Raw genomic sequence first — 88,117 nt, 5'->3', positions numbered from 1 at the left:
GGTTATGACCACAATATGGTTATGGAAACTTGATGACTAAGATTTGTCCAGGGAACTCAACTTTAGCGGTTTACAAAAACACTATCCATAACCCCTTTCCATAACTTTAATGTGAAACAATGCAGTTTCAACATTAAAAGTAAAAGTTATGGAAATTCAAAAGCTTATTGAGCAAGCCAATCGGCTTTTAATAGAAGCAAGGTATTCGAGTAGCAGAATCTACACCTATAATTGGTTGTGGAAGAAAGGCATCCTCGCGTATATGTTATCACGGGGTCTGTTGGACTATGAGGAGAGCATCGGCAATGATTTCGTGCTGACGTGCCATGATGGTTTCAGTGTTACACTCCATCATCGTGACATTGTCAAGAGTGTTGATGTATTAACCCGCGTGTTGTTGAACAACAATCTCGGAGGAAGAATGCATTGTGCGGTACAATTCCCATTAAGGGGTGAAATTGGGGAGGCCGCGAATCAGTACCTCGATTTTTTGAAATCCCGGCGTATTAACGAGAAGAAAACTCTCCAGCGTTACAAAAAGTCTATTAGCAACTTCATAGAATATCTGCTTGAGAATGGAATAAACAACCTTTCCGGCATAACTGAAGAGATAATAACACAGTATGTTGAGAGCCGCGAACATCAACGGAAGGAATATATCGATAACACAAGGCGCTTTCTTTCGTTCCTTTTTCGGGAAAAGGTTCTTTCCAGGGACTTTTCACGTATGCTGAGCTCACTTGGCAATAGGTTCAAGCGCACGAAAGTTCCTTCGTTTTATTCCCAGGATGAAGTACGGAAGGTAGAGCAATCGATATCCCTTTCGAACAATGTCGGCAAACGTAATTATGCAATGGTGTTATTGTGTTCCCGGCTTGGGCTCCGTGTATCTGATGTGTCCAATTTGAGCTTCAGTAACATAGATTGGGAAAACAATAAAATAGCCCTTGTACAATATAAAACAGGAAATCCATTGACCCTGCCGCTGTTATCCGTAGTTGGCAATGCGATTATAGACTATCTACGGTATGCCCGTCCAAAGTCCATGTCCGAGAAGGTGTTCCTGAGCTGTCGGCCACCGTACAGGGAACTTGATGGTGGAGCCGTCCATTCTGCAATCCTTACTGTTTTTATGTCATCCGGAATAGATTTCGGGGACAGACACCGTGGAGGACATGCCCTAAGGTTCAGTCTGGCCCAAAGGATGCTGGATAAATCAACACCTATCCCGATCATATCGGAAACTTTGGGCCATTCGAAAGCAGATACCACCAGAACCTATATACGGATTGACCTATCACATATGCTGGAATGCGTATTGAAAGTGCCGGAACCAAAGGATTACTTTTATATGCAGAAAGGGGGATGGCTCTATGACTAACCCGTTCAACTACCAAGGACCTCTTTCTCCATATATGAAAGCCCTTATCCGCATAAAAGAATCCTGCGGGTTCAATGTGATATCCACAAAGTGGACATACAAAGAGTTTGATGAGTTCACCGTTCATTACGGTCTAAGGGAACCTGTCATTACGAAAGATCTGATAGTTGCTTGGTCAACGTCCAGGATGAATGACTGTAGCAGGACATTCTATGGAAAATGTTCCAAACTGTCACAACTTGCCAGATATATGAATGAGCAGGGAGCTAAATCATATATAATGCCCTTGCCCAAATGTGTTAATGACCGTGGCTTTACGCCCTATATCTTCACGGAAGAGCAGATGCTGGCAATATTCCATGAATCTGATAGCCTATTGCGTGAAAGTCACAGGAAGGATGACCCGATCATATCGGTGCCCTGCCTGATCAGGCTTTTGTACAGTACGGGTATAAGGATCACGGAAGCCGTTTCATTGAGGAACAAGGATGTGGATCTGGACAGGAATATCCTAAAAGTCGGAACGTGGAGCAGTACCAAAAATGGTGAAGAACGTTTGGTCCCGATATGTGACAGCCTAAAGGAAAATATCCTGAAATACCTGCATTATCGGAGCATGGTACCGGTAGAGGGCATATCTGCCCCTGACCACCCGTTCCTCATGAAATTAAACGGCACGGCACTATCATCTGCCAATGCCTACAACTGGTTCAGAAAGATATATACAAAATGTGGAATTGCATATAGGGGTGAACGCTTTGGCCCACGTGTGCATGATCTTAGGCATACCATGGCAACACACTCTCTAGCGAAGATGGTAAAGGGTGGTATGGACATATATTCCGCCCTGCCTTTGTTGTCAGCTTGCCTTGGACACAGGTCCCTTCATTCCACTGAAGGGTATGTAAAACTCACCTGCCAAGAATACCCCGAATTATTGGATCAGTGCACTACTCTCAATGACTTTATATATCCTAAAAACGATGGCAACGAATAACATAGCAAAGTATATTACAGCATTCTTGGGAGAATATCTCCCCCACGAACGGAATGTTAGTCCAAATACGATATCTGCATACCGTGATTCTTTTGTTTCCTTCTTTTCATTCCTGAGGGACGAGCAACAACTAAAGGTCGAGAAGGTGACATTGTCGGACATTAACAGAGACAATGTACTGGAATATCTGCGATGGCTGGTTGAGAAGAATGGTAATAGCATTGCAACCCGTAACAACAGATTGGCAGCGATACATTCCTTTGTGTCGTATCTTCAATATGACAGCATAGAGTATCTGGATCAATGGCAAAGAATCTTGGCAATCAGAAATCTGAAAAAAATGTATCCAACTCCGGTACACTATACAAAAGAAGGAGTAAAACTGCTACTGGCGCAACCGGATTATACAAACAACAGGGAACTGAGACACGTGGCTATACTTGCGCTGATGTATGACACGGGTTGTCGGGTACAGGAATTGGCAGACCTTACAATAGAATCATTGCAGATACAGTATACACCATTCTCTATCAAGGTGTATGGGAAAGGACGAAAAGTGAGGATAGTACCTATCTCAGAACATGTAGTTGAAATACTCATGAAATATATGGACCGGTACAATATTGATTGCGCGATAAATATGAAAAGACCTATCTTCTGGAATAGTGCCGGTAAAAAACTTACCAGAGCGGGAATCACTTATATCCTGAAAAAATATGCAGATATGGCCCGGGCACACAATCCTCACCTTATACCTGATGTAACTAGTTGTCACCAGCTAAGGCACAGCCGGGCGATGCATCTGTTGCAATCCGGCGTAAATCTTATTTGGATCAGGGACTTGCTGGGCCACACTTCCATCCAGACCACAGAGGTTTATGCCAGAGCAGATTCTAAACAAAAAAGAGAGGCAATAGAAAGGGCATCAGAATGTCTTACTCCTTCTATACCTAATGGAGAATGGGTTGATAACAGAAACTTGATAACTTGGCTGAAAGAGTTCGGTAAAAGGTGATTATTATGGAAAGTCTAAATGTAAAGTAATAACGCAATAGTTTATTTATCCTTATATCTTGCAATGGACTTTCCATAACCATATTGTGGTCATAACCTGTCTTATGGAAAGCTTTCCATAATAAAGGCGAAAGTCTAAGAAAAAAGAAGTAATATTGTCAGGTCATCAGTTGGACTGAAGAAAGCCTTGATAGAGGGGTCAGTATGTCCAGCGGAGGGGTCAACATCAACATTATATCCACAATCAACGCATCAAGTTGTCCAAATCGGGCTTTTCGATCTCGTAGCGTGTATATAATAATCGGCTTCCATCTAGTCCCCAGAATTCCCATGGAACGTTGCATCGCACACGAACAGCTCTTAAAATCAGTTCTTTTCATTGTCAAATAATTTGATAGTTACACAAAGGTAACTACTTTACACTATCAATAGTTACAAAAATATACTATTTAAAATATCTTTGTAGGGAAATTCGTAAATAATATAAGATATGAGCATACAAACACTTTTCAGTCCTTTTCAATATAAAAATCTTGTATTGAAAAATCGCTTCGTTATGGCACCCATGACGCGAGCATTTTCTGTTGACGGGATTCCTGGAAACAGCGTTACAGGTTATTATGAACGGCGTGCTGCCGGAAACGTTGGTTTGATTTTGACCGAGGGAACCGTGATCGAGAGACCAGCGTCAAAAAACTTAAAGGACATTCCTAATTTCTATGGGGAGCAAGCACTAAACGGTTGGAAAAACATTGTCGATGCTGTTCATGCAAAAGGTGGTAAAATAGCACCTCAACTATGGCATGTCGGATATACACCAATGCAATGGACTCCCCCAGCGGCTTTCGAAAGCCCTGATACAATGACTTTAGCCGATATAGAAAATACTATCCAAGCTTATGCAGCTGCAGCAAGATCTGCAAAAGAGCTAGGTTTCGATGCTTTCGAAATACATGCTGCACACGGTTATTTGATTGATCAATTCTTTTGGGAAGGAATGAACCACAGAACAGATGAATTCGGTGGTAAAACAATAAAGGAGCGCTCCAGATTTGCTATCGAAGTGGTGAGAGCAATGCGAAAAGCCGTTGGACCTGATTTTGTAATTATCATTAGGCTATCACAATGGAAACAGCAAGATTATACGGTGAGATTAGCCCCTACCCCAACAGCAATGGAAGATTGGATCTTACCATTAGTTGATGCAGGCGTGGATATTTTCCATGGAAGCCAACGTCGGTATTGGGAGGCAGAATTTGAAGGCAGTGATTTAAATTTTGCAGGGTGGCTGAAAAAGGTATCTGGTCAACCAACCATCACGGTAGGCTCAGTAGGACTTGACAAAGATTTTGGTGAAGTATTTACAAATTCAGAATTTAAATCCTCTCCAGCCTCACTGGATGAATTAGTGCGTCGCTATGAAAGAGGGGACTTCGATTTGGTTGCAGTGGGGCGGGCAATTTTGCAAGATCCAAACTGGGTTAAAAAGGTACAAGCAGAACAATTCGAAGATTTATCTATCTTCGAGGCCAAAAGCTTAACAACTTTGTCTTAACGAAGTTAATAATCTAAACGTTCTAAAAATTTAAAAATCCATAAAAGACGAGTATTCGCTTTTATGGATAAAAACAAGATATCCGCTAGTGTTTGGATATCTTGTTTTTTGTAAGAAATCACATGATATACTTTAGCCTAAAATTTTTCTGGTTTTGGATATCGGTGCATTATTAATAATTTGCAGGCAAAATGTATTTAAACCTATCATCATGTCCGATGCCCATATTTATATACTTAGTGGATTAGGAGTCGACCGAAGGGTATTTAAAAAAATGAATTTTAAGGGCCTAAATGTGACATACCTTGATTGGATCGCCCCGTTTCCAACAGAATCAATTTCATGCTATGCGTTGCGATTATCCGCTAAAATTACCACCGAACGTCCAATTCTTATTGGATTATCTTTTGGAGGAATGATTGCCATGGAAATAGCTAAAATAATTGACATAAAACAAATTATTTTACTTTCGTCCGCAAAAGGTAATAATGAACTCCCTAAACTTTACAAGCTTATAAGTGTGCTCAATATACACAAGTTTATCCCGAGTTCGGTTCTAAAGTCACATCATATTTTATCCTATTATTTCTTTGGTATCACCCTAAAAGAACATAAAATGATGCTCAAGCAAATATTGCAAGACACGGATTCTAAATTTCTGGCTTGGGCGATTCAACAAATTTTAAATTGGAAAAACAGAACTATCCCCAATAATATAATCCATATACACGGCAGTAGAGATCGCATTATCCCAATAACAAATGTAGCTCCTACGTTTATTATTCAAGGAGCTGGTCATTTCATGACTGTCACTCATGCAAAAGAAATTGAAACGATCATAATTAGGATAATAAATGAGAATCAATGCCATCCGTAGTTATATTAGCTCGATATCCATCAATTATCCTAATGAAATTGGTGAATGTACCATCAGGAAATTTTACCAAGGCCCTAAGCTCGAATTACAGTTTCCAAAGAGAAATAACGAAAATTTACCGCTGGGCAATCACTTCCGCACAGCCCCGCTTGTCTCGAACACAGACAAGCACTATTTCGCAACACCAGACAATCCGCAACCGTTTTAATGGAATCCTTTCGTTCATACAGGTATATGCATCGACTATCCATTAGATCTCCCCCCCTTACTATGTTCCTTTCGGTCGGCCAAGAGTGCTTATCTTGATTCATTCCTGACGCTTCACAACCGAAAATAGTTATATTCGTCGTTCCAGTATCTACGTAAAAGTTCGAAAAGAAGTTTTTGGCACTGCATTAAAGTAAACCAGCCATCGATACGTAGGCATATACCCCACAATGGATTGTGTCAACGATCGAAATAAATAATTCCGGTCCGAAAGTATTCACGTCCTTTGTGAAATAGTTATCGCCATTCAATCAACAGTTTACCAACACCGCAAATACAGTCAATGTAGACTATATGATCCTTCCTCTACTGGCAATAAAAACACATCCTCTTTGCACCAGATTCCTCTAGCATTTTATAAAACTCCTTCTTCGATTAAAGTGCCTCTATAGCTCGACAAAGTAGTAACGAATTGATAGGAAGCAACACCAACCCAGTCCTTGTATATATACTATTCAACAGCGCTAAAATCATTTTTCATATCATTTAAGCATGTCAACCTTTTAAAACCACCGAATCTGTTGACATACTTTAGATCAACTCATATAGGCTTACATGAAAATGGCGATGAACCCGATGGAGAAAAAATTTAAATCCAGATTCGGCGTCAAATTTCCTAAATAATAGAAAGAAAAATGCCTCGCTATTTTCGATAGCGGGCGCGTTAAAAAACAATAGCTTATTGCGTCGTTTGTACTGATTTGAATTTTTACTGCGTTATCTCCCATTATCAAAGAAATCGAGTATTTCTTTTAATAAAACTGCTCTTAACTTACAAAATAGCTAACAGAGCCTTCATAAAATAGATCTGTTAAAACAATAATACAGAAAACAAAGTTATAAAAGAAGGATTCGTTTTAGAAACCGATTATCACTATGCGACACAATTACCAGATTATAGATAAATACAAGATATGTTCAAAAGACTTATATTTTTTATTCTATTTGTTCACCTTTTTAGCTTCAAAATGCAAGCACAAAACAAACTCGCTATCGATCCAAAACTGGAAGTTGCAGCATCTTTTGGACCTTATCGTCCCATAGGAGTCAGCGCAACTTCAACAAACCGACTATTCGTATCATTTCCTAAACAGAACAAAGACTATCAATATGCACTCACAGAAATCATTGATGGCAAGCGCATACCTTACCCGAACGAAACATGGAACAAACAAGGGGATGAAGATTCCCATTTTGTAAATGTTCAGGATATATTTGTAGACGCAGCCGATTACTTATGGGTATTAGACTCCAAACCATCAACGTCTGGGGCTATTTTCGGTCCAGGTGGTACGGCTCCTACCGGCCAATTCAAACTTCTAAAAATCGACACAAAAAACAATCAGATCGTGCGTATCTACACATTTGATGACCTGGACAAAACGAAATCAGGTTTGAACGATGTCCGCATTGATGTACAAAAAAATCTTGCCTATCTTTCAGACCCTGGACAAGCAGCAATCATTGTCCTTGACCTTCAAACGGGAAATAGCCGAAAAGCATTGGAAAAAACCTCCTTCACATTAGCAGATCCCCAAGTTGTTATTTCCTATTCGGGTATAGACATGCGCAATAAGGATGGGAACCCATTCCTCTCCCACGTGAACGGGATAGCGTTAAGTCACGATTTTAATTACTTCTACTTTAAACCGATCAATAAAAATCACCTATACCGTGTCGCGACAAAGTATCTTGCGGATATGACACTCTCCCAACAAGAGCTACAGAGCAAAGTAGAAGATATGGGAAATGTAGGCGTTACACACGGCCTGCTTGCAGATCGAAGCGGCAATATTTATCTTACCACCTCAATGGATTACAGTATCAAATACTTGAGCCCAGATGGACAAGTTCATCTATTGACGCAGGATCCGAGATTGTTGTGGCCAGATTCTTTGGGTATAGACGGTAACGGTTATCTTTACTTTTCATGCGCACAATTAGCTAGAGATCCACAATGGAACAAGGGCATAGACCGGGTCGAACTACCCTATCGTGTTTATAAAATAAAGTTGCCGAAATGATTATTCGAATATTAAATATGCAAACATGAAATTATTGATCAAACAACTCTCCTTTTTTCTACTCATCCTTGTTCATTCGCTGTCCAAAGCGCAAACGGATCGTCCTGTACTGGATATTATGCTTAACAACTATCAGTATCCTTATGATGTTAATTATTTCAACCTGAAGAGTCAGGGAGAAGAGATAAAAATGGCCTATATGGATGTCACCCCGCAAAATCCAAATGGTCATACGGTGTTGCTGCTTCATGGCAAAAATTTCAACGGAGCGTACTGGAAAACAACTATCCAAGCCTTAAATACAGCTGGATATCGAGTTGTCGTACCTGATCAGATTGGATTTGGCAAATCCTCGAAGCCTGTAGATTATCAGTTTAGTTTTCAGCAACTCGCCGAAAACACAAAATCACTTCTAGACAAATTAGGTATTGATAAAGTGAGGTTACTAGGGCACTCTATGGGGGGAATGCTTGCCTCTCGATTTGCGTTAATGTATCCTGAAACAGTTGAAAAACTTATTTTAGAAAATCCAATTGGACTCGAAGACTGGAAACTTGTTGCTCCCTACGCTTCCATTAACCAAAATTTTCAAATGGAATTAAAAGCAGATTATACAACGACAAAAGAATATCAAAGTAGATTTTACTATGACAACAAATGGAAACCAGATTATGATGAATGGGTATACCTTCTTACCGGTTGGACAAAGGCTAAAGATTATCACAAAATTGCACTGGTCAACGCCAAAACGTCCGATATGATTTTCACCCAACCTGTTGTTTACGAATTCCAATATATCAAAACACCTACCTTACTCATCATTGGTACAAGGGATCGAACTGCTATTGGTAAAGCTAATGTAAAAGATCCAAATGTCGCTGCAAAAATGGGACTGTATCAGCATTTGGGAAAGGAAACACAGCAAAAGATAAAAGGATCAAAACTCGTTGAACTCGACAACGTCGGACATTTACCTCATATTGAAGCTTTCGATCGATTTATACGACCCCTTGTTTCCTTTTTGAAAGACTGATTTTAGTCGTTTGCTTCATTTTATTGCATCTACTAAAGACCTCCTTTGGTGTTATTGCCGAATAACTAGGATATCCCTATTAAGATTTTTCTTATAGACAAATCTTATCAAATAGCATGCTCTCCCTGCGAAACATCAACAGACTAACCGAAGAACTTTTGCGAGATGACCTTAGCTCGATTTCAGTATATTTTACTTTGTTTATTCGTTACATCAAATTAAAACCTTTCACCCAAATAGATAACTAAAAACATATTCATATATAGGCAAATTCCCTTTAAAAAAAACGACAATAGCCCCTGCAACCATCGATACACCTCACAAAAAAAATATAAAATTTTTAAAAACTAACATTTTTAGTATATTTGACTATCAATTTTAGACAACATCTTTATGGAACAGGCAAAAGGACACGACAATAAGGAATTGCATGTTGGCGATATTGTTCGCTTCCACACCCCTTATCCCGATGAGGATCCTGATACAATCTTTATTGTGCTTTGGTCATACTACGATCCCGAAGGGAAATCATCCAGAGCCGAGGTAGTAAAATTTGATTCAGCCCTTAAACATTACCCAGTAATTCAAAAATGGTTTATTCGGGATCTGGAAAGAGTCCCTGAAGTCAGCCCCGAATTACTGCAACAAATTGCATTATTTATGAAAAGTAAATTGGGGAATGCAATTATAAGCAAGCTGATAGTTTAAATAGGATTAAACAAAAAATGAGTTATAAGTAGTACAATGGAAAATAAATTCAAAGCAAACCGAGAATTCATAGCACGATCAACATGGTCCGATTGGCGGGAACAACTTAAAGACAGTGAAATAAATGGTTTACTTCAACGACTTGAAACGATGGAGCGGGAGGTCCTTGTTGACTGGTTACAATGGTACAACCCAAAGGGAAATTATACGGATCGAAAATGCATGGAGAATGGTATAAAACCACTTTGCAAATCAAAGGCTATCGAATATACCTATAAAGAGATATTGCGAAATCATGCAAAAAAGCAATATAACAGTTTTTCGAATGGTCCACTACAACTTATGTTTAACAACTAATGCTGAGGTTATGGAATCTTTCATCAAACAGATTATCGGCTATCAATTGCCAAAAATTGCAGCAATGGAGTCACAGCGAAAGGATTGGCGTTATCGGCTATTAGATTTAAAAGATAAAACACTTTTCGACACGCTTTCACTCATGAAACGACAGGAATTGCTCCAGTGGCTTCAATGGAATGATTGCAATGGAGTTTATGCTGATTATGACTGTGTTCGAATAGGCATTCCTTTATTCACAAAAGAACAGGCTTTAACCACAGTCTATCATCATATTATGCGTGACCACGAAAGTTGGGATGGTTATATGGATAAAGAATATATTCGTGGAAGTATATTTTAAACAATTAGCATATCATAAGATTTTAATATATTCTTCTAAAATTCTGAGGTTGGCGATAGCAGCTCCAATCGTATTGTTAAAATAAACATACACTTCTTTTCCTTCAGCTAACCATTCCTTGATATAACCACTATATTCATGCAATACGGCATCCTCATAACTTCCCTTATAATCACCCTCTGGCCCGTGAAAACGAACATAGACTATATCATTACCAGCATATTGTACATTTATTCCGCCGCTATCTTTATCATGTAACACCAAATTCATACCATAAGAGCTTAATAGTGTCGTTGTTTCCTGACAATACCAGGACTGATGACGAAACTCAACACATACATGCCAGCCTAATCTTCGCTTATCCTTTACAATACACCGTAAAAGCTTATCTAAATTGATCAGCGAGGAAAATGTGGTTGATGGAGGTAATTGTATCAACAAACACCCCTTCTTCTTATCCACAGCGTTAATGATATCCAAAAATTTAACAACATCGTTAGGTTCAAAAATTAAATCCTTTTGATGAGTAATTCCTTTCCAAAGCTTAAAAGTAAAACGAAAGTTATTGCTCGTTTCCTGAGCCCATCGGCCGACAGTTTCCCTACGTGGCATCTTGTAAAACGTGCTGTTTACCTCCAAAGAATTGAATAATAGGCTATATACTGCAAGCCTGCTCTTATCCTTTAAATCATTGGGATAATAGCTTTTGTTCTTGTAGGGCAATAGTATGCCACTTGTGCCTGAAAAATATAAAACTTCCATAATGCTATAACAATTGAAATAGGACAAATAGTTAAACTATGCTACAGTATTTCATTCTCATATAACTCATAGATATGTTGAAACACTTCACGGAGTTTCTCAATGAACAGACCTCATCATAATAATGTTTGGCTGCTGAAAGTAGAGTATTAAATAAACAAACAAACACCTCATAATCAATATATTATAACCATAAATTTATACTATGAGAATTAATTATTCGCTAAAGTTCCAAAACAACTTTGATCAGGAGGTTATTTATTTCAGTGAAGATGTGATATATAGCTGACATATTCAACAACCTTATAGAAAATGCTGAATTAAATCAAACAAATCCCAAAAATATTGTTTTTAGAATGTCAAGGTTTCTTTTGAAATTATATTTATCTTACCTCAGGTATTAAACAAATCTCACCATTCTAACGCTTTATAAAAATGAAAACGACTTCCTCACTATTTTTCCTAACGGTGGCATCTCTTTTAATAGGATGTAGAGAAAGTAGTAAAAAAAATAAACCTCTTTTTCCAGACAGCTTGCAAAGCAACGATCCTAATTTTAGCTTCGAAGGGATCAAACAAAAGTACACAGCAAATGAAGAATTATCGTTTAAAATTACAACTTTACCCAGTCTAAAAATTGATTCTATCTCCTATTACTTGAATGGCAAACCAATTATTAAAGTCTTAGAAAACAAAACGATAACATATCCATTATCGCAAGAAAAATTTGGCAAACAAATTATTAAAGCTGTAGTATTTAGCGACGGAAAATCTGAAGAAAACACAGTAAACATAGATCTTTTACCTGCAATCCCACCAAGAATTTTAACGTATCGAGTTGTAAACACCTACCCACATGACATCAAGGCATTTACACAGGGCCTAGAGTTTTTCGGAGATAATCTGATGGAAAGTACAGGAAATGGTGTTGGGGTCAGTGGAAGTAAAGGTAAATCAAGTATCCGAATTATAGATCCTAAAACAGGGCAACCAATTAAAAAGGTGGAATTAGCCGATTCAATATTTGGTGAAGGTGCAACCATACTAAATCGAAAATTATATCAATTAACTTACAAAAACAACCTTGCCTATGTCTATGATATTGCAACACTAAAAATAATTAAAACATTGCCATACTTTCAAAATATGGAAGGATGGGGACTAACCTCAGATGGTAAAAATTTGTACATGTCTGACGGTTCAGAAAACATCTATATACTCAATCCCAATGATTTTTCTAAAGTTGATTACCTCTCTATTGCCACAAATGAGAAAATCGTCAATCAGATCAACGAAATGGAATGGGTAAAGGGGAAAATTTATGCTAATTTCTTTATGGAAGATGTGATGGGTATTATCGATCCAAAAACAGGGGTCATAGAAGGATTAGTTGACCTTTCTAAGCTACGAGAAAATGTGACACAACATATCGATCTAGATGTATTAAATGGAATTGCCTACAATAAAAATTCGGACACCTTTTTTGTAACTGGAAAAAATTGGGACAAAATATTTGAAATACAACTATTCGATTAAGGCATTTCTTCCAGCTTGTTAAAACCTGTTGTTATCATCTGTAGCAATTGTGGTGTAAACAATTTTGGCGAAAGTGGTATTTTCCGAGTTTCCCCATTCAGTCTCCATTGCGCATGTTTCTCCAACAAAAATTGCAATCGCTGCATTGTCGTTAATCCAGGCAATGTATAATATATACTACGTTCACCTTCCTTCCCTTCCCGTTGCGTGTATCGCCCTATAGTTACTTTGAATCTATTTCGCTTTTCAAAGCCACGGATAAACGAACTATCCCGATCAGCTATACCCCACATTGGATCACGAGGGCAGCACACAGAACCATAGCTTTCCTTCCTGTATACGGTTAGCATATTGTCAGGTATCCTAGGTTTGTCAAAATCAAGTATCGGATTCTCGCCTCCCCCCAACCGAGTACTATCAACATTTACATGATCTCCTTCCCGTTTTATATAGTAGTAAAAATTAGTCGTTTCCGGTTCTATGCACATTCCTTTTTTCGAAGCCATTTTACTAACTTCACTGTAAAACTTCCAATCAGGGACAATAAGGATAAATCGCTGCAATTCAGGGTAAAATTCCAATGATTCCTTAAAAAGTTGTACTGGAATTTTTGCGCTCAAATAAAATACATATGTTGAATCTGAATTAAACCGTAAAGGTACATCCACCAGGTAATTCCCCTTTAATAAAGCTACTTGACGATCCTCGATCATTATCACTTGTGAATACCTTTGAGCCAACCACTCCGACCGTACAGTTTTCTGTTGACCGGGAGCATTGACGATTTGCTTTATGGCTTTACTTTTACAGCATACAACAAGTAAGAGTAAAACCATCATTAAATAAAATCTGTTATTGATTAAACATGCTCTCATTTGTTAGAAATTAATTGTACTACTGCACTGCCGTAACCTTAATACCCACCTTATTTAAAAATTTCACCTGTTTCTCTAAGCACGTATCCGCCAACGCTGTGATTTTATTCTTTTCATCCGTGATATCCCTTAATAAAACATGTCTTGCCCCTGTTTTCTGTTCATCTACATATCGAATCAACAAAGTTCCGTAACCATCCACTATTCTTGTCATATAAGCAACTGTTGTTGAATGAAAGCTCTTTGCTGCTTCGCTAGGCTTTAATTCGTTAATTTCACTCTTTATACCTTTGACATAGCTGCTCAAAGCCTGTGCCTCTTTTAGTTTCATTTCGTACGATAATTCATCCGCTTTCCCTACGTCATAGCCACCTTCCAACAGTTTGTTATAACTCTCATCTAACTTCTCTTTACATCCATAAAAAAGATCTGTTATTTTTTCGTTATATCCGAATTCCAAATTATCGCCACAGGATGTCCATACGGATGTACTAATGATTATGATTAAAATTATAATTCTCATTTGTTGATTTTTCACCAAATAACGTATTTTTAATAATGTTTATTTAAGGCAATTAATATTCGTTGCCGACCTTTTAAGATTCGTGTCAATTTTTGTGCTCTTTCCTTTCAAATCAAATAAACTCAGTTTTCTTGTGTGCTCCACTTCCATTAAAAGGTATGTGTTTTTATTCGGGAAGACCAACTTCTTTTGTTGGAATTTTTCTACCAACAAAATTTGTGCAATAAATTCTCTCTTTAAAACACATAAAATTATTACTTATTGAAACAGCAAGAATAAACAGTAAAATTGTCTTATTTTTTTACCGTAAAGTTATTTGAGATAATTTCCCCCTAAACAATAGATAATCTTAAATTAGTAAATCTATGGGCATAAGTTAAGTGCAAACAGCTTGTTTCTTACGAAAGAATTACGGAACTTAGAAAAAGAATACAGATCAAATAGGAGGCTGTTGTTTTCACGGAATTAAGAAAATATAGAACGAATCAAATTGAGAAGGATTAATAAAATAATATGAAACGATCAGCTTTATTGATCATGCTTATCGGAATGTCGAGCATGGTTTTCGGACAGGAAATTAGTCGTTCAACGACCCAGACAATTACACAATCCGGAATTGGGCTTGGCTCTGTTATCGCGGTGGTAACCTCGTGGGACCGCAACAAATCTATTCTTTGGGCGCTTATCCATGGTATATTGGGCTGGTTGTATGTTATTTATTTTGCGTTTACAAGAAGCAATAATTAATATTTTACCCCTCATTTTCGTAACAGCACTAACGGTGCTACACAATGCTGTGGAAGCCTAAAAAAAATCCAGTCAGACAAAACGAGAGACCACGAGCATGATACAAAATTGTGTCCGGGTCAATTTGGAGACATTAAATATTTTTTTCATCGATATCAATGCTTTAATCAATAGCATAATGAAGCGGTAGTGCTATTTCTCAATAAAAAACAGTTATTTCACGCTAAATAAAAACTATAAAATATGCATATTTCTGAAAAGAGGAATATCCACATCGAAGAATTAAAAGAAATAAATCATCCTCTAATTTCCGATTTTATAGAGTTAACACAGGATATTGTCCAGGGCGGAGCCTCAGTCGGTTTTATGCAAGGTATAAGTAAAGAAGAAGCTCGTGAGTTTTGGAACAATGTCTTTACAAAGGTAGAACAAGGAAAAATAGTACTACTTGTTGCAAAAGAGGTCTTATCGGGCAAAATCATTGCTACTGTACAATTACAAATAGACCTTCCCCAAAATCAGCCTCACCGGGCTGATGTTGCAAAAATGTTGGTACATTCCTCATTTCGGCGCCTTGGCATAGCGGAAAACCTGTTACAACATCTTGAACTAATCGCCCGCAAGATAAAAAAATCGCTGTTGGTATTGGATACCGTAACAAATAGCCCTGCTCACGCCTTATATCTTAAATGTGGGTGGAATGTCGTAGGAAATATTCCAAATTATGCACTTTTTCCCGACGGTAGCCCCTGCAGTACAACCTATTTTTATAAACACCTTGAATAGCGTTCCTGTTCAAAAAAAATCTCCAATAAGCGTTAACTTTTTGGAGATTCTGTAGACAAAAACAACGAATGCTATCAGCTATTTTTTGTACCATGCTGGACCAGGTTTGCCTCCCATTTCAAAAACAAGGGTGGCTCCGGACATGATCTGCTCATGTGTGATATAACTTGTATCGAGGGGCTTTCCACCCAAGGTAACCGACTGGATATAAATATTGGTTTTATTTACATGGTTTGCTTTCACAGTAAACTTTTTCCCATTTGCAAGTTTAACTTCACTGTGTTCAAACATCGGGGTACCGATTTCATATTTTCCACTCACGGGATCAACAGGATAAAAACCGAGTGCGCTGAATACAAACCAAGAAGACATTTGTCCACAGTCATCATTTCCGCTGAGTCCTGACGGATTATTTAGATAGAGCTTATCCATCACTTCGGCAGCATATTTTTGTGTTTTCCATGGTTGTCCAATGGCATTAAATAAATATATGGCATGATGACTTGGTTCATTTCCATGCGCATATTGTCCGATCATACCGGTACTGAAGATAGGTAATTTACTGGTATCTGAGGGGTGAAAAGTAAACATACTATCCAATTTCTGCGCAAAACGTTCTTTTCCGCCAACAAGCTTGATCAATCCAGGAATATCATGCTGTACAGACCAAAAGTATTGCCATGCATTGCTTTCACAAATGTGTGCGCTGTATTCTTCAGGATCAAATGGGGAGACAAAAGTCCCCTGACTATCACGGGGCTGCATAAATGATGTTGTTGGATTATAGACATTTTTATAGTTTTCCGCCCTTTTTGAGAATGTATCTGCAACCTCTTTATTTCCCATCTTGCGTGCCATAACAGCAATACAATGATCATCAAAGGCATATTCGAGTGTACGTGACAAAGACCAGTTGTCAGTATTATACTTATCCACAACGTCATAAGGAACATACCCCAGCTTTTTATACAGCCCGATGCCTCTATAGTTATCGATATTAGCTGTAGCTACGCAAGCCGCCAATGCTTTTTCGACGTCAAAATTACCTATACCTTTCAAATATGCATCTACAATAACTGGGATAGCATGATTACCAATCATCATATCGGTTTCACTACCATAAATATTCCATACCGGCAAGCGGCCGTGCTGTTCATAAAATGCAATAAATGATTTAACCATATCATTTACCCGGTTCGGATCAAGATAGGTAAACAAGGGATGGGACGCACGGTAGGTATCCCAAAGCGAAAATGTACTGTAGTTGGTCCAGCCTTCCGCTTGATGTATTTTTCGGTCAGCGCCGAAATAAGCACCGTCTACATCTCCAAATATCGTAGGAGCCAACATCGAATGGTACAAAGCTGTATAAAATTTTGCTTTTGTATCTTTATCGCTCGTGTGGATGGTAATTTTCCCTAGTTCCTCATTCCAATTGTTTTCAGCTTGTTTTAGATAGTAATCAAAGTCATCCTTTGGCACCTCGGTTTTTAAATTTTTGGAAGCTCCTTCCATACTTACTCCCGAAAGAGAAGTACTGAGCGTTATCTGTTCACCAGCAGATGTTTTAAAGTCAAAACGTACCTTAAACGCTGTACCAATACGTTTGGTGGCTTTTGTTCGACTGTCAGCACTAGAGACTATTGCCGAGCTATCTATATGAACCTCACGAAAGGGTTTTGAAAATCTGGTTTCGAAATAAACACGTTGTCCTCTGGCCCAGCCTTCAGAAAATCGGTACCCACGTATGGTAACCGAATCAACTATCTCGATATGAGAATCTGTCGTCGCATCCCAGTTCATGGCTTTTTTTAGATCCAAAAACACCGAAGATTGTCCCTTAGGAAATGTATAACGTTGAATACCACAGCGTGGCGTTGCTGTGAGTTCCACATCGATATTGTAATCTGTCAGCTTGACCTGATAATATCCGGCATACGCCGATTCATTTTTATGTGAAAACTTTGAATGGATCCCTAGAGGGGCACCCGCCTCATGATACGGCATCGTAACAGGCATAAACGATATATCGTACAAATCACCAGCCCCCGTCCCACTTAAATGTGTATGGCTAAACCCTGAAATGGTACTATCCGGGTAAAAATAACCCGAAATACGGTCCCAACCTGGCAGCCCATTGTCCGGACTCAATTGCACCATGCCAAAGGGTGATTGTGCCCCAGGATAGGTATTTCCTGTAAAATCTGTTCCAATAAATGGGTTGACAGATTTCGCATATGAATCCGCTGTGAAGTCCTTCTGTGATGCACAGCTCAGGATACCCAATAAACCCGCCCATGCAAGATAATTTATATATTTCATCGTGTAGATAGCTCCTTTAATCTATATGTGATTTATCTGTCTCCGGTTACAATTAAGATATCTTTGCTATTGACCAAAACCTGATGACTGATCTTAAAGCCTGCTAATGGCTTTCCATCGACTATAATTTTTCTGATGTATTCTCCTTTGCCTTTTTTTTGGCGTCTGATAATTATTTTATCGGACTTAGAGTAGTACTTTTTATCGAGCTGAATAGTTACTTTGTCAAATACAGGAGTCACAATTGTATAATCTGGCCTACCAGGACAGAAAGGATAAATCCCCATCATATTCATTAATGCCCAAGTCGACATTGTTCCTGTATCATCATTACCTGGAATCCCACCGGGACTATTCGTAAAATGTTTATCCAGAATTTGCTTCACAAGCTTCTGTGTGCGCCACTCTTCACCTTTTATTTCTGAAAAAACATGTGGATAGAGCATATCTGGTTCATTGGTAACATCGAAATAGCCCTTATCAAAGGTTGCTTGTAACCTATCCACAAACTTATTCTTACCTCCCATCAATTGAACTAAACCGGGAATATCAAATGGTATTGCGAAGCTATAATTCCAGGCATTTCCTTCATGGAATCCATGATTAGGTTCAAAATTGGCACCCATCAACGGATTGAAAGGTGTCAAAAATGACCCATTTGGAAGAATAGGTCGGAATGTACCATATTCTGGCGAAAAATAGTGTTTGTATCCCTGCGCTCTTTTGCCAAAAGTTTGCGCATCTTTAGTTTTCCCCAATGAGTTAGCCAGCTGTGCTAAATTCCAGTCAGCCACATAATACTCAATCGCGTGGGATACGGAGTTATCGAAAGAATCACGAAATGGAACATAACCATATTTAACATAATCTGCATTGTCTGGACGAATTCGATTCGTCGAATCAGTTGTGGTCGCTGACTTCAAAAAAGCCTCATAAGCTGTATTGATATCATAATCCCGAATACCTTTCATCCAGGCATCCACGATGACAGGCACCGCTGGATCTCCATCCATCGTATAGCTTTCACGGCTATAAAGTTCCCATTTAGGCATCCATCCATTTTCTTTATAAATATCAATCATCGAACGAATCATAGCTACCTGTTTATCCGGGTAGACCAGAGACATCAGTGGCTGTACATTTCTATAGGTATCCCATAGGGAGAACACGGTATAACGATTGTGATTCGCAACAAGGGTCTTTCTATTTTCCATAGCCGGGTATTCACCATTGACATCTTGTAGAATATTCGGATGGATCATGGCATGATACATAGCCGTATAAAATACCGTCTTTTGATCTTCGGTCCCCCCTTCAACTTGAATCTTCGATAGTTGGTCATTCCATAAGGATGAAGCTTGCTTTCTGGTTCGTTCAAATCCAAAACTTGGCTGCTCGGCCTCCAGGTTTTTTCGGGCATTCGCGACACTTACAAAGGATACAGCCAATTGAACCTCCAGGCTTTCATTTTCTTGAACATCAAAGCTTAGAAATGCACCAAGATCGTCCCCAGACAATTGATCCGAATAATCAGTAAAAATCTTATATTTACCAGCATCTTTATTCCAATCATTCTCCCATTTTTCACCAGCACGCTGAAATTTCCAATACCCTTTCTTTGTAGGTTTTTTATTCACTCGCATCACAAAGAAAATGGGGTATACTGCCTGATTGTTAGTATAACAGAATGAACCCAATAATTTCGATCCCTCAAGTTCGGTATCACTGACATAACGAACAGTGGCACCAGTCTCATTCGTTAGTCCCTCGCCTAGATTGAGCAAAATATTAGCTTGTCCCTTTGGAAAGGTAAACTTAGACGCCCCTACACGCGCTGTTGATGTTGCTTCCGTTTTGATTCCATATTTTTTTAACACATTACTGTAATAACCTGGCTGAGCCTCCTCTTGTGTATAAGTGCTTCCGTATAGATGATAATCAATTTCGAGCTTTCCAGCAGTCGGCATCAGTAATAAGCTCCCCATATCAGGACAACCTACACCGCTCAGATTAACATGTGAAAAACCTGTAAAATAGCTGTTGCTATGTTCATAGGGGGTAGACCACCAACGTGCATCTTTATCAAAAGCATTAAGTGAGGATCCCATAACATTAAAAGGAGACACATTCATTAAACCATGAGGTACCTGAGCGCCAGGATTGGTGGTTCCATAATTACTGGTCCCTATAAATGGATTAACATAATCTGTCGGTAGTTTCTGCGCGGACGCATTCTCCCAAACAAATAATCCCAAAAGGAAATAACGGATAAACTTGATCATATCTTGATAAAGGCAAACAGCCTGTTTTTGTTAAGTAGATTATAAATTTTAAGTGTGGTCACAATACTACAGATAATACCAAAGATTTACAAATATCCGTAGTACATATATCTATCATTTTACAATGTTAATAGGATTTAGCAACATTAAAAATAGTATTGAATCATTAAGAAACAAATTTCCAAGCTCAAATCATCACATTGCAATAATGATACTGATATTATTTTCAATAGCGAAAATTTCCGCAACAAAAAAATCCTGAAGTGGGGAGCTTCAGGATTTTTACTAACTAACCAATTATTAACCTAAATTATGAAAACTACACACATAACGCCACCCATCGAACTTTGTTATCCTCTTCCCTCGTGTTTAACCAAACTTTAACAAACAGTCCTGTTTGTTGAGGAAAATGATAAGGCTAGCACAGCTTTCCAACAAAAGCGGATAACAGTAGTGCGGTACTAATGTGACAAGCCCCATTGCATATTAGGCTTATTTCCCATTTCTAAAACTAATTCACCACCCTTTAACAGCTCTCCCGCGTCGAAATAAAACGTGTTAAGGGGCTTTCCGTTTAAAACGGCCCGCTGAATATATATATTCTTTCTGCTCGCATTTTTAGCTTTAATTGTAAATTGTTCACCCCGACCATATTGGCGTCCCAGCTTAATCTTAATTTCTTCAAAAGCGGGACTTCCTATTTCATAAATCGGTTTTACTCTTGTACCACCATCTAGCTGGAATAATCCTATTGCATTCATAATATACCAGGCACTCATCTGTCCTTGATCCTCATCTCCGAGATAGGCGTTAGAAATCCCTTGTCCGTAATAGCGCTCACCGATAGACCGGCTCCATTTTTGTGTAAGCCAGGGCTTTTTCAACCAATTAAAGATATAAGCGAAATGCATGGACTGCTGATTTCCCTGAACAACAGGATAATCCCAATATTGATCATTTGGCCCATTGTAGCGCCATTTTTCACTTTCTCCAAAACCCCATTCCAAACGTTTTAAAAAGACATCCTCACCAATCATTTTTGCTAATGCTGGAATATCCTGAGGTACAAAGAATGTCAGCTGCCAGGCATTACCTTCCACATAATGATGATTGGCCCCTGATTTAAATGGATCAAAGTCAGGATACCATTCCCCCTTCGCATCTTTCATCCTTGCATAGCCGCTTTTAATATCTATCGCATTCTTCCACCAGCTTCCTCTATCGTTAAAATAGCTATATTCCTTTTCTTTTCCCAATGATCTCGCGAATTGGCCTACCGTCCAATCGTCAAAACTATATTCCATTGAATTAGAGAAACGGCCCAGGTCATACGGAACATACTTATACTTCAAGTAAACATCTAAGTCCCGATTACCAGCGAAGCCACCTTCGAATTTTAGCGGACTTGTTGTCTGCATTTTCTTGACCGCTTCAAATGCCTTTGAGATATCATAATCCCGTATTCCCATCTGATATGCCCCTACGATCAAAGGAACCTCATGTTCAGCAACCATTACTGGAATATATTCCATCCCGGCAGGTCCTTTTGCCAGCCAACCATTGACATCATACATAGCCAACTGTGACCGCACCCATTTATTCGACCATTCCGGGGCAACTAGATTCCAAAACTGATTTAAGTTCCAAAACGTATTCCAAAAAGCATCACAGCCTAAGGCTAGATCACCCGGACGTTTCATTGTTCTGATTACTTCATCAGAAGATCGCCATTGTCCATTGACATCACTAAATATATTGCGGCTAGCCAATGTACGATACATATTTGTATAAAATTTCTCTTTTTCCAAATAATCATCACTCTTTATCTCCAATCGTTCCAATAATTCATTCCACACCCGATGTTGGTTAGCGACTACACGGTCAAAAGACCAGCCAAACGGATCTGAAAGTTCGGTTTTCAGATTTTCTGCTGCGTTCGCCACACTGACATAAGAGATTCCGGTCCGCAATTGGACCTCTCTGTCTTTGCGGACATCAAATTCAACATACATACCGGCAAATTGAGCGCTGTCAGCAACCAGATCAGACTGATCTGTTATTTTACCGTCATGCCAAGTTCCAAAATTGATAATTGGTTTATCAAATTCCATGACGAAATAGACAACATAATCTTGCTTTGCATCTGTAGACCATACATTTTCTGACAACTGGCTACTGTAGCCAATAACCTTATTATCAGAGACCTTTTTTAGGGAAAGATCTTTGATCTTATAATCATATTCTCCGTTCACTTTAAGATCAATCATCACACGGCCGGTATCCGATTTATGATAAGTATATTTCTGGAAACTGGATCGCGTCCCCGCAGTTAATTTTGCATCAATATCCTGGTCAAGTAGATGGACGGAATAATACCCTAATGGAGCCTGCTCACTCTTTTTATCTATTGCTGAACGGTAACCTGAATGTACGCTATATTGATCCCCTACATCCGTTTTCAATTGACCAGCTGTCGGAAATGTCCCCAGTCCAGCCATCGTCCATTCGTGTATATGGCTAAAGGTTCCAATGGATTCTATTGAAGGCTCGTAACCTGCTTGCCAACCAATATTCTGATTATCCGGGCTAATCTTTACCATCCCAAATGGCATCCATGGCCCTGGAGCCAGCATCCATCTGGAATGTGCTGCTCCCATCATGGTATTGACATAATCTGAAACACCACCTAATCTTTTGGGAGAACGTTTTATCGAAGACGAACGGATTAATTTATCGTTGACATATATTGCATATTTGCTTTGAACCTCTTTCGAAGTATAAGGCATTGGGATTTCAAGCCGAGAGAACCCTTTCTCATGGGTTTTCTCATAGATCTTCTTTCCATCCAACAATATTTTTACTCGTTCATCGTCTTTCAATTTCAATAGATCGATGAGCATATGCTGGATGCGTTCATTTCCGTTTGACAGCTCAAATTCCGATTGTCGTACGCTTTTTACTATTGAAGTGTAATCAGTTAACAATTTTACCTGTACAGGGCCCAATAATTTAAAAGAATCAAACTCAACCCATCCCCCCTTTATTACTGTAAAGGTCACTTGATTAAATCCTTTAGAAATAAGGTTTTCAGGTAATGGAATCCGTATTGTTGAAGTCGCTGACTTCACATTCGTACCAATCGGATCACTTTGTCCCTCCCCATTATTCAGATCGTAATTATAGGATTTGCCGTTGACAGAGATCTGTAAGGTCGGCTTATTTTTGGGATCGCTATTTGCTAACTTAACTTCCAGCGCCCATTTACCACCTTCTACTTTACCGCTCACTACACTATATAAATTTAAAAAGTGAGTCCGCAAACCAGAAGTTCCGCCTGTCCCGCCCCATTCATTGGCAGGCCCCGGCAACACGTAGGGAAGATCCCGTGATAAGGAAGACTGTCCTACAATAAAATAATTATCTTCATAGCCGAAATCATGTTCAAGAAACTTCTTATAATCGTGCGGAGCTAATGCGAATTCATGACTGGAGCCATCGGGATTACCCAGTTGCCAAATGGTATTCTCCTGCCCCACAACAACTTGCTCCAAGATTAGCAACAAGCCTGTGAGAATGAAAGTAGGGAAATGTATTTTCATAATGTATGAATTTTAGAATAAAATATATTTAATCCTTTGCTTTTATTCGCTCGTTACTTTATATACTGTCCTTATGAGAATTAAAATGAATAGCAAAAAATCATCTCGAACCAAACTAAATTACCAATAAAAACAATATTGTATATACATGAAAAATAACAAAAAAGTAGTCTAAAACTAATTAATAAGCCAAAAAAAATAATTATGTATACAATATTACTATAAAAAAGAATAAACACCAAACAAAAACAATTTAAATGTACATACATAAAATAAGATGTTAAAAAGCTGTTGATTCACGTATTTTATCTCTACAATCGGACACCTCATAGAAACAGTGTTTGCCTCATCTTTGTGATTTTAAAGTAGGTTTAAAAAATGAAATTGAAATATAGATCTATTTTAAAATCGTCTTTGATCAGAAACTTCTTTTTTAATCTTCCAAAACAAAACTTCAAAACCTTCATTGCAGTTTTGAACCTTTCATGTTTGTAATAAAAAACTAATGATAAACAACATTCAGTAGTTGCCATTAACGATCACCTACTCCAGGAAACATTAAATAGACTATAGGGTAAATTTGGCTGGATATTATTCTTAAAAATCTATATTTCAAGAAATTATAAATAAGAAAAACTAAACATAATGTATTTACTCATGATACCTTCTTAGCGTCAGCTACCGGAATTACCCGAAACTTTCCGAAAATCTCTTATCATGCAATAAATAATATTGGTTTTTTCAGTCCGATAGGTTATATTTATATAATTAATTGCTAAGACGGTGCAAAGGTAATGAGTAAAAACAGTAATCCTATTATCTAAATCACATTCTACACATTTGTGTAGATACCTTTAAGATAATAAGATAGACATTTAACGCTTAAATGCTGTTATGGAAATTATACAAAGGCTTGATTGTAAAAAACAATAGTGTACATAGAAATCGTGATTATGTATTTGTTTTTGCATAACACAGCAATTTCTAAAACACAATAATATATCATTTTTGCCATTAATACTATGAAGATTGAGATTGAAGATTTTTTTAAGCCGGTACACGTTAAAGATACCTTTAGCAAAGATGATTATGAAATTATAGATGCTTTTATAAATTTTGCACAGTCTTTGAGCAGATTAACCTATCAAAGTATATACCTAATTGACTATTCTAAAAAGAGCTTTCTATTTGTGTCTGACAACCCCATCTTCTTATGTGGAAACTCTCCGGCTGAAGTTTTAAAGAAAGGTTATCAACATTATTTTGACAACGTACCAGAACAGGATATACAGTTATTAAAAAAAATAAACGATGTTGGATTTGATTTTTTTGAAAACCTTTCGAAGGAGGAAAGATTAACACATTCCATATCCTATGATTTCCATTTGAAACAATCGAATGGGAAACCTTTGTTAATAAATCACAAACTTAAGCCGATACTTTTAGATAAATCTTCGAACCCCTGGATAGCGCTTTGTGTTGTTTCCATTTCTTCGCACGCGAATGCAGGAAATATTAAATTTAAGTCTGATGAAAATGGAAAACAATTTGAATATAATTTGGAAACAGATCGTTGGGTCGAAGCTCCGCATGTCAAACTTAAACCTCGAGAAAAAGACATTCTTTTATTTTCTGCCCAAGGATTGACTATGGATCAGATAGCAGATAGGCTTTACGTTTCGATCGACACAATAAAATTTCACAAAAAGCAGATATTCTCCAAGCTAAAAGTAAAAAGTATCACAGAGGCCACCGCTTTAGCAATTGAGCAGTCTTTATTTTAATTAGCATCACGATCCTTATCATGCTTATAGGGAGGTATTTTTTTTGCTATATCAAAGATTTTATGAGCGTCTATTGTATTGCCAAAACAATACTGTGCCAATTTATTCTTTTCTATAAAAGAATCTAGCCATGTTGTTTTTATATATATAGGCAACGTTTCCGAATATAAATAAATAATTGGAATGCCTAATTGATAAGAAGGTATTCCTAAATTAAACAATGTACGAACCAATTTTTTATCACATTCTGCAATAACTAACCCATTCCCTAAATAAAATGGAGGAAAAAATGCATCAAAAAGCATCTTTTTGAGAATACTGATGCGCTGCCCCATGATTTTTTGTGAAATAATGAAACGCCCTATATGCCAAAAATGATCAATCTCAGCGATCAGGAGATTTTCCTTTTTTATTGAAAACAACTGTTGAATTGGCAATGTAGTTTCCCTATCCCAATAAGTAATACGAATAGAGGCTTGTATGGCATGTTTTTTTGTATCACGTATAACGTAATAAATTGATTTATCAAAAAAAAGCAGGTCTTCTCGAATCAGATTCTCATATTGGCGTGAGTACTCTTCATCGGGAGCATTATCCAGATGAAAGAATTCTCTTGTCGTTCCTAAATAAAAATGAATGAACTCTGAAAGTTCTTTCTTCTCAAGTTTAGTAAAGTAATAATTTTCAGACGTCCAATTCATGTAGATAGCAACCAAGAACTATAAAAATAAAGACTTTTATTCTAAATTTTTAACGCCACAATGTGTTATGTAGAAAAAGAAAAATAATATATTTAACGCTATAATTATTTTAGAGACAAATAATAAGATTCAGGAAACACTTTTATCTCTTTTTCTGTAGCGATATTAAACACAAGCTGACAGACCATTCCTGACAGCACATATAGTCCCAATGACAACTGTGGCGGAGGAGAATCCATTGCTATTTTACCATATTCTGAAAGAAAATCTTCTAGCCATTTTGTATCAATATTTTTTTTTTGTAACCGATCAACAATATATTGTCCAACATTTATCTCAAATGCATGATGTTCTTTATGAAGTGATCTCAAATTACGGCTTTCCGGTGTAATTACAGTTAAAAATCCAGCCCAGCCCAAATTATAAGGATGAACAACAGGTACACTTTTTTGTGCCATATATTCATCAAATAAAAAAGGAATATCCGAAGAAAAATCCAGGGCATTGATGGCAACTTTACAGCTTAAATCAAGACTATATAAATTGTTCCGGTCTATAAATTCGCTATAGGCCTTAATATTCGCTTCAGGATTAATGGATATCAATCGCTGTTTTAAAGCAATAGCCTTATTGACACCAATATCGTCCGTGACATAATTCTGTCGATTGAGATTTGTTAGTTCTACAGTATCACCATCAATTATTGTCAAATTTTCAAAGCCCATCCGCAATAAACACTCGGCAATATAACTACCTATACCGCAGCCTCCAATCAGCACCGGAAAATTCTTAATACACTTTTGCTCCTCCTCTTTTATATGAATGATATTACGTTCGTATCTCAAACTCATTATACGATAAATTTGTATCTTATAAAGATAGGACTATAATTTAAAAATTATTGTCTCATCTTTATCAATTAATCCTAAAAATTATTTCCTAAAACATTGCTAGGACTCCAGCTTTAATATCTTAAATGATTCTATCATTGCCTCCCAATTAGAATCTACATAAGAATCCTATCTTAAACGATTAGTCGCTACAATAAAATACAAATAACCTATACTTTTGCTCTCTTAACGCATCAATATTAATCATGTCTTCATGAGCTTAACAATGAAAAAACATCCAAACGAAAATTATCGTGCTCAAATTGTTGATTATAATATTTAGGAAATAAGCAGTGTGAAAACATTATTTTTCAATTCAGAAACGTATAGATATTTTATATGACAAAACTATTTTATCCCATTTAATTTTGGAATATTATCCTGATATTAGCAAGTATCCGTTTAGGACATTAATAGCAGAAAAAAAATGAAAAGCTTATTGATTTTACAGCAAACGTAAATGGACTATGGAAAAGCAGGTAAATGCAGGTGAGTTTGTAGATAGATTTATGACGGGTAGTCTGAAACACCTTAGATACCAACAGTCTCCAGTTAAGATATTTCAGCTCAGTGAAATTGCGCCCTATATTAAATTTCCTACTCCCCCTATTTTCTTGGGATATAACCTCTTGGTACATATAACAGAGGGTCATTTTAAGCACAAAATCGGAGCGAAAGAATATGTGGTAAAAGCACCTGCGATTCTCACGAGCAATTATGGCAACATCTCCACTATTAAATCTGTTGACAAATCAGCAAAGGGACATTGCGTATTAATCAATGACAATGCAATGACTTCCATATTTAGGGAGCAGGAGATTCTGAATATTTTTAATATTTCCCCATTACTTAATCTAGCAAAACAGGATAGCGCAGATCTCAACGAGCTCTTCAAGTTACTTTACAATGAATTACTTTCTGAGTCACCCTATAAAGAATTGTTTGAAAGTTTACTAAAATCTCTTTTACTAAAGATAATTAAGCTATCTTCTTCCAATCAAGCGCTCAACCGCAGACAGGAAATTGCAATGATGTTTAAACAGCTTGTGCACAAAAACTTCAAAAAACAAAAACATATTGGTTTTTATGCTGATAAGCTCGCTGTATCGACCAATTACCTAAATCGTTGTGTATTTTCGGTATTCAAAAAATCATCCAAAGAGCTAATTTTAGAGGTCCTCATTATGCATAGTCAATTTCTTCTGTTTGAATCGAATAAAAGCATTGCTGACATCTGTTATGAACTCGATTTTTCGGATCCTTCTTATTTCTCTCGACTATTTAAAAAAATCGTAGGAACTTCACCAACTTCTTATCGAAACAAGGCAACCTAATTTTTTAGACATGCACGATTTGTCCTATCTTTTATACGGAAGTGGACAGGCTAATCACAATGATATGGGTTATTTTTGTTTAGCGATCGGGATGTAGGAGTAAATCACAGCTATCTTAAGGATATATCGTATACATCTACTATTGCAAATGTTTTATCATTTAATCAATAACTAGCGATGTCTAACGTTTTAGCACACACAAACAAGATGCAGGATTTCGATTTATATATCGAAAACTTCAAAGAAAGATTGTCAAATTTATTCCATACGGAGTATGACTATAATAACCTTAGCTTAACACGTGGTTTACCACCTCAGTTTTTAAGTGAAATCATGGAAATGAAACCATTGTCGGTCGCTATTCCAGAGCATCTTGGTGGCCGCGGGCTACATGTAAAAGAGTGTCTAGGCGTGCTAGCTGCTGCTTCTTATGAATCACTATCCCTTTCTCTGATCTTTGGAATTAATATCGCGCTATTTTTAGAACCATTTGCCAAATATGGCAATCCCTTACTACAGGAGAAAATATTTCGCCGCTTTTTAGACAATAAAGCCATGGGCGGACTAATGATCACAGAACAAGCTTACGGAAGTGATGCGCTCAATATGCGTACATTTTATCAGCAAGATGGGGATAAATATCATATTAAGGGCGAGAAACATTGGCAGGGCTTAACGGGTGCTGCGGATTTTTGGCTGGTCACTGCACGAAAAAAAAATGAAAATGGGGAACTTATACGTGATATAGATTTCTTTGTCACCGATAATTCCATTGCCGAGCAAAAAATCGAGGTATTAAAAAAATACAATAGTCTCGGTCTATATGCTATTCCTTATGGCATCAATAAAATAGACATCGAGGTACCGATAGATTACCGATTAACCCCGGAAAGCACAGGTATAAAACTCATGTTGGACACCTTACACCGAAGCAGACTTCAGTTTCCAGGTATGGGTATGGGTTTCATAAAACGTATGTTAGATGAAGCCATGAAACATTGCACCGAAAGACGCGTCAGCGGAATTCCTTTAAATGAATTGGATTCAGTCAAGTTTCAATTATCGCGTTTACAGGCAGCTTTTACAATATGTTCAGCTATGTGTGCTTACAGCAGTTCGATTAGTTCAATTCATAATGATCTCTCTGGCCACAGTGTAGACGCCAATAGTGTCAAGGCATTGGTGACAGATCTCATGCATGAATCCGCTCAGATCTGTGTACAATTGTCTGGAGCAAATGGCTATAGACTGGATCATGTCGCTGGTCGTGGCTTAGTAGATAGCAGACCTTTTCAGATTTTTGAGGGTTCAAATGAGATGCTCTATTCTCAAGTCGCTGAGGCTATTGCCAAACTTATGCGAAAAAATAAGGAAAATAATTTGCTTTCATTTCTGAAAAGAAATCCCGCAACAGAACTAGCGGCTCCTTTCTTCTCCTCTATTTTAAATTTCGACTTCCCGCTTCAACCCAAACAACGTGAAATGGTCACCCTTGGGAAGATCATTGCCCGTGTGGTTTGCTTCCAATATGTATTGCAAATTAGTAACGCAGGATTTAATGAAAAAATGACTGAAATCGCACGCCAGCATGTCAGTATGGATCTGTATATGTTAGTAGGTCAACTTTCCAATAACAATAATGCCGAACCGCTCATGAATTATGACGAAAAGGCTGACTGGATGAATTTCACTTCCGTATAACAAAGATAGAAGGGACGGCCAAAAAGACCGCCCCTTCTATCTTTTAAACGTTTTTCTTTGTCTCAAAGGTTCAGTGTCCGGCAAGGGACTATATTTAATTGGCTTTTCTTACTACAAGGCTTTGGAGAACGTAACACTTCTTATACTGTTTCTTTGCCATTTTACTGCCATAACACTAACGGATAAGCGACGAAACAGCAAAGCAGAAGTAAGCCAGCTCCCTAACAGCTCCAAGGGAATAGCAAAGAACAACCAAAGAATAAGCACAGAAATAACAAGTTGAATATCTGAAATGATAATATATGCAAATACATGCTTTTATTATATCTTTTCAATATCCCACTCCCAAACACTGTGGTAATGTCCGATGGCCTCTGCGTAAGCAATAAATTTCTGATAAAAGGGGTGAATACTGATCGTTGCACTGTCGCCGATGACAACCAGTTTTTTTTTAGCTCGTGTCATAGCAACATTCATCCGTCGCACGTCTGATAAAAAACCAATTTGCTGTTCGTTATTGCTTCTTGTCAAACTGATATAAATAATATCTTTCTCCTGTCCCTGGAAACTATCGATGGTCTGCACCTTAATGCTAGCAGCATATGGCTGTAATTCCTGGTCTTGCTCCAACATTTCTTTTAATAAAGATACTTGCTTTCGATAAGGTGCTATAATTCCAATACTAGGGCATTTTTCGATTGGACAAGATTCTACCCAACTTCCAATAGATGTTTTTAGATGAGATTTTAAAAAACTTGCTTCACCAACATTGCAGATTGCGCCATCGCTTTCTTCCTCTTCAAAGCCCGCTCCTGCGGTATCAATATATACGATCGGTTCGCTATCATTCGTTATCGTCCAGTGTGCAACTGAACGGTCTGCTTTCAAACGTCCTTCGTATAAAGCCAAAGAGGGGTAATTCATAATCTGTTCATTCATTCGATATTGCGTATCGAGCAAGGAAACTGCTTGGGGGAATTGCCTGATCAACTTTTCAAAAAGTGTAGTACTAAGTTGATGATCAATGCTCCTATTCGATTTCACCGTTGGTGGTAGTTGACAATGATCCCCAGCCAACACCAATTTGTCGGCCTTTAATATGGGAATCCAACAGGCAGGCTCTAATGCCTGACCTGCCTCATCGATAACAACCGTTTCATATCTTCGGTTGCGGATGACATCCTGATTAGCACCCACCAGTGTCGCCGTTATTACCTGAGACCGGTCGAGAATATCCGTCACTATAAAATCCTGAATCCTATCGACATCTTTTCTGATTCTATAAGCTTCATTAAACAGCGCTTTCCTTTGCTCACGCTCAGCCTTACCAAAATTACGTTTATATTTTTGGGCCATCTCTCGATAGGTTCGAATCTGTTTTTGTAAAGATTTTATATCTTTATTTGCGTTATGTCGATCTATTTTATTGTCAAGAGTTAACGCTTGAAGATGTTCGGAAACTTTAACCGGATTACCAATTCGGGTGACCAATATTCCTATAGCGTCCAAACGCTCTGTCAATAGATCAACTGCTGTGTTACTCGGCGCCACAACTAATACTTGCTTGTTATTACTCTTCAACAACGCTTTTATGGACTTAATCAGCGTAGTCGTTTTCCCCGTACCCGGAGGACCATGCAAAAGTGCGATATCTGTTGTATCTAATACGCGCTGAACAGCGCTATTCTGGCTTAAATTGAGATCTGGGTGCTCAAAAAATAGCTCCTTTTTTCCAGTAGCATATAATTGTTCACTACCAATAAGCTTTCTGATCAATTTACCTTTCCCCTGGTCTGTTGCAAGTTCCTTTGCCTGGCGCAATGCGCTGGCCATTTCTCGATATGAATGCTCGTCAAACAGTAAGTCCACACCAAGTTTTCCCTTCCTACTCCAATCTGGTAATTCATCTATACGAAATGAAATCTGCATACTATCTTTATTGATTGACGATATAACACCATCTATCCTGTCCGCTTTTGGGTCGTGGTTTGAAAATAGTGAAACAGCCATACCAAAACGAAACCTATGTTCAATATCGAAGTGATTTGTTTTATTTAAGCTAACTGATAAATAATCACCTCGTCCAAGCTCACTGTCTGTTATCTGAATAGGAAACCAAGTCACTCCCTGTATCCTTCTCTCATTTAGGCCATTTTTCAGCAATAATGCTTCATGCTGCATCTTATCATATTGCTGCTCTTCATTTAATAAGGAAATAAGTTCATCAAAATAATTCATATCAGTACATTCGCTTTGATCCGATACAAAATAACAGTTTTTTTAAATACTTTGATGGTCAGGTCATAAATGTTGTCCTAGATTTTCGAGCAAATCGAGGTATTTTCTCGCTAACAATAAACGCTGATCAAGAACTTTTCAAACTGGTCTGCAAAAGTCATATTTATTTCCTATCATTGAGTATAGAGATTTGTTGATCAATTTTTCAAAATTTAAGTGATTAAAATGAGTGCGATATTCTTACATGATAATGAACAAAGCTGGACGGATTTAGGTAATGGTGTTAAACGTAAAATTCTGGTATTTAACAATGAATTAATGTTGATGAAAGTCCATTTTGAAAAAGGTGCGATTGGCGCGCTACACAGACACCCTCATACACAGACATCTTATGTAAGCGCTGGAAAGTTTAGATACCACATTAATGGCACAGACAAGATTTTAACTGTAGGTGATTCTTGTATCATTTACCCTGATTTAATCCATGGCTGTGAGTGCCTCGAAGAAGGCGAATTAATAGATTCTTTCACACCACATCGAGAAGACTTCATTAGCACATTGTAGCAAGTAAAAAGAGAAAATTTAACATAGCTAACAAAACAATATCCATCCCAAACCATCGTTTATTTACTTATGTTTAAAAATATAATTTCTTTCTTCTCAGCAAGAGTATTTACGCTACTCCTCAGTCTTTCTTTTTGCGGATTTTCATCTTTGCAAGCCCAGGAAAAACCTTTATCCATTGAAAAGATCAACTCACAACTTTATCTTTATACGACTTACAATACTTTTGAAGGGACCAAATATGCTGCTAATGCGGTCTACTTAATTACCAAAAAGGGAGTTATTCTATTTGACACTCCTTGGGACTCCACTCAATATCAACCTCTTTTGGATAGTATAAAACAAAAACATGACTTACCTGTCATTGCCGTTTATGCTACCCATTGGCATGAAGACCGTGCTGGAGGTTTTGCCTATTATAATCGATTAGGAATCCCCACCTATGCGACGAAAATGACCAATGACCTGCTAAAAGCAAATCAAAAAGCGCAAGCGACACATCTCGTCAAAACCAATAAGACATATAATGTAGGTGGTCAATCCTTTGTTTTAAACTTTTTTGGAGCCGGGCATTCGTTGGATAATGTTGTTGTCTGGTTTCCAGCTTATCAAATTCTAGATGGCGGATGCTTTATCAAAAGTTCGGAGGCAAAAAATTTAGGTAATATTGTTGATGGTGACGTCACAGCATGGAAGCCTGCATTAGCCAGATTATTAGCGAAGTATCCCCAGATAAAGATGGTTATTCCTGGACATGATGGATGGAAGGATAATCAGCAGATACAACGTACTGAAGAATTACTTACCGAGAAGCAATAAATAATAATACTTAAAAAAATAAAAAATCAATTTTTTATTTACAAAAAAGGTATTATCTTAGCGACAGAAAAAAACAGGAGGGGCATTAGCTCATCTGGCTAGAGCGCTTCGCTGGCAGTGAAGAGGTGATCAGTTCGATCCTGATATGCTCCACAAACAAAAGAGGCTACTTTTTGCAAGTAGCCTCTTTTGTTGTTTTTATACATTGTTCAGTTTCCCGAAGCATCATTTCAATTTGCGGCAGTAATTCCTATTTGTAAGAATTAACTGATTTAGAAATTTTCCAGGCACCATTTTCTTTGACAAGCGTAATCAAATCGGTCTTAGAGAAGCCGTCAAATTGCATAGTCACCTTAGCAATGGCATAATCAGGTAATTCCTCAACGATTTGTGTTGTGGTTTGACAATTCATTTTTATTCCTTTTTGTTTTTTCAGGAACGCAATCATATCAGAACGACTATGATTCAAATCCTGTTTACCGCATATTTTTTGATTAAAATCAGCGGTAAATAATTTGTTTAAATTTGCGACTTGACCTTCTGTCATTGCACCTACGTATTCGTCAATAGCGAGATCGGCGGTGATTAAATTACGTTCTTCCGGTTTAACCGAAGCCATAGCGCATGTAGAGATTGCGATCATCGCTGTTGCTACAAATGTTTTTACTAAAGTTTTCATATCTTTTCTATTTTATAAGGTATTAGTATATTTTCTTATTCTATTGTCGCAGGCAATCTAGATTTGTTGCGCTCTTTTTTATTTATTTTCTAATTCAAAGTTAAGACAACTCATGTGTTGATTCCATTACATTTAGATTAACATTACATTAAAATCGGTAAATGCTGCTTTTTTGTAGGTGAATAAAATTCGGCTTCACCGATGTATCGATAAAACTCCACAGAAAGAATAATTTGTTGAACAGAATATTGCAATTCTGTCCAATTCCTCTTAGATTGCATACTTTCATGGCACACGACGACAGACGACATACTTTTTGTTATATTTATACCCTTTTGACGGTTTCGTTGGTAATATTCCAATCTACATTATATGCACAACGACCTGTTAATGAAATAGAAATTACCAAGCATATTGCTGATACCAGTAAACAGCGCGACCTGATCGATATTGGCAAAGCAATCCTTAACATACAGCCACCACAATCTGTCGATAGTACCGGAAAAAAGTTTTACTTTTCATTTCTGCCATTTTCGACAAATGTACCAGGAGGAGGACACGCTTTAATTACGAGTACCACAGCAGGGTTTTATCTTGGTGAGCGTAAAAGTACCTATATGTCTAAAGTTACTTTCACTCCATACACCAATTTTGGAAAGCGATTCGGCCTCCCCATCCGCTCCTATGTCTGGTTAAAAGATAATACTTGGGTTATCGATGGTGATATCAGGCTATTAAAATACCCACATGAGACTTGGGGAATAGGCAAAGAGCATCACGGCGACCAACAGATCAATTTGGATTATACTTATTTTAGACTATATCAACATGCGCTAAAAAGAATCCACGGCGGACTGTTTATGGGCATTGGCTATGATCTGGATTACCGCATGAATATCAAATCCACGAGTGCGATCCCACTTGACGAGTATACCTCCTACCCTTATGGCACGGATTTAAAAGATCATACTGTTTCTTCAGGCTTGAGTCTCAATCTCATTTATGATACACGTGCGAATTCTATTAATACCTGGTCTGGCAACTATGCCAATCTACAATTCCGCCTTAACCCTGTTTTCATGGGAAGCGATCAAAATTGGAAGTCCTTATTCCTTGAAATCAGGAGATACCATCGCTTGACCCAGGATCCGAATAAGCAGAATATGATTGCTGTGCGTAGCTTTTTCTGGACTGTATTCAATAGCAAAGCACCTTACCTCGATTTACCTAATTTGGGTTGGGATCCTTACAATAGTTCCGGAAGAGGGTTTCCCGTAAGTCGGTTCCGTGGCAAATCGTTGTATTATCTGGAAACAGAGTACCGCCGTGACATCAGCAGCGATGGTTTATTCGGTTTTGTGGCTTTTATAAATTTCACAACCGTCAACGGACCAAAAAATAGCATGTTTGCAGACTGGAACATCGGTACTGGTGCTGGCGCCAGAATTAAATTTAACAAGAATTCGGGCACCAACATCGGCATAGATTATGGTGTCAGCACCAATCACCGTGGGGTAAGATTGACCCTGGGTGAAGTATTTTAACACTTAACTCAAATGATAACTTTGATTTTTAAACTCCATGGAGGCATAATACCGATACTTCTCATTATCTAATGGATAATCCCAACAGCCCATTCGATGATAGATCTCACCACCAAAACCAGTTTTAAATCTATAAAGTCCGTATAATGGATGTGAAGGATCTGCCTGAGGTGATACGCCAAAGAAATCATATTCCGCACAGCCTTTCTCCTTTGCTATCTGCATGGCACGCCATTGCAAGGCATAAGTAGCCATATAATTGCGATTCTCGGAAGCGGAGGCACCATAAAGATAGGTTCCCCGATTTGCAGCAATTACTAGAAACATTGCAGCCAAAGGTTGATTGTCCACCTCGGCAACCAGTAAATAAACATCTGCTGGAGACAAAGTATCATTTGCCTTGGCAGATAGTACAATCTTGAAATAGTTGATATCATGCAAGAAAAAATTATTACGAAGCGCAGTCTGCCGATATAACTCATACCAGATCTCCAGGCTCTCTAAACCAAGAGAACGAACCTTTACGCCTTTCCTTTCAGCCAAATGAATATTGTAACGCGTCTTTGATTTCATATTGGCCAACAGAAGATCTTCTTCTTTTCTAAGGTTCATAAAAATGGTATTAGAGGGAAGAATATCTGTATTCGCTTTATGAAAATTCCAATTTTCAGTATTAAAATTAAAGCGCATTTCCTGAATACGTTTTTCAGGAACGCCTAACCAATTGCCGTAGAGGTCATAACAGTCATCATCTTTTGCCCAATGGGATTCCCAGGACAGATCATATCGTATCATAATACAATTGGGCGGCAAGTAAGAACGTAAACTCTCCGAAAGCTGCTCTAAAAACGACCCTTGATTTTCTTCTGATGGTTCTATTTCAGGACCATATGGTACATACGCGATGCTATGCTCATGATCCACTGCCTGAATAATAATCAATAGATCCCCTACAAAATAGGTATCGTCTTCCACTCCGATATAAAGATCAGAGTGCTTCGATTTGAAATTAAAAGCCTTCGATTCTATCCCCTGCATCTTTTTCACAGCAGACCAATAGGCTGTCTGTTGAATAATACCTGTCTTGTAGAGACCACTTACTTCTTTGTCATTTATATCTGCTATCATAACATTCCTATTGTTGTCGTATATTTTCAGAAAACACGATAAACCTTATCGATTTCAACACCCAAAAACGGCAAACTTAGCCAAAATACCCGGTTACGCGGGCTGTCATTTGTCACTTTGTTGTTAATTTTAAAAAACAGTGAATGATTTCGACAAAAATCATCTTTTTCACATTATTTAACGGCATTATATTATCGACTTGGTTGGTATTTTGGCTCAAAATTTAGGATATTTGTAGCCTAACAGCTCACCGACAATGATGGACAATAAAGCGATCTCTAAAATTTTTAAATTGTGTAGCCAATTAATGGAACTTCACAACGAAAATCCATTCCGAACAAAGGCTATGGCTAGTGCATCTTTTAAATTGGACAAATTGCCATTTCGTATTGATGACGCCTCGCTTGAAGAATTGAGCGCACAGCCTGGCATAGGAAAAAGTACCGCCGAAAAAGCGAAAGAGGTCGCACAAACCGGAACGTTTAAGGAACTCCAGGTCCTATTGGCGAATACTCCATCAGGAGTTGTTGAAATGTTAACCATAAAGGGTCTTGGTCCAAAAAAGGTTCAGATTATCTGGCAAGACCTTGGGATTGAAAGTGTAGGCGAACTACTGTATGCCTGCAATGAAAACCGTCTAGTTGAAGCCAAGGGATTTGGATTAAAAACGCAGGAAGAAATAAAGAAGTCCATCGAATTTTCGATATCCAATCAGGGGTGGTTCCTATACGCCAAAGTATTGTCCCAAGCTGATACATTCTACGCTATTTTAAAAACACATTTCCCCTCGTCTCTCCTATCCTTTACCGGAGATTTTAGAAGAAAATGCGAGGTGTTAAGCACAGTGGATCTACTCATTTCCGAAAGTATAGAAGCGGTGGAGAAATTCCTAGGTGATTATACATTGGTGGAGAAAACAGAGAATTCACTGGAAATTACCGATGAATTAGGTTTTACATTCAAGGTGTTCAGTACGAATATTAACGATTTTTATCGCGACCTCATTCTCAGCACTGGTTCGACGGCCCATTTGGATCTTTTATTCAATATCCTATCTGATCTTCCTTCTCTCTCCAGCGAGGAAGCCATTTACCGTAACTTAAGACTTGATTATATTGAACCGGAATTACGTGAAGGACTGGACGAAATTGAACGTGCTCAAAATCATACACTACCACAATTAATACAATTTAAAGACCTTAAGGGAACGCTGCACAATCACTCAACTTATAGTGATGGTGTACATACCTTGGAGCAAATGGCTCTTTATTGTAAAGATGCATTAGGTCTCGAATATCTCGGAATATGTGATCACTCCAAAACGGCTGTTTATGCAAATGGTCTTTCCATCGAAAGATTGGAAGAGCAATGGAAAGAAATTGCCAGCTTAAATGAAAAACTAGCACCTTTTAAAATCTTTAAAGGGATAGAATCCGATATTCTAAGCGACGGATCACTGGACTACCCCGATGAGGTACTAGCACAATTTGACTTTGTTGTCGCCTCTGTTCACTCCAACTTAAAGATGGATGAGGAAAAAGCAACCGCCAGATTGATTAAAGCAATTGAAAACCCATATACAACAATTTTGGGACATCCAACAGGCCGTCTTTTATTAAGTAGATCGGGCTATCCACTCGACTTTAAAAAAATAATTGATGCCTGCGCCGCGAATAAGGTCGTCATTGAAATTAATGCAAATCCTTTAAGGCTAGATTTAGATTGGAGATGGCATCGCTATGCTGTGGAAAAAGGTGTATTGTTATCCATTAACCCCGATGCGCATCGCACTGAGGGCCTACTGGACATGCAGTATGGTATTTTTGTTGCACAGAAAGGTGGCCTGGAAGCAAAAAATTGTCTGAATACATACTCCTTGACAGATATTACAAACTATTTTTCCAATCGTAGATCTTAATAAAGCTTATTATGTCGCATAAAACCAATGCAGTCCGCTTGTTGGATACGGCAAAAGTAAACTATGAACTAAGAGAATACGAGGTGGATGATCATGATGTCAGTGCCGAACATGTTGCCTTGTCATTGGGTCTATTACCTGAAACACTTTATAAGACTTTAGTATTGAAAGGAAATATAGACCCTTACATTGTTGCTGTAATTCCCGGAAATGCCCAACTTGACTTAAAAAAGATCGCTAAAGCATCAGGTAATAAAAATTGTGAAATGCTCCCTATGAAGGATCTCCTAGCTGTAACGGGCTATATCCGCGGTGGCTGCTCACCTATTGGCATGAAAAAACTATTTCCAACATTTATCGAGGAAGCAGCTCAATTGGAAAAAGAAATTTCTGTGAGCGCAGGAAAACGAGGCCTTCAAATGATATTAAATCCCAACGATTTAGCAACGATGACCAAAGCGATCTGGTTCGATTTGATCAGTATTTAACATGACCATCGTCCGCGATGTCAGCTCTTTCGACCATACAACAAAATACGTTTAAACGGATATATCGCGGGGAATCTTGAAAAATGCTGTTTAATACATGTCTTAAAAGCCTCAATAAAAACAGGTCGTTTATCTTCGTCCAGCCGTTCAATATAAGGGATCAATGCCGATCCGGAAATAAAGTCATAAAGGACCTCCGCTTCGGCAGCAATAATTGGGTATATACGAAGCGATAGGTTCAATTCCTCCAAGCCCGAATGAAAGAAAATCTGTGCATAGTCATCTATACTTAGCACCGATGAAGCCCTATTCCAACCATCCAGATAGCTTCGGTAAGGTTCTTCACCAGCCAGCTCAGATAGCAGTTTATTCAAGATATTTTCCGGCTGGTAAGGCATCTGAACGGCCAACTGCCCACCGCTACTCAATTTGGAAATGAGATGCGGAAAAAGCTTTTGGTGATCATCCAGCCATTGCAATGCCGCATTACTGAATATCAAATCCCAGGAACCCACTGTCTCCAGGAATTTTTCAACACTACTATTTTCAAATTTTAGGTGTTCATGTTCAAGTTTACGGCTCATCGATAACATTTCCGGAGATGCATCTATTCCAAGGAATGTAGCTTGAGGAAATTTATCGCTTAAAATAGCTGTTTGCTCGCCGGTTCCACATCCGAGATCCACTGCTTTCATCATTGCTTCCGAAGCTATTAGTTCGGATAAATCAAAAAAGGGTTTAAAGCGGATGTCTTTAAACTGATTATAGATATCTGGATTCCAAGGCATAATATTTTTTATTTAAATCCCAATGGGACAATACAACAGCTGTTATTTAAATAGCTCCAAAATTTCAGCAACATCAACTTTTCCAAAATACGAAGTTAGATCTATAGCTTCCAACAGCAGCCTGATTTCTTCCAATTGATGTTTTTTCCCAACCAATAGTTGCTCCAGTTCATGAATAGATTCAGAAGCAAAAAAATCCCCAAAAATCTTGGCATGCTCAATATAACCTTTATGTACATCTAAATGTAATTCTATAAAACCGGCGGGTATCTTGATTGCCTTTTTAAAATTATAATTCGGAGAGAAACCGAAATTCCAGTCCCAGGTTTCATATTTTTCCTTCACCAGATGTTCGATATTCTGGATATCAATTGCAGAGAAATGAATGACCTCCGCATCAGGATTTTCACGCTGCATCTCTGCGATCAATAGTTCCTTAAATTTTACCGTTGTAAAACCCTGAGGTAGATAACCGATCAGATTTGTTACCCTGGCACGGTTGGACTTGACAGCTTTATCGACAAATTTAAGCGGATTTACCTTCAATGCATCACTCAAAATCTGCATCTGTGAATCAATTAAAATAGTACCATGCTGAACCATTTTACCATTTTTTGCGAGCTTAGCATTTCCACTAAACTTTTTTCCATCCACCAACAGGTCATTTCTTCCCTCCAGTTTTGCCGGAATATTCAATTTATTTAAAACAGAAACAATGGGTTGCGTGAAAGTCGAAAAATCCATAAAATCGAGATCTCCCAATAGGGTGTGGAAGGAGAAATTGAGATTCCCTAAATCATGATATACGGCACCACCGCCAGACATTCTCCTAACGACCTTAATCTTATTATCATTTACATAATCAAGGTTAATTTCAGCCAAAGTATTCTGAAATTTACCTATAATAATTGACGGATCATTCATGTACAATAAGAAAATGGGTTCTTTAGGATATTTCGTGAGCAGGTATTCCTCAGAAGCAATATTGAAATAGGCATCATGTGAAGGCGAATCAATAATAAACATCGTATTTTTATATTTTCTTAAAATTAACAAGAATTTAAATGCCTTGATTCATCTCAAACTCATAATTTTCATCAATCCCGCGTTTTGTCAGTTTCCTATTACAACAATCCTAATTACCGCCAAGAGATTTCAAATGACGCTAAAAACAATATAGTTTTCAGGATTAGGAATGCTTTTAGACAGCCCAGTCAATTATTGATCTTTGCTCCCTTATTATAAAACCAATTACATATAATCGCCTTACTAAACACCCGATGAATTTCTAGCAGATCCTATTTTTTCTTCAAGATTTTTGATAATCAATGCGGAAAAGTCTTCTTTTACAATCTCTTCTGTTTGGCATAAAGCGCCCGGACTAAAAACATTAATTTCCATAATACGATCGCCCACGATATCCAAACCAACAAAATACATTCCATCCTGTATCAATTTGTCTTTGATTTTATCAACCATTTGCAGCAGCTCAGCCGAAATGGCAGCTGCTTGGGTTTTTGCTCCCTGATGCACGTTGCTCCGGATTTCACCTCCTTGCTGTACACGGTGAACAGCTGCATATTTTCCATTGATTGAAACAGGTTCACCATTCAGTAAAAAAAAGCGAATATCCCCACCAGCTGCTTCAGGGAGATATTCCTGACCAATCACGTAACCATCCCGCGCGATTGCTTCTACCGTCTGCTTCAGATTTTGTTGATTATCTTTATTGATCAAAAATACGTTTTTTCCACCTGATCCTTTTAGGGGTTTCAAAATAATCAGTTTATTTTGCTGTTCAAAAAAATCAACTACATCCGTATAATTTCTAGTTACAATTGTCTTAGGACGGATAGATTCGTCAAAACCTTCGAGATACAATTTGTTACTTGCCCTACCCAAACTATCCGGATCATTAATGACCTGTACACCTTTTTCTTTTAATAGGGAGGCAAATTGCAGTGCTGATGCCGCTGCCCAAGGCCGATTCACCATATCCAACACGGGGTCAAATCTGAGCCAAACGACATCCATCTTTGTCATATCCATTTTTGTCTTTGCCGTCGCCCTTAGTATCTCCATTAATACCTTGGTCGATGCAATCTGTTGTACAGGCAGTACCTCCCTTACATGGGCAGCAATATGGGCAGATTCATAATAAAAATCGGCCAATCCAATGTAATAAATCTCATGCCCCATCTGGTGTGCTTTCAATGCTAGCAGCGTTGTTGTGAAACGTTCAGTTTCTTTATGAGTTTGATTAATAACAAATGCTATCTTCATATATTGTCGCTTATTATTGTATCATTTGAAATATCCCCTTACTCTTCTTGAGGTTGGTTAATGCATCGATATAAGGGGACGTTAAGTATTTAGGCGTCAAAACCGGTGCATTCAGTATGCCTTTGAGCATTAATTCTTCGACTATCGGTATATAATCTTCTCTGATCTTCCCCATGGTCAATAGGCTGAGATCCCGGCCACTTTTTATATAATTTATCAATTCGATCAGACCACTGAGGTATAAAGCATCTTTTGTTAGCCCACCGCTTCTAAAAACACGCATGGTCATTTGAAACGCAGTTTCAGGTAAAAACTGATATTTGTCCACCAGCAGTGTAAACGTATCTAAAAAAGTGTTTCCCTGCTGCATGTGATATACTGCTACGACCCGCCCAGCTAGTATGCGCAACCTATTATTTGTCAATCCGCCTACGAGATACTCGGCCAGTACCGCAAGTCCCTCCTGAAGCTTTTCATATCCAGGAACACCCAATCTAAAAAGACTGAAGGGCTGCTGTTTACCATTATAATAGGTAACAATATGCGTCCCAACTTCATGTTGGATCAATGCCTGTACCCTATTTCTTGGCAAGCTATACTGTTTGCTGATATTTAGTACTCCCTGATTCACCATAACTCCGTAGATATCATCCCGAAGCCGTACAGTGGTCGCAAAATTTGTATCCTGGCTTTTTAAATAATCAAGTTCTTCTTGCGCTAGCTGCGCAAACTCTTCTGCATAAACAATATCTTCTTCCTTCGTTCTATTTTCCCTATCCGTCACAGTAATTGTCAAGATCGCCTGTGCCTTCTCAAGCAGTTTTTCATTGACTGTACCAAAGACCTGCATACTGCCGAGCAAAAAACCTTCTTTTCCTCTTTCGCTTAACATACTCATCATCTGATCGAGCTCCTTGCGTTTATCTCGAAATAGATAAGCAATCGATGGGTCGTAAAGGTCTTCAATATGCAAATTATACAGGTTGCGCTTAATAATATCGGGATCAATGGGCATAGGCCTATAACGGAAAACAGGCACCTTACGATAACTCCCTTTTCTAAACTGTAGCCATGCATCATAGGAATTCGTCGGTGTTATCAACAATAGAAAATCAAACCTCTGGCTTTCACGTGCCAATTTTTGATCGATTTCCCAGGCCAATGGAAGCATCTTTTTGGGATGACTTATTTTAAAAGAAGTCGGTTTTGACAGTGTGTGTATACGAATGAATTCAAAAAATGTTTTGGACAGGCTTCGGGATATCGCCTCACGAAAATGACGTAGATCAATAGGTAGTATTTGCTGGTTCACTCCCAAGAGATACTTCGGTTTGATTTCCAAACCCATATACAAGATATTGCTATTTAACTTATCCAGTTGAATGCTCGCCGGTGAAAGACTTTGTGTCGCATTGGTTTTCGATTCTGTCACAATCTCAACTTTAGCAATAGATTCCTCTGTTTCCAATTGTTTCCCCAAATATTGAGCAATGGACTGTACATTCTTACGGGCAATATGGATTTGAATGTCTTCTTCTTGGCCAGGTCCTGCAGTCCATGCCTCTATAATGAGGCAGGCCCCAAATTCTTCAACGAGCTGATTGAGTATTGGAGCGATCCAATCGGATACATTCATCTCTGGATCCTTCACTCTAAAATAGGCTGGTTCAGATTTCACCAATTCCGCTAACATCGGATCTTGACTAAAAAACTGTCTATAAAGAAATAAGTAAGGAACAACCTGATTAAATACCATTTTATTTTTTGGCGGTATCTGAACGTGGAAAACCTCCTTATTCTTGATCTTTTTTAGAATGCCTATTAGCTGCTTTGCATTATCTTTCATAGGCAAAATAGGATTCAAGGGTTTCAATACTTTGCATTAAAAGCTGCTTATACTCCTGTAGCTTTTGAGGGAAGACTTCTCCCGTCCATTCATTCATAAAATCCTTGCGAAACTCGATAGAGAAAACGCAACCCTTATCGCCAAATTGCTCATTTAAATAAGATGACAAAAAGCCGCCCTTAAATTTGATATTTTCACGCACATCATAAGTCTGTCCATCCTTACTATTGCTAAACACATCTAAAAGCAAAGTTGTCAATTCTCTCCATTTACTGTTATTGTGCGACGTACCGATATTAATCTGCGGATTGTTTATTTCGTCAACAATAGTCTTTGGGCCAGCACGGAGCGCATTGTAGCTATGAATATCATAAATAACAAAATAACCATAACGATCAATCGTATTTTGAATCTGCTGTACTATTTTTTGATATACCCTATCATAAGATTCGTACAACTGATCCTTAAACTGCTGTGGTAAATCTGTTTTCCATACTTTTATTCCCCAAGACCGTTCAGGGGTCAAATAAATTGCCCCATCCTTATTTCGATTTAAATCCAATTGGAATCTTGATGTGCCACAAACGAAACGATTAAAGGGCAGTTCTGCTAAAATTGCAGTGTATGGATCTTCTTCCCTTAACCTATCATCGGAAGAAATATTCAAATACGGCTCTAAATCTGCGTCTACATGATGACCATCGTGGATGGCGAAAGCCCAAAAAGGACTTCTGTAATTTTCAAATTGATAAAGATATGATATGGGCATGTACGTTATATTAAACAGTTTACTGATTATTGCTTACGATAATGTAACGCTTAATAGCAGGAAAAGGTTTGAAAAATAAAATACTATGGCATCAGGACAATGACGTTCCATTGTATTTACACTATAAAGCGTTAAAATTCGTTAAACCAAAAGGCTAATCGATATATTGGCATTCTTCTTGAAAGTTACTTACTAGTTTCATAAATTTAGGTTAATAATTAGTTAGTTTATAAAAAACCTGTCGGTTCCCGCCTACAGGTTTTTTATTTTTCTAATTCGAAAAGAATATACATACTGAGAATATTACTGAAATTCAATATAGAAAATGCTAAAAAATGTTAAAAATCTAAAAAAGTAAAAATAGTTGAAACATTTTATCTTAACATCACGTTATACTTATACTTTTCATAAATTTAGGTTAATAATTGGTTAGGAAAACTCCTGTTGCTCCCCGCTTCAGGAGTTTCTGTTTATCAACACATTAACAAATAGGCGATGCGAATAATTGAAGTACATAATAATGCTTTAGCCTATCTACGATTCAATGAAACTTAGTTTTAAATAATTGGTAGGCGGCCATTTATATAAATAAACAACTCCAAACGTACGAGAAATTATAAGTTAACAAAAAAATGACATTTTATTCATCTTAGATAAATAAGTTTTGGCACAGGTGTTGTACTGTTTTAAATATTCATAAATTTAGGTTAATAATTGGTTAGTTAAAACACTTGAAGTTCCCCTCTTCAAGTGTTTTTCGTTTATGAAGTTTTACTATTATCACACCAATTGTTTGAGTGCAATCTCATAAGCTCGGGATGATAATTGCGTGCAGTCGGGAGAAGAATCCCTTATTTTTTTCAGCGCTTCGAAAATCACATTTGAGACGTCTGAAAAGATGGCATCATCACTCATCTCAATATTTCGCTGCATTAAATAAGCAAATACCCTGGCCATACCACAATTGGCTATAAAATCAGGGATCACCGCGACACGTCGATCCGCAAATTCCATAACAGGTCCATAAAATATTTCCTGATCAGCAAAAGGTACATTTGCACCACAAGCAATGACTTCAAGCCCGTTATCCAAAAGTTGCTGTATTTGATCTTTGGAAACCAAACGTGAAGCAGCTGCAGGCACAAAGATTTCGCTCTTCAATCCCCATATTTCCTGCTGCATCTGTTCAAAAGAAATCAAATCCGGAGCACGGAGCTCATTACCTTTTCGCGTCAGGAATAATTGGGTAATATCTGCCTCGCTAAAACCATCCCGATTGATCAAACCACCGGCACGATCAATAATTCCGACAATTTTTACTCCCAATTTGGATAAATAGAATGCCGCCGCTGCAGCAACATTTCCCCACCCCTGGATGACTGCACGTTTTCCAATACAGTCGCGCCCGAAAAGCTGATAATAATGACGAATGGATTCAGAGACTCCATAGCCAGTGATCATATCCGCAACCTTGTATTTACGCTTTAAATCCGGACTATAAGTATTGTCCTCCAAAACTTTAGAAACACCATAACGCAACTGTCCTATTTGGTGGATACGATTACTCTCATTTACTTTAAAGTGCCCGTTCAATATACCTTCCTGTGGATGCCATAGTCCATATTCTTCTGTCAGCGGAATGACATCATGGATCTCATCGATATTGAGGTCCCCGCCTGTGCCATAGTAGTTTTTTAGTAATGGCGTCACCACTTTAAACCAGCGGTCCAAAACTTCATTTTTTCGCGGATCGTCCGGATCAAAATCAATTCCGGATTTGGCCCCACCAATCGCTGGTCCTGAAACAGTGAACTTCACCTCCATTGTTTTGGCCAGGGATTCTACCTCATGCCGATCCAGGCCTGCACGCATACGTGTACCACCACCAGCTGCACCGCCTCGTAAAGAGTTAATGACGACCCATCCCCGTGCTTCAGTTTCGCTATCCTTCCATTCAAATATAATTTCTGGACTTCTATGCTCAAATGCCCGCAATAATTCTTTCATACCCAGCATGTCCTTATAGATTACCTCTCCGTTCTTGTTCACGTTCGATTGCTTCAAAAAGCGCCTTAAAATTGCCGGCGCCAAAACTCTGTGCACCTTTTCGCTGAATAATCTCATAGAATAAGGTAGGTCTATCTTCTACAGGTTTGGTAAAAATCTGTAGAAGATAACCCTCTTCGTCACGATCCACCAAAATACCCAGTTCTTGGATAATCCGGATTTCCTCATCTATTGCTCCAACCCTTTCTGGTAGCATATCATAATATGCTTCGGGAGGAGCTCCTAGAAATTCAACCCCTCTGGATTTAAGTTCCCGCACCGTACTTACAATATCCTTTGTTGCCAATGCCGCATGCTGTACACCTTCGCCCTCATAGAATTCAAGATATTCCTCAATTTGAGATTTCTTTTTGCCTTCAGCGGGCTCATTGATCGGAAACTTCACATAGCCATTGCCATTGCTCATTACTTTGCTCATCAAGGCGGAATATTCCGTATTGATCTGTTTATCATCAAAGGACAGAATGTTTACAAAGCCCATGACATTCTGATACCATTGGACGGTTTCATTCATTTTATTCCAACCCACATTGCCTACACAATGATCGATATAGAGCAAACCGGTCTCTGCGGGGTTATAGTCGCTTTCCCATTTTTCATATCCGGGCATAAATACGCCAGCATAATTTTTCCGTTCGACAAATAAGTGTACGGTCTCACCATAAGTGTATATCCCTGCAGTCCAGACCTCCCCTTGTTCATCTTTGAGAAGTTGCGGTTCTTGATAAACCTTTGCTCCCCTTTTGGTCGTCTCCTCAAATGATTTGCGGGCATCATCAACCCATAAAGCCAATATTTTAACACCGTCGCCGTGTTTTTTAACATGCTCAGCAATAGGATGGTCTGATTTAAGGGCTGTGGTCAGCACCAGCCGTATTTTATCTTGCTTTAAGACATAAGATGCACGGTCTCTAATACCGGTCTCTGGCCCTGCATAAGCCTCCGACTGAAAACCAAAGGCAGTTTTGTAATAATGTGCGGCCTGCTTCGCATTCCCCACATAAAATTCAATGTAATCGGTTCCATTAATAGGTAGAAAATCTTGCGCTTGGGCAATCTTCTCTGCAAATGTATTTGCCATAATGTATATAAAGGTTATTCGTATTTAATTTAACTCATCCAGGATTTAAAGTAATCGGGATCTTCAATTTTTAACGCTTCTTCGGTAAGCATCAGGGGACGGAAAGGATCGATCATGACCGCTAGTTCCTCGGTTTTAACTTGTCCAATACTTTTTTCGACCGTACCGGGGTGTGGTCCATGCGGAATACCGCCCGGGTGTAATGTAATCTGTCCTTTTTCAACCGATTTCCGGCTCATAAAATCACCATCGACGTAATACAATACTTCATCTGAGTCTACATTGCTATGGTTGTAAGGTGCCGGTATAGCTTTTGAATGATAATCATAAAGACGCGGGCAAAAGCTACACAGCACAAAACTATCCGTCTCAAATGTCTGATGGACCGGTGGCGGCTGATGTAATTTCCCGGTAATCGGCATAAAATCATGAATCGAAAATGCCCAGGGAAAATGATAACCGTCCCAACCAATAAAATCAAAAGGGTGGCTTCCATAGATGTAAGGATAAATCAATCCCTGTTTCTTGATTTTCACCTCAAAATCACCAAGCTGGTCAAAAGTTTCCAGATCCTGTGGTACACGGATATCCCGTTCAAAAAAGGGAGCATGCTCCATCAGCTGACCAAATTCATTCCGATACCGCTTTGGCGTACGTACCGGGGAAAACGATTCAACAATAAATAATCGGTTGTCAGTCTGATCAAATTCCATCTGGTAAATTGTACCCCTTGGGACAACCAGATAATCACCATACTGAAAAGAAATATTTCCGTATCCTGTCTTGAGTTTCCCTGTTCCATGGTGCACGAAAATAATCTCATCGGCCTGACTATTTTTATAAAAATAATCGTTCATGGATAATCTGGGGGCAGCCAGCGAAATGTGTAGATCCTGGTTGACCAGAACAGGTGTGCGGCTTTCCAGATAATCATCTTTGGCCTTAACCTGAAATCCTTTTAAACTGGTATGTTTAAGATGTTTTTCACGGGCAATCTTTGGAGTAACATCATAGGGTTCACGGATCTGTTTGACCAACGTAGGCGGGTGGCAATGATACACGAGCGAATAAAGACTGGAAAAGCCATGGGTAGAAACCAATTCTTCAGCATAGAGCGTATGATCGGGCTTTCTAAAGACAGTATGTCGCTGTGTTGGAATTTGCCCTTGTTTAACATAAAATGGCATAATTCTACGATTTAAAACGGTTATAAAAAATAAATGAATATCAACGTTGCCAATAGCATCGATTGGCAAAAAATTCGAGGGGATTAGTATTGGGCAAAAATGATATCAGCTATAATTGCTCTATTAAAAGCAATATAGGGCATGGATGACGCAAAGCGATGTATTCCACGATTGATCATTTTTACTAGTTTATAATGTTATAATAAAGGTAAGAATATTTTTCTGTTTTCAAGCGAAGAAATATTTTTTTCAAAACTTATACGATATATTTGTGTCGCATTCAAAGATTGAATAACCAATAGAATATTCCGATATGAGAATTGTTACGTGCACGAAAAATGGCCAACATGAATTAGGCATTATAATCAATGACCGGGTATACACCTGCTCGGAGATAGCCCTTTCCCTTCCGACCGATATGGCTGATTTTTTGATCCGTGGAGATGAAGCCATAAACGATTTAGTGTATTATCACAGTGCATTGCTGGAGGGACGTATGTCCAGACCTTACCAGTTATTGCAAGATAGTCAACTTGTTGCACCGATACCTCATCCGACATCAGTGCGTGATGCCTATGCTTTTCGGCAGCACGTAGCGACGTCAAGAAGAAACCGCGGACTGGATATGATTCCGGAATTCGATGAATTTCCCGTTTTTTACTTCTCCAATCATCAGGCCATACAAGGTCCCGGCCCGATACAATGTATGCCACTGCATCTTGAGCAACTGGATTTTGAACTTGAAGTGGCCATCGTAATCAATAAAACAGGTATAAATATCCCTGCCTCAGAGGCTGATAAATATATTGCCGGATACATGATCATGAATGATTTTAGCGCACGAAAACTCCAGATGGACGAGATGAAATTAAGCTTGGGGCCCGCCAAAGGAAAGGATTTTGCTACGGCAATTGGTCCATGGTTAGTCACCAAGGACGAATTGGAACCCTATAAAATTAAATCTTCAGCGGATCATATTGGTGACCGATATAATCTCGATATGTCATGCCGCGTGAACGGTCAACAGGTTTCTTCCGGTAATTTTGCTACGATGCACTGGACATTTGCCGAAATTATCGAGCGCGTTTCCTATGGTGTACGTCTCTTTCCGGGTGATGTGATCGGATCGGGAACAGTTGGAACGGGATGTTTTTTAGAACTCAACGGCACTGGGCGCATGGAGAATCCCGCTCATCAGGATCAATGGCTACAGGTAGGCGATCAGGTCGAGCTAGAAATAACTGGCTTGGGCAAACTTTCCAATTCCGTAGTATTATACCAACAATAAATCTATTCAAAAAATGAATTCTTCTTTCGATACAGTCACTTTTGAGTCCTCGGCTGATAAAGCGATCATTGATAATTTAATCAAATATGCCGTTGCACCTCGTCCCATCTGTTTTGCGAGTACCATCGATGCGGCGGGCAATGTCAACCTGAGTCCTTTCAGCTACTTCAACCTGATGTCACACCAACCACCAATATGTGTATTCTCACCCTTGCGTCGCATGCGTGATGGCAGTACCAAGCATACACTGGACAATATTCAGGAAGTCAATGAGGTCGTCATCAACATCGTAAACTATGCGATGGTACAGCAACAGTCACTGGCCAGTACAGAGTACAGCAAGGAGGTAAATGAATTTGACAAATCTGGGTTTACACCAATCCCATCATTACATGTTCGCCCACCGCGGGTCTCGGAATCTCCGGTTCAACTGGAATGTCGTGTAAGAGAAGTGATCGCCCTGAGCGACGAACCCGGCGCAGGAAATCTCGTTATTGCAGAAGTACTCTATATGCATGTGCACAAAGAACTCTTGCACAAAAACAATACGATAAAACAAGAGGAACTAGATCTGGTCGCTCGTCTCGGCGGCGACTGGTACTGCCGTGTAACCAATGAAAACCTCTTTATTGTTCCTAAACCACTCCGCAGTCTGGGTATTGGCGTAGATCAGCTGCCCGAAAGTATTCGCCTTTCCAAAGTACTTACCGGAAACCATCTCGGATTATTGGCTAATGTCGAATCCTTACCAGTTCTAGAGCAAGCCACCCAAGAGGATAAATATTTAAACTACCTCCGGCTGAATTTTCAACAAGGTTCACCGCAATTGACACAAAAAGTACATACTTATGCTGCACAATTGTTGGATTCAGAGCAATTGAACAAAGCATGGCAAGTACTATTAAGTTTATAAAAAGTACTCAATATTACAGCACATGGTAGTAAAATAGGGAAGTATAGGCAGACTGCTGCTTTAGCCCGTGCATACCCTATTTTTCCATATTTGGAATCAATCATTTCACTCAATAATTATTTAAGACTTCCTCTTTTGCAACACGTATACCATCAGCAATAAGTTTTTTCAAGCTGGGTCGAATCGTAATAATAGCTTTAAGCTTACCTTGGGCACTTTCAGCTAAATCGTAGGCATGATTTGCCCAGGCGATCTCATAAAGTTCTACCAGAGCGAGCCAGTTATCTGTTATTTCAGCAGACAACTGATCAAAGATATCCGTCCAAAGCTCCGTATCAAATGATCCCGACCGCTGTGCTCGGATCAGCGCATGCAAGGACAGTAATTTTGAGTATTCATTTTGTGTATACAATAAAGCCGATGGCTCCGCGATCTCTTCGACAATGGACTCATAAGCATCTTTATCAGCTGCACCTGCAAAGACTGAAATGATCTCTGCCCCCACCGCCATATCATAGGTCCCCCATTGAGGTTTAAAATAAATTTCCTCGCGATTATTGCGATAAACTTCGCAGTCTTCAAATGAAATCAATACAATCTTACTCTCCTGATGCACAACCTTCAAAACAACGCCCTCAACCACGATCCCTGAAGAATAACGCAAAGAACATCGCTTTCCTTGACTAATGCCATAAGCGCTCAATTCTTCGTCTGAGAAGTTGGCCAGATCTTTGTTGCTGTCTGTCAGGTAACCAACCGGAGATCCAAATCCTTCCCGATGATAGTCTATCCCCTGTCCTTCCAATTGTTTCCCTGAAAAAGCCAGCGCTGTGGGTCCTTCTGTTTGTATATAGGAAACAACTTGATCTGCATTGGCGGTTTTAAAAACACCAGACACCTGCAATCCGGAACGATAGACAGCCGTACACACTGCCCCACAGTCAATCGCTTTTTCTAAACTTTTCTTGCCACCAAGCCGGAAGGCCATGGTAGCTGCAAACTGGTTTAGCACATCCATTAAATGCTCAAAATCGGGGGTAACAAACAGTTGGGGTTGCGGCTTGGTAATATCATAGGAGTACAATACCGCGCTTAAGTCATAAGGCAGCTTGGGTACCGATTTTTGCATACAGCTCGCACTCTCACCTATAGAAGACAGTAGTCCAGCTCCATAGATCTTCGGATCATCCAGCGTTCCAATCAGCCCATACTCTACCGTCCACCAGTGTAGCCTGCTTAATAAAGCCATTTCAGAAGGTTCACCCATATTATCCTGAACGGTCTTTAGATGATTTTCCGCATCTGCCAGTTCGGCCTCGCTAGTACCCGCATGTTCTTTTAAAATGGATAAGTGGCGAATCGCCTCATATAATTCAAAATCCTTACGGGATGACAGTGCTTTTGTACCAATTTCACCAAAGTATTGCAAGTAAACAGCATAATCCGGTTCGCCTATGATAGGCGCATGCCCCGAAGATTCGTGAATAATATCCGGTGCTGGTGTATACTCAATATGTTCGAGCTGCCGTATATCCGCCGCTATAACCAATACCCGATGTGCCTGAAATTCCATGAAAGCGGCGGGTGGTATAAACCCGTCCACCGTCACTGCGCCCCAACCGATCTGCTTCAAGCTATCGTTCATCTGTTGTAGATCCGGGATATGTTCGATTGACAAACCCGCTTTCTTTAACCCCGGTATATATGGATAGTAAGCTACGTCTTTTAAGAAAGAATAATTCTGACGCATGACATAGCGCCATAAGGCTTGATCCAAAGCCGTGTAACGCTCGTATCGTTGTGCGACTACATAGCGCTTTAAATGTTTGGGCAGCTGCTCCAAAACAATATTATTGTATGTTTCCATTTATAATCGGCATCAAAGTAAAGTCGGAGACTTTGTATGAAGATAAAAATTATTTATGAGTTCCGAAAGAACAGATCTATATTTTTATGCTTATTTACAAAATAAATAAAACATATAAAGACAACAACCTTACTAAACAACTTTAAAAAAACCTCTTTTTCCTAATTTAATTCTAAAACCAACATCCAGACCAACAAACTTATCAGGATCTGTACATTTGTCTAAATCGATTTGAACAGCACCCTCAGCAATTAATCGGCGGATAGCGGATTTACTCCTATTCTTTTCTAAAAAATGACAGAGATCAACAAGTTTTACAGCACTGCCCAATCGCTCCTGTATAAGCTTTAGTGGAACTTCTTCAAAACTTTTATCATCTAATGTTTTTCGTTGAAATTGCCTAGCGAAAAACTCTTTTGCTGCCATAGCAGCTTGTGGTTGATGATATTGATAGACGAGATTATGTGCAATAAGCTTTTTGATTTCCATGGGGTTTTCGCCCATTTCTAGGCGTGATTTTAATAAGGCTTTTTCCACTTGGCTAAAGTCTGTAGTAAGATCAATGTATTCCGTAATTAAGCTGTCCGGTATGGACATCACTTTACCGAACATATCGTTAGGCTCGTCCAAAAGTCCAATTGTATTGTGTAATGATTTACTCATCTTTTCCTTACCATCCAAACCTTTGAGTAGTGGCATACATAAAACAACTTGTGGATCAAGATGGAAAGATTCCTGCAGCTGGCGCCCCATTGTGCAATTGAATAGTTGGTCAGTCCCGCCCATTTCTATATCGCTCTTGATATGCACCGAATCAAAGCCTTGCAATATCGGATAGATGAGCTCATGCAGGCCGATGGGCTGGTTTTCGGTAAAGCGTTTGTGAAAATCATGTCGCTGCATGAGCTGTGCTACCGTCACTTTTGAAACAAGCTGAATCACCTCCGTAAAATTTAATTTGTCCAGCCAGTCGCCATTAAATACTACTTTTGTCTTTGACATATCAAGAATTTTGGACAATTGAGTAAGGTAGGTGGCCGCATTATTGCCTATCTCTTCCTGGTTCAGCGGTTTGCGCGCTTTATTTTTTCCCGTCGGATCACCGATCCGCGCAGTAAAACTACCTACCAATACCACAACCTGATGTCCCAGTTCCTGAAATTGCTTTAACTTTTTTAGTACCACAGCATGTCCCAGATGAAGGTCAGGAGCGGTAGGATCAAAGCCTAACTTAATAATCAACGGACGCCCCGCTTCTTTCGACTGTTGCAATTTGGATTTCAATCCTCCTTTCGGCAACGTAATTTCAATGTTTTCTTCTAAATTTGTTAACATAATGAAATAAAAACAAAAAAGCCCGAACGTTATGTTCGGGCTTAGCTATATAAATAATTGAATTTTTTAAATTTTAATACGCATAGGTTCCCGAACTACTATCGGGAGATAATAATTAAAGAAAAATGGAAGACGTAATATGTTGTTCATTTTCTTCATTGACAAGACAAAGTTAACGCAATATTTCTAAAATCCAAAAAGTCATAGCGTACAATAACTTTACGACGAACAGATCACAGCTACACATTATCGCCATCTCTACCTTTCACTTCTTCGACTCCACTTTTTTCCAATAGTTTACCTTCTGCATTATATACATACCTTTCAATATGCCCATTTCGCTTCTTTCTATCAACGATTTTCTTTACCAATAATTGATTATTAAAATATTCCCGGCAGTTTGATTGGTTTAATAGATAAACACGCTCCACGAGATTGTTATGTTGATACAAGTCGGTATAGTTAATCTTCTCTTTTATATAGGTGTGTTTAAGAAGTTGACCCTCTTTATTGAATGATTTTGATTCTACAACCCGACCGACACAATCCAATTTTGCTTTATAAAGTAACCTATTATCCAAACTGTAGTCCGCCTTACTATGGTCAAATTCATTTTCAATGGTATAATAGGTATCAAAAAAAGTTTTCACCACTTTCTTCTTACCAGAATTAGCTTGATAGACTACAGTCTTCTCTTGACTAATTTTACCTTTCCGAAAATTACGCTCTACACTTAAAGTATCTGAAATCGTATACTGGAAATCCAATACTGCCTCTGCTTTTACATCCATTTGCTGCATGACACCATGCCTAACCTGAACCAGAGCGCGTTTGCCGTCCTTTTCGATCTTAAAGTTGCCACCCACCAAACCTTCTTGGTCAATCGTAATAAAAGCACTTGAAGGGCCCATAAATTGATTTTGCTGCAGAATATATTTTCCAGGCTTCAACTTAATTGTGCTTCCTTTTTCAATTACACGAATAGTATCCTTTGGAGACTCCGATAAATGTAATTGAAAAATATCCTTATCCAAACGAACATACTCCTGCGCAATAACCGTTTGCATTGACCAAACCACTGTTATAAATAAGAAAAAACATCCTTTTACCATATTGTAATAATATTGTTGCAAATAGATTAATACAATTATTACACCAAAAATCTCAGCACCGATACCTTACGCAAAAAATCCATTAAAAAAGCTGCAAACCAACACAAAATGCCAATAAAAAGGGAGAAATATCGTATAGATAAATCTCCCTTATACTGTTCATCAAGAAGCTGTCCTATCAGATGGACTCCAGGTATTGCGCGTAACAATAACCTTCCTCGTTGTTTTTGGTTCTCACTAACCACCATTGATCGTTTGCTTTGCTAATCAAGGTGATAATTTCACCTTTTGCGGCTTTACCAACGATAGGCTGATCTGTTCCAGGACCCTTTCTAATATTTAAATTACTATTTTCTGTGATTACTTTCACTTGACTTCCAGGCACTTCAGTCGCTACGTCAACATTTAAAACGACATCGCCGGTCTGAAAGTTTGGATCAATATTGCCATAAATTTCCCACAGTTTATTTTTCACATCGGCAGTAGGTGCGGTACCTCTAATTTGAAGCACACCGTCCATCTCAGCGTAATTCAGATCGTTGACTCCTGAAGATTGCGCGGTATCCAAAAGAACTTTATATTTTTCTTGTAATGACATAATTTTTGCTATTTATTTTTTAACAACAATACCACTTAAATCCACTTTTTTGGGATTCAGATTATCCAAACCTTGTTTCAGTGTTACAATCTTTGCTTGCTCTAACGTACCTGTCACCGAAATAACGCCATCTTTGACACTGGCTTGCACCGACGGAAAATCTTTCATGAAAGTGTTTACAGCCGCACCGAGTACAGCATCGTTATTCGATGTTTCAATTGGTGCTGGAGTGGTCGCTACTGGAGCACTCACAATAATGTTATTTTGAATGGACTTCACATCCTTATCCCCCGCGGTCTTCGCGATCGATTCGATTTGTTGTTTTTCTTCCTCTGATGCTACTGTGCCGCTGAGGATTACTTTTCCCTTCTCGACCTCAACATCTACGGTTTTACGTCCTGTCAGTGCATTTTCAATCTTCTCCTCCAATTTATCATCTGATAAACCTGATTTACATGCAGAAAAAGAGAGTGCTGCGGATGTTGCCAAAAGACAAAATGTTAGTTTGCAAAATTTCATATATAAATAATTTGTTTTTTTAAAGGCCAAATGGAATATCCAAATTCTATTCTTGAATGTTGTATTTTCAATCCTGCATATTCATCAGCCCTATATTAATTTATAATTTCCAACAATATCCTTAACAAACAGACAAGCCAATTGTTTGTCAGATAATTTTTAAACCTTAAATCACTTGTTGGATCATAATTATATCATTAATTTTAAAAGCAGCGGGTGTGAATGGCATAGGGGCTACATAAGGATTCAATCGATAAATATTCATTATGGGGTTTTTGAACAATATTTTTGGAAAGAAAGAAAATAAAATAGATAATATACAGGATTTCTGGAATTGGTTTGTAAAACACGAACGGACCTTTTTTCAAATTGTAAAAAATAGCGATCATATCGATCAGAATTTTTTCAGCAAGCTCTCCCCAAAAATCGACGCACTTCGAAAAGAACTCTACTTTTTAACAGGCATGTATAACGATGTAACGGCTGAACTTGTCATCACTCCTGATGGGGTCGTAAAAAATATCGCATTTGTCGAAGCATTAATAGATGCAGCCCCTTCCCTTCCAAACTGGAAATTTACTGCTTTAAAACCAGCAATCGAAGATATGGAGAAATTCAAAATATCGATGTATGGATTCTCCTTTGATATTAACGAGATGCATTTCTACCCTATCGAACACATCTATCGCCCAGATGATGTCGACATTGTTATCACTCATCCCGAATACACAGAGGAAAACAAAGCTAACATCGCTCACGGGGTTGAAATATTCTTAGATAATTATATTGGTGAGCTAAACTCAATCATCACCATAGACAATTTAAATGTTACTTCCAGCAAGCAAGCAACGGGAGAACTCATTCCACTGATCAAATTAAAAGACTATTTGATATGGCGGGAAAAAGAATTTGTCGAAAAATACACGGATATCAGTCACGAAACTGAAAATGATTCCTATACGGCTTTTGAGGGCATGCTTGAAAATGATTTACCTATTTTAGCCATAATAAATACGACACTATTGGACTGGGATGGAAAGGCATCACATCCTTGGATCGTAATATTACGGATCAATTATGATGGAAATGCGACAAATGGCATGCCTGATCAGACAACATATGACCTGATGGATAAATTCGAAGATGAACTAATGGCAAGTCTTCCGTGTGATAGTAGTTTTCTCAATATTGGCAGAGAAACCGCGGACAACTTAAGGGAAGTGTATCTTGCATGCACCGAATTTCGAAAATCATCCCAAACGATAGATCAATTAATAATGCTGTATCAGAATAACCTCCAGATAGACTATACGGTCTATAAAGATAAATATTGGAAGTCTTTTGAGCGGTTCAACAGGACAGTGGAATAATAACATTCATTGAATCTTTACAGCGACTCCAATTTTCTTACTAAACGCAATAGCGCTAGGTAAGGGCTTTCCGATGTGATTAGAGATTTTAACCAGGCAATGAATCCCAAAACAAATAAATCCTGATTTTCGGAGTTGTCAGCCATTGCGTCTATATCTGCTACAAAAGCATTATTCTTAACAATAACTGGATTCTGCAAATACTTTTCGACCAGTGCCAAAAAATTAACAACACGACCTTCACGCACTGTTTCCAGATATTTTTTATATCTGCGCTTAAAGCTTTTCACACGCGAAACTGCTAGCTCAATATCCCCAAACTGAATATAGATCAATATTTCCAACAAACCTTTACGAATTGTCCATAGCATGCCCATTTTTTTCTCATACCAAGCATCCGTTCGGATCATTTTCCTCAATTCTGTCAATGCAAGCTTATCTTGAACTTGTGTCAAAAACATAACCAGACATAATTGTAAATCTGCAAGATCACTTTCATTAGACTTCGATGTTGACTGTTGGATCCCAAACCTTAAAATAGCAAGGGCTTCCACTCCCTCGCCCATATAGTGGTAGTTTAATGCCTTTAGCAAATAACAACGTAAGTGAAACTGAGCATAAAGAACATTTGTTGAAGAACAGCTTTGAATTAATAGCTCCAGATACCTTAAACTTTCGTGAAATAACCGATTCCGCAAATTGAAGTTAGCGAGATAATAGAGAATATGTAAGTAGTAAAACAAGTGATGAACCGAATTTACCTTTTGTTTTGTTATAAATTCGTCACTCGTTTTCAGGAATGATCGCACCAACGTATAATTCTGATGTAAGGAAGCATATTCATTTGCAATAAATAATATCTGATAAAGTGACTTAAAGGACAATAACTCCCCTAACGAAATTTCATACTTACCGATTGTATCAAGCACTAATTTATTCAGATCAACAATCTTTCCTTTCAAATGGATGTCTTGCAATTCTGCCCTCAAAAGCGCATAAGCTATTTGAAACTTTGCTTCCTGCTGCATCTTATACTGATTCCCCCTAAAACGATCGATCAGTAATTCCAAATTAAAGCTAGGTTCTAAATATGCATATTGCAACCTGACTTGGAGGATTTCATTGAGCAAACTAAATTGTTCAAGAAACAGCGCCTTATTTTCGGCCCGCTGAAGACATTTAAACCCAAGTTTTATCAGATGATTTTCTAACAAAAAACGCCCCACTACAAGCAACCTTAAGGCTTCATGCGCCTCACTATTGTCTCGCTCAAAGGTCCTGTTTGAAATATAAAATAGGAGACTATCATGTAATCTTTTTCTTAAAGCATGATAAGCATCGTTATTTCCCGAAGATTGATAGAGTTTTTTTAATCTATTTATATCATCAGTTTCCAAAATTTCAAGCAACCTGATATTTTTGACATCGTTCCGTTTATTTTTCTTTTTCAAAAACGTTTTAAAGTTCTTTATATCTTCTTTATTCAATACACCAATGAGTTCTACAATTGCATCCATATCATCGAAATTTAACAGAAAATCAAATCTAACAAATAAAAATATATCATCAGTATTTCCAATAAATTGGTTTTATATAATGTAGAATCCTATAGATATTTGAATCAACAAAAACAACAATAAAAAATTAAAATTATGGAACCGCTAAAAAACATGATTGAAGAAAAAATTTCGAAAAAGGATTCAAACACAAGAAATCCTTTCAAACCTACTGGAGCATTCATTGGTGCATCCTGGACAGCTCTCCTGGTAGGAACTATTGGTTATTGCATTGGATTATGGAATGCAACCATGGCACTAAATGAAAAGGGATACTACTTTACAATTCTATTGTTTGCCTTATTTGCTGTTATTTCTGTTCAAAAAAGTGTCAGAGATAAAGCCGAAGGACTTGCTGTAACCGAACTATACTATGGTTTAAGTTGGTTTGCGACAATTGCTGCCGTAGTCTTACTTGTTGTGGGACTATGGAATGCAGAATTGCTGCTTAGCGAAAAAGGATTCTACGCTATGTCTTTTTCATTAAGTATATTCGCTGCAATAGCCGTTCAGAAAAATACACGGGATGCCAAACTTATCGATGACAATGAAATAAAACTTTAGCGGTTTGTCTATCCTGTGGCCGCTGGCTAACATGCCGCAGGATTTATTGTAAACCATGTTTTTACTTATCCTCCTGCTTCTATGCGCTTTTTGCTGTAATATTTCCCCTATCGTATTTTCGGTATACTCTTTAAGTAAGTCCACATGTTTTACGTTACGTATCATTGCATTTTATACTCCTCAATTTTTCGATACAATGTGGCTACACCGATCTCCAATAACCGCGCTGCTTCTGCTTTATTCCCATTCGTATGCTGCAGCACGCGCTGAATGTGTTGACGTTCTATATTGGCCATGGAAAAACTGGAGGATAACATATCGTCCGCTTTCGAGCTATTCGTTGCAAAAGGAAGACTTTCAACCTCAAGCTTTCCATTTTCGCTTAATATGACACTGCGTTCAATCACATTTTTTAATTCACGGATGTTTCCACGCCAAGCATTTCGTTCAAGGGCAGCAATAAATTCAGCTGTCATTTGCAAGGGTTTGAGATTCAATTTTACTGCAAAAATATCGGCGTAATATTGGGCCAACAATCGAATATCTTGAACCCGATCGCGCAAAGGTGGTAATTGTATCGTAAAGACGGATAGTCTATAAAATAAATCGCTTCTAAAATGTTCGGAGTCAATTTCAGCTTCAAGATTTCTATTGGTAGCAGCAATAATACGGACATCCACTTTCGTCGGTTTGGAATCACCGACCTTTAAGAATTCACCTGTTTCCAATACACGTAAAATTTTAGCCTGAAGTTCAATCGCCATCTCTCCGATCTCATCCAAAAAAATAGTTCCCAAATGCGCTTCTTCGAATAGACCACGTTGATCTTTTGTTGCTCCTGTAAATGCTCCTGCTTTATGTCCAAACAATTCATTTTCCAGCAGATCTTTTGTGAAAGCCGCACAATTAATTGCAACAAAACTCCGCTCCTTCCGCGGACTAGCTTGATGGATCGCTTGTGCAAAAACCTCTTTCCCGGTCCCAGTTTCCCCCGTTAAAAGTACAGTCGTATTGGTTATGGATACTTTTTGGGCAAGAGCGATTGCAGATTTAATTGAAACAGAGCTACCTATAATCTTATCAAATGAGAGCCTATTACCTAACTGTTTTTCCAACTGTTTTACGCGTCGTGCCAACGCAACTTTCTCACAGGCCTTATAGAGCAAAGGAATTATTCTGTTGTTATCATCACCTTTGGTAATATATTCAAATGCGCCATTTTTAATCGCCTGAACTCCATCTGGGATATTCCCATAGGCAGTCAATAAGATAATTTCAGCGATAGGAAAACGTTCCTTGATTAGTTTTGCCGTTTCCACACCATTACCATCAGGCAGCTTAACATCACATAATACAACATCGATGTCGAAAATGTCGAGCTTTTTCAAGCCAGATTTTATATCGGAGGCCTCGATTACCTCGAATCCCTCCAAAGTGATGATCTTAGCAAGTAATTTACGAAGTTTCTCTTCGTCATCTATAAGAAGTATTTTATTCACTATTTTTTTTTCAAAATTACGATTTGTTCAATGCAAATAGCAATAATATCCTCAAAAATTAGTGCAAGGCCGTACATCTTGGTATCCAGTATAAGGAAATTGCTATAGTTCAAAAAGTTTTTTGAGATCAAAAATAAACGCGTATATTTGTCCTACCACAACACAAATAAACTGTATGTAAGATTAAAATTCTTTATAACGTAATCAATACCGTCGGTAAATAACTTGCCGAGCCGGTCTGTTTTAACATTTAAAGAATTTACCATGATTTCATTACAACAGATATCTTATATACATCCGAATAAAGATTTATTATTTGAAAATATAAGTCTTACAATCAATGTCCACGAGAAAATAGCATTAATTGGCAACAATGGTGTTGGCAAATCTACATTATTGCGCATGATCGCCGGTGATCTATTCCCTACTACAGGCAGCTTGCACAGCGACACCCGCCCTTTATACGTCCCGCAAGTTACAGGACAGTATGATGAGTTTACCGTCGCTCAAGCTTTGGGCATTGACAATAAACTAGAAGCATTATATGCGATTTTAGAAGGCGACGCTTCAGAAGAAAATTTCAATAATCTTCAAGATGACTGGACGCTGGAAGAGCGCTGTCAAGAGGCTTTTGGCTACTGGAATTTACCACAAATTCATTTAACCCAGAAAATGTCTGATCTCAGCGGCGGACAAAAGACTAAAGTGCTGCTCGCCGGGATTCAAATTCACGCATCTGAATATATACTCTTGGACGAACCCAGCAATCATTTAGACATGGCTAGCAAAAAATTGCTTTATCGTTGGATACAATCTTCAAAGCAAACCATTGTGGTCGTCAGCCATGATCGGATGCTACTCAATCTCCTGGAAGATACTTTAGAAATGACCGCAAATGGTATAAAGCGATACGGAGGAAACTATGCCTTTTACGAATCGCAAAAAGAAATAGAACGCAATGCGTTAGAACAAGACATACACCAGCAAGAAAAAGCAGCCAAAATCGCGAAAGAAAAAGAGAGAGAAACCATTGAAAGGCAAAATAGATTAAACAATCGCGGTCAAAAAAAACAGGAGAAAGCGGGTGTGGCCCGAATCATGATGAACACGCTACGGAGCAATGCGGAAAAAAGCACCGCAAAAATCAAGAGTGTGCACCAAGAAAAAATTGGAGATATTCAGTCCAGTCTCCAAGAACTCAGAAATACGAAAGCAGCATTGGATGAAATCAAAATTGATTTAGGAAACAGTATTTTCCCGCTTGGAAAAAGCCTCATCAAAGCTACCAACATCAATTTTAAATACAATTCAATTGAACTCTGGAAGGAAAATATAGACTTACAGATAATCAGTGGAAACCGAATTATTTTAAAGGGCAACAATGGCTCTGGCAAAACCACATTAATCGAATTGCTCTTAGGCAAGCTAACTCCTACACAAGGTCAAATTGAAAGACATAACTTTAGCTTCATCTATCTTGACCAAGAGTATTCACTTATCGACCAGAAGTTGAGCGTTTACGAACAGGCTCAAAATTATAATAGTGCATCGTTAGCGGAACACGACGTAAAAATCAGACTTAACCGTTTTCTATTTGGGAAAAATGACTGGGACAAATCTTGTAAGCTCCTGAGTGGTGGCGAGAAAATGCGCCTGATTCTTTGTTGTCTAACGATTAAGCAACAAGCTCCGGATTTGATTGTATTAGATGAACCTACCAATAATTTAGATATACAGAATATTCGCATCCTTAGCCGTGCCATCCGGGACTACAAAGGCACACTAATTGTCATTTCACACGATGAAATATTTCAGCAGGAGATCGGAATAGATAGCGCAATAAGCTTAAAAAATTGAGTAAAATAAAACAACAGCCGATATTTCATACAGCAGCAATATCGGCACATTCGCCCCGCGTGTACCTTTATCAACCTCGCTATATTTAAATTGATAGTACAGTGTTTTGTAACAATCTCATATTCTTTATTTAGAAACATGCTAAAACGATAAATTAAATTGAAAAAAAATAAAATTTTATCAATATATTCACGATGATTTTAAACATGAAACAATAACCATCAATTAATTGAACCATCCCATAGATATAAAAGTTTCCGAGGAAATTGTATCTCACAGGCTATTCAATTAGTTACTCAATTTAATTATGTCAAATTATCAAATTAAAGAGAACCCCGAATTGTTTGACGCGATCGTAGTTGGCTCTGGTGCTGGTGGAGGTATGGCCGGATATATCCTGGCGCATGCAGGTCTCAAGGTATTAATGCTAGAGGCTGGTCCATTTTATGATCCGGCAAAAGATTCGTTACAGTTACGTTGGCCATGGGAGTCCCCCCGAAGAGGAGCAGGTACCACACGACCTTTTGGCGATTTCGATGCCGCCTTTGGTGGCTGGCAACTTGAGGGCGAGCCTTACAGTAAAGTCAATGGCACCGAATTCGAATGGTTTAGAGCGAGAATGCTGGGTGGTAGAACAAATCACTGGGGGCGCATATCTTTGCGCATGGGACCTGATGACTTCAAACCTAAAGATGGGGTCACGGATGAATGGCCGATCACTTATGATGAAGTGAAACCGTTTTATGACCGGGTAGACCGTATGATAGGCATCTATGGCACAGCGGAGGGTATACATAACGAACCCGATGGTATTTTTATGAAACCGCCCAAACCCCGTCTTAACGAATTATACATCGCAAAAGGCGCGAAGAAAGCTGGCGTACCTGTTATTCCCGGACGTGGTGCTGTGCTGACTGAGGTCTCCAAAGATATCAAAGACAGAGGTACTTGTTTCTATTGTGGGCAATGTGGCCGTGCATGTAAAGTATACGGGGATTTCTCATCGTCGTCTTGCCTGGTAATCCCAGCAATGAAAACGGGTAATTTAAAGGTGATCGACAATGCAATGGTACGGGAAGTGTTGACCAACGATGAAGGATTGGCGACTGGTGTTTCCTATGTTGACACGAAAGATTTACAAGAATATACCGTGAAGGGCAAGACTATTATTCTTGGCGCCAGCGCCTGCGAAAGTGCCCGAATTATGCTGAACTCAAAATCTAAAGCACATCCAGGTGGTGTTGGTAATAGTAGCGGCCTAGTAGGAAGATACCTACATGACTCAACTGGTGCCAGCCTGTCAGGCTATTTACCACAATTACTCGATCGCAAAAGATATAACGAAGACGGCGTCGGAAGTGTCCATATCTATTCACCATGGTGGGAAGATAACTCAAAACTGGCTTTCCCACGAGGTTACCATATTGAATACGGCGGCGGTTTACATATGCCGTCCTACGGTTTCCTAAACTGGGTACCAAAAGTAAATGATGCCGGAAAAAATGCCGATGGAAAAATCAAAGCAAAAGGTGGTTATGGTGCAACACTTAAAGAAGATTTCCGTAGCTACTATGGGGCAAATGTTGGCATGGCCGGTCGTGGTACAGCATTGGCAAGAAAGGACAATTACTGTGAAATTGACCCTAGTCAGGTTGATAAATTTGGAATTCCAACACTGCGCTTCAATTATAAATGGGCTAATGAAGAAATAGCTCAAGCCAAGCACATGCAAGAAACATTTCAATCCATTATGCACGAAATGGGAGCTGTCATCACATCTAAAATCCCAGGTGCTGATACCTTATATGGCTTAGAAGCTCCAGGAAAAATTATTCACGAAGGTGGTACGACCAGAATGGGGAACGATCCGAAAACTTCGGTATTGAACAAGTGGGGACAAGCCCATGACTGTAAAAATCTCTATGTGGTAGATGCCGGACCATTTGTACAACAAGGTGACAAAAACCTTACATGGACAATTCTAGCTTTGTCAATGCGTACAGCAGAATATATACTACAAGAAAAGAAAAAATTAAATGGTTAAAACATGAATAGAAGAGAATCTTTAAAAGCATTAGGCTTTATTGCTGCTGGATCAGGTCTTTTAACCGCAGCTTGTAATTCCAAAGACGCCCAAAATACAACAGCGACAGCTAATGGCGAAAAATTACCTGGTGTCCAGGATTTTGAATATGAACGGACAGCGCAATTAAATGCAGAAAAGTTTTTTGACGAACATGAAATGGCAACAATTACTGTTTTAGCCGATATCATTATTCCAAAAGACGGTAAATCTGGTAGCGCCTCGGAAGCAGGAGTTCCCGATTTTATAGAATTTATTGTCAAAGATCTGCCTGACAATAAAATCCCCATGCGTGGTGGACTACGTTGGCTGGACCTTCAGTCTAAAAGACGATACGGTAATGTATTTATAAAATGCGATGTAAAAGATCAACTTGCATTAGTGGATGAAATTGCTTATCCTGAATTGGCGAAACCAGAAATGCAACAAGGGGCCGCGTTTTTTTCATTAATGCGCAACCTTACTTCTTCGGGATTTTATACGAGCGAGATTGGCATCAAAGACATCGGATATGCGGGTAATAAACCCGGTGTCTGGAACGGTGTTCCAGACGATGTACTGAAAGAGCATGGTTTTGATCCAAGTAAGTTTTTTGGATAATAAAAAAAATCCTTTCCAAGGCTTTTGGAAAGGATTTTTTATTGAACAATACACTGGATTTCTCCACAAATAGCTGTATTAATTTAATTATTGTTCTTGCGTTACCTCAGTTGGCTCTGGGGCTTTATCGATCAATTCCATAAACTGATCCAACTTCGGTGTAATAATAATCTGTGTTCTACGGTTGCGTTGTTTTCCAAGAGCAGTTGTATTATCAGCAATAGGGTTATATTCTCCTCTACCACCTGCTGTCAATCGCTTAGGATCCACTCCATATTTTGTCTGCAAAGCCTGGACAACCGAAGATGCTCTCAATGTACTTAAATCCCAATTGTTCCGAATATTTGGTTTTGAAATTGGATCTGTATCTGTATTCCCCTCTATTAACACTTCATAATCTCTATAGTCTTGAATGATCTTCGCTATTTTACTTAAGGTCATATCGGCTCGATCACTGATTTCATAACTACCCGACTTATACAACATATTATCTGCAAGGGAAATATACACAACACCTTTTAACACTTGAACATCAACCTCTTGCAATTCTTCACGACTAAGTGATCTTGTCAAATTGTTTGTTAATACCAAATTTAACGAGTCTGATTTGTTCTTTGTCTCAACAAGATGTTTAATGTATTTATTTGAAGCGTTGATTTCATCAACCAATTTGGAAATATTGACATTTCCTTGTGAATTTTGATTGATACTCTTATCTAGGGAACCTTGTAAGGCAGCATAAGCCGCTTTAAGATCAGCATTATTTTGTCGTTCTGAAGCTAATTGGTCTTCCAAACTCTTAATCCTTGACCGACTTTCAGTCAATTGAAGTTGACTATCCTGATATTGTGTTTGCAAATTTTTATAATCCGTCTGCAAACCAACATATTTTTTTTTGCTGACACCACATCCCGTAAAAAGTAAACTCGCGGTCAGTATGGACATCGGAAAAACTATATTCTTCATAGCATTCTAAATTTTGTAGATGTTGAATTAATTCTTTAAACTATCGTAAAGCAATATTTCAGCCAAAAAAAAAACATCTTATCGAATTAACATCCTTTAACGTCTATTGCGCGAGTTCCTTTAATTCAGCTATCGTGAAAACTTGTCCCCCTTTCAAATAAGGATTTGCCCCTTTCAGATAATTGTAAATAATCGATTTCGCTTCTTCATTGGGCAATTTATGGAGATTTTTGACAAGGAAATTTTTGTCTTCTATGATATTTTCTTTATAACCCAAAAAAGATGGTGCGTGAACCTGTACGCTCCATCGAATAAACCTTGCTTCAATATGATTGGGATTATTTTTGATCATTTCCTCCAAATGCTTTTTACCTTCTTTAAACTGGCTAATTTTCTTAAATGGATTGCCCATGTGTTTAGCCATTAATATCTCATAAGCCGCACGATAAACCTTTTCTGTGGTAGATTTTGCCCCTTCATCAAGTATATCAAAATTACGTTCACAAAGATCCTCGTCCTTTACTGCCTCAGCATAATCTTTTCTTATCTTATCAATATTCAGCTGCTGTCCCAATCCTATCTTTGCTATTGTAAATAGAAATACTGTCAATACTATTCGTGTCATCATAATTATAAATCAGGCTATTTCAAAAAAATCATTTTCCGACTTAAATTACTAAAAAAATCGAATCCAAATATTAATTTTCAATTATCATACCACAAAGCCTAACACATATGTCGTTATATGACTACAATAGGTTTTTTCGAAACTAAAATTCTTTCTTAAAGGATATTTTTAACCCATTTTTGCGCCATGAAATTAGCATTAACAACGAGCCCTGTATGGCTTAAAATAAGTCTATCCATTCTTTTTGGTGTTTTATTGGGATGTTTATTGGGAGAAATGGTTTTCAACCTTTTAGTGTCTTAATTTACCTCAAAATGTAGCAAAAATAAATTAGATTTTGTACCGCTTTCAAAGAAATCTTGCGCTCATCCTTGCCCAAAATAAAATTATTTTTAGTATATTGCTTATACCAATATAAATTTAAAAGTGAGCTATGGAGACAAAAGCAGAGTATCAGATTTGGGACACTATAGTCAATAGTGCAAAAACTAAATTCGATTATAAGCATATTCGTGCGATGTTCAAAAAGGAGGACGACGAAATTACCGATAAATTTCTATTTCATGTTATAGCAGGATTTGCCTGTGGAGAAAACCATCAAACAATCTCAACTAACTTATTCAATGAGTTGCAAAGCATCAATTTTGAATGTAATGAGCAGCAGATTGATAAGTTTATTTCTGACAAACACGTTAAATTTAGCCCAGAGATTTATGCAACATATCTTGCATTTTCGATGTTGGAAGATGGTGAAGATATCGATAATATTACTGAAGTCATTAATAATCTACTACAAATAGATAAATAATATTTTTAGAGGTATCGTTTAATTTTGGCCAAAAACTTATATTCGTAAACAAATTACGCCTAAGTTATGCGCCATTTTTTAACACTATTTTTAATATTTTGTTCTTGTTCGAATATTTTTGGACAAAATTTCGAATTTGGCAGAATTTCTATTTCAGATTTCTCGACCACCCCATTGGATAGTAATGCAAATGCTATTGTCCTCAAAGAATTTGGGCAGAGCTCAGTTTTCGTCGATGATTACGACCATCGGATAAAACTAATGCATGAATACCATGTGCTTATTCGTGTAAATAATAAAGAGGGATTTAAAAAAGCTAATTTCGAAGTCCCATCATATAAAAGAGGGAGCTATATCCGTGATCACCTAGACGAACTGAAAGCCGTTACCTACAATTTGGAAAACGGAGAGGTGAAACAAACGGCACTTGAGAAAAAGAAAGTATATACAGAAAATCACTCAGCTTATCTGGAGCTTAATAAATTTACTCTACCTAATATTAAGGAAGGCTCCATCATAGAAGTTTCCTATCGAACACTCGAACAGGATCTATTTAATTTTAAGACCTGGGAATTTCAGGACGATATTCCCAAGTTACAAAGTCAATATATTGCCATCATACCAGCTTCTTTTACATACAATGTTGTATTACGGGGTCCCTATAAGCTCGCCGACCAGAAAGGGGAAGTTTTAAAAGAATATATCTTTCTGGACGGAATGAGAATGGATTGTTCAAAGATCACCTATGCTATGGCCAATATTCCGGCTTTTGTGGAGGAGGACTTTATGACTTCCCCAAAAAATTTCAAGTCCGCAATATATTACGAGCTCGAATCTATATTCTATCCTAGTACCGGAGTCAAAAAAACATTTAGTAAAACATGGAAAGATGTCGACACAGAATTAATGAATGAAAAGACCTTTGGCGGACAGTTAAAAAAGACCGAACTCTTCAAAACCACTCTTTCGACACTTCTAAGTCCAAATGATACTAAATTGGTAAAGGCAAATAAAATCTATGACTATATCAAGAAGCAGATAAAATGGAATAACTATCTGGGAAAATATGCAGAAAGTGGGGTCGAAAAAGCTTTGGAAAAAAGAACGGGCAATATCGGTGATATTAACTTATCTCTGGTCACTGCTTTACAAGCTGCAGATTTAGATGCTTATCCAATTATCTTATCCACAAGACGAAACGGCAATCCTAATTCTTTATTCCCCGTATTGTCCGATTTTGATTATGTAATCGCCTGCGTGGACATCGAAGGTATAAAATACAAATTGGATGCATCGAATATCTATCTTCCATTTGGCTCATTGCCACTACAATGCCTCAATGAACGCGGCAGAATTATATATTCCAAAAAAAGTTCAGATTGGTTTCCGTTAACTTCCGAGGAGATATCCGAACAATATTATACATTAACTGGAGCGTTGAATGATCAAGGCCAAATTGAAGGGACACTAACCATCAGAAGTCAGGGGAATAAAGGGCTACTAAAAAGGCAGCATATTGCCAAATTTAACTCGCTCGAAGAATATTGGGAAAAACTGGATGAAGAAATGCCTAATATTAGCTTTACTAACGCCAAAATTGAACATCTTGAACAACTCGATCAGGTATTGAACGAAGAATTTGATGTTATATTAGAAGTTAATAAACAGAACGGAAACAGTATATTGTCACTCGCTCCAAATATTATCGATCGCATATCTTACAACCCGTTCAAAATTCAAGACCGCACTTATCCAGTAGATATGGGATTTAAATCAAAGATTCAATACAATATCCAATTGGAAATCCCAGAACAATACGAAGTAAATGATAAACCACAAAATGTATCACTAACCCTACCTGAGTCCGCTGCGAGATATAAATATCTGACACAGATGAATGGCAATAAATTAGAAGTGCTGGGAAGCCTAAGCTTTAACAAAGCTATATTTACTGTAGATGAGTATTTCTCCTTAAAGGAGCTTTATTCACGTATTATACAACAACAAAAATTAGATATTAGATTAACCACAAAAAAATGAAAACATTAATTGCCAATTTAATCTATTTCCTCTTTCCAATAGTGGCAATCGGACAAGAAAACTACGATATTGCCAATATTCCAAGTGCGTTAAAAAGCCGGGCCGTAGCCACGATCAGGAATGATAATACTGTGGTAGAAGTAAAATCTCCTGAACAAGTTATGGAGATTGTCACTCGGGTGATTACCGTCTATAACAAAAATGGCGATTACTATGCAGCACTGCCAATACATTATAATAAATCGAATGAAATCAAGAGCATTAAAGGTGCTATTTATAATGAATTGGGAATATTACAAAAAAAGATAGCGAGTAAAGATTTTAAAGATCTTAGTGCAGTCGACAACAGCACCATGTTTGCTGACTCGAGGATGAAACTCTATGTTCCAGATTATCACAGCTACCCCTATACGATCGAATATCAATACGAAGTAAAACATAAACAGAACTTAATCATCCCTTCTTGGACCCCTGAAGTTTCAAACAATGTATCCATTGAAAAAAGCAGCTACCAATTTATAAGGCCGATTGATGTTGAGTTCCGGATGGAGTCAAGAAATTATAAAGGCAATATTAAGGAGGAGAAAACTGATAAATCTGTAAGTAAAATCTGGAATGTAGAACATATTCCTGCTAAAAAAGAGGAATCTTATAGTCCAAACTCCAATCTGAAGCGAACAAGTGTATTAATTGTCCCCAAAAACTTTCTTTATTATGGAAAGGAAGGCAACTTCAGTGACTGGAAAGAATATGGAGACTGGTTTACAACTAAATTACTAGACAAAAAGCAAGATCTTACCATAGCCTCAAAACAGAAATTTATATCACTTACAAAGAACGCTTCGTCAGATCAGGAAAAAGCAAAAATCTTATACGATTACCTTCAAAAAAATACAAGATACATCAGTATTCAGATCGGAATAGGTGGACTTGAACCTTTTCCAGCGTCTGAGGTTGACCGTTTAGGTTATGGTGATTGTAAGGCCCTGGTGAATTATATGAGAAGTATGTTATCCGCTGTAGATATACCTTCTTACTATTGTATGGTTGAGGCCGGTAAGCGCAAGGAGAACTTTCACAAAACATTTGCAAATGTACAGGATGGCAATCATGCAATCTTATGCGTGCCTTTCAAAAACGACACTACTTGGCTGGAATGCACCAGTCAGAACCTTCCTTTTGGATTCCTTAGTAATTTTACGGATGATAGGGATGTCATTGCCTGTACAGAAAATGGAGGGGTGATTATGCATACACCAAAATATAGCAATTCAACCAATCTCCAACTTCGCAACGCCGATCTGACACTCGCTGAAGACGGCAGTATAAAAGGCGTTTTAAACACAAAGTTCTATGGCACGCAATATGAAAACCATATGGAGGTACTTTTAGCAAACAACAATGAGAAAACTAAACTATTGGCCGAATATTATAATATCGATAACATCAATTTCGACCAGGTAAAATACACTGAACACAAAGAAACGAAACCATTCGTCGAAGAGGATCTAACAATTTTTATTAAACACTACGCAGTGAAAAACGGCAATAAAATGTTGATTCAACCTAATATTTTCAATACACAATCCAGTATTTCGGAGAATAAAAATCGTACGGAAGATATCTTTATAGAACGTGGCTTTATAGATATTGACAGCATTAGCATTGCGCTACCAGATAACATCGTAAAAAATATAACGCCTGAACGAAAGATTATCGAAAAACCATTTGGTAAATATGAATTTAAATCGGAGATAAAAGAAAAAAAATTAGTTACTTATCGAAAATTAGAATTATTCGAAGGAAATTATCCCGCAAGTAACTACGAAGACTTCTTCCTCTTTCATAAAGAGGTAAGTAGTTCCGATAAAGGACGCTATAATCTAGGCATATTGTAATCCTATCCTAAAATATTTACCAGAATATGAATTTGCCTAACAATCAAAATAAAGCAATTATTGTATATTAGCCACATGACAGAATACGCGGCAATTTTTGACATGGATGGGGTTATAAGCCACACAAATCCCTTTCATGCAGAAGCTTTCAGGGCTTTTTTTAAAAACCATAACGTACAGCAGGCTACTGAAGAAGAATTTGAACAGCATATGTATGGCAAACACAATAGCTATATCATGCAACATTTTTTTAAACGTCCAATATCTCCTGAAGAATTACGTACGCTTGAATTTGAAAAAGAGCAGCTTTTTAGGGTGATCTACAAAGAACATGTCGCCCCTATTAAAGGCTTAATAGAATTTTTGAAAGACTTAAATGACAAAGGCTTTAAACTTGCGGTAGCTACATCAGCACCCAAGGAAAATATGGATCTGATTTTGGATGAGTTAAAGATACGAGATCTTTTCTCATCAACATTAAGCAGCGAAGATGTAAAATTACATAAACCACATCCCGAAGTTTATTTGAAATCAGCGGAAAATCTGGGTATACCGATTGAACAATGCATTGTATTTGAAGATTCTTTTTCAGGTATTACAGCGGCAAAGAATGCAGGAATGAAAGTTGTCGCTGTCTTATCAACACATAAAAAAGAAGAGCTTCCTGTCAGTGATGCTTATATCAGAAATTATACTGAAATTTCTGTAGCAAATGTGAAAGCAATCGTGCAATAGAAGAATCTTTACAACAATCTATTACCTGTTCGACAGCTAGATCATTCAGTAAGCTAGCTTCCCTGATTAGGGTTTATAAATTAGGCATTTATTTTATCTGTAAAGGATACATAAATATAATAAGGGCTTNNAAGCCCTTATTATATTTATGTTAATCTCTTTTGAGACCAAATTTCTCAATTTTACTATAGAGATGACTACGCTGTATATCGAGGTCATCAGCAGTCTTGGAAACATTCCAATTATTCTTTTCCAATTTATATTTTATAAATTCTTTTTCTGCATGATCTTTATAATCTTGGAACGAGTCGAATGAATCCATATCTAACCCATAATTTGCAGTCCCTCTCTCATAGGCAACTCCACCCACAGGTTCACGTGAAGGATTGGCGAATGCAACAACATCTTTATCAGTAATAGATTTATCACTCAAAATAATTAAACGCTCAATCATATTACGCAATTCACGGATATTTCCTGTCCAAGGAAGATGACTTAACTCTTTCATTGCGGCAGTGGTGATTTCCTTAACAGGAATACCATATTCCATGCATATTTCTTCACAAAAATTTGTCGAAAGCAATGGTATATCATCAACGCGATCTATTAGCGCCGGCACATGGATTAAAATCACCGAAAGACGATGATACAAGTCCATTCTAAAATTCCCATCTTCTATTTCTTTTAACAAATCTTTGTTAGTTGCGGCCACGACACGTACGTTAACATCAATTTCCTTATCTCCTCCCACTCTGGTGATTTTATGTTCTTGTAACGCACGCAATACTTTGGCTTGGGCAGAAAGGCTCATATCGCCTATCTCGTCCAAAAACAACGTTCCGCCGTTGGCCTGCTCAAATTTACCTATACGTTGTTTAATTGCCGAAGTAAAGGACCCTTTTTCATGCCCAAACAACTCTGATTCAATTAATTCCGAAGGAATCGCAGCACAGTTTACCTCAACCAATGGTCCCTGTGAACGATTGGATTTTTCATGCAACCAACGAGCTACAAGCTCCTTACCCGAACCATTTGCTCCTGTAATCAATACTCTGGCTTCCGTTGGAGCAACACGATCTATGGTCTCTTTGATCCGCTTAATTGCTCCTGACTCACCCAATATATCTTTTGTCTTTGAACTACTGACTTTACGTTTTAATACTTTCGTCTCAGTTACAAGCGAACTTTTATCCAATGCATTTCGAACCGTAATAAGCAATCGGTTTAGATCCAATGGTTTTTCTAAAAAATCGAAAGCTCCTTTTTTTGCCGCCTCAACTGCTGTCTCAATCGTGCCATGACCAGAGATCATAATAAAGGGAATGTCTGGACTAGCCTGATGCGCTTCGGAGAGCACTTCCATCCCATCCATATTATTCATCTTGATATCACATAGAACCAAGTTGATCTTTTCTTTTTTTAGAATATCTAATCCATCACGACCATTGTCAACATCCAAAATCGTATAATCTTCATATTCTAAGATATCACGAAGCGAACTTCTAATGGCGCGTTCATCGTCAATGATTAAAATTGTACTCATAAATTCAGCATTATGCTATTTTCAATTACGGAAATCAATATAAGGTTTTTTTAGCAATTAGCGAAAAAGAAGCAAACCTTGTAAGCCGGGTTCTGTAGACCACCGAAGTGGAATTTCTATCATTTATCTAGATTTGCCATCACTGACAAACTCAATCAACCTACCCATTACGAATTCCAATAAATTGAAAGAAGACGAGCAGCCTTCAGATTTCGTAACCTATTTGGTCTTTCAACACACGAGGTTTACCGTAATATATGTTACCATACAAGACCGTAAGCTCTTACCTTACGTTTTCACCCTTACTCCGAAAAGCGGTATATTTTCTGTGGCACTTTCTGTCTGCTATTTTCATAGCATCCTTCCCGTTAGGAAGCGTGTCGCTCTATGTTGCCCGGACTTTCCTCTCCTCCCGAAAGAGCAGCGATAGAACCAGTTTGCTTCTGCGCAAAAGTAGCTATTTTACTTGGATAAACAGCGAATTTCCTTAAAAATTCAATGATGCTCCTTTCATGCGTTGAAGACAGTTAAAAATTACGCAGTCCCTTTGCGTAGATAACATAAAGTTTGTATTTTCATCTAAACTTCCATCGGCAAAAATATGGCATTAAATAAACTCGCGCTTATCCGTTACAAAACAATAGACAACTGTCTGCGTCTAAGACACCGTAAATGGACTTTAGAAGACCTAATGGAAAAGGTTTCTGATGCACTTTATGAATTTGAAGGAATCAAAAACGGTATAAGCAAACGGACTATTCAAGGTGACATACAATTGATGCGAAGCAACAAGCTAGGGTATAATGCGCCTATTATTGTCACCCATCGTAAATTTTATACCTACCAAGACCCAGACTATAGTATAAGCAACTCTCCTATTTCTGTCGGAGATATGCAAAAAATGAAGGAAGCTGTTGAAGTTTTAAAACATGTTACTGGCTTTTCAAGCTTCGACGAAATGAGTGATATTATCGCACGCCTTGAGGATAGTATCCACGCTAAAAAGGATAATCAGCCTTCCATTATCCAAATGGAGAGTAACAACCTTTTGAAGGGCTTATCATTTATTGGCCTCCTCCACCAAGCTATTCGGGAAAAAACACCACTTCTCATCAGCTACCAATCTTTTAAGGCAATACAAAAACAGGATCTGGTCTTCTCACCTTATCTCTTAAAAGAATATCGTAATCGATGGTTTCTTATTGGACACCATAAAAAAAGCGAAGGTTTGATGACATTGGCATTGGATCGAATTGATACGATTGAAGAAATGGGCAAAAATTCATACAAAGAATATACAGGAATAGATTTTGAACGTTATTTTTCAGATACAATCGGCGTCACAAAATCACAAAAAGATCGTGGTCAACGCGTTATTCTAGCGATAAACGCAAAAAACGCACCTTATGTAGAAACTAAACCAATACACTCTTCCCAACAAATTTTAGATAAAAAAGAAGATGGCTCAATCTTAATCCGTATTGATGTTGTGCTTAATTTTGAGTTGGAAAGGGAAATCTTGGGTTTCGGTGAATCCATTAAAGTACTATCACCCAGAAATCTACAGAGCAGAATAAAACAGCGCTTGGTCGCTGCCTCACAATTATATACTGAAAAATCTCAGGACGAAACCGCTGCCCCATTAAATGGTACCGAGGCAGTATCGTCGTTGCATCTGTGAATGATCCAGTATGGGCTGCCTGTGTAAATTCTCAATAAATTAACTAGATATCTTGGGCAATTGCATAACCACTTGCCCAAGCCCATTGGAAATTATAGCCACCAAGCCATCCCGTAATATCGACGGTCTCTCCACCAAAATAAAGACCTTCAATTTTTTTTGACATTAAAGTCTTGTTATGAAGCTCCGCCGTCGACACCCCACCACGCATGACCTCCGCCTTATCATAACCTTTATCACCTGCAGGCTTTACCTTAAAGCGATGAATAGTGTCAACGATCAATTTAGCATCAGCTTTACTTAGAGACGCAATTTTGGTATCCAATACCAAGTATTTCCCAAGTGCATCAACCAATTTTCTACTAAAATAATCGTTTAGCAACTGTGAAACAAGTCTTTTCCCTCCGCTTTGGCGCTCTTGTTTAATAAGATTATCCAAATCAAAATTAGGCAACAGATCAATGCTAATCTCATGCCCCGGCCGCCAATAACTTGATATCTGAAGAATTGCTGGGCCACTTAATCCCCAATGCGTAAACAGCATGTTCTCTTCAAAAGACATTCCAGCAACAGATACCTTGGAAAACACCGAATTTCCGGACAAAGAACTATACCAATCTGCATCTTTTCCTGTAATTGTCAAAGGCACCAAAGCAGGGGCAGTGCCTACAACTTCCAGACCAAACTGTTTTGCAATACGTAATCCAAAATCAGATGCCCCCAATTTCTGAACTGGAAGCCCCCCTGAAGCAATCACCAGCTTTTTAGCGTTATACTGATACTCTCCTCTCGGATTTTCTACATGAACTGTAAATCCGTCAGCATTTTTTTCCACCGATTTCACGAGCGTGTTGAGCGCTATATCCTGTTCAGTTTCATAAAGAATTTTTGAAAATATGGCTACAATATCCTTAGCTTTATTGGTCTCTGGAAACAATTGTCCCAAGGTTTTTTCCTGCCCTTGGATACCATATGCTTCAAAAAAATCAATGGTATCTTCGACGGTCCACTGCTTAAATATGCCGTGCAAAAAATCCGGGTTCTCAGAGATAAAATTAGCGGTCGTTGTTCCTGTATTTGTGTAGTTGCATCTTCCGCCACCTGAAATCAAGATCTTGGCGCCAACCTTTTCATTGCGCTCCAATAGTAATGTTTTCTTTCCCAGCAGTCCAGCTTGTGCTGCACACATTAAACCACAGGCACCACCACCAATGATAATTGCATCGTATGTATTCACAGTTTTATATTAATAAGCAATTAATTGATCTTCCGTTGAAATGACCCGTCGTTCCGATTGACTCTGGTAACCAAGTTCGATAATCCGAATTACATCTCGAGCCTGCTCCGGTGAAGCTATTAAGGTAGTCTTCCCTAAAATAGTATCGGCAACATTTTGATAAAACTCGGGATAAGAGCCTTTTTCTGACACAATAATTTCCTCCACATCCTTACCATTTTCAATAATATTCAGTTTACCATAAATACTTGACTCCTCTTCTCCCCAATTGGGGTCTTCATCAGGGAACTTACCATCCCGCAATAATGCTTCTTGGGGATCAACACCATTTTTTACAAAATTTCCGTTCATACCAAAGAGGCGATATCGTGGAGTCGGTTCTTTCGCAAGCATTGATCCTTTGAGTGAAACTCTCAAATTATCGTAGTACAAAATACAGTCAAAATTATCAATGGTCTTTGCGTGGTCCCGTTGTATCGCAAGATCTGCAAATACAGCATTTGGTTTTCCAAATAATTGCAAAGCCTGGTCGATAAGATGCGGCCCTAAATCGTAAAATATACCTGATCCGGGCAAATTCTCTTCACGCCATGCATTGGGTCTCAAATAATTCCGAAAACGGTCAAATCTTGATTCCAGATTTACGATCCGTCCTAATCGTCCACCTTTTATAATTTTCTCTACCGTTCGATAATCCGAAGTAAATCTCAGATTATGATAGGGCGCAAGTACCAAATTTTTTTCTTTGGCGAGCGCAATTAACTCATCTGCCTGTTCTATCGTATTTGTAAACGGTTTTTCGACAACGACATGCTTTCCAGCCTCCAAAGCACGTTTTGCCATTGGATAATGCATATCATTTGAAGTAGCAATCACGACCAGCTCGATGGTTTTATCAGCAAAAATTTCATCAGCAGACAGTGCAATTTCCGCTTGCGGAAAGCGCTCTTTCAATAGCATCTGTTGCTCAGCCTTGCGCGCAGTAACTTTAACAAGTTCCAGTGCCGCGATCGAACGCATAACAGGAGCATGAAAAACCTGTCCTGAAATACCAAAGCCTATAAGGCCAACACGAATCTTACTCATATCGTTACATTCTTTCCGGCACACATATACCCAACAACCCCATTCCTTTGGCGATAACTTTCGCTGCTGCAGCGGACAGATGTAATCTGAAATTCTTTACATCATTGGCTTCGGCTTTCAATATAGTCTCCTCGTGATAAAATTTATTATACAATTTAGCAACTTCATAAATGTAATTTGCCAATTGAGCTGGGCTAAATTCCTGTGCAGATGCTTCAATAGTTTCGGGAAAAGCACCCAACTGCTGAATCAAATCACGCTCATAAGATGAAATTGATGGAAGTACTGATACCGGGCTATCCGCATCAAATTCTGCCTTACTCAAAACCGATTTAATACGCGCATGTGTATATTGGATGAAAGGTCCTGTATGCCCCTGAAAATCTACCGATTCATTGGGATCAAACAACAAACGTTTCTTCGGATCTACCTTTAATAAAAAGTATTTCAAAGCACCCATCCCTATGGTATTATACAGTGCTGCTTTGGCATTTTCTTCCAAACCTTCGGTCTTTCCGAGCTCTTCCGTACGCTCTTGTGCTGTTTTGAGCATTTCGGCCATTAAATCATCAGCATCCACGACCGTTCCTTCCCGTGATTTCATTTTGCCAGAAGGTAGGTCAACCATACCATAAGACAAGTGAAATAAACCATCAGCCCAAGACTTACCCAGTTTTTTTAAGATTAAAAACAATACTTTGAAATGGTAATCTTGTTCGTTGCCAACAACATAAATAGATTCACTCATTTTGAACTCATCATATTTCAGCTGTGCAGTACCTAAATCTTGTGTAATATATACAGAAGTGCCATCACCACGGAGAACTAGCTTTTGGTCTAATCCCTCATCCGTCAAATCAATCCAAACCGAGTTATCGTCTTTTTTAAAAAACACGCCTTTTTCCAGTCCCTCCTGAATAATATCTTTGCCTAACAGATAGGTATTCGATTCGTAATAATACTTATCGAAATCTACTCCCAGCTGTTTATATGTCTTTTCAAAGCCGGCATATACCCAGCTATTCATGGTTTTCCAAAGTGAGATTACCTCTTCGTCGCCTGCCTCCCACTTTTGAAGCATAGACTGAGCTTCTTTCATCAGCGGTGCATTCTTTTTTGCCTCATCTTCAGATTGCCCCTCAGCTTTCAACACCTCTATTTCTTTTTTATACTCCTTGTCAAAAACGACATAATACTTACCGACAAGGTGATCACCTTTCATGCTTGTGGATTCAGGCGTCTCTCCCGCACCAAATTTCTGCCAGGCCAACATGGACTTACAAATATGGATACCACGATCGTTCACCAAATTGGCTTTGATCACTTCATAACCATAGGCTTTGAGAATTTCAGCAACAGAATACCCTAATAGATTATTCCGGATATGCCCCAAATGTAAAGGTTTATTCGTATTTGGCGAAGAATATTCAACCATCAACTTCTTTCCATTAGCTGGAAAGATACCAAAATCTTTGGCAACAATCGTATCATTCAATAAAGCAACCCAATAGTCATCGGAAAGTACAATATTCAAAAAACCCTTTATCACATTGAAGTCAGAGATTTCAGCAATATGCTGCTGTAGATAGGCACCGATCGCTGTCCCCGTCTGTTCAGGAGATAATTTCGAAAAGCGGGTTACCGGAAAAGTCACGATTGTAATCTGCCCTTCAAACTCCTTTCGGGTTGCTTGTAAAGCTATTTGATGTTCTAAAATATCTGCATTGTAAAGCGTTTTAACAGCCTGCACAGTGACTTCAACAAGTCGCTTTTGAATAGAATTTCCCATTTAATGATTTTGTAAATTTTACAACTTCCTGATAGTGAACTGGAAATAAATCACATTCCTTATTTAGGTATTCACCATTAAAGTATATCTTTGCAAAAATAATAAAAAATGCAGAGCTATCAGGAATTTCTTGACTTAAGTGTTGGTTTTCCGCAAGACGGATTCGAAATCATCGACGACGAATTGTATTTCCACGATTTGAATTTAATGGAAATGATAGAAACGTACGGTACGCCGTTACGTTTTACCTATTTGCCTATCGTCAGCAAAAAAATTCAACAAGCGAAAATCCTTTTTCAGACCGCTATTCTGAAACACAACTATCGCGGATCTTACAAATACTGTTATTGTACCAAATCTTCCCATTTCAAGCATATCGTAGAAGAAGCCTTGAAAAATGATATCCACCTTGAAACTTCATCTGCCTTTGACATGCCGATGATCGATTCACTGGAAAGACAAGGCACCGTAACAAAAGACATTACAGTCATCTGTAATGGATTCAAAACCTATCAGTATAAGCAGTATATTGTTGATATGATCCACGATGGTTATACAAACATTATTCCTGTCTTGGATAATAAGGAGGAATTCAATCTCTATGATGATGAGATTGAATTAGATGAACCATGTGCCTTAGGGATCCGGGTCGCTTCAGAAGAGCAACCAGATTCTCAATTTTACACCTCCAGATTGGGCATTCGCCAAGAAGACGTCATCGACTTTTACAATAATAAGATTGTTGACAACCCAAATTTTAAGGTTAAGCTACTTCATTTTTTCATTAATTCGGGTATATCAGACACACCGTATTACTGGAATGAGTTGGAGAAATACGTCACGCTCTATTGTAAATTCAAAAAAATAAATCCTGATTTAGATACTTTGGATATCGGTGGCGGCATGCCTTTTAAAGATTCATTGGTACATGATTTTGATTATGAGTATATGGTCAATGAAATTGTCAACAGGATCAAACAGATCTGTGCGCACCATGAAGTCATGGAACCAGATATCATTACTGAATTTGGTAAATATACAGTCGCTGAAGCATCGGGAATCCTTTATAAAGTTTTGGGACGTAAGCAACAAAATGATCGCGAACGTTGGTTTATGATTGACGGGTCTTTCATCACCAATTTACCAGATGTTTGGGCTTTAAACCAAAAATACATTTTATTACCAATCAACAATTGGGATTCGGAATATGAACGGGTAAACTTAGGTGGAATCACCTGTGATGGTCAGGATTACTACAATCAGGAAGCACACATGAACTCTGTTTTTATGCCAAAAACACGTAAAGTGCAATATTTAGGATTCTTCCACACTGGAGCTTATCAAGACGTTCTGAGCGGCTACGGAGGAATTCATCATTGCCTACTCCCTTCACCAAAACATGTATTGGTACGTCGAAACAGAGATGAAACATTTAATTATGAAGTATTTGGAGAGGAACAAAACTCCAAACAGGTAATGAAGTTATTGGGCTACCAATAACTAAAAAATTATAAAAAAATCCTGTCAGTTGACAGGATTTTTTTATTTCGCTACCCAAGCATTGAAAAACTTCAGAACCTTTTCCTCATCGTAGCCTTTCTCTTTTTCCAAGCTACCGCTCTCCTGTACATGAAGCGTCTTTCCATTTTTATCCAATACAATAAAAAATGGGTAACCTAATTTATTTCCCTCCGGCGCATATTTTTGAAAAACCGCCTCATTCTTGTTTTCTTTCGAATAATTTAAATGGTAATACAGAAAACGCCGCTTTAGCAAATCATCAATACGGGCATTCTTATGAATGTAGTCATTAAATCGTAAGCACCATACGCACCAATTCCCTCCAGCTTGAACAATGATATTCTTTTTTTCCTTCTTGGCCAGCTGTAGTAAGCTGTCAATATCTCTTTGTGCATCAGCTTCTGGACGGTAAGGTTTAGAAAGTTGTTCCTGAATTTTCGAAGCTTCTTGAGCAAAAGCAGTTGAATAGACGAATTGACTACCCAAACATATACCTATCCCCCAAAACAATATTTTAATCCTTTTCATTATTCAACAAATTATTAATGATCTAAAATTACAAAATCATTCCTCTAAACCAAAACATAAGCCTATCATAATGGTTAAACATTATATCGTCCTTAAAAAACACGACGTAATAAGAGGGCGATGATAATACGGCCATTATATTACTTTTATTTTTTCACTAAAGCCAGTAACAGGAAGCATTTGAAAACATTAAAAACATAAATAACAAAACAAAAAGAAATAAAAGAAAACTTAAATTTTTGAAATATTTTTAACAAAAATCCTTTAAAATATCACAAATATACTATAACTTAGTATTGATCTGCTACAAGCACTCATACAAAAAAAATCTTACTTTAAGACCAAAAACGAAACAAAATGAAACAAGGAGAATTCAAACGGTCAAAATTAATAGAAAGAATAAAAGACACAGGCGAATGGGATGTTATTGTCATAGGAGGCGGAGCTAGTGGCTTAGGGGTTGCACTCGATGCATTGAGCAGAGGATTCAAAACCATCCTATTGGAACAAGTTGATTTTGCAAAAGGTACCTCAAGTAAAGCGACGAAACTTGTCCATGGAGGAGTACGCTATCTTGCACAGGGAGACATTTCCCTCGTCAGGGAAGCATTGCATGAAAGAGGCTTATTGCAGCAAAACGCTCCACATCTGGTAAAAAATCAATCTTTCATAATCCCAAATTACAGTTGGTTTGATGGGCCTTTTTATACCATCGGCATGAAAATATACGATTTCTTAGCTGGAAAATTGAGTTTAGGGAAATCTATGCATATTAATAAGGAGGAAACACAACGGCGGATTAGTACTGTAAGAACAAAGGGACTCTATGGCGGCGTTGTTTATCAAGATGGCCAATTTGATGACTCCAGACTAGCTGTAAATGTTGCACAAACCTGTATCCAAATGGGGGGCGTAGCACTTAACTATATACGAGTAACTAATCTCACCAAAAGTAGCAATGGCAAAGTTAATGGCGTTATAGCACAAGACACTGATACCGGGGAAGTATTTACGATCCAAGGAAAGGTGGTTATCAATGCAACCGGAATCTTTGTTGATGATATCCTAAAAATGGATAAGCCCGAAGCGAAACAAATGGTGAGACCAAGTCAAGGCGTACATCTTGTTTTTGACAAGTCCTTTCTTCCGGGCGATGACGCAATCATGATACCGAAAACAGATGATGGCCGGGTTCTTTTTCTTGTCCCGTGGCACAATCGTGTTATAGCAGGAACTACAGATACTCCGATCGACGAACATAGCCTTGAACCAGTAGCACTTGAACAAGAAATCGAATTCATTTTAAAAACTGCAGGACGCTATCTTACCAAGCAACCTACCCGTCAAGATGCACTTGCGGTATTTGCCGGTCTTCGCCCCTTGGCAGCTCCAACTGGAAATTCCAACAAGACCAAAGAAATTTCCCGAAGTCACAAAGTTATTGTCAGCGATTCAAACTTACTGACGTTAACCGGAGGAAAATGGACAACCTTTCGTAGAATGGGTCAGGACACAGTGGATAAAGCAATTAAAATTGGCTGTTTACCTAAAAAGGAAAGCAATTCAGCGACACAAAAAATTTATAGCGCCATTCCTACAAGCGACCGGAGTAATCATATGTACATCTACGGTTCCGACCAAGAAGCCATACACGCTCTTGCACAAGAAAATCCTATTTGGAATGAAAAACTAGTGGAGCACTTAGAATTTAAGAAGGCCGAGGTGGTTTGGGCCGTGCGCAACGAATTAGCGCAAACGATAGAAGACGTACTTTCGCGTCGTGTACGCATCCTATTCCTCGACGCCAGGGCCGCAATTTTAGCTGCTCCTGAAGTCGCGAGGATACTCGCGCTTGAATTAGGCAAAGACGAGAATTGGCAAAAAAATCAGATCGAAAATTTCGAAAAAGTTGCAAAAAATTATATCTTAAACTAATACAAAATAACCAGCAGTAATCAATTATGGAACAACAATACATCTTAGCAATGGATCAGGGCACAACGAGCTCCAGAGCTATTATTTTTGATAAGGACAGAAATATTGTTTCAATTGCGCAAAAAGAATTCACGCAAATATTCCCAAAACCAGGATGGGTAGAACATGACCCACATGAAATTTGGTCTACTCAAGCAGGTGTTACAGCAGAAGCGACAACAAAAGCTGGATTAAACGGAAAAAATATCGCCGCCATCGGAATTACCAATCAGCGGGAAACTATTGTTGTATGGGAAAAGGAAAGCGGCAGACCGATTTATAATGCCATCGTATGGCAAGATAAACGCACAGCTGATTATTGTGATCAACTTCGCCAATCTGGCAAACATGAAATGATCCAGAAAAAAACCGGCCTCATCCTCGACCCTTATTTTTCGGCAACAAAATTAAAATGGATTCTTGACCATGTAGATGGAGCAAGAGAAAAAGCTCAAAATGGTGAGCTAATCTGTGGTACAATTGACACCTGGCTCATATGGAATCTTACACGCGGCGATGTTCACATAACGGATGTTACCAATGCTTCACGCACACTTCTATTCAATATCCATACCATGGATTGGGATACAGAACTTCTTGAATTATTTGACATCCCTGCGGCAATGCTACCTCAAGTGAAAGAAAGCAGCGAAATATATGGTGAATCGAGAACAACTATCTTTGCGCATAAAGTCAAGATAGCCGGAATTGCGGGAGATCAGCAAGCCGCCCTTTTTGGTCAGCAATGCATAGAGAAAGGCATGGTAAAGAATACCTATGGCACAGGATGTTTTATGTTAATGAATATAGGTAGTAAACCAATTATGTCCAAAAACAATCTATTGACTACCGTAGCCTGGAAAATCAATGGAAAAACAGAGTATGCATTGGAAGGAAGTATATTTATTGGCGGTGCATTGGTTCAATGGTTAAGGGATAATCTAAATATTATCTATAAATCAGCAGATATCGAACAATTGGCACTTTCCGAAAAAGATAACGGTGGGATAACCTTTATTCCAACTTTTGCGGGTCTAGGTGCCCCCTATTGGAACGCTAGAGCTCAAGGCACTATCTTTGGCCTGACACGAGCAACAAACAACGGACACATCGCTAGGGCTTCGCTCGAAGCCATTTCGCTCCAAACTAGGGATGTACTAAAGGCCATGGAGGCTGACAGCGGCATACCAATCAAGGAGCTTCGTGTAGATGGTGGAGCAACGGCCAATAACCTTCTCATGCAGATCCAAGCCAATGTACTGAATAGCAATGTCATTAGACCCAAAATCACTGAAACAACAGCTTTAGGAGCAGCTTACCTCGCTGGATTGGCCGTTGGTTTTTGGAAAGATGAAGAAGAACTTTCAAAATTTTGGGCACAAGACCGTCTTTTTGAACCAGAAAAAGAACAGGAAGAACAAACCCAACAAATTATTAAGCAATGGGCGAAAGGCGTTAAAGCATTGCAATTCTGGACAGAAAACTAACCAATACTTATGAACCATTATTTAGCAGAATTTATAGGAACAACACTCCTCCTACTTCTTGGAAATGGTGTCGTTGCAAATGTAATCTTAAAAGGAACAAAAGGGGAAAATAGCGGCTGGATTGTCATTACCACAGGATGGGCCTTAGCCGTATATATTGGCGTCGTATTTGCCGGACCTTATACAGGCGCTCACTTAAATCCAGCAGTGACAATAGCCATGGCACTCAATAATACACTACCCTGGATAGAAGTCCCCGGTTATATTCTCGCTCAAATCGCAGGGGGATTCTGCGGCGCATTGTTGACCTATATCATCCATAAAAATCACTTCGATGCCACAGCTGATCCTACCACAAAACTGGGCGTTTTCGCTACCATCCCAAATATTCGTAATAGGTTTACAAATCTGGCTAGTGAAATCATTGGAACTTTCGTCCTAATTTTTGTAATCTTTTTTATTACAGGACAAGATGTGACCATCGACGGAAAGACTGAACCTATTGGAATGGGCTCCTTGGGTGCTATACCAGTCGCTTTTTTAGTTTGGGCTATTGGATTATCATTAGGAGGCACTACAGGTTACGCAATTAATCCTGCCCGGGATTTGGGTCCACGCCTATTCCATGCACTCTGGCCAATTAAAGGGAAAGGAAGTTCGGATTGGTCATACGCTTGGGTACCGATTATTGGCCCCATTACAGGAGCAATCTTAGCATTCATTCTCTACACCCTAATAAAATAATAAAGGGATTCAAAAGTTGAATCCCTTTATTATTTTACGCCCGCTTTGGTTTTCGATGACCATATTCGCGATCCCGTTCAAAAGTATTCATGTGACGTTCTTTTTTTACAGGATAAACATCGTCAATAACAATCAAAATACCTTTTTCTTCAACTGTACCAAACTCATCATTTCGCGCAGTACCAAAAGACTTCATCGTCGGAGACAAGTTCATGTAAGTATTGATCAAAGGTGGAATATTTTCCCCTAACGCTCTGACATGACTATTTAATATTTTATATCCTTCCTTATAATCCAATCCATCAAAAATGCCCACAAAACGGTCGTAATCATTTTTAATTTCGAGATCAGGAAGCGGAACAACCAAGTTATCGTGATCAGGGAAGTAGTAGTCCATGAAGTAAAGCAACATATCTCGTGCATCCTTATTGTAATGTGGATACATCGTTACTTTTCCAAAAAGGTATTTAATTTCGGGGTTAAGCATGACCAAA

The 88,117-nt window shown here is 38.3% G+C and carries 72 protein-coding genes, 1 tRNA gene and 1 other RNA gene (1 of these 74 running past the window's edge); 38 read left to right on the top strand and 36 right to left on the bottom strand.

Annotated elements, in window-relative coordinates; all coding sequences use genetic code 11:
* The first annotated feature begins 148 nt into the window (after positions 1-148).
* From B4A24_RS18785 to B4A24_RS18775, 3 genes are all read left to right on the top strand, one after another.
* Complete coding sequence (locus tag B4A24_RS18785; protein WP_259111395.1) at positions 149-1,381, top strand: site-specific integrase; 1,233 nt, start codon at positions 149-151, stop codon at positions 1,379-1,381.
* Between the two features lie 280 nt (positions 1,382-1,661).
* A complete protein-coding gene (locus B4A24_RS18780) occupies positions 1,662-2,378 on the top strand; it encodes a tyrosine-type recombinase/integrase (RefSeq protein WP_293946542.1) in 717 nt (238 codons plus the stop codon).
* Positions 2,365-3,393: a tyrosine-type recombinase/integrase gene (locus B4A24_RS18775; protein WP_293946541.1), complete on the top strand. Its 1,029-nt coding sequence runs from the start codon at positions 2,365-2,367 to the stop codon at positions 3,391-3,393. Before B4A24_RS18780 ends, B4A24_RS18775 begins: the two co-directional genes overlap by 14 nt.
* Positions 3,394-3,550: 157 nt before the next feature.
* On the opposite strand, the gene B4A24_RS23925 is transcribed toward B4A24_RS18775, so the two are convergent.
* Positions 3,551-3,724 (bottom strand): winged helix-turn-helix transcriptional regulator, encoded by a 174-nt coding sequence (locus B4A24_RS23925; RefSeq protein ID WP_414713249.1) that lies wholly within the window; start codon positions 3,722-3,724, stop codon positions 3,551-3,553.
* A gap of 158 nt (positions 3,725-3,882) precedes the next feature.
* On the opposite strand from B4A24_RS23925, the gene B4A24_RS18770 reads away from it, so the two are divergent.
* The 7 genes from B4A24_RS18770 (at position 3,883) to B4A24_RS18740 (ending at position 10,556) form a co-directional block, all read left to right on the top strand.
* Positions 3,883-4,947, top strand: a complete 1,065-nt coding sequence (locus B4A24_RS18770; RefSeq protein WP_293946540.1) for an NADH:flavin oxidoreductase — start codon at positions 3,883-3,885, stop codon at positions 4,945-4,947.
* A gap of 274 nt (positions 4,948-5,221) precedes the next feature.
* Positions 5,222-5,824, top strand: coding sequence for an alpha/beta hydrolase (locus B4A24_RS18765; protein WP_293946539.1), 603 nt, complete (start codon positions 5,222-5,224; stop codon positions 5,822-5,824).
* Positions 5,825-7,059: 1,235 nt separating this feature from the next.
* On the top strand, positions 7,060-8,115 hold the full coding sequence (locus tag B4A24_RS18760) for an L-dopachrome tautomerase-related protein (protein ID WP_293946538.1): 1,056 nt from the start codon (positions 7,060-7,062) through the stop codon (positions 8,113-8,115).
* Positions 8,116-8,140: 25 nt separating this feature from the next.
* Entirely contained in the window at positions 8,141-9,148 is a 1,008-nt protein-coding gene (locus tag B4A24_RS18755) for an alpha/beta fold hydrolase (protein WP_293946537.1), read from the top strand.
* Positions 9,149-9,541: 393 nt separating this feature from the next.
* Complete coding sequence (locus B4A24_RS18750) at positions 9,542-9,856, top strand: hypothetical protein (protein WP_293946536.1); 315 nt, start codon at positions 9,542-9,544, stop codon at positions 9,854-9,856.
* Positions 9,857-9,892: 36 nt separating this feature from the next.
* Positions 9,893-10,213 (top strand): hypothetical protein, encoded by a 321-nt coding sequence (locus tag B4A24_RS18745; RefSeq protein ID WP_293946535.1) that lies wholly within the window; start codon positions 9,893-9,895, stop codon positions 10,211-10,213.
* 10 nt (positions 10,214-10,223) lie between these two features.
* Positions 10,224-10,556: a hypothetical protein gene (locus B4A24_RS18740; protein WP_293946534.1), complete on the top strand. Its 333-nt coding sequence runs from the start codon at positions 10,224-10,226 to the stop codon at positions 10,554-10,556.
* 12 nt (positions 10,557-10,568) lie between these two features.
* Here B4A24_RS18740 and B4A24_RS18735 read toward each other — a convergent pair whose 3' ends face one another.
* Positions 10,569-11,318, bottom strand: a complete 750-nt coding sequence (locus B4A24_RS18735; RefSeq protein ID WP_293946533.1) for a DUF72 domain-containing protein — start codon at positions 11,316-11,318, stop codon at positions 10,569-10,571.
* Positions 11,319-11,753: 435 nt separating this feature from the next.
* Here B4A24_RS18735 and B4A24_RS18730 point away from each other — a divergent pair, with 435 nt between their 5' ends.
* Positions 11,754-12,854: a glutaminyl-peptide cyclotransferase gene (locus B4A24_RS18730; protein ID WP_293946532.1), complete on the top strand. Its 1,101-nt coding sequence runs from the start codon at positions 11,754-11,756 to the stop codon at positions 12,852-12,854.
* On the opposite strand, the gene B4A24_RS18725 is transcribed toward B4A24_RS18730, so the two are convergent.
* A complete protein-coding gene (locus tag B4A24_RS18725; protein ID WP_293946531.1) occupies positions 12,851-13,693 on the bottom strand; it encodes a hypothetical protein in 843 nt (280 codons plus the stop codon). The genes B4A24_RS18730 and B4A24_RS18725 overlap by 4 nt on opposite strands.
* A gap of 55 nt (positions 13,694-13,748) precedes the next feature.
* Positions 13,749-14,252 (bottom strand): hypothetical protein, encoded by a 504-nt coding sequence (locus B4A24_RS18720; protein WP_293946530.1) that lies wholly within the window; start codon positions 14,250-14,252, stop codon positions 13,749-13,751.
* A 513-nt stretch (positions 14,253-14,765) separates the two neighbouring features.
* Here B4A24_RS18720 and B4A24_RS18715 point away from each other — a divergent pair.
* Entirely contained in the window at positions 14,766-14,999 is a 234-nt protein-coding gene (locus B4A24_RS18715; RefSeq protein ID WP_293946529.1) for a hypothetical protein, read from the top strand.
* Between the two features lie 243 nt (positions 15,000-15,242).
* Complete coding sequence (locus B4A24_RS18710; RefSeq protein ID WP_293946528.1) at positions 15,243-15,785, top strand: GNAT family N-acetyltransferase; 543 nt, start codon at positions 15,243-15,245, stop codon at positions 15,783-15,785.
* Positions 15,786-15,863: 78 nt separating this feature from the next.
* Here B4A24_RS18710 and B4A24_RS18705 read toward each other — a convergent pair whose 3' ends face one another.
* From B4A24_RS18705 to B4A24_RS18695, 3 genes are all read right to left on the bottom strand, one after another.
* Positions 15,864-18,107 carry a GH92 family glycosyl hydrolase gene (locus B4A24_RS18705; RefSeq protein ID WP_293946527.1) on the bottom strand — a complete coding sequence of 748 codons (2,244 nt, stop codon included), beginning with the start codon at positions 18,105-18,107 and terminating at the stop codon, positions 15,864-15,866.
* A 32-nt stretch (positions 18,108-18,139) separates the two neighbouring features.
* Positions 18,140-20,389, bottom strand: coding sequence for a GH92 family glycosyl hydrolase (locus B4A24_RS18700; protein ID WP_293946526.1), 2,250 nt, complete (start codon positions 20,387-20,389; stop codon positions 18,140-18,142).
* A 461-nt stretch (positions 20,390-20,850) separates the two neighbouring features.
* The gene (locus tag B4A24_RS18695) at positions 20,851-23,988 is read right to left on the bottom strand and encodes a GH92 family glycosyl hydrolase (protein WP_293946525.1); all 3,138 of its coding nucleotides are present in this window, start codon (positions 23,986-23,988) and stop codon (positions 20,851-20,853) included.
* Between the two features lie 1,022 nt (positions 23,989-25,010).
* On the opposite strand from B4A24_RS18695, the gene B4A24_RS18690 reads away from it, so the two are divergent.
* Positions 25,011-25,772, top strand: a complete 762-nt coding sequence (locus B4A24_RS18690) for a response regulator transcription factor (protein ID WP_293946524.1) — start codon at positions 25,011-25,013, stop codon at positions 25,770-25,772.
* Here B4A24_RS18690 and B4A24_RS18685 read toward each other — a convergent pair.
* Positions 25,769-26,473 (bottom strand): hypothetical protein, encoded by a 705-nt coding sequence (locus B4A24_RS18685; RefSeq protein ID WP_293946523.1) that lies wholly within the window; start codon positions 26,471-26,473, stop codon positions 25,769-25,771. The genes B4A24_RS18690 and B4A24_RS18685 overlap by 4 nt on opposite strands.
* Positions 26,474-26,577: 104 nt before the next feature.
* Positions 26,578-27,324 carry a HesA/MoeB/ThiF family protein gene (locus B4A24_RS18680; protein WP_293946522.1) on the bottom strand — a complete coding sequence of 249 codons (747 nt, stop codon included), beginning with the start codon at positions 27,322-27,324 and terminating at the stop codon, positions 26,578-26,580.
* Between the two features lie 506 nt (positions 27,325-27,830).
* On the opposite strand from B4A24_RS18680, the gene B4A24_RS18675 reads away from it, so the two are divergent.
* Positions 27,831-28,697: a helix-turn-helix domain-containing protein gene (locus tag B4A24_RS18675; RefSeq protein WP_293946521.1), complete on the top strand. Its 867-nt coding sequence runs from the start codon at positions 27,831-27,833 to the stop codon at positions 28,695-28,697.
* Between the two features lie 177 nt (positions 28,698-28,874).
* Complete coding sequence (locus tag B4A24_RS18670; RefSeq protein ID WP_293946520.1) at positions 28,875-30,398, top strand: acyl-CoA dehydrogenase family protein; 1,524 nt, start codon at positions 28,875-28,877, stop codon at positions 30,396-30,398.
* A gap of 321 nt (positions 30,399-30,719) precedes the next feature.
* On the opposite strand, the gene B4A24_RS18665 is transcribed toward B4A24_RS18670, so the two are convergent.
* A complete protein-coding gene (locus B4A24_RS18665) occupies positions 30,720-32,636 on the bottom strand; it encodes an AAA domain-containing protein (protein WP_293946519.1) in 1,917 nt (638 codons plus the stop codon).
* A 225-nt stretch (positions 32,637-32,861) separates the two neighbouring features.
* Here B4A24_RS18665 and B4A24_RS18660 point away from each other — a divergent pair, with 225 nt between their 5' ends.
* The 3 genes from B4A24_RS18660 to B4A24_RS18650 all read left to right on the top strand — a co-directional run bounded on the left by B4A24_RS18660 (position 32,862) and on the right by B4A24_RS18650 (position 34,172).
* Positions 32,862-33,200, top strand: coding sequence for a cupin domain-containing protein (locus B4A24_RS18660; RefSeq protein WP_293946518.1), 339 nt, complete (start codon positions 32,862-32,864; stop codon positions 33,198-33,200).
* A gap of 69 nt (positions 33,201-33,269) precedes the next feature.
* Positions 33,270-34,019 (top strand): BlaB/IND/MUS family subclass B1 metallo-beta-lactamase, encoded by a 750-nt coding sequence (gene bla, locus B4A24_RS18655; RefSeq protein ID WP_293946517.1) that lies wholly within the window; start codon positions 33,270-33,272, stop codon positions 34,017-34,019.
* Between the two features lie 79 nt (positions 34,020-34,098).
* Positions 34,099-34,172 (top strand) — tRNA-Ala (locus tag B4A24_RS18650).
* A gap of 97 nt (positions 34,173-34,269) precedes the next feature.
* Here B4A24_RS18650 and B4A24_RS18645 read toward each other — a convergent pair.
* Positions 34,270-34,698: a nuclear transport factor 2 family protein gene (locus tag B4A24_RS18645; protein WP_293946516.1), complete on the bottom strand. Its 429-nt coding sequence runs from the start codon at positions 34,696-34,698 to the stop codon at positions 34,270-34,272.
* Between the two features lie 287 nt (positions 34,699-34,985).
* Here B4A24_RS18645 and B4A24_RS18640 point away from each other — a divergent pair, with 287 nt between their 5' ends.
* Entirely contained in the window at positions 34,986-36,242 is a 1,257-nt protein-coding gene (locus B4A24_RS18640) for a hypothetical protein (protein ID WP_293946515.1), read from the top strand.
* 3 nt (positions 36,243-36,245) lie between these two features.
* Here the strand turns inward: B4A24_RS18640 and B4A24_RS18635 are convergent, their stop codons facing one another.
* The gene (locus tag B4A24_RS18635; RefSeq protein WP_293946514.1) at positions 36,246-37,370 is read right to left on the bottom strand and encodes a lipid II:glycine glycyltransferase FemX; all 1,125 of its coding nucleotides are present in this window, start codon (positions 37,368-37,370) and stop codon (positions 36,246-36,248) included.
* A gap of 259 nt (positions 37,371-37,629) precedes the next feature.
* On the opposite strand from B4A24_RS18635, the gene B4A24_RS18630 reads away from it, so the two are divergent.
* Both B4A24_RS18630 and ybaK read left to right on the top strand, forming a co-directional pair.
* Positions 37,630-39,288 (top strand): DNA polymerase/3'-5' exonuclease PolX, encoded by a 1,659-nt coding sequence (locus tag B4A24_RS18630; protein ID WP_293946546.1) that lies wholly within the window; start codon positions 37,630-37,632, stop codon positions 39,286-39,288.
* 11 nt (positions 39,289-39,299) lie between these two features.
* Positions 39,300-39,776 carry a Cys-tRNA(Pro) deacylase gene (gene ybaK / locus B4A24_RS18625; protein WP_293946513.1) on the top strand — a complete coding sequence of 159 codons (477 nt, stop codon included), beginning with the start codon at positions 39,300-39,302 and terminating at the stop codon, positions 39,774-39,776.
* Between the two features lie 20 nt (positions 39,777-39,796).
* Here ybaK and B4A24_RS18620 read toward each other — a convergent pair whose 3' ends face one another.
* From B4A24_RS18620 to B4A24_RS18585, 8 genes are all read right to left on the bottom strand, one after another.
* Positions 39,797-40,564, bottom strand: coding sequence for a methyltransferase domain-containing protein (locus tag B4A24_RS18620; RefSeq protein WP_293946512.1), 768 nt, complete (start codon positions 40,562-40,564; stop codon positions 39,797-39,799).
* 42 nt (positions 40,565-40,606) lie between these two features.
* Positions 40,607-41,590, bottom strand: a complete 984-nt coding sequence (locus B4A24_RS18615) for a lipoate--protein ligase (RefSeq protein WP_293946511.1) — start codon at positions 41,588-41,590, stop codon at positions 40,607-40,609.
* A gap of 243 nt (positions 41,591-41,833) precedes the next feature.
* The gene (locus B4A24_RS18610; protein ID WP_293946510.1) at positions 41,834-42,847 is read right to left on the bottom strand and encodes a glutathione synthase; all 1,014 of its coding nucleotides are present in this window, start codon (positions 42,845-42,847) and stop codon (positions 41,834-41,836) included.
* A 13-nt stretch (positions 42,848-42,860) separates the two neighbouring features.
* Positions 42,861-44,693 (bottom strand): flavohemoglobin expression-modulating QEGLA motif protein, encoded by a 1,833-nt coding sequence (locus tag B4A24_RS18605; RefSeq protein ID WP_293946509.1) that lies wholly within the window; start codon positions 44,691-44,693, stop codon positions 42,861-42,863.
* Positions 44,683-45,462 carry an N-formylglutamate amidohydrolase gene (locus B4A24_RS18600; RefSeq protein ID WP_293946508.1) on the bottom strand — a complete coding sequence of 260 codons (780 nt, stop codon included), beginning with the start codon at positions 45,460-45,462 and terminating at the stop codon, positions 44,683-44,685. The genes B4A24_RS18605 and B4A24_RS18600 overlap by 11 nt, the downstream gene beginning before the upstream one ends.
* Positions 45,463-46,242: 780 nt before the next feature.
* Positions 46,243-47,511 (bottom strand): Glu/Leu/Phe/Val dehydrogenase dimerization domain-containing protein, encoded by a 1,269-nt coding sequence (locus tag B4A24_RS18595; protein ID WP_293946507.1) that lies wholly within the window; start codon positions 47,509-47,511, stop codon positions 46,243-46,245.
* Positions 47,483-48,610 (bottom strand): 4-hydroxyphenylpyruvate dioxygenase, encoded by a 1,128-nt coding sequence (gene hppD, locus B4A24_RS18590; RefSeq protein ID WP_293946506.1) that lies wholly within the window; start codon positions 48,608-48,610, stop codon positions 47,483-47,485. The genes B4A24_RS18595 and hppD overlap by 29 nt, the downstream gene beginning before the upstream one ends.
* 29 nt (positions 48,611-48,639) lie before the next feature.
* The gene (locus B4A24_RS18585) at positions 48,640-49,797 is read right to left on the bottom strand and encodes a homogentisate 1,2-dioxygenase (RefSeq protein ID WP_293946505.1); all 1,158 of its coding nucleotides are present in this window, start codon (positions 49,795-49,797) and stop codon (positions 48,640-48,642) included.
* 313 nt (positions 49,798-50,110) lie between these two features.
* On the opposite strand from B4A24_RS18585, the gene B4A24_RS18580 reads away from it, so the two are divergent.
* Together B4A24_RS18580 and B4A24_RS18575 are read left to right on the top strand one after the other, a co-directional pair.
* Positions 50,111-51,085: a fumarylacetoacetate hydrolase family protein gene (locus B4A24_RS18580; RefSeq protein ID WP_293946504.1), complete on the top strand. Its 975-nt coding sequence runs from the start codon at positions 50,111-50,113 to the stop codon at positions 51,083-51,085.
* A 13-nt stretch (positions 51,086-51,098) separates the two neighbouring features.
* A complete protein-coding gene (locus tag B4A24_RS18575; protein ID WP_293946503.1) occupies positions 51,099-51,998 on the top strand; it encodes a flavin reductase family protein in 900 nt (299 codons plus the stop codon).
* Between the two features lie 109 nt (positions 51,999-52,107).
* Here B4A24_RS18575 and B4A24_RS18570 read toward each other — a convergent pair whose 3' ends face one another.
* The 5 genes from B4A24_RS18570 to B4A24_RS18550 form a co-directional block, all read right to left on the bottom strand.
* On the bottom strand, positions 52,108-53,865 hold the full coding sequence (locus B4A24_RS18570) for an aromatic amino acid hydroxylase (protein WP_293946502.1): 1,758 nt from the start codon (positions 53,863-53,865) through the stop codon (positions 52,108-52,110).
* 132 nt (positions 53,866-53,997) lie between these two features.
* Complete coding sequence (gene tyrS / locus B4A24_RS18565) at positions 53,998-55,200, bottom strand: tyrosine--tRNA ligase (RefSeq protein ID WP_293946501.1); 1,203 nt, start codon at positions 55,198-55,200, stop codon at positions 53,998-54,000.
* 239 nt (positions 55,201-55,439) lie between these two features.
* Positions 55,440-56,267, bottom strand: coding sequence for a hypothetical protein (locus B4A24_RS18560; protein ID WP_293946500.1), 828 nt, complete (start codon positions 56,265-56,267; stop codon positions 55,440-55,442).
* A 223-nt stretch (positions 56,268-56,490) separates the two neighbouring features.
* Complete coding sequence (locus B4A24_RS18555; RefSeq protein ID WP_293946499.1) at positions 56,491-56,910, bottom strand: SH3 domain-containing protein; 420 nt, start codon at positions 56,908-56,910, stop codon at positions 56,491-56,493.
* Positions 56,911-56,922: 12 nt separating this feature from the next.
* Positions 56,923-57,429, bottom strand: a complete 507-nt coding sequence (locus tag B4A24_RS18550; protein ID WP_293946498.1) for a BON domain-containing protein — start codon at positions 57,427-57,429, stop codon at positions 56,923-56,925.
* Positions 57,430-57,695: 266 nt separating this feature from the next.
* Here B4A24_RS18550 and B4A24_RS18545 point away from each other — a divergent pair, with 266 nt between their 5' ends.
* Positions 57,696-58,799, top strand: a complete 1,104-nt coding sequence (locus B4A24_RS18545) for a DUF695 domain-containing protein (RefSeq protein ID WP_293946497.1) — start codon at positions 57,696-57,698, stop codon at positions 58,797-58,799.
* A gap of 17 nt (positions 58,800-58,816) precedes the next feature.
* On the opposite strand, the gene B4A24_RS18540 is transcribed toward B4A24_RS18545, so the two are convergent.
* The gene (locus tag B4A24_RS18540) at positions 58,817-60,316 is read right to left on the bottom strand and encodes a hypothetical protein (RefSeq protein WP_293946496.1); all 1,500 of its coding nucleotides are present in this window, start codon (positions 60,314-60,316) and stop codon (positions 58,817-58,819) included.
* A 135-nt stretch (positions 60,317-60,451) separates the two neighbouring features.
* On the opposite strand from B4A24_RS18540, the gene yiaA reads away from it, so the two are divergent.
* A complete protein-coding gene (gene yiaA, locus B4A24_RS18535) occupies positions 60,452-60,919 on the top strand; it encodes an inner membrane protein YiaA (protein WP_293946495.1) in 468 nt (155 codons plus the stop codon).
* A 161-nt stretch (positions 60,920-61,080) separates the two neighbouring features.
* Here the strand turns inward: yiaA and B4A24_RS18530 are convergent, their stop codons facing one another.
* A complete protein-coding gene (locus B4A24_RS18530) occupies positions 61,081-62,421 on the bottom strand; it encodes a sigma-54-dependent transcriptional regulator (protein ID WP_293946545.1) in 1,341 nt (446 codons plus the stop codon).
* Positions 62,422-62,682: 261 nt separating this feature from the next.
* Here B4A24_RS18530 and B4A24_RS18525 point away from each other — a divergent pair, with 261 nt between their 5' ends.
* From B4A24_RS18525 to B4A24_RS18515, 3 genes are all read left to right on the top strand, one after another.
* Positions 62,683-64,275, top strand: a complete 1,593-nt coding sequence (locus B4A24_RS18525) for an ABC-F family ATP-binding cassette domain-containing protein (protein WP_293946494.1) — start codon at positions 62,683-62,685, stop codon at positions 64,273-64,275.
* Positions 64,276-64,582: 307 nt separating this feature from the next.
* Positions 64,583-66,319, top strand: a complete 1,737-nt coding sequence (locus B4A24_RS18520) for a GMC family oxidoreductase (protein ID WP_293946493.1) — start codon at positions 64,583-64,585, stop codon at positions 66,317-66,319.
* 3 nt (positions 66,320-66,322) lie between these two features.
* Complete coding sequence (locus B4A24_RS18515; protein WP_293946492.1) at positions 66,323-66,958, top strand: gluconate 2-dehydrogenase subunit 3 family protein; 636 nt, start codon at positions 66,323-66,325, stop codon at positions 66,956-66,958.
* An 87-nt stretch (positions 66,959-67,045) separates the two neighbouring features.
* Here the strand turns inward: B4A24_RS18515 and B4A24_RS18510 are convergent, their stop codons facing one another.
* The gene (locus tag B4A24_RS18510) at positions 67,046-67,924 is read right to left on the bottom strand and encodes an OmpA/MotB family protein (RefSeq protein ID WP_293946491.1); all 879 of its coding nucleotides are present in this window, start codon (positions 67,922-67,924) and stop codon (positions 67,046-67,048) included.
* Positions 67,925-68,027: 103 nt separating this feature from the next.
* Complete coding sequence (locus B4A24_RS18505) at positions 68,028-68,552, bottom strand: hypothetical protein (RefSeq protein ID WP_293946490.1); 525 nt, start codon at positions 68,550-68,552, stop codon at positions 68,028-68,030.
* A gap of 433 nt (positions 68,553-68,985) precedes the next feature.
* Between B4A24_RS18505 and B4A24_RS18500 the strand changes: the two genes are divergently transcribed.
* The 4 genes from B4A24_RS18500 to B4A24_RS18485 all read left to right on the top strand — a co-directional run bounded on the left by B4A24_RS18500 (position 68,986) and on the right by B4A24_RS18485 (position 74,033).
* A complete protein-coding gene (locus B4A24_RS18500; protein ID WP_172395056.1) occupies positions 68,986-69,360 on the top strand; it encodes a hypothetical protein in 375 nt (124 codons plus the stop codon).
* A gap of 66 nt (positions 69,361-69,426) precedes the next feature.
* Positions 69,427-71,400, top strand: a complete 1,974-nt coding sequence (locus tag B4A24_RS18495) for a hypothetical protein (RefSeq protein WP_293946489.1) — start codon at positions 69,427-69,429, stop codon at positions 71,398-71,400.
* The gene (locus B4A24_RS18490) at positions 71,397-73,298 is read left to right on the top strand and encodes a DUF3857 domain-containing protein (RefSeq protein ID WP_293946488.1); all 1,902 of its coding nucleotides are present in this window, start codon (positions 71,397-71,399) and stop codon (positions 73,296-73,298) included. The genes B4A24_RS18495 and B4A24_RS18490 overlap by 4 nt, the downstream gene beginning before the upstream one ends.
* 75 nt (positions 73,299-73,373) lie before the next feature.
* Positions 73,374-74,033 (top strand): HAD family hydrolase, encoded by a 660-nt coding sequence (locus B4A24_RS18485; RefSeq protein ID WP_293946487.1) that lies wholly within the window; start codon positions 73,374-73,376, stop codon positions 74,031-74,033.
* Between the two features lie 151 nt (positions 74,034-74,184).
* Here the strand turns inward: B4A24_RS18485 and B4A24_RS18480 are convergent, their stop codons facing one another.
* Positions 74,185-75,576, bottom strand: coding sequence for a sigma-54-dependent transcriptional regulator (locus tag B4A24_RS18480; RefSeq protein WP_172395052.1), 1,392 nt, complete (start codon positions 75,574-75,576; stop codon positions 74,185-74,187).
* Between the two features lie 65 nt (positions 75,577-75,641).
* Positions 75,642-76,019, bottom strand: an RNA gene (gene rnpB, locus B4A24_RS18475) — RNase P RNA component class A.
* A 158-nt stretch (positions 76,020-76,177) separates the two neighbouring features.
* Here rnpB and B4A24_RS18470 point away from each other — a divergent pair.
* Positions 76,178-77,257: a helix-turn-helix transcriptional regulator gene (locus B4A24_RS18470; protein ID WP_293946486.1), complete on the top strand. Its 1,080-nt coding sequence runs from the start codon at positions 76,178-76,180 to the stop codon at positions 77,255-77,257.
* Positions 77,258-77,300: 43 nt separating this feature from the next.
* On the opposite strand, the gene B4A24_RS18465 is transcribed toward B4A24_RS18470, so the two are convergent.
* Genes B4A24_RS18465 through argS form a run of 3 tightly spaced genes read right to left on the bottom strand, consistent with a single transcriptional unit; the run spans position 77,301 to position 81,369 of the window.
* Entirely contained in the window at positions 77,301-78,446 is a 1,146-nt protein-coding gene (locus tag B4A24_RS18465; protein ID WP_409456483.1) for an NAD(P)/FAD-dependent oxidoreductase, read from the bottom strand.
* Between the two features lie 57 nt (positions 78,447-78,503).
* The gene (locus B4A24_RS18460; protein WP_293946484.1) at positions 78,504-79,580 is read right to left on the bottom strand and encodes an oxidoreductase; all 1,077 of its coding nucleotides are present in this window, start codon (positions 79,578-79,580) and stop codon (positions 78,504-78,506) included.
* A 4-nt stretch (positions 79,581-79,584) separates the two neighbouring features.
* A complete protein-coding gene (gene argS / locus B4A24_RS18455) occupies positions 79,585-81,369 on the bottom strand; it encodes an arginine--tRNA ligase (RefSeq protein ID WP_293946483.1) in 1,785 nt (594 codons plus the stop codon).
* A gap of 108 nt (positions 81,370-81,477) precedes the next feature.
* Between argS and B4A24_RS18450 the strand changes: the two genes are divergently transcribed.
* On the top strand, positions 81,478-82,869 hold the full coding sequence (locus B4A24_RS18450) for an arginine decarboxylase (protein WP_104380843.1): 1,392 nt from the start codon (positions 81,478-81,480) through the stop codon (positions 82,867-82,869).
* Positions 82,870-82,911: 42 nt separating this feature from the next.
* On the opposite strand, the gene B4A24_RS18445 is transcribed toward B4A24_RS18450, so the two are convergent.
* Positions 82,912-83,418, bottom strand: coding sequence for a thioredoxin family protein (locus B4A24_RS18445; protein WP_293946482.1), 507 nt, complete (start codon positions 83,416-83,418; stop codon positions 82,912-82,914).
* Between the two features lie 357 nt (positions 83,419-83,775).
* Between B4A24_RS18445 and B4A24_RS18440 the strand changes: the two genes are divergently transcribed.
* Genes B4A24_RS18440 through B4A24_RS18430 form a run of 3 tightly spaced genes read left to right on the top strand, consistent with a single transcriptional unit; the run spans position 83,776 to position 87,623 of the window.
* The gene (locus tag B4A24_RS18440; RefSeq protein WP_293946481.1) at positions 83,776-85,353 is read left to right on the top strand and encodes a glycerol-3-phosphate dehydrogenase/oxidase; all 1,578 of its coding nucleotides are present in this window, start codon (positions 83,776-83,778) and stop codon (positions 85,351-85,353) included.
* 26 nt (positions 85,354-85,379) lie between these two features.
* Positions 85,380-86,879 carry a glycerol kinase GlpK gene (gene glpK / locus B4A24_RS18435; RefSeq protein WP_293946480.1) on the top strand — a complete coding sequence of 500 codons (1,500 nt, stop codon included), beginning with the start codon at positions 85,380-85,382 and terminating at the stop codon, positions 86,877-86,879.
* 9 nt (positions 86,880-86,888) lie between these two features.
* A complete protein-coding gene (locus B4A24_RS18430) occupies positions 86,889-87,623 on the top strand; it encodes an MIP/aquaporin family protein (RefSeq protein WP_172395045.1) in 735 nt (244 codons plus the stop codon).
* A gap of 34 nt (positions 87,624-87,657) precedes the next feature.
* Here the strand turns inward: B4A24_RS18430 and B4A24_RS18425 are convergent, their stop codons facing one another.
* Positions 87,658-88,117, bottom strand: the end of a protein-coding gene (locus B4A24_RS18425; RefSeq protein WP_293946479.1) for a GNAT family N-acetyltransferase. Its footprint extends 500 nt past the window's final position; only the last 460 of its 960 coding nucleotides appear in the window; its start codon lies beyond the right edge, outside the window; it ends in the stop codon at positions 87,658-87,660.

It is taken from the genome of Sphingobacterium sp. UBA7249, from assembly GCF_002472835.1.
GTDB lineage: Bacteria > Bacteroidota > Bacteroidia > Sphingobacteriales > Sphingobacteriaceae > Sphingobacterium > Sphingobacterium prati.
Note: the sequence above shows the minus strand (reverse complement) of the source record. Positions and strands in the feature narration are given on the sequence as shown.

Coding starts and splice junctions, on each gene's coding strand:
- B4A24_RS18635 (WP_293946514.1), bottom strand. CDS start 37,370: ATGATAGCAGATATAAATGACAAAGAAGTAAGTGGTCTCTACAAGACA.
- B4A24_RS18550 (WP_293946498.1), bottom strand. CDS start 57,429: ATGAAATTTTGCAAACTAACATTTTGTCTTTTGGCAACATCCGCAGCA.
- B4A24_RS18685 (WP_293946523.1), bottom strand. CDS start 26,473: ATGAATTGGACGTCTGAAAATTATTACTTTACTAAACTTGAGAAGAAA.
- B4A24_RS18545 (WP_293946497.1), top strand. CDS start 57,696: ATGGGGTTTTTGAACAATATTTTTGGAAAGAAAGAAAATAAAATAGAT.
- B4A24_RS18715 (WP_293946529.1), top strand. CDS start 14,766: ATGAAACGATCAGCTTTATTGATCATGCTTATCGGAATGTCGAGCATG.
- B4A24_RS18645 (WP_293946516.1), bottom strand. CDS start 34,698: ATGAAAACTTTAGTAAAAACATTTGTAGCAACAGCGATGATCGCAATC.
- B4A24_RS18515 (WP_293946492.1), top strand. CDS start 66,323: ATGAATAGAAGAGAATCTTTAAAAGCATTAGGCTTTATTGCTGCTGGA.
- B4A24_RS18600 (WP_293946508.1), bottom strand. CDS start 45,462: ATGCCCATATCATATCTTTATCAATTTGAAAATTACAGAAGTCCTTTT.
- B4A24_RS18705 (WP_293946527.1), bottom strand. CDS start 18,107: ATGAAATATATAAATTATCTTGCATGGGCGGGTTTATTGGGTATCCTG.
- B4A24_RS18605 (WP_293946509.1), bottom strand. CDS start 44,693: ATGAAAGATAATGCAAAGCAGCTAATAGGCATTCTAAAAAAGATCAAG.
- B4A24_RS18690 (WP_293946524.1), top strand. CDS start 25,011: ATGAAGATTGAGATTGAAGATTTTTTTAAGCCGGTACACGTTAAAGAT.
- B4A24_RS18570 (WP_293946502.1), bottom strand. CDS start 53,865: ATGGAAACATACAATAATATTGTTTTGGAGCAGCTGCCCAAACATTTA.
- B4A24_RS18640 (WP_293946515.1), top strand. CDS start 34,986: ATGGCACACGACGACAGACGACATACTTTTTGTTATATTTATACCCTT.
- B4A24_RS18465 (WP_409456483.1), bottom strand. CDS start 78,446: ATGTGTGCAGCACAAGCTGGACTGCTGGGAAAGAAAACATTACTATTG.
- bla (WP_293946517.1), top strand. CDS start 33,270: ATGTTTAAAAATATAATTTCTTTCTTCTCAGCAAGAGTATTTACGCTA.
- B4A24_RS18560 (WP_293946500.1), bottom strand. CDS start 56,267: ATGCAAACGGTTATTGCGCAGGAGTATGTTCGTTTGGATAAGGATATT.
- tyrS (WP_293946501.1), bottom strand. CDS start 55,200: ATGTTAACAAATTTAGAAGAAAACATTGAAATTACGTTGCCGAAAGGA.
- B4A24_RS18610 (WP_293946510.1), bottom strand. CDS start 42,847: ATGAAGATAGCATTTGTTATTAATCAAACTCATAAAGAAACTGAACGT.
- B4A24_RS18575 (WP_293946503.1), top strand. CDS start 51,099: ATGAATTCTTCTTTCGATACAGTCACTTTTGAGTCCTCGGCTGATAAA.
- B4A24_RS18745 (WP_293946535.1), top strand. CDS start 9,893: ATGGAAAATAAATTCAAAGCAAACCGAGAATTCATAGCACGATCAACA.
- ybaK (WP_293946513.1), top strand. CDS start 39,300: ATGTCGCATAAAACCAATGCAGTCCGCTTGTTGGATACGGCAAAAGTA.
- B4A24_RS18780 (WP_293946542.1), top strand. CDS start 1,662: ATGCCCTTGCCCAAATGTGTTAATGACCGTGGCTTTACGCCCTATATC.
- B4A24_RS18720 (WP_293946530.1), bottom strand. CDS start 14,252: ATGAGAATTATAATTTTAATCATAATCATTAGTACATCCGTATGGACA.
- B4A24_RS18665 (WP_293946519.1), bottom strand. CDS start 32,636: ATGAATTATTTTGATGAACTTATTTCCTTATTAAATGAAGAGCAGCAA.
- B4A24_RS18445 (WP_293946482.1), bottom strand. CDS start 83,418: ATGAAAAGGATTAAAATATTGTTTTGGGGGATAGGTATATGTTTGGGT.
- B4A24_RS18740 (WP_293946534.1), top strand. CDS start 10,224: ATGGAATCTTTCATCAAACAGATTATCGGCTATCAATTGCCAAAAATT.
- B4A24_RS18775 (WP_293946541.1), top strand. CDS start 2,365: ATGGCAACGAATAACATAGCAAAGTATATTACAGCATTCTTGGGAGAA.
- B4A24_RS18725 (WP_293946531.1), bottom strand. CDS start 13,693: ATGATGGTTTTACTCTTACTTGTTGTATGCTGTAAAAGTAAAGCCATA.
- B4A24_RS18495 (WP_293946489.1), top strand. CDS start 69,427: ATGCGCCATTTTTTAACACTATTTTTAATATTTTGTTCTTGTTCGAAT.
- B4A24_RS18765 (WP_293946539.1), top strand. CDS start 5,222: ATGAATTTTAAGGGCCTAAATGTGACATACCTTGATTGGATCGCCCCG.
- B4A24_RS18580 (WP_293946504.1), top strand. CDS start 50,111: ATGAGAATTGTTACGTGCACGAAAAATGGCCAACATGAATTAGGCATT.
- B4A24_RS23925 (WP_414713249.1), bottom strand. CDS start 3,724: ATGGGAATTCTGGGGACTAGATGGAAGCCGATTATTATATACACGCTA.
- B4A24_RS18710 (WP_293946528.1), top strand. CDS start 15,243: ATGCATATTTCTGAAAAGAGGAATATCCACATCGAAGAATTAAAAGAA.
- B4A24_RS18675 (WP_293946521.1), top strand. CDS start 27,831: ATGGAAAAGCAGGTAAATGCAGGTGAGTTTGTAGATAGATTTATGACG.
- B4A24_RS18620 (WP_293946512.1), bottom strand. CDS start 40,564: ATGCCTTGGAATCCAGATATCTATAATCAGTTTAAAGACATCCGCTTT.
- B4A24_RS18490 (WP_293946488.1), top strand. CDS start 71,397: ATGAAAACATTAATTGCCAATTTAATCTATTTCCTCTTTCCAATAGTG.
- B4A24_RS18520 (WP_293946493.1), top strand. CDS start 64,583: ATGTCAAATTATCAAATTAAAGAGAACCCCGAATTGTTTGACGCGATC.
- B4A24_RS18770 (WP_293946540.1), top strand. CDS start 3,883: ATGAGCATACAAACACTTTTCAGTCCTTTTCAATATAAAAATCTTGTA.
- B4A24_RS18430 (WP_172395045.1), top strand. CDS start 86,889: ATGAACCATTATTTAGCAGAATTTATAGGAACAACACTCCTCCTACTT.
- B4A24_RS18750 (WP_293946536.1), top strand. CDS start 9,542: ATGGAACAGGCAAAAGGACACGACAATAAGGAATTGCATGTTGGCGAT.
- B4A24_RS18485 (WP_293946487.1), top strand. CDS start 73,374: ATGACAGAATACGCGGCAATTTTTGACATGGATGGGGTTATAAGCCAC.
- B4A24_RS18555 (WP_293946499.1), bottom strand. CDS start 56,910: ATGTCATTACAAGAAAAATATAAAGTTCTTTTGGATACCGCGCAATCT.
- B4A24_RS18470 (WP_293946486.1), top strand. CDS start 76,178: ATGGCATTAAATAAACTCGCGCTTATCCGTTACAAAACAATAGACAAC.
- B4A24_RS18585 (WP_293946505.1), bottom strand. CDS start 49,797: ATGCCATTTTATGTTAAACAAGGGCAAATTCCAACACAGCGACATACT.
- B4A24_RS18615 (WP_293946511.1), bottom strand. CDS start 41,590: ATGTTTATTATTGATTCGCCTTCACATGATGCCTATTTCAATATTGCT.
- yiaA (WP_293946495.1), top strand. CDS start 60,452: ATGGAACCGCTAAAAAACATGATTGAAGAAAAAATTTCGAAAAAGGAT.
- B4A24_RS18680 (WP_293946522.1), bottom strand. CDS start 27,324: ATGAGTTTGAGATACGAACGTAATATCATTCATATAAAAGAGGAGGAG.
- B4A24_RS18450 (WP_104380843.1), top strand. CDS start 81,478: ATGCAGAGCTATCAGGAATTTCTTGACTTAAGTGTTGGTTTTCCGCAA.
- B4A24_RS18695 (WP_293946525.1), bottom strand. CDS start 23,988: ATGAAAATACATTTCCCTACTTTCATTCTCACAGGCTTGTTGCTAATC.
- B4A24_RS18480 (WP_172395052.1), bottom strand. CDS start 75,576: ATGAGTACAATTTTAATCATTGACGATGAACGCGCCATTAGAAGTTCG.
- B4A24_RS18525 (WP_293946494.1), top strand. CDS start 62,683: ATGATTTCATTACAACAGATATCTTATATACATCCGAATAAAGATTTA.
- B4A24_RS18735 (WP_293946533.1), bottom strand. CDS start 11,318: ATGGAAGTTTTATATTTTTCAGGCACAAGTGGCATACTATTGCCCTAC.
- B4A24_RS18760 (WP_293946538.1), top strand. CDS start 7,060: ATGCAAGCACAAAACAAACTCGCTATCGATCCAAAACTGGAAGTTGCA.
- glpK (WP_293946480.1), top strand. CDS start 85,380: ATGGAACAACAATACATCTTAGCAATGGATCAGGGCACAACGAGCTCC.
- hppD (WP_293946506.1), bottom strand. CDS start 48,610: ATGGCAAATACATTTGCAGAGAAGATTGCCCAAGCGCAAGATTTTCTA.
- B4A24_RS18700 (WP_293946526.1), bottom strand. CDS start 20,389: ATGATCAAGTTTATCCGTTATTTCCTTTTGGGATTATTTGTTTGGGAG.
- B4A24_RS18630 (WP_293946546.1), top strand. CDS start 37,630: ATGGACAATAAAGCGATCTCTAAAATTTTTAAATTGTGTAGCCAATTA.
- B4A24_RS18440 (WP_293946481.1), top strand. CDS start 83,776: ATGAAACAAGGAGAATTCAAACGGTCAAAATTAATAGAAAGAATAAAA.
- B4A24_RS18785 (WP_259111395.1), top strand. CDS start 149: ATGGAAATTCAAAAGCTTATTGAGCAAGCCAATCGGCTTTTAATAGAA.
- B4A24_RS18755 (WP_293946537.1), top strand. CDS start 8,141: ATGAAATTATTGATCAAACAACTCTCCTTTTTTCTACTCATCCTTGTT.
- B4A24_RS18505 (WP_293946490.1), bottom strand. CDS start 68,552: ATGATGACACGAATAGTATTGACAGTATTTCTATTTACAATAGCAAAG.
- B4A24_RS18730 (WP_293946532.1), top strand. CDS start 11,754: ATGAAAACGACTTCCTCACTATTTTTCCTAACGGTGGCATCTCTTTTA.
- argS (WP_293946483.1), bottom strand. CDS start 81,369: ATGGGAAATTCTATTCAAAAGCGACTTGTTGAAGTCACTGTGCAGGCT.
- B4A24_RS18660 (WP_293946518.1), top strand. CDS start 32,862: ATGAGTGCGATATTCTTACATGATAATGAACAAAGCTGGACGGATTTA.
- B4A24_RS18500 (WP_172395056.1), top strand. CDS start 68,986: ATGGAGACAAAAGCAGAGTATCAGATTTGGGACACTATAGTCAATAGT.
- B4A24_RS18510 (WP_293946491.1), bottom strand. CDS start 67,924: ATGAAGAATATAGTTTTTCCGATGTCCATACTGACCGCGAGTTTACTT.
- B4A24_RS18670 (WP_293946520.1), top strand. CDS start 28,875: ATGTCTAACGTTTTAGCACACACAAACAAGATGCAGGATTTCGATTTA.
- B4A24_RS18540 (WP_293946496.1), bottom strand. CDS start 60,316: ATGGATGCAATTGTAGAACTCATTGGTGTATTGAATAAAGAAGATATA.
- B4A24_RS18460 (WP_293946484.1), bottom strand. CDS start 79,580: ATGAGTAAGATTCGTGTTGGCCTTATAGGCTTTGGTATTTCAGGACAG.